Source organism: Paenibacillus sp. BR2-3 (assembly GCF_046529485.1).
GTDB lineage: Bacteria > Bacillota > Bacilli > Paenibacillales > Paenibacillaceae > Paenibacillus_AQ.
Window position 1 is genome coordinate 1,384,115 of the sequence record NZ_CP126311.1, and the last position, 115,343, is coordinate 1,499,457.

Here is a 115,343-nt window from a genome sequence, read left to right on the forward strand (position 1 = left end):
CAATGTTCTCAGCAAAGCTTACCGCAAAATTAAGAAAGAGCTGGGTCATGGTGATGACCGCACTTGGCTTTCTGATAAAGGAAGGGAGATTATCGGGCTTCTACTTCAAACATCAGCAAGCAGCTTATCGAACTTCACTGCGGCAAATAAACTACCTCCGATAAAATATACTCCGATCCTGGAGTCATATCGTTCAGTCGTAGAATTATCGTTGAAGATATTACAGCAGAAATCGATCGGTGCTACTTCGACAGGAACCCAAGAGATAACAGGAACCTTGCTAGATATGGCTGAGATTTGGGAATTATATGTGTGCCATTTGTTAAAAACTACTGTCGCAGGAGTTGAAGTTGTCCATACCGGGCGGGAGAGAGAGGCATCTGGGCACCTGTATCAAAACATGGATGGGCACAAATTAGCAGCCTTGAAGCCGGATATTTTATTGAGGAATCCCTTATCAAAACAAGTACTTGCCGTCGTGGACGCTAAATATAAGCATACGTTTGCAAGTCTATCCAAGCCAAACGGTTTGGAGCGAAATGACCTTTATCAAATTCATGCGTATATGGATGCCTTTTCTAGTCCGGGCCATACTGTTCCAGGAGTTCTAGTGTATCCTGATGAAAGTGAAGCTAAAATTCGTCAATATCAGATGGGGAATCCTTGGAGTTCCTTCCATCAAAGAAGTAGTCTTAGCCTTTTCGGAATTAACGGTGAATTTAATGAGGGGGAACCGATTGCCGGACTGACCCCATCCGAGGAACAATTTTGCGAGGGAATATGTAAATTAATCGGATTACATCAGTCAGTTTTGTCGGAGATGCAGTGAAAGTTTTGGAATCCCAAATGTCTGACTGAAAATTGATTTTACGACTATGCTATTTTATTATCCAAACTCATAATAGGTACACTTTGCTGTACATTCATTGCAATGCACATTGTTTGAGTATTCAATTCGCTCACTATTGATCGGGCTTATGAGAATGTTCATATTATTTTTTAAGTGAATGAGTTGAAAATCGGTGTAAAAGTAGTTGTGACCTTGAACAACAGGCATATGTTCAAGGTCACTTTTATTTATCAAGTGTCCAAGCAGTACCCGCATATCCTTCTACAAGGAGGGGATGCCGGGTGCATGTGAAACTTGTGGTAGGCGATTCCAATGACAGAGCACGCATTGCCTGTTATGATTACCTTCTAGAGAAGTTCAGGAGGGAGAAAAGTGATAGCTGTATATGCCAGAGTGAGTACGGAGGAGCAGGCGAAGCACGGGTTCAGCCTGAACGATCAAATTCGTCAATGTCGTCAGAAAGCGGGAACGAATAAGGTAAAGGAATATGTGGACGATGGGGTATCAGGTGAATTTTTGGATAGACCGGCATTAACCAAATTACGAGATGATATTCGAGAAGGAATTATTAATAAGATTATTTGTCTTGACCCGGATAGATTGTCTCGAAAGTTAATGAACCAACTGATCATAACTGATGAATTTGACCGGCGAGGTATAGAACTTGTTTTTGTTAATGGTGAATATGCTAAAACTCCTGAAGGAAATTTGTTTTATTCTATGCGTGGAGCTATAGCGGAGTTTGAGAAGTCAAAGATAACAGAACGTATGAGCCGAGGGAGAAAAGAAAAAGCAAGGCAAGGAAGAGTACTGCGTGATTTTCAAGTTTACGGTTACAGTTTTGATAAGGAATCAGAACAGTTTCTTGTTGATGAAGATGAGGCTGCTATAGTCAGACTAATATTTGATTTATTTACACAACCCAATACAATTGTTCAAGGACTGAATGGTATAGCGTTATACTTAACCAGTAAAGGAGTACCTACAAAAAGAGGGGCTTCAATGTGGCATCGCCAAGTAGTAAGGCAAATCATTATGAACCGAGCCTATATCGGTGAATTTTATCAAAATCGCTGGAATACAGAAGGTATGTTAGGGAATAAGCACAGGAAAGATGAAGAAAAGATTCCTATGAAAGAGAGACCTAAAGGCGAATGGATTCTTCTTCCTTGTCCTCCTCTCATAGACGAGGCTCAATTCGAACATGCACAAATATTATTATCGGAGTCTAGAAGGAGATGGGCTCAAAAAAGCAAACACCCATATTTATTGAGCGGTTTGTTAAGATGTGGGGACTGCGGTAATACCATGACGGGACGATTATCAAACAATTGGGGAAAGAAAGTACCGGAATATACAGACATTAAGAACACTGCAGGTGCCAAATCAAAAGGATGTGGACGAAGAATTAAGGCTCACCTGATAGAAGAACAGGTTTGGGACCAAGTGACAACCTGGTTAAACAATCCCGATGAAATCGCTGCAGCTTTGCAGGAGGAGAAGACTAAGGAGCCTTTTGAAATTGCTGAGATTGTGAGGATTGAAAAAGAAATTGAGAAAACCAAAAACGCACGAAAGAAACTAATTAAACTCTTTGCTGTTAGTGAAGACGGTATTGCTGAAGAAGATATTCGTCAAGAATTGAAGGAGCTTACGCAGAAAGAAGAAGGCCTAAATGCCCAATTGATTGAACTAAGCCATATGTTGAATTCTGCTCAAAATACAGAGTACAACATTCATGTCTTGATGGAAGCCGTTCAACATTACTTATCTAAAGGTCAGGCAGAACTTACTTTTGAAGAGAAGCGCGATTTGATTCGTCAGGTCGTTAAAGAAATCAGGGTCTACGAAGATTCAGTCGAGATATTTACCTTTTAAAATATGCGCACTAATGACATCAAGATGGAGATTCTAATGCATCTCCGTTCACTAAAAAAGACTCGAAAGGACGTGTCGCTGCACGATCCCATTGGAACGGATAAAGAAGGAAACGAAATTACGCTGATAGATATCTTAGGCTCGGGAGCCGACGATCTGCTGATCACAGTAGACCTTAATATTGAGAAGAGTAAAATCTACCGCAATCTCGATATTCTGGATGACCGGGAGAAGGAAGTTGTGGTTGGACGTTTTGGGTTGGATACCGGGGGCGAGGAGCGGACGCAAAGGGAGATCGCTAAAGAGCTGGGCATCAGCCGCAGTTATGTGTCGCGGATTGAGAAGCGAGCGCTGATGAAGCTGTATCATGAGTTTTATAAAGCGAAGCGGTGATGCGGAAAAAATGATTACATTTGCTTAAAAAGCGATTGTTTACAGATTGTTCCAATGATGATAATGTGGATTCACACTGATCAGAAGCCGAGCGTGTAGTCCGAAAGAATCGGCAAAAACGCCCTGTTAGCTTAGGCTGGCAGGGCGTTTTTTTGTGCGGTAGTAAGTACTGATAATCGAACAAATTAGAAACCTTCCGCATGATCAATGTACTCATCTACCCCGGACAAAGCGAGGATTTGATTGAGGTTCAGCTGATGCAGCAGAACCAGAACAAGCGGAGTACGATCAACAACTCGCTGCACGGATATTTTCAAGGCACAGACGGAATCTACTACCCGCTGGACATGGAGAGCAGTTCCGAGCCATCCATCAAATACGGCGGCATCGCCGTTCAGTCCCTTTTGGGCAGGGTGCCCAAGGCACAAAGCTTAACGATCTGAAGCTGCTGCTGGGCCTAGCCGTGAACGGCAAAGCCATCGCGGATAATGGAGGAAGCGCAGACGCTTACGTAAAGCCGGCTTTATTTACGCTTTTGACCGAAACTCCGATCAAGGACAACGGCTTGTACCATATGAATGCTGCGCCGTTCACCCTGGATATCACAACTCCCTATACCAAGCTGGTCTCGGGCTACAGCGGCTCGTTGGAGTTCAGCGCCGTCACCAAGCAGCTCGGCTTCGACTACTTCGACCAGGACCATAAAATTGTCATCCAGCTCGACAGCGGCGGCGAAATCCTGACCCAGAAAGAATACGGCCTGAACGGCGCCGAGGGCAGCAGCTTCACCACGACGAACACCAAATACCGTATCGACGGTATTTCCACCAGCTTATCGACGAATTATTTAACCATGAAGGTGTACCTGAAATATAAGGGAGAGATGAAATTGATTGGTTCGCAGGGGGTGGGGGTGAGTTTTGAGAAAAGTTAATTACAAGGGGGGGATAAATTTGAATACTAAGAAGATAAGCGCTTATGCTTTACTATTCATTTTACTTATCGTAGTGATTTTTATCGCAGGACCTCCTTTGCTTCTTGGGGGTAGCCAACTATTTGATCAACTTACGTATAGTGAGAGAAAAGTGATTATCTCTGTAGAGGAGGTGCTAAGGGAAAGATATGGTGAGGAATTTACGGTTGATACGGATACTGTAATGTATACTAATTCGCTAAAGATGGTAAATCTTAGAGCCTATCCTGACGATCATCCGGAACACGCATTCCTCGTAGAAGCTTATTTAGAAGACAAGGAGAAAGAATTCCGAGATAACTACGCATTAAACAAGGCAATGAATGAAGTTTTGCGACCTTATTTTAACGAAAATGAGTTATATGCTGAAGTAAACAATGCGCGATTTAAGTTATATTCAGAAAACAAGATCGATCAATTACAAGTGCAAACACTAAAAGGACAAAACGCTATAAATTATCTTAGTGAGAATGAAATTATGCTTGTTATGTTTACTTCTCTGGATGTACAAGGTAAAGACAATATGAATAAACTAAGAAATTTATATTCTTTTATTAAGTTTATTAATCAAAATGAAATTACGGTTTCGAAGATGGTCTTATACTTTCCGACTGCTTTAAAAAACACGGAACAAGATCAAATTTTTAAGGAAATGGTTTTTAGCAGAAAAAAAAGTTCGAGTTGGGAGATGAGTAATAATACAGCTTATAAAGGTTGCTACATTCCGATAAACGAAATCGAAAGTATGGAAGACTTGATTTTATTAATTAAAGAGTATAGTCCTGATCTCAATAAATTAGCATTTTAATATAATCAATCTTAGGAGGGTTAATATGACTCCCACAGTTACCGGAACAAGAAATAAAGGGAGGAACTTTTGCATAAATGTTGCACCGGATTCAATCCAGGCCACGGGAAAATTGCTATCGTATCTCAAAGAGTTCCTTTTCACAATACTGCGTTTAAAAAAACATAAAGAAAGCGTTGACATCCTTTTGGCATCGTGTTAGATTATGGGGGAAGTAAGATAATTAAATATCGGGGATTGTTACTGATAAGCAGGCAAAACCTAAATTGCAAAAAGTAAAGGACATTAAACGTCCTACACTTCTTGCAGTTTGGGTTTTTTTTGTTGTCATATACCAATACCTAACAGTAATAATTACAGGGGGAAAGAGCATGGGGAAATTTACTAAACTCTCAAGTGAAATTGTAGAAAACGTTGGCGGTGCTGGGAATGTTGCTGAATTGTATCATTGTATGACTAGATTGCGGTTTAAGCTAAAGGATTCTGCCAAGGCGGATAAACAAAAACTTCAGGATTTGGATGGAGTTATTACCGTCGTTGAGGGGAATGGGCAATATCAGGTAGTCATCGGTAATGACGTTAACGCCGTGTACAAAGAAATTATTACCCAATTTCCGATTAAAGCTTCCGGTGAGTCCAAAGAGGGGGCACAAAAAAGCGAAAAAACCGGTAATATTATCACAAGATTTTTCAATACAATGTCTGCCATCATGACTCCAATAGTACCGGCACTTGCCGGAGCGGGGATGTTAAAGGCAATCCTGGTTATTCTGACAACGACCTTAGGGATTTTATCGGTAGACAGCAGCACCTACAAAATTTTGGCTGCTGCAGGTAACAGTGTCTTTTATTTCTTGCCATTACTTTTGGCTGTTTCAACGGCTAGAACGTTTGGAGCGAATATGTTCGTCTCTATGACCATTATGGGGGCATTGCTCGAACCCAACTTTACAGATTTGATGAAGAATATCGGTGATATTACTCATTTTGCTGGAATTCCCGTAGTATTGATGGCTTATAAATCAACCTTGATCCCGGCTATGCTATCCATATGGGTATATTCACATTTGGAAAAAGGATTAAATAAAGTAATTCCGAAAAACATTCAAATCTTTGCGGTACCGCTGATTTCTCTGATCATTATGGTGCCTTTAACTGCTGCTGCAATTGGACCAATGGGGGTTTACCTTGGTAATGGTATTGCCTCAGGCGTTAACTACTTGAGCAATACAAGCGGACTGCTTATGGGAGCTATTATTGGAGGAGGCTGGACCTTCCTGGTGATGTTCGGTCTCCATTGGGGGATTGTGCCTGCGATGATTAATAATATTAGCCTCCACGGTTTTGATACAATTAAGCCGTCTTCGGCTGCAGCAACGTTCGCTTCTTCAGGTGCTGCCTTGGGCGTGTTTTTAAAAGCTAAAGATAAAAAGTTGAAAGCTTATGCCTTATCCGCGATGATGCCTTCTCTTCTAGCAGGAGTGACAGAGCCGATTGTATACGGGATTTCTGTAAAACTGAAGAGACCTTTGATTGCCCAGGTAATTGGCGGCGTAATCGGTGGAGCTTTTATTGGTGCTATGCACTCGACGGTACTGGCTTACGTATTCCCGGCAATAACTACGCTTCCTGCTTTTGCAACGGATACTTTTGTTTACTTCATTATTGGTATAACGGCCTCTTTTGTAATAACCGCAATTCTGACCTACATTCTAGGCTTTGAAGAACCTTCAGAAATTCTGAATGAAACTATGACTTTAGCCAAGTCAGCGCAAGCCGTACAAACCGATGCTACAAGGGTGAAGACATTCATTGCTTCTCCAATTCGTGGAAAAGTTGTTCCGCTCGCTGAAGTGTCAGATCCTGTATTTTCCACAGAAGCAATGGGAAGCGGAGTAGCCATTGTCCCGGCGGAAGGCAAAGTATTTTCACCGATTTCAGGGACTGTGACTTCAATTGCCAAAAGTAAGCATGCAATTGGGATCACCTCTGATGAAGGGTTTGAAATTCTGATACACGTTGGGCTGAATACTGTTAAATTAAAAGGCGCACCGTTCACTGAAAAAGTTGAAGAAAACCAGCGGGTTAACGAAGGTGATTTACTGCTGGAGTTTGACATGAAGCAGATTCAGGATGCCGGATTTGAATTGACGACACCAGTGATCATAACGAATATGGGTGAGTTTACCGGTATTCATGCGACAGAACGGCAACAAGTAACAAACAAGGAACTATTAATGACTATATTTAAATAAACAAAATAATTACACTTGGAGGATTAGATATGGAACATCAAAGAAAAATGCCGTTTCCTGAAAATTTTCTCTGGGGCTCGGCATCAGCCGCTTATCAAATTGAGGGAGCCTGGGAAGCAGACGGCAAGGGGCCATCGGTTTGGGACACCTTCACAAAAATAGAGGGGACCACATTTAAAGGTTCCAACGGCGATGTAGCAGTAGATCATTATCACAGGTATAAAGAAGATGTACGCCTTATGGCGGAACAAGGACTGAAGGCTTATCGTTTCTCAATTGCATGGAGTCGGATTTATCCAAATGGCAACGGAGCAATCAATGAGAAAGGGTTACAATTCTACGATGCTTTAATCGATGAATTGATTGCGAACAGCATTGAACCCGTGATTACATTGTATCACTGGGATATTCCTCAGGCGCTGATGGATCAATACGGAGGCTGGGAATCCCGGCAGGTTATTGAAGACTTTGACCGTTATGCGGTTACGCTGTTTGAACGTTACGGAGACCGCGTGAAATATTGGGTCTCACTAAATGAACAGAATTACTTTGTGAGCTACGGATATGAGACTGCCCTGCACCCACCGGGTGTCCGCGACAGAAAAAGGATGTATGAAGTGAATCACATTGCCAATTTGGCGAATGCCAAGGTCATTCAATCGTTCCGAAGGGTTGTGCCTCAAGGCAAGATTGGACCGAGCTTTGCTTATAAGCCTTATTATCCGGTAGATTCTAAACCTGAGAATATCCTTGCCTTTGAGAACAGTGAAGATTTGAACAACTATTTCTGGATGGACATTTATGCATGGGGCCGTTATCCGGTCACAGCTTGGAAGTACCTTGAAGAAAACGATTTGGTACCTACAATTCAAGAGGGAGATTTTGAATTGCTGGCTTCCGCCAAACCTGACTTTATGGGCGTCAACTATTATCGGACAACCACTGTTGAACACAACTCCCTGACTAATGGTATTGAATCGGGGGAGAAAAATACAACAGGGAAGAAAGGTTCCACCAAACACTCCGGTGTTCCTGGTATGTTCAGAACTACAGATAATCCGCACGTGGAGTCGACGAACTGGGACTGGGATATCGATCCGCAGGGGCTTAGAATTGCCCTGAGAAGAATTGCAACCCGTTATCAGCTGCCTGTATTTATTACCGAGAACGGACTAGGAGAGTTTGACAAGCTTGAAGATGGCGATCAGGTAAACGACGGTTATCGTATTGATTATTTGCGGGACCATATCGCAGCCATTCAGGATGCAATTTCAGATGGTGTAGAGGTAATGGGTTATTGCTCATGGTCCTTTACCGACTTGTTAAGCTGGCTGAACGGTTATCAAAAACGTTACGGGTTCGTGTATGTGGACCGGGATGAAACGAATGCCAAAGAGCTTCGTCGAATTAAAAAACAAAGCTACTACTGGTATCAACAGGTCATTGAAACAAATGGGGAAAATCTCTAACAGTTCAGGACAGGAGGACAGGTTCATGATGAACGAAGCGGTATTCCCCGAGCATTTCCTTTGGGGTGGTGCTGTTGCAGCTAACCAGGCAGAAGGGGCATGGGATGTTGACGGAAAGGGTCCGGCGATAAGTGATGCCATCCGAAACGGCATTGTGGGCGGATCACTGGATGCGGAGATTAACGAGAGCAAGTATTATGCAAGCCATGAGGCAATCGATTTTTATCATCGGTATAAAGAAGACATAGCTTTATTTGCGGAGATGGGTTTGAAATGTTTTCGGACTTCAATTGCCTGGTCGCGAATCTTCCCAAATGGTGATGACGCGGAGCCTAACGAGAAAGGGCTGCAATTCTACGACAACCTCTTCGACGAACTGCTGAAGCACGGGATCGAACCTGTCATCACGATTTCTCATTTTGAAACGCCACTGCATCTGGTCAGAGAATATGGGGGTTGGGTCAACCGCAATCTGATAGCCTTCTTCACCAAGTACTGTGAAATCATTTTTAAGCGTTATCGCAATAAGGTGAAATATTGGATGACATTTAACGAAATTAACCATATGCATACCATCCCATTAGCTGCTGGAGCCATTGAATTGAAGAATGAAGACACCAAATTGCAGGATATCTATCAAGCCAGCCACAATGTTTTTGTTGCAAACTCGCTTGCTGTGAAGATGTGTCATGAGATAATTCCAGGTTCGCAGATTGGCTGCATGTTATCACTCAGCATTATTTATCCAAACTCCTGTAATCCGGAAGATGTCTTTGAAGCGTATGAACTGAGAAGACGTTCACTATTTTATTCCGATGTAATGATGCGGGGATATTATCCGAATTATATTAAGCGAATATGGAAAGAAAATAATATTTCTATTCATAATGAACCGGGTGATTTTGAGACAATTAGAAATTACACTTCTGATTATGTCGGCTTCAGCTATTACAGAAGTACGACACATAAGGCTGGAATGCCCATTCAGGGGAATACCGGTGGTATTATGGGTCTTGATAATCCATACCTGGAAAAAACCGCTTGGGGTTGGCCTATTGACCCCAAAGGTCTTCGATATGTATGCAATGAAATCTATGATCGTTATCAAAAGCCGCTTTTTATTGTAGAGAACGGGTACGGCGGTGATGATGAGTTCGCTCAGGACGGCAGCATTATCGATGATGACCGGATTAGTTACCTCAATAAACATTTGCTGGAATTGAATGAGGCCATCGAAGATGGCTGCGAGATTATCGGGTATACGTGGTGGGGGCCCATTGACATTGTAAGTGCAGGAACTGGCGAAATGAAAAAACGCTACGGATTCATTTATGTGGATAAAGACAACGATGGAAAGGGGACACTCAATAGAACTAGAAAGAAAAGTTTTTACTGGTACAAACAGGTCATTGCAACAAACGGAAGAGCTCTTTTTGAGAGCACCATATAAAAATTCGTCCCATTACAGTTATGTGTTTAGGTGTAAATAAGAGAAAAACCCGATGAATTCATCTAAACTGGAAAACTCGGGTTTTGTCTTTTCTATTTATGAAGCAAAGGATGATTCCTGTGCGAATTGAAAAAATACTCAATAACAATGTTATTACAGTAATTGATGAACATAAAAAAGAGTTGGTAATTATGGGAAGAGGTATTGCTTATCAGAAAAAAACAGGACACACCGTGGATGAAGAAAAGATTGAGAAAATCTTCACCCTTGAAAATCAGGGGTTGTCCGATAAACTCAAAACCCTTTTGTCTGAGATACCGATTGAGCATATGCAGGTCTCGGAGAAGATTATTAACTATGCCAAACTAAATCTAGGCAAGATTCTGCATGACAGTATCTATGTCAGTCTGACCGACCATATTAATTTTGCCATTGAGCGTTATTATAAAGGAATAGACATCAAAAATGCTCTTTTATGGGACATTAAACGATTCTACGCAGAAGAGTTTGAAATTGGGTTGGAAGCATTGAAGATACTTCATAAAGAATTCGGGATTCGGTTGCCAGAAGATGAAGCGGGGCAGATCGCATTACACTTAGTAAATGCAGAAATGAACGAGGATATCGGAAATACTGTCGACATAACCAAAATAATGCATGATATTTTAAGTATTGTGAAAAAACATTTCAAGTTTGAATACGATGAAAAATCTTTGCATTATTTTCGATTCATTACACACTTAAAGTTCTTCGGCCAACGACTGGTCAATGAAACGAATATTACGAATACTGATAATACGTTGTTTGCCATGGTGAAAGAGCAGTATACCGAAGCATTTGCTTGTGTTGAAAGAATAAAAGTTTACATTGAGAAAACGTATAATCGTGAACTGACAAATGAAGAAATGCTTTATCTTACGATCCATGTTGAAAGAGTGATTAATCAGAAATAGTAAAGATTGCACATCGGGAGCACGATTTGAAACTTTATTGTAAGCTGCGAATATTTATGTGATCATTTTTATTATCTATCAAGCAGGATTCATCTGACGAACTGTTCATCCTTGGGCAGTTCTATTTTTATGGCTCACTTCCCGAAAATCCAGTGGGGGATTCCTTGGTAACGTTTCTGAATTTCATGCGGGGGTGATGTTTTTGGGATCGAACATAACACTAGATGTAATTTTAATTAACATAAAAACTAGATTATCATATTTTTTATAATTTAAATGTTATATATATTGACACAATTCACGGAGATATAGTAAGATCGAAACAACTTAAAAGAGGAAAAGGTTTTCCGGGTACTTTTGCTATCAGGGAAAAGGTTTACCGGAAGGGGGGGACTGAGTGGATATCACAATTAAAGATGTGGCGATGAAAGCAAAGGTATCCATTGCTACAGTGTCGAGAGTGCTTAATCAAAGCAAACCGGTCAGCCAAGCTATTAAACAAAGAGTATTGGAGGTTGTGGAAGAGCTTGAATATAATCCTAACCCGGTCGCGCGCAGTCTGATTATGAAGGAAAGTAAATTAATTGGCCTACTCATTCCTGCTATAGAAAATACATACATTTCTATATTTGTCGGAGCCATTGAGGAGGAGCTTTTCAAAAATAATTATACAACCCTGCTCTGCAATACGAAGCGTGATTTGGATATTGAACTTCATTATCTGAAGCTGTTGAAAGAAAAATATGTGGATGGAGTCGTTCTGTTGACATCTTCCCCGAAACCGCAGCAAATTGAATTTTTCGAAAATCATGCAGTACCTGTTATCTTTGCAAGCCATACCGATACGGAGGGCAGATTCGCCAGCATCAACATCGATGAATTTCAGGCTGCATACGATGCAACCAAGTTCCTTCTTGAATCGGGACATCGTAAAATTGCTTTTTTCGGCGGGCCGTTGGCTTATTACCAGATCGTACAGCGGCTTGAAGGATATAAGCAGGCATTGAAAGAGTACGGAATTGAATATGATGACAAGTTGTTTTATGAGCAAGATTACGATATTGAATCGGGATATCGGAGTGGGATGAAACTGTTCAATAATGACGAATTGCCTACGGCAATCTTCTGTGTAAGCGACATGGTTGCCATTGGAGCCATTCGGGCGGCGGAAGACAGTGGGCTTCGGGTGCCGGAGGATATTTCAGTCATGGGATTTGACGATATTCCGATTGCTGGAGCTTACCGGCCTGCCTTAACTACGGTCCGTCAACCAGTATATGAACTCGGAGTCCAGGCGGCTCAAATGTTACTCAGGCAAATCCAAGACAAAGAAAACTATGTAAAGGAAGCGAGAATTGTTCCGCACGAAATAATCGAAAGGGGAAGCTGCAGAAAGGTAACCAACAACACCCAGGGAGGCAAACTATGAGAACCAGTACGAATTTGAACATAAATGAATCTGCGGAATCTGCGTCAGAGCGAACTGAAATCGCAATTATAGGTGGAACTTATCTTCAGAACGCCATGTTGGAGTCAGGTCTTCTTAGTGACCAATCCTTTACGGTTGAAACGCCAGTCGGCCGATCGGGCGACATATGGCGCGGCTGCTCGGGTACAACACCCTTTTATTATGTCCATGACCACGGAGGCGGGAAGTTCGTGGAAACTTGGGCGGCGCTGTATCAGTTAGGTGTGCGGGAAGCGATCGGCGGTGCTACAGCGGGCGGTATACATCCAGCCATGAAAGTCCGTGATTTCGTCGTTCCAGACGATTTCATGGATTTCAACTTCGAACGCCCCCGCTCGCTGCCGCAAATCATATTCCGGGAAGAAGGAATGATCCTGCCGCGGTATACGCCTTCCACCGATCCTCTGCTGAGCGAAATACTGGTTAGCGAGACGAAAAGCCGTCTGGAACGGGATATCGCCCTCACGGATATCGGCATACACAACGGCGGGGTTGTGGTTCAGGCAGCAGGAGGACGCTTCGAAACACCTGCTGAAGTCAGGATGTTCCAAAAGATGGGAGGCGATCTCGTAACTATGAGCGTAGGTACAGAAATCGCTTATGCCCGTATGGCAGGCATCCATTATTCGTGTTTAGTTATTATATCCAATCCGGCTGAAGGGCTGGGGGAATGGAGGTTTGACAGCCTCTCGGATATTTATCATATATTGAACAAGGTGTCGCTTGATATTGTCGTTGCGTCGCTGCCCCGGATTGCGAATTTGAAAGGGAAACCCCGCATTGCTGACGAGCTCCGTATTCATCCTTAGGTCTCCGTACGAGACAGGTTATTCGATGTTCGGGAACATTTCTATGCCTCCGCATGAAAATTGTTGCAAATGAATGTAAATGGATGTAAATACCACCTACAAAGGAGCCGATGAACCTTGAAGAAAAAATGGAGTCTGTGTTTGCTTTCTTTCGCAATGACGATGTCGCTTGCCGCATGCGGCAGTAATAAGAACACTGTGAATTCAAGTGCCGGTAGTAATCAGCAGAATGAAGTTGACATGACCGAGGAGTTCAAGGCTGAACCGGGAGCGGAACTGAAATTCTGGACATACACGGATGATCAGCAAGCCTTCGCCGATTATGCCGTGGCGGAGTTCGAGAAAAAGTACAACATTAAGGTGAAGGTAGAGAACGTCGCTTATTGGGACAGCATTGCTCGTATGTCAACGGACGGACCGGCCGGGACGGGTGCAGACGTCTTCGGGGTTCAGAACGAAGGACTTACACAAGCTGTTCAAGGCGGTCTCATATTGCCAAATGACTATTTCGAAGAAGATACACGTATTGCCGCCAGCGAAGAGTCTATAGCCGCAGCAACCTATGAAGATATTTTGTACGGCTATCCTTGGAATGTGTACACGACTTCGCTTTATTACAATAAAGATTTGGTCAAGGATACCAAGCTCGAAACCTGGGACGATATTATAGCGTTCTCGAAGAAATTCAATGACGTCAAAAGCAACAAATACGGTTTCATGTTTGAGGGGAGAACCGGATTCTTTGATCTTGCCTTTATGACCGGGTATGGCGGCTATATATTTGGCAATGGCGAAACCGATACGAGCGATATCGGCATTAATAATGAAGGTTCCGTTAAAGGCATGGAATTCTTCCAATCGCTAAAGGAAATCCTGCCGATGAAATTATCGGACATCACGGGAGACGTGAAAACCGGGCTGTGGCAGCAAGGCAAATTGGCTATCAATATGGATGGAAGCTGGGCGATCGGCCAGTGGAGCAAGCTGCCGTTTGAAGTAGGCGTGATTAATATGCCGCAAATGCCTGGCGGTGACTACGCTAAACCTCTAGCAGGATACACCTCAAATGTTGTCAGTTCGTATTCAAAATATCCGAATGCCGCCAAGCTGTTCGCCAGTTTCATCACGACGAAAGAAATGCAAATTAAAAACAATGAGTTGACCGGAGTGATCCCGGCTGCCGGAGGCGTCGAAGCGGATATACGCAAAGATGAATTGACCCAAGGCTTTTTCAAACAAATCCAAAACAGCCATCGCGTTCCGAACCTGGTCGAAACACAGTATGTATGGCAAAACCTGGACCCCGCAGTAGATGAGATATGGAACGGAGCAAATGTAAAGACGTCATTGGACAAAGCGGCAGCAGATATAAAGACGAGCATAGCAAACAAACAATAAAAGGGCCGCTGTCAGCCCGATCGTCCCATACAAACAAATAACCTGATTGGAGCAATGAAACCATGGCTAAAAAACTTGGACTTCTTGTATTTTGCCTCATTATGATGTTCGCGCTTGCGTCTTGCGGCAGCAAATCCGGTAATGGAAACACAGGCAATCCAAACGCTGAATCCAGTGAGGCGACGGCAGTAGAGGGTACGGAGGAACTGACGCCCGAACCGGGGGCGGAGCTTCGTTTCTGGACGATTAAAGATGGTTACAGCGATTATGCCGTTCAGGAGTTTGAAAAGAAATACAACATTAAAGTAACGGTAGAAGACGTTGCTTACTGGGACAGCGTGGCTCGTATGACGACGGACGGACCTGCGGGCACGGGTGCTGACGTATTCGGGATGACGAACGATTTTCTTGGAGGGGCCGTCAATGCCGGCCTTGTATTGCCGAATGATTATTTTGAAGAGGATACCAAAAGCATGAATCGCAAGTTGGCTGTTGACGCTTCGACTTTTGAAGGGTTGCTGTACGGTTATCCACGCTCTGTGTATACGTACGCCCTTTATGTCAATAAAGATCTGGTGAAGGACGCCAAGCTTGATACATGGGACGATGTCATCGCGTATTCGAAGGAATTTAATGACGTCAAGAACAATAAATACGGCTTTATGTTCGACAGCGGTTCCTTCTATCTTTTCAGCTTTCTTACAGGTTACGGCGGTTATATATTCGGCAGCAATGAAACGGACCCGAATGATATCGGCGTTAACAATGAAGGTTCGATTAAAGGCATGAATTTCTTCCAATCGCTAAAAGAAATTTTACCGCTACAATTATCTGACATGACCAGAGACGCGAAGAATGGACTTTGGGAGCAAGGCAAGTTAGCCATCAATATGGATGGCAGCTGGGAAATCGGCAAATACAGCAAGCTTCCGTTTAATGTGGCTGTTATTCCACTGCCGGCTATGCCAGAGGGAAAAAAACCGGTTACTCTTGCAGGAACCACCTCCTACTATGTAAGCACCTATTCGAAATACCCGAATGCGGCCAAGCTGTTCGCCAATTTTATAACGTCAAAGGAAATGCAGATTAAAGACAATGAATTAATCGGCTCCATTCCAGCCGCCCAAGGAATCGACGACAGCATGAGAAAGGATGCAATTATGCAGGGCTTCTTGAAACAGATGGAAAACAGCCGTATGTGGTCAAGCCTTCCGGAAATGCAATACTTCGGGCAATATCTGGATCCTGCGTTTGCTGCGGTGTGGAACGGCGCCGATGTCAAGACGACCCTCGACAAAGCGGCGGAAGGTATGAAGACCAGCATTGCTGAGAAGAAGTAATGACCCCGACAGAATTTGAAATAACCACCATACGAAGATAGGAGTTGAAAGGAGATGCAGCAGCTGGCCATCGAGCGTGAATATCCTCCATTTTCCAAAAAATACGGAAAAAAAGCCGCCCTGTTGTCCATATTTGCATTAGGCCTCGGTCAACTATATAACCGTCAGTATGTAAAAGGGCTGCTCCTGTTGGCGTCTTATATCTTCGGTATCTATATTGCGGTTGCCCGCTTACCCCATGCGATTTGGGCTTTGATTACGCTGGGAGAAACGGAAAGCCAGCTAAAGAAGGTCGGAAGATTGTACAAGCAGGTAATGGGCGACCATTCCATCTTCTTGCTGGTTGAAGGGCTTATTACTATATTCATAATGATTGTACTGGTTTGGCTGTATGCCGCCGGAATTAAGGATGCATACCAAACCGGCAGACTGCGCGAGGAAGGGATTAAGCCGAGCACGTTTAAGCAAACGCTGAGCTTTGTGGCCGCCTATCGCTTTCCGCAAATCGTGCTGACGATCCCGATGATCGGCGTCGTTTTCTTTACGGTCATGCCGATTGTATTCATGATTCTGATTGCCTTTACGGATTTCACCAGAGAGACGATGCCGCCGAAACATTTAATCGATTGGCAAGGATTTAAGGCGTTTCAGGATATATTCCGCATCAAGTCCTGGAGCAACACCTTTTTCAGCGTAACCTTGTGGACCTTTATCTGGGCTTTCTTTGCGACATTAACGGGGTATTTCGGGGGATTTGCCGTTGCGCTGCTCGTTCAGCAAAAGGGTATCCGGTTTCGCTCATTTTGGCGGACCCTCTTCATTCTGCCATTCGCCATCCCGATGTTTGTATCGACCTTGATTCTCCGCAATATGTTTAACGGTCAATTCGGACCGATTAACCAATATCTGGCCCTGCTTGGGATTGAGAAGATTCCTTGGCTGTCCGAACCGCTGTGGGCAAAATTCACGCTGGTTCTGGCCAACTTCTGGTTAAGCTTCCCGGTTTCCATGCTGATGATTATTGGAATCCTGGCTACCATTCCGAAGGATATGTATGAAGCCGCTGATATTGATGGTGCCAGTGGTTTTCAAAAGGTTCGGCTCATCACGTTCCCGATGGTGATGTATTCAATGGCTCCGCTGATCATCATGCAGTTTGTCGGCAATATCAATAACTTTAACATTGTGTACCTGCTTACAGACGGAAAACCCGTCAACGGGGATTTCCAGTTTGCCGGACATACGGATATTTTAATTACATGGCTCTTTAAGCTATCGATGGAGCAGGGGCAGTATAACTTTGCTTCGGTCATCGGAATATTTATATTTATCGTGCTCTCTGTATTTGCAGTCTGGAACGTGCGCAACACCAAGGCGTTTAAAGAGGAGGGTCCATCATGATCGGCGAAAAAGCGAAAACGACCACCCGGCTGTTGCTCAGCTATGTTGCGCTTGCTGTCATTGCGGTCTTCTGTATCTATCCTTCGATATGGGTACTGATGTCCTCTTTCCGTACAGGGGATGCGCTGTTCAGCGATACGATCATTCCGACTTCCTACACGTTCAGTCATTACACGGAACTGTTCGCAAAGCGCCCGTTCGGCGTCTGGTACTTCAACACGCTTAAAATTGCGGTCTCCAGCATGATTATCGGTACGATTCTGACCTTGCTGACCGGCTATGCTTTATCGGTATTCCGTTTTATGGGACGTAAAAACCTGATGAGCCTTCTGCTTGTACTGGGCTTGTTTCCCGGCTTTATGAGTATGATTGCGATCTTTATTTTGCTGAATCAAATGAATTTGCTGAATACACACGCCGCGGTCATTATCGTATATGCGGCGGGTGCGCCGCTGTTCTTCCTGTTCTCCAAAAGCTATTTCGATACGATTCCGAGAAGTCTGATTGAGGCGGCGCGAATGGACGGAGCCGGGCATATGCCGATTTTCTTCCGCATTGTGATCCCGCTATCGACACCGCTGATTGTGTTTACGGCACTGATGACATTTACCGGTGCATTTACCGATTTTATTTTTGCCAAGCTGGTGCTGCGTACGCCAGAGAAAAAAACACTTGCGGTCGGCCTGTTCGACATGATCGGGGACCGGTTCTCGACCGAGTTTACGATGTTCGCGGCAGGGTGCGTATTGGCAGCCGTTCCAGTAACGATCCTGTTCATTCTGATGCAGCGCTACCTGGTGGAGGGCTTAACCACAGGCGCGGATAAGGGCTGAAGACGCCAACATGGGCTCATGAAGCGCCCCGTACCGTGTGGAGCGTGGAACATATTCCATTATGATCGGCCGCTCCTCTGCGGATATCCGTTTGACTGAGCGGATTAAAAAATTGCCCTGCGTCTCCTGAGATACAAACAGGATAGCGCGGGGCAATTTCTTTTTCGGAAAAAATTAGAGGTTCCGCATTAATCTCCGCCACCGCCACCACCTCCGCTGTCTCCGCCACCAAAGTCTCCCCCTCCGCTATCTCCGCCCCAGCTGTGACCGCCGCCACTGTCGTGGCCGGAATGATGATGAGAGTGATCTCCATGATGACCCTGGTGACCGTGATGATTATGGTGAGGGTTGTTATTGTTGTCAAATAAGTCCGGGGTGGAGCCGGCAAAAAAAGAAGTCCCAGAGCTGGAGAGATCGTTATTCCTGTATTTATGGGGTCTTCCGACTGGCGGGTTTTCACGAAAAATGATCCGTACAACTATAAATGCAAATACAACCACAAAGATAATGCCTACGATCATCGCTATCTCTCCTTTAGAATGAAATGCTGCTTTGCAAAGATTATGCCACGCTTTAGATGAAAAAGCTATATTCTGGGAGTACAGTCTTTGCAGAAGAGGGAAAACGGGGTGTTGTGTTGAAAATAGCAATAGTAGATGGCCTTACCGCTGCTTGGCTTCTTTGCCGGACGGCGGTTTTTTTAATCGGGGAAGGGAGAGGTATAGATGGTTTTGAAAAAAAGCTTGTTTGCCAAATTGCTGGTTGGCATGCTGCTTGCAGCGGTGGTTCCCTTTGCTATATCCAATCTCATATTCTATAAAGTGGCCTCCGATTCGGTTGGAAGTCAGGTCATTGCGCTCAACCAGAAAACGATGGATATAGGAATGGATAATATGATTCGTTACTTGGATAATCTCAATAAGCTGTCTGTGGGATTTTATAATGACAAAACGCTGATGAGTTACTTGAGAACCCGGGAATCGCCCCCCGACCAAATGCTTTACATTACCAATCAAATAACAACCTTATTCAATAATGATTCCGAAATAAAAGCGGTGCGGTACGTAAGCGCCACAAGCGGACAGACCTACATGAAATCCAATTCTTCATTGTTGGAGTTGTCGCTTCAGTTATCGCCTTCCGAAATTCCGAAGAGAGAGGGAGAGAATTGGGACATCACCCGAGGGTACGAAGTCATGATGCTTGCCAACGAACGGGTATTGGCATTGCATAAACCTCTTGTTGATTACCCAAGGACAGATGTTCTTGGACTGGTTTCCCTTTTTGTTGGACCCTCCGAAATCTCCCGATTAATTCGTCCGCTGTCCGATGCCGAGGCGGGTGAAGCGGTGTTTCTTTATATTCATAAGCAGTCTCAGCTGCTGTATGCTTCAAGTTCGGAACTCGCTGTGGAGTTCGACGAACCGCAGTCGGGACCGGAATATTGGGGAAGCCGGGGTTACGCGAATGGGAAGCTGGATGGACGGAAAGGAGTCTTTGTATACGTTCAGGACCGCTATCTGGACCTGCCGCTGGCTCTTGTCAAGTTTGTACCTGCCGCAGTCATTAATGAGTCGGCCAACCGGACCTTGAACTTTACGCTGGTTCTACAATTAATAACCCTCTTTTTTGTAATCGTTTTCGCCTCCTTTTTATCCTACCGGACCATCGCCCCGATCAAGAGACTGCTGCGCAGTATCGTGCACTTGGAATTGGGCGACTTCCGCGTCAGGCAGACATCCGGACGAACGGATGAGATAGGTGTGTTGGAACAGCGTTTCCAGAACATGGTGGGAAGGCTGGATGATTTGATCAACCGTGAATACCGGAGCCGATACGAACTTACGACCGCAAGGCTTAAGATGCTGCAGGCGCAAATCAATCCGCATTTTTTATACAATACGCTTCAATCGATAGGCACATTGGCCCTTCGCCACCGTGCCGCCGAGGTCAGCGATAAAATCGCCGAACTCGGCGCAATCATGAGATACAGCATGGATATAAAAACGGAAACCGTACGTCTCCAAAAGGAAATTGAGCATATCGAGCACTATTTGTCCCTCCAAACAGGCAGGTTCAAAAACAAGCTCTCTTATACCCTTTCCTGTCCGAACGAGGCTCTATCCATCAGTGTGCCGAAGATGATCCTGCAGCCGTTGGTAGAAAACAGTATTATCCACGGTATAGAAAAAGGCAAGGGAGCAGGGACGCTGCACATCGGAATTGAGCTTGATCGAAGCCTTAGTATTCGGGTTATGGATAACGGGAAAGGGTTCGACCCGGAGGTGCTGGCGCGAATAAGGAAGAGTTACGAGAACCGTCAACTTCAAGGACCGGATGAAGGGGGGATCGGCCTCCTCAATGTGCTGTATCGATTAAATCTGCATTACGGATCGGGATTCGAGTGGGACATCACCAGCTGCCCTTACGAAGCAACCGTTATTATGCTCCGTATTCCGGTTGGAACCGGTGACGAAGGAGGAGAACAGACTTGAAAGTGTTGATTGTGGATGATGAAGAGCATGTGCGGGAAGGCATTGATTTGGCTGTGGATTGGGACAAATTTGGCATTACCAAGCGACTGCATGCGGAGGAGGGCCAACAAGCGCTGGACATGATCAGGCTGTATAAGCCTGCCGTCATGTTTTGTGATATGAGTATGCCTGGTATGGACGGTATGGAGCTATTGCGCCTTCTTCGGGAGGAAGGCTGGGATACACAGGTCATTGTCGTCAGCGGATATGACGATTACCAATATACACGTGCGGCTGTTCGTGCGAACGGACTGGACTATTTGCTTAAACCCTTCTCTAAAAGTGAACTCGAGCAGGTACTGGAGCAGGCGGTTATGGCTTACAAACACAAAGAGGTAAGCCTTGTGGAAGAGCGTGAAGCCGGCTTTCGGATCAAATGGGCCGATGCTCTGGTCTACGAGCAGAAGCTGGCTTCGTTTTTCAAGGAGGAATCCGTCTTTCAAGAGGGGCTCCGGGGACACCTATATAAAATAGGCCTTCCGGCGGAACGGCTGCGGGTGGCTATTATCCTGCCGTGCAATCGCATGGAGCTTGTGGAAAGGCGTTATGGGGGAGACAGGGAGCTGTTTATCTTTGCCATCAATAATATTGCCCATGAAACCTTTAGGCCCTATGGGGCTCACTATTTATGCAGACTTGACGATTATCAATGGGTTCTGGTTGCAGCCTTTGCCAAGGATTCCCGTGGAGCGGAGGAACACCGCCGATGTATGGAAAAGGCAGCCGCAGCATGGCGGGAAACGGTGGGCCTTGAAACGCTTATAGGAATATGCCAATCGGAGGCGGATGCAGCTGGAATCACGGGGGCCGTCGGGAAAGCACGCTCTACCTTGTTAAAGTCCGTTATTTGGAAAGATTCGCGGCAGGAAGCCGCCTCGGGTGAGCCCCCAAGGTTAATGGATCAACAGTTTCTGCTGCAAACCGCTCTTGATACGGGGAACAAGGCTTATGCGGCCGAAATTATTCGTTCCTTCGTTGAGAGACTTAGGAAGTGGGCGGAGATTCGGCTGAAAGACCTGCAGGCCTGTACTATAGAGGCCAATCTCCTGTTGGAGTGGGCCAGCCGGCTGCTGCATCACGGCAAAGAGACGGCAGATCTTCTAATGCCGCTGTGGATCAGTGATTTGGACGAATGGGAAAGGACATTTATCCGGCATTGGTGGGCCCTCATGGAAGAGCAAGGACGTGATGGATTGGGAAACCGTGGAATGGAGGCGATCCGGGAATATATCGAACGGCATTTTCAGAAGGATCTGTCACTGTCTGTTCTGTCGGAACGATTCCATTTCAGCCCGCAGTACATCGCCAAAAAGTTTAAGGAATTGCACAATACCACAGTCATGACTTACTTAACCGATATTCGGATGGATAAAGCCAAATCGCTGCTCCGGTTTACAAACAAGCCGGTTTCGGAAATTGCCAATTCGCTCGGTTACGACGATGAAAATTACTTCGGTAAAGTATTTAAGAAGCAAAACGGAATTTCACCTCTCCAGTATCGGAAGCAGCAATGAGTTTCATGGATTCCTTTTTTGGGCGAATATATTCCCTGCCCCTATGAATTCAATAAAGATACAATCGGAATGTAAAGAAGACTCATTTTAATCCGAGGGGGATAACCGCCAATGAAAAAATTACTTTCCACGCTCTGTACTACCGCATTGCTTGTGATGTCTTTAGCTGGTTGTGCAGGTGGAAATGAAGCTCCGAAAACCGCTGCCGGTACTTCGAACAGCACGGCTGAATCAGGCGGAGGAGAAAAAGTAACGATTAAGCTGCTGCAGTTCAAACAGGAGATCACGGATAAAGTAAAGGCGATGGCCGATGACTACATGAAGGAAAATCCGAATGTCATTCTTGAGGCTGAGGTCACTAAGGATTACGAAACCATTCTCAAAACCCGCTTTGCTTCCGGAGATGAACCCGATATCTTCATGACCAAAGCGTTCACCGACATTACGGATTGGTCCGGCAAGTTAGTTGATTTATCGAATGAGCCGTGGATGAGCCAGGTATCCCCTTCCGCTGTGGCTGGAATGACGGTAGACGGCAAGAAGCTCGGCTTCCCGATCGCCTTGGAAGGTTACGGCTTCATCTACAATAAGGAGATCTTCGCCAAAGCGGGGATTGATAAGGTGCCGACAACGCTGACAGAGCTGAAGCAGGTTAATGAAAAATTAAAAGCGGCAGGCATTCAGTCTTTTGCTGAAGGTTATAAAGAATGGTGGATTCTGGGCCAGCATTTGTTCAATCTGCCGTTCGCAACAGAAAAAGATCCGGCAGCTTCTATTGAAAATATCAATAAAGGGCAACTGAAAGTCAAAGATATCGCCAATATGAACGGATTCTTCGATGTTCTCGACATGACCGTAAAGTATGGAGAAGGAGCGGAATCCGTCGGCGTAAGCTACGACAACCAGGTATCCGATTTCTCATCCGGCAAAACGGCGATGATGCAGCAGGGCGTATGGACCATCGATTCCATCAATAAAATCAACCCGAATATGAAGATGGGCATGTTCGCTATCCCGCTGAGCGATATTGCGGCTGAGACGAAAATGCCGGTCGGCGTTCCGGGCTACTACGTCCTCAACAATAAGTCCAGTAACCTGGAAGAATCGAAGAAGTTCCTGACCTGGCTGCACCAAAACGGCCAAAAGTATCTGGTTGATTCCTTTATGCTGATTCCGGCTTTCAACGATCTGAAGACAACGCCGGAGCTCGGTCCTTTAGCGGCAGATTTGAGTGCTTACGTGGAAGGGAACGCAACGATTCCTTGGGCTCATACTTTATGGCCGTCCGGTGCGAATCAAGATTTTGCAAAGCCGCTGCAGTCGTATGTTGGCGGTCAATTGAATAAAGAACAAGCGTTAGACGAGGTACAGAACATTTGGGATGCTCGTATAAAAAAGTAACCTGAACCATCCCGAAATCCGTCGATGCATGGCTCCCAGCACCGGAGTCATGCATCGGATTTTTTTTGGACTAATGGATCCTATCATTCAAAAAAGGAGACTAACAAGATGAAAACGGGAACGCGTAAGCTATGGACGTATGCGGTATTTGTCGCTCCCGCCTTATTTTTTTTCACGCTAATCATCCTGGTGCCGTTTCTGCGGGCCATTCTATTTTCGTTCCAGGATTGGAACGGAATAAGCGACAATATCGCCTGGGCCGGTTTGGACAACTATGCAACGCTTATTAAGGACACCGGCTTCCAAAAGTCGTTTATCTTTACTTTGAAATATGTGATTGTCGTTACGATCTTATTGAACTTATTCGGATTTATCCTTGCTTTTGTGCTGAATATGCCGCTGAAAAGCCGCAATTTTCTCAGGACCGCCTTTTTCCTCCCTTATGTTATTGGACCTGTCATTATCGGCTTCATATGGCAGTTCATCTTCTCGAATCTGTTCACGCAGATCGGCGATGTTACCAAGTGGTCCCTATTTGAGAAAAACTGGCTCAGTTTGCCGAACTATGCCTTCTGGTCCTTGGTCATTGTCACTGTATGGCATTCCGTCGGATATTTTATGGTCATTTACTTGGCGGCGCTTCAAGGTGTGCCGACGGATATGCTGGAGGCAGCCGAAATTGATGGAGCGGGGAAATGGAAGCGGTTGCTTCATGTCGTGCTGCCCCTTATTCGTCCGGCCATGACCATCAACTTGTTTTTGGCGATTTCAAGCGGGTTCAAGGCCTTTGATTTGAACTTCTCCTTAACGAAAGGCGGTCCCTTCGGGTCGACAGAATCCATCGCGTATCACATTTATTTGGATGCATTTACGAAAAATCTGTTTACGCTCGCTTCGGCCAAAGCGGTAGTGTTCTTTCTGGTGCTGGCTGCCATCACGCTTGTGCAAGTGTCGCTTATGAAACGCAAGGAGGTGGAAATGTGAAAAACGGTCGCTACAGCATAGGTATTCTAGGACTCGAATTGCTCATGGTTGCAGTGTCGCTGTTGTTCTTTTTTCCGCTGTACATGACTTTTATCAATGGATTCAAAACCTATAACGAAGTCTTAACCTCCACCGTAGCCTTACCGGAGATATTCCAATTTAATAATTTCGCCACGGTATGGAAACAGCTCCGTTTCTTTGGGGTGTTCATGAACTCTATCATCATCACCGTCTTGTCGGTCGCGGGCACGCTGCTCATTAGTTCGATGGCCGCTTATCAATTGGTACGCCGTCCGGGTTGGGTCAGCAGCGTGATTTTTTTGACGATTTTGTCCTCCTTGATCATCCCCTTTCAGACTTTGATGGTGCCGCTTGTTACCGTAGCCAAGGATCTGGGGTTGATCAATTCGATCCACGGCATCATCATCATGTATTGGGGCTTCGGTGTTCCATTGGCGCTGTTCTTGTATCACGGATTCATCAAGGGAATTCCGCGGGAATTGGAAGAGGCAGCCCAGATTGACGGATGCAGCAGCTTCGGTGTGTTTTTCCGAATTCTCCTGCCGTTGCTGAAGCCCATCACGACGACTATCGCCATTTTGCATTCGCTTTGGATCTGGAACGACTTCCTGCTCCCGCTTATCACACTGAGCGGTAAAAGTAACAGAACCATCCCGCTGGCGGCGAATATTTATTTCAGCCAATATACGAACGAATGGCATCTGGCGATGGCAGCTTTAACAATGGCTGTAGTGCCGATCATCCTCTTTTTCCTGTTTATGCAACGATACATTATCCAAGGCATTACGTCAGGGGCTGTAAAAGGTTAGGAGTTTGTATTATATTCTTATGGGGGGGACACCAAATGAACGATAATAAAATGATTAAGCTAACGATTTGGAACGAATATGAGCATGAGAAGGTGAATCCCAAAGTAGCGGCGATATACCCGCAGGGCATTCATCAGGCGCTGGCCGAAGGTCTGGCGGCCCAGCCTTTCGAGATCCGGACGGCGACCTTGGATCAGTCGGAGCATGGACTTACAGAAGAGGTATTGAACAATACGGACGTACTCATCTGGTGGGGGCACAAAGCTCATGGCAAGGTCGAGGACGACATTGTAAACTGTGTCCATGAACGGGTTATGAAGGGAATGGGGCTTATTGTCCTTCATTCCGGCCATTTCTCGAAAATTTTCAAGATGCTGATGGGGACCTCCTGCGATTTGCGATGGCGCGAAGCAGGCGAGAAGGAGCGCCTATGGGTGGTGAATCCCGCACATCCGATTACAGAAGGATTAGGGTCTTATTTCGAGCTGGAGCAGGAAGAAATGTACGGCGAACATTTTGATATTCCGGCGCCGGATGAACTTGTTCTCTTAAGCTGGTTCGAGGGTGGAGAGGTATTCCGGAGTGGCTGCACCTATCATCGCGGGCAGGGGAAAATCTTTTATTTCCGCCCCGGTCATGAAACGTATCCAACTTACTACAACCAAGACGTTCTTCAGGTGATCGCCAACGGGGTCAAGTGGGCCGCGCCTGTACGGACGGCTAGACCCGTTTATGGAAAATCCGAACCTTTGGAAACGATATCGGCCAAATCACTCACTGTAATAGGCTGAAGAAAAATAGAGGTGTAACGATTGGGGTATTTACTGCTTTTCCTCGCGACTCTATTATGGAGCTTCGTAGGTATACTGGTGAAGAGCGCATCGGCCATGGTGGACAGCACGGTGATTACGTTTGCCCGCTTTGGGTTCGGTATCGTTTTTCTCGGTCTATATATAGGCTTGAAGGACCGCGGTTTTAAACTGCGGTTTAACTTGAAGTGGGTTTGGTTAGGCGCTCTCGGGAAAAGCTGCAATTATTTTTTTGAAAATTTAGCGATTTCCATCGGGTATTCCTACGGGAATATCCTTGTTTCTCCTATGCAGACGATCCTGCTGCTTTTTATCTCGGCCCTATTCCTGAAGGAAAGAATCACTGGAAGGGGATGGATAGCCGCCTTTTCGTGCGTTCTCGGCGTGCTGTTGATCAGTTGGAACGGGATGTCCTTATCCGTGCTGCTTAAGGGAGGGGCGTTGACAACCGGATTGTATGCCCTATCGGCTGTAGGTGTAGCCTTTCATGTTCTCAGCCAAAAGATGCTAATCCGGGAGATGGATGCCGGCAATATGAATTTCAGCATCTTCTTGCTGTGTACGCTGATGATGTCCTTGCCGCTGCCCTACCGGTTTGCGTGGCCGGAGCAGTTCAGCATATGGGCCTTCGGCGCTTTGGTGGCGCTGGGATTGATCACGGGCCTCAGCTTTTATTGGTTTACCCAAGCGCTCCGGACGGTCCCCTTTTCTGTGGCGGTCATTGTCAGCAACTGTTCGATTCTATTTACGGTGTTGTGGTCCCATTTGGTTTACCGTGATCCGATTAGCATTTATCTGATAGCAGGGGTGGCTATATGTATAGCAGGGCTGCTGCTGTTAAGTCTGCCGATGCGTCAGGCCAAAGTGAAAGGGTACGAATCCAAAGCGGTGTAAGCTGGAATCGGATGAAAATGAAGAAAGGGAGGGCCTCGCAGCCCAATGTCATTAAGTTAAGGCGCAAGGCCAAAAATCAAGAAAAAGAGCAGGTTATCGAAAAGATAGCCCGCTCTTTTTTTTGCACTAAAAAAAGAACTTGACAAGCAGATGGAAATGTGTGGCGAAGCCCCTTGAAAAAACGAGGAGGTTACGCCAATGGATGAGTACGCGATCTCGCTAAAAAAAACGCTGACATCCCTCATACGAGAAATGTCAGCCGCACCCGCTCCTTTTGTCAAAAACCCTGAAAAAGATTTTACCCGAAAGAAAAAGCTGCCCTTTGAAACGGTCATGCAACTCCTGATTTCCATGGGAGGAAACAGCCTTTACAAGGAACTCTTGGAATCGCAGGGCTATGACGTAAACACCGCAACCACTTCTGCTTTTGTCCAACAGAGGAATAAAATCCTGCCGTCTGCTGTGGAATTCTTGTTTCACGAATTTACGCAATCGTATACGGACATCAAGGACTACCGGGGGTATCGGTTACTTGCCATTGACGGGTCGGATTTGCATATCGCAACCGACCGGGCGGACACGGATACCTATTTCCAAAGTCAACCGAACACGAAAGGCTACAACCTTCTGCATTTGAATGCAGCCTATGACTTATGCAACAGACTTTACGTGGATGCCATTATTCAGCCACGGAGGTTGTGCAACGAGGGAAGGGCGCTGGCTGCCATGGTTGACCGTTCCCCCATTCAAGGCAAAACCATTGTTACTGCCGATAGGGGTTATGAAAGTTACAACAATTTCGCGCATATGGAACGCAAAGGGTGGAGCTATGTCATACGGGTTAAGGATTTGAATTCGAATGGCATTCTTTCGGGCTTGCATCTGCCCTCTGGCGGAGCGTTTGATATGGACGTTCATCTGACACTCACCAAAAAACAAACCAAAGAGGTCAAGGCTCATCCTGAGATGTACAAGTTCGTCCCTTCCACGTCTACCTTTGATTTTTTAGATTTGCACGAGAACTTGTTTTACCCGATTTCCTTTCGGGTTGTCCGTTTCGTCCTGCCGGGTGGCGCTTATGAAACCGTCATTACGAATCTTTCTGCCGCTGATTTCCCACCCGATGAAATCAAGTCCATTTATAACATGCGATGGGGCATTGAAACCTCTTTCCGGGCATTGAAATACACCGTCGGCCTGACGAATTTTCACGCAAAGAGACAAGAGTCCATCACCCAAGAGATTTTTGCAAGAATGATCCTGTACAATTTCGCTGAAATGATGACCTCGCACGTCGTCATTTCCCAAATGGATAAACGGCACCCCTACCAAGTCAACTTCACGGTTGCCGTTCACGTTTGTAGACATTTCCTGCGCTCACGGGACGATGAACCCCCGCCCGATGTAGAAGCACTGATTCGTAAGAACATTTTGCCGATTCGACCCATTCGCCCAGGGCAGAAGAATACGCGCAAAATCCGCTGGAAATCAGTCGTTAGCTTCGTCTACAGAGTAGCATAATTCGTTTCGTATGAACATTTTTTTAAGCGGATATTCCGTCCGCTTGTTTGCTGTGCGCTTTTTTCTTGCTTGCACCAAAAAAACAAACGGCACAGGGCTTTTTCCCATGCCGTTTCGGATTCCATTTTTATTCCCAGTCTTATCTTTGAGCTTATCTTAATGACATTGACCTTATGGGACAGCCCCTTTTTTCAATCCATCACGATGATACCCTGATTTGCATATAGTCCTTTGATCTCTGGGTGGACATGTTCGGTGATGAGATAAGTCAAATGATTGGAGGGACATACAATGTGGTTGGAAATGGTGTCTAGCTTGTTGGATGTAACCATACCCAATACTTCAGTAGAGATTGAGACCATTTTTCGCTTTACCAATGCTTCGGTGATACTGGGCACACTTATTCCGATATGTGGATCAATCTTATAAATCCCCATGATATAAAGATCGGCTCTCATTGTGTTCAAAGTTTCCACCGTATCAATTCCTAAATTAACCATGGACTCTTTGAACAAAGTTCCCCCGATCATGATGACTTCGATATTTTTGTGGTTGGATAAAGCCATTGCAATGGGAGGACTATTGGTAATAATGGTTGCGTTCAGAGTCAAAGGCATCTGGTTGACGAGATGCAGGTTGGTTGTCCCGCCATCAATCAGGAGGACCATATCATCTTTTATATACTCCAACGCCTTCAGGGCCAAATTGATTTTAACTTCGCTGGAAATATTTTGCCGGGTTGAAAAATCTTCAACCGGAGGACCGAGCCTCAGCGCCCCGCTATGAACCCTTTTCACAAGACCCTGGATATCGAGCTCCTTCAAATCTCTTCGAATGGTATCTTCGGACACACCCAATCGTTTACTTAAATCGCTTGCTATTACTTTATGTTCAGCATTTAAGATTTCCAGAATCTCCTGTTGGCGCTCTTCTTTTAACATAGTACACCTCTTTTTATTTCTTTCAGTTTATCATAATTTTTTATTTTCCGAAAAGCCTTTTGACACGCGTTTGCCAGAAACGGGCAAATAAGCAGCAAAAAGAGAAACCTGCAATTAAACCCGTACAAAAGCGCAAAAAATCGCTTTACTTGCCTGGGTTAATGCATTATACTCGTATCAAGGAGCAAATAAACGCAAATAAAAGGAGCATAAACATGAATAAAGAAGCAATAACAATTGCGCCATCTATTATGTGTGCTGACCTCTGCAACTTAGAAAAAAGTATAAGGGATATTGAACAAGCGGGATTGCACACCCTGCATGTAGACATTATTGATGGAAACTTTAGCCCAAGTATGCCGCTGGGAATTGACACCGTTAAGCAATTGCGAAAAATTACAGACATGGATTTCGATGTGCACATTATGTCGCAAAATAATGAATTTTTTATTGAAGAGATGCTTAAAATCGGTGTCCAGCAAATATCATTTCACCTTGAAACCAGTATCCACCCCGACCGCTATATTAAAATGATCCGGAAAAGTGGAGTTAAGGCAGGAGTCGCCCTTAATCCGGCAACGCCTTTAGCCGTTTTGGATTATATCTTACCGCAATGCGATACGGTGCTGTTGATGCTGATTAATCCGGGCTTTGCAACTGATAAAAACGAAAGTCAGGTCTCCTATGCAGCGAAAAAAGTAAGGGACTTGAAGCAATTCATTAAGGATAAAGGCTTGGACACAAAAATTGAGGTTGATGGAAGAGTGTCTTTGGATACCATTCCCGTATTGGTGAGTGCCGGCGCGGATATTCTGGTTGCAGGTAGTACCAGCTTGTTCATTCCGGGCAATGGCTTGGAGGAGAACAAACGGTTAGTTGAAGAAGCGATCTCCCAAGGATTAAAAAAGGAGGCGTTGAAATAAATGGCGGACTACCGGGAAGTTACCCAGGAAATTACGCAGGAACTAACCAGAACGTTGAGCAATATCAGCACCCATGAGGTTGAACAATTGACCGCCGAAATTCAGAAGGCGGAGAAAGTATTTTTTGTCGGTGTCGGCAGAGTGTTATTATCGCTTAAATCCATAGCCAAACGGCTGGCCCATCTTGGAATCAAAACCTATATCGTTGGACAAATCACGGAGCCTGCCATTACAGAAAAGGATTTATTGATTGTAGGCTCGGGCAGCGGTGAAACCGCTTTCCCGCTTATTATCGCAAAGAAGGCGAAACAATTTAATGCGACTGTGGCGCATATCGGCGGCAATCCTCAAAGCTCAATGCGGGATTATGCGGATCTATTTGTGAAGATTCCTGTCAGTACAAAGCTGCAATTGCCGGGTGAAATTCCATCCGTTCAGCCTATGACAAGTTTATTTGAACAAAGTTTATTAATACTGGGCGATACGATTGCCTTATTGATGGTCAGAGAAAAGGAGATGGATATGCACGCTCTGTGGAAATACCACGCGAACCTGGAATAGCGGAAAATGCGCCCTGTGGCTAAGGGAGATAGTCATTCATTCAGAAAGGAGGCTGTCAATGAAAGCTCTGCATTTTGGTGCCGGAAATATCGGAAAAGGGTTCATCGGAAATTTGCTGAGCAAAACCGGCTACGAGGTTTGCTTTGTGGATGTCAATCCGGATTTGATTCATAGTATTAATAAAAGCAACAGCTATTCCGTCGAAATATTAGACAATCGTCATTCGATGGAAACCATCTCTTCCGTTTCGGCCCTGAACAGCGTGACCCAAGAGGAGAAAGTGATAGAGGCTATTATAAACGCCGACCTCATAACCACATCTGTCGGAGTTGGAAATCTCTCGAAAATAGCCAAAATTCTGTCGGTTGGCCTCTTAAAGCGAGTAAAGAAAAATCCGACGAACTTGGACATAATTGCTAATGAAAACGCCATCAATGCGTCCCTGATATTAAAAGAAGCAATCGGGCAACTTGTCTCAAACGAAGAAATGGAAAAGATCAATTCTTTTGTTGGGTTTCCCAATTCGGCAATTGATCGCCTGGCCTTGTCCAAGAAAAGTGATGAAGGTGAAGTCGCTCTTGTAGAGCCCTTCTTCGAGTGGGTAATTAACAAGGCTGAAATGGTTAACCCGGAGCTGCCCCTTATTCCTTACGCCACTTATGTGGAGGATCTGAAGCCTTATATCGAGCGAAAGCTATACATTGTGAATATGGGTCATGCCTGTACAGCATACCTGGCCTTTATAGCGGGAGAACCGACCATTCAGAGCGCCTTAAGCGTGCCGGAAATAGAACATTATGCTCGAAATGCGATGGCCGAAGCCTCCCGGTATATCCTCCAAACCTATTCTTCCGATTCTCAGGAAATGGAGCAATTCATCGACAAAACTATTGAGCGTTTTAAAAATCCTCATATAAGCGATGATATATTACGCGTTGGGAGATCTCCCATACGGAAATTGGGCTATGACGAGCGGTTGGTTAAACCAACCCGGGAGCTCTTCAGGTTAGGGTTGCCAATTGACCATCTGACTGTCGCCATAGCTGCTGCTTTCATATTCGATCATCCTGAAGATGAGGAATCGGTGCTCCTGCAGAAATATATCCTTGAAAATGGAATCGAGCGCGCCATCTCTCATTTTTCTCATATGGAAAACTCAGAGATCAAAGATCGGATAGCTAAAAATTACGACAGCTTAAAAAACAGTTCTAAGTTGACCAAATGAGTTAAAAGGGGTGGCTGCATGTTAAGTCAGTATTTGAAGGACAATGTTCATTTTATGGATACCATTTCCGCTTGGGAAGAAGCCATAAGGGTGGCGGCCCAGCCATTGCTGGAAAAGGACTGGATTACTGAAAAATACATCCAAGATATGATTGATAACGTGAACACCAATGGGCCATATATTGTTGTGGCCTCCGGCATTGCTATGCCGCATGCAAAAAACAAAGGGGGAGTTTTAAAAACAGGGATTTCTTTCTTAAAACTGAAAGAACCGGTGCCGTTTCCTGAAGGTAAAGAAGTGAGTATTCTTTTTGTTTTAGCTGCTGAGAATAGCACAGGACATTTGGGGTTAATCTCGGACATGTCATCTTTGCTGATCGATGATGATATTATGACAAGCTTTAGAAATGTAAGCAGTGAGACGGAATTAATCGAATTAATTAAGATGGTTGAATAATTAATAGACTCAGTTAAAAAGGGAGATGTATCCATATGGCCAGTGTTACAAACTTAGTTAAGCCCCCCTCAACGCGTGCCCGGATTCAGGCATTCGGCGGCTTTCTGACGAATATGGTTTTGCCCAACATAGGAGCGTTCATCGCCTGGGGTATTCTTACGGCACTTTTTATTCCCACCGGCTGGATTCCAAATGAAAAACTTGCCGAGATTGTGGGTCCGGCAATCACGTATCTGCTGCCCTTGCTTTTAGCCAGTTCGGGGGGCCGGATGGTTGCGGGCCAAAGAGGGGCGGTAATGGGTGCGATCGGTGCGATCGGACTTATCGTTGGATCGGACATTCCCATGTTCCTGGGGGCGATGATCATTGGTCCTTTAGGCGGTTGGGCTATTAAGAAATTTGATAAATCCATAGAAAATAAAGTCCCGGCCGGATTTGAGATGATTGTAAATAACTTTTCGATTGGAATTATTGGTTTCCTGTTAATGGTGTTTTCCTTCTATGTAATCGGTCCGGTGATTGAATCGGCAAACGGCTTTGTCACCTCAGCCATTAAAGCATTAGTCGCTACGGGTTTCTTGCCGCTGCTGTCGCTTATCAATGAACCGGCCAAGGTGCTTTTCTTAAATAATGTCATTGACCAGGGAATCTATTATCCGCTGGGTATGCAGGAAACACTGAAAGCCGGAAAATCCATCTTCTTTACAGTGGCATCCAATCCGGGGCCAGGTCTGGGGTTGCTGTTGGCCTTTAGCTTCTTTGGAAAAAAGACCGCAAAAAGAACAGCGCCGGGTGCGATTATCATCCACTTTTTAGGCGGTATTCATGAGTTATATTTCCCTTACGTGCTAATGAAACCACTTACAATCCTGGCTATGATTGCTGGGGGAATGTCCGGGATTACGGTGTTCCATCTGTTTGATGTCGGCTTGGTGGCTGGTCCAAGTCCTGGTTCCATTTTTGCTTACCTGGCGCTGACCCCAAAAGGAAATTTCTTGGGAATCATCTCAGGCGTTCTGATTGCTACGGTCGTTTCTTTCCTTATTACCTCTGTCATACTTAAACTGGACAAAAAAGCCGATGAGGAACAGGATTTTGACAGCTCATTAGAAAAATCGAAATTGATGAAAACCGAAGGTAAGCAAGTGTTAAGCGCATCTCTTGATAACACGGATTATAACACGTTCAACAAAATTTCCTTTGCTTGCGATGCAGGAGCAGGAAGCAGTGCACTGGGCGCCACTACGTTCAGGAAAAGACTGCAAAAGAAAAATATCAACGGCATTGAAGTCAAGCATTTCAGGATAGAAGATGTTCCAACGGATTCAGATCTTATCATAGTCCATAAAGATTTATATGAAAGAGCGAGGTTAACTCATAAAGACACAAGAATCATTACTATTGAAAATTATATCGATGACCCCAGTCTGTTACAGTTAATCGACGAGTTGGAAGGACGTAAAAGATGATCGATAATTTATCGATTGCCACAATCCGTACGCTCGCAATCGATGCTATTGAAAAGGCAAACTCCGGACATCCGGGTATGCCCATGGGATCTGCCCCCATGGGGTATCAACTGTTTGCCAAAACGATGAAGCATAATCCCGATGATCCGTCCTGGATTGATCGCGACCGTTTTGTGCTCTCTGCCGGACACGGCTCCATGCTTCTTTACAGTATGCTGCATCTTTGCGGATACGATCTTTCACTTGATGAATTAAAGAATTTCCGGCAATGGGGCAGTAAAACTCCGGGACACCCTGAATTTGGGCACACGCCGGGCGTTGATGCTACAACCGGACCGCTTGGTCAAGGAATTGGAATGGCGGTGGGTATGGCGATAGCCGAAGCGCACCTGGCAGCAACCTATAATAAGGAAGATTATAGTATTATCGATCATTACACGTTCGGCATATGCGGGGACGGGGATTTAATGGAAGGGGTATCCTCTGAAGCCGCTTCCCTTGCGGGGCACCTCAAGCTCGGAAAACTGATTATTCTTTATGATTCCAATGACATCTCGCTCGATGGGGAACTGGGCCTTTCTTTTTCTGAAAAAGTAAGAGATCGCTTTGACGCTTATGGTTGGCAGACGCTGCTTGTCGAGGATGGCAATGATTTGAATGGGATTGAGGAAGCAATCGAAAGGGCAAAAGAAGAGGGTAACCGTCCGACCCTGATTGAAGTGAAAACAATTATAGGTTATGGAAGTCCCAACAAACAAGGCAAAGGAGGACACGGCGGTACTCACGGCTCTCCGCTCGGCACCGAAGAAGCTAAGCTGACAAAAGATTTCTATAAATGGGTGTACGAAGAGGACTTTTATATCCCGGACGAAGTTCGGCAGCACTTTGCGAAAGTGAAAGAGCGAGGAATTAAAGCTAATCGTGTCTGGAATGAAAGGTTGATGAACTATCAATCGCAATATCCTGGTTTGTATGCGCAATTTAAAAAAGCAATATCCGGTGAATTACCGGAAGGGTGGGACTCTGAATTGCCGAAGTACAATGATGAGGATACGGCAATATCTACCCGTGTGGCTTCAGGAAATGCGCTGAATGGACTGGCAAAAGGCATTCCTCAGTTATTAGGCGGATCAGCCGATTTGGAAAGCTCGACGATGACTCATTTGAAGGGACAGCCGATTTTTACTCCCGGCAACTATGCAGGCCGCAATCTATATTTCGGCGTACGCGAGTTTGGTATGGCAGCCGCTATGAATGGTATCGCTTTGCATAGTGGATTAAAGGTATTTGGTGGTACATTCTTTGTTTTTGCCGACTATCTGCGCCCCGCCATCCGCTTAGCTGCGCTGATGAAACTGCCGGTAACCTACATTCTTACACATGATAGCATCGCCGTTGGAGAAGATGGGCCTACGCATGAACCGATTGAACAACTGGCTTCATTGCGGATCATTCCAGGATTAACCGTCATTCGGCCCGCGGACGGCAATGAGACTTCGGCTGCTTGGGCCTATGCTGCAGAGAATCAGAGTGGGCCGGTCGCTTTGGTGCTAACCCGGCAGAATTTGCCTATACTCATGCAGACTTCCGAGTGCGCGCGTGAAGGTGTTAAACGTGGGGGATATGTGGTGTCCGACGCGGCGGGCGGCAAGCCTCTTGCGCAGATTATAGCTACCGGTTCAGAGGTTCAGGTTGCTGCGAAGGCTCAGGAGGTGCTGGCTGAAGAAGGGATACAGGTCCGTGTCATAAGTCTGCCAAGCTGGGAATTGTTCGAGCAGCAAGATCAGATGTATAAGGACGCGGTTATCCTTCCTGATGTGAAAAAGCGTGTAGCCGTGGAAATGGCTCATCCCTTCGGATGGGAACGCTATGCTGGCGACGAAGGTTTCATTCTCGGAATTCATTCCTTTGGGGCCTCAGCCCCCGGCGACCGATTGATTAAGGAGTACGGATTTACGGTAAAAAATGTCGTCAAGCATGTAAAAAAACTATTGGAATCAGCGCCGGAACACAGCGTTTATAGATGCTAACTCTTGGCTTCTGCATAAGGACAAGACCTTTCGATAAGGCCAAACGCCGCGCGGTCAGCGCGGCGTTTGGCCTTTTGTGCGCTTGGCAGCGCATCGCGCTAACGGGTGAGAGAGTCGAACGGCATAGCGCCTTGTGCCCCGGCCAGAAAATGATAGGACAAGCGGGCATCTTTAACCGCATCCAGCGGGGTGGAATCCGGCTTTTTATAGTCGGTTGAACCTCTCAGGCATTTGTTGATTGCATGCGATACGAGTTCAACGTGGCCAAGCTCCTCCGCCGTTATGCTCATCACCAGATCATAGAAGGGCTTAAGTTTATCTTTTGAGCGGAAATTAAAGGTTTGATACAGACCTCCTAAGGTATATTAGCTGTTCTTGCCCTAATTAAACTTAATCGGCAACGGTTAAACAGTAGAGAATCCGAATAATGGAACAACAAATAAAAACCAGTCAAACACTTAACGTGTTATAACTGGTTTTATTGTAAGGTATCGAATAGTCCGGACTTGAATTTCTATTGAGCCGTATAACCGCCGTCAATCAGCAGCGTTGAACCGGTAACGCCTTTTAGTCTTTCACTGGCAATCAGCATCGCGTAATCGGCAATTTCGTCAACCGACAGCAACCGTTTTTGCGGAACGAGCGGATAAATGACTTCTTCCAGTACGCTTTCAAGAGGCACATTACGTGTTCTGGCCAGATCTTCCATTTGTCCCCGGACAAGCGGTGTATCCACATATCCCGGGCAAAGAGCATTGACTGTAATCCCGTGGGCTGCGCCTTCGAGTGCTGCTACTTTCGTCAAACCGATCAGACCGTGCTTGGCGCTGTTATATGCCGCTTTACCCGCGAAACCGATTACACCATTAATCGAAGCCATATTGATAATGCGTCCGTAGCCTTGCTCTTTCATGATCGGGAAGGCATGTTTAATCCCAATGAAGGCACCGGTCAGCATGACCTTTAACATGAATTCAAACTTATCCACCGGAAATTCCTCAATCGGCGAAACATGCTGCAGTCCGGCGTTATTTACTAGTATATCGAGTCTTCCATAAGCTTCATAAGTCTTGGCGATGGCACCGGCATACTCTTCTTCACGGGTGACGTCACACTTCAAACCCATAGCTTCAAAGCCTTGTGATTTCAGCTCTTCCGCCGCTTGAACCGCCTGTTCTTCACGTACATCGGAGATAACCACCTTTGCCCCTTCAGACGCATATTTACGGGCAATTTCCAGGCCAATTCCGCTGGCCGCACCTGTAACGATGGCAACTCTATTTTCCAAAAAACGACTCATGTTGCAAAACCTCCATTGTTTTGAATTAGAATATGGACAGAATAATAGCCAAAGCGAACACGGCGATTGTTTTCACACAGGTGATAGCGAAAATGTCTTTGTACGACTGTTTATGGGTTAATCCGGTAATGGCGAGAAGTGTGATAACGGCTCCGTTATGTGGAAGCGTATCCATACCGCCGGATGCCATGGAAGCAATTCTGTGCAGCAGCTCCGGGCTGATTCCAAGAGTCTGTGCCATGGATAAGTACTGTTTGCCCATAACCTCAAGAGCGATGGATAAACCACCTGAAGCGGAGCCTGTAACCCCTGCAAGAATATTAACAGATAAGGCTTCGGAAATCAGCGGCTGATTGCTGATGCCCACGATCCAGTCCTGAATTAATTTGAAACCAGGCAGAGTCTTAACTACATTACCAAAGCCAACCTCGGAAGCGGTGTTAAAAATAGCAAGGAGCGATCCCATAGCGGCTGCGGTTAATCCGGCGGCCAGCTTATTTTTCACTTGACGGATATTAATGCAGGCTGCGGCTACAACACCGATACATAAAGCCACAATTAACGCCCAGCTGGAGGATACGGTTTTGACATTGGCAATTTTAAACGTTTCGAGCAGCTCACTGCTGTACCAGTTGCTTACGGACAGGGAGGTTCTGCTTAATACAAAGTTGAACACAAGCACGAGCACAAGCGGAATAACAGAAATCCAGATATTTGGGTACTTTTGGCCTTCCAGTACTTCCGGTTCATTCTTATGGTTCAAGCCATAGCCTTCACCATTTGCTGCGGCCTGCTTACGGCGGCGTTCCAACCACCAGAGTCCGCCGCAGAATACAATCAATGCCCCGGCAATACCGACGAGTGGAGCTGCATAGGCATCTGTTCCAAAATAGGTAGTCGGAATAATATTCTGTATTTGCGGTGTACCCGGCAAAGCATCCATTGTAAAGGTGAATGCGCCGAGCGCTATTGTACCCGGTATTAATCGTTTAGGGATGTCAGCTTCACGGAAAATCGCAACGGCGAAAGGATAAACCGCAAACGCTACCACGAACAGGGATACGCCTCCATAGGTCAACACTGCGCAGGCGAGAACGACGGCCAGCATAGCACGCTTCGATCCGAGCGCTCTGACAATCGTCTGGGCAATGGATGAGGCCGCCCCGCTAAGCTCCATCAGCTTACCGAAAATGGCACCCAATAAGAATATTGGGAAGAAGTTTTTGACGTAGTTTGCTGCATTTAACATATAGACTTCGGTATAACTCGGCATCAGGGCAACGCCTGAGATCACAACTGCCAACAGCGTAAAAATAGGTGCGAATACGATAACCGGAAATCCCCGATAAGCGAAAAACATGAGCATGCCTAATGCGAAGACAATGGCTAGTACCTGGATGAACATGTGAAACCCCCTCTGATATGATGTAATTCAACCATCGACTGAACTTGAGCAAGATACCTTTGGTTCAGAAACATTGTGAATAACTTTCTTCCCTTCTTAACCTTTTGCGCGCATGTGGTTCGGTATGATGGTAACGCTTACATTTAAAGTGTACAACAGCAATGCATAGACGTAAAATTCAAGCAAAGCATGTAATCCATGAAAAAATTTTATGGATAAATGAGGCATGTGCTACTGTATATGTATACCTGGCTTGTTCTTCCGGGTCAACCTTTATTGTTTTTTTTATCCAGACATCGAAAAGAAAACCTATGCCCGGCAGGCGGATCTAATTAGCAAAGGCCAGGGAATGCTGCCGGATAGGGTGATGTCTTTGCAGGTATTGGCTGACATGAGGAGATTGTAATACGCGAGACCCACCGCTTGGCTGAGCCCTCATCTCCTTCCCGGCAGGAGAGAGCCCATAGATACTCAAGGCTAAGCTGGTAATGGGAATGAGGCGGAAGGCCATTTTGAAGGGAGTGGTGCTGCCCGGCTGCTGAAGACGGAGGCTCTTGCTCATAGATTATGATTAGGAGCACCTGCAAAAGCTCCCTGACCGGTAACGGCAGTGAAGGTGCACCGCAGAGAATAGTGAGCCACTCTGGAGAACGGGCATTCAGTGCGGCAGGCACAAGTATATTCAGGGTATTGGGATCCAAAGCGTCAATGTGGCTGCGGGTCAGGGAAATGAGACGATCGGCTTCTCCTGCCAGCAAACGCAGGGGGACAAGTTCTTTCCATGCAGCTGAATAATTAACATGAAAATATATTGCATCCTCATAATGAGCCGCTGCCTCCCTGAAGAGAAACAGCTTCTCACAGACTTCACCCGCGAGAAGACTTGTACGATAGGTCCCGCTGCCCGAGGAGGAGGTATACTTGCTCGAAGCATCCCCGCATTGCAGCGCACGCAGGAGGTATGCATAAGCTTTCCGGTCATATCCTTGCTCAGACAGCAGGAGGGCATAATTTTCCGATAATTCCGTAAAGTCGGGAAAAAGAGCAATCCCCGCCGTAAAAACTGCCTCCGCTTCTTCCAACCGGCCGGACCCGTGCAACGCAAAAGCAGTCTTCAAGTAAATATCGGAGGTAAAGCCGGAGCCTGCGGGGAAGCTGTTCAATAAGGGGAGTAAAATATCTGAGGCCACATCATATTGACCTTGCTGGTAATACTCGGCACCGAGGGCATAACGCAATGCAGGGCTGTCCGGGTCAAGCTCCAGGCCTTGGTTTATGAGTCCGAGATTGCGGCTGTGTTTATTTTTGAGCTGAAGCTCCTTGTCCACATATCCGTAATGATGGATGCGTAAAGTGCAATGGCCTATGGAAGCTCCCGGGATATCCCAAATATACAGCATCCGTTACATAGTCCCCGCCTTCGGAACTGCTGTCCACATAGTGAATCATAGGCAGAAAATAACCACTCGTCTCCTCTGTCGCAAGTAGCCTATTTATCTCTTCAATATTCCAGTGATCTGCAGCTTCGTCGGCATCGAGGACAAGAATCCAGGAGCATGAGGCTTCCCGGAGTATCCTGTTTCTGGCTTTGGCGAAATCATTCTCCCATGGAATGCTGATTACTCTTGCACCGAAACTGCGGGCAATTTCAATAGATTCATCTTCTGAGCCTGTATCGGCAATGAGAATTTCGGATATCATTCCCTGAACGGAGGACAGACATCTCTCCAGATGCCGGGCCTCATTCCTGACAATCATGCAAAGTGACAGATCCGGCTTGGACATGAGAATATACCTGCTTCCTGTTCAATAATCATGGGATAGCGGAAGAGACAGACGCGCTCTTCTTGCTGCGGGATAGCTTGGAGCCCCTGGAGAAAGAAAACTAAGCGTATGATCGGCAAGAGAAATCCAGTTCCGGCTGATGGAAGAGTAACTACTACCAATATATGGAGTGTACAGGGTGTGACTGGACTTGAGCAGAAAATACGCAGATTCACATGTTCGATGATTTGTAATGAGAAAAGTGGGAATATAGAATATAAACAGAAGCAGCGATTATTAGAACATTGAAAGAAGGAGCAATTATGGACAGCTGTTTATTTATTCACGGCTTTACCGGAGGGATATTCGAAATTTCTCCTTTGTCCCAATATATGGAGGATCATAATTACCGTACCACAACCTTCACACTCAGGGGGCACGGGGGGACCAGACAGGAGCTGCTGCATTCCAGCAGGTTTGATTGGCAGGAAAGTGCTGAAGAGGAGTTAACGGAGCTTTTAAAAAAGAATGAAGGGGTTCATCTCATCGGCTTTTCTACGGGTGCTCTTATTGCTTCCCGTCTGTCCGTCCAATATAAGGCTCAAATCAAGTCGCTTACTTTGCTGTCCGCACCTGTATTCCCTCTAAATCCAGTCGAAATTATCAGGACGTTTGGCAGTTTATCCATGCTGAAAAATTATGTGCGCAAATTCGGATCTACGCCTCCTAAAGCCACCAAAGAGTTTCAGCGCATGGTCCGCGAGAGCTTTGACATCTATCCGCAAATTGAGACCCCAACCCTGATCGTTCAGGGCAAACGGGACCATCTGGTCAGAACCAAAAGTGCTGCATACTTGCAGAATACGATTAAAGCTCCCCGAAAAGAGATACTGCTCGTAGACAACAGCGGACATATGGTTTGTCATGGCGAGGATAAAGACCGGATCATGGATCGGGTGCTGCAGTTTATTCGAAGTACGGGAAATTGGGAGGCGAGTTATGATTAGATATCCGTTAACCAATAGCTGCATAACAAAATAACCGTCAAAAACAGCGGGTAAGCTGGCTTTTTGACGGTTATTAAATGTTTCCATTAACGGTTTTTCTTTTTACTCTTTGCCCGGCGTTCACCATTCTCCCACTGCTTCAGCAGAGGGTAGGGATCAAAGGCCCATTCAATGGTTCCCCTGTCCCGGTAAATGCCATAATGCAGGTGGGGAGGGAACTTTCCCTGTGTACCCGGTTTACCATATCCGGAGCTTCCGACCCAGCCAACCGTTTGGCCTGGTGTTACAATATCACCTTGAGAAAGTGACTTCTCATACCCGGCTAAATGAGCATAATAATGGTACCGGTTATCAATATCCCGTATACCAATCCGCCAGCCGCCGTAGCGGTTCCAACCCTTTGTTTCAACGATGCCGTAACAGGTGCTGCGAACCGTCATCCCGTGCGGAGTAAATAAATCCGTGCCCTCGTGGATGCGTGCTCCCCCCCAGCTGCGGCCGGTCCCCCAAGTGCTGCGGTAAGAGTAAAGATTGCCAAGCGGCAGCGGAAAGGCATTGCCGGATAAATCGAGGCGCCCGAAATGCTCATACAGCTTGGCGAACTGTGCAATTCGCTGTGCAGCTCTTCCGTTATGATAATATTCCCAGACGGCAATACTGAAATCACTTGCAGAACTGCCGTATTGCAGCAGATGGCTGGCCATACTGTATAATAAGTCAATATCATTGCCTGGGTCAGCGATACCGTCTCCCGATCCGTCACGTCCAATGCCATCAAAGAAGCTTATGGATGCAGGAGAAGTGTCGTTGTGATCAGGGTTAAGCGGACCGCACCACCGAGGTGGGGGTATAGAAATTCCGGTAAGACGGGTCTGTGAGGAAGGTATCGCGTTTCCCTTTTTAGCAATGGTTCTTTCATATTGGTCGATTGCGGCAAGCCGAAACCAGGGGATGCCTGTAACAGCTGCCATTTGTTCATACAGCTCTTTTCGCGAAGACAAGCTGTCTTGTTGGCTTTTCGACCCTATACGGGTATTGTCAGCAGGTGGACTTGAGACACCTGATGCTTTTGCGGCCGGGATGGAGAGACTACCCCACAATAAGGCTGCAGCCGACAGACAGGCCAGCTTCCTTTGCACTTTATGGTTCTGGAACATAGACACTACAAGAAAACCTCCTTTGCCTGGCAGAAAAGCTACGGATTGCGACGGCAACCTTTTCTATATATTGAGGCAAAAAGGTGTTTTTTATCCGCTTTTGCATACACAAAAACAGGCAATTCCTTACGGCACATGCTATAATATGAGGCAGCAACTTCAACTATCAGGTGAAAGCGGGGTTTACTGCGTTGACTAATAAAGCTGCTAAACAACCAAAGCCGGACTGGATTAGAATCAAGCTTGCAACCGGTGATAATTACCAGGATATTAAAGGTATGATGCGATCCAAAACTTTACATACCGTCTGCGAAGAAGCCCGCTGTCCAAATATTTATGAATGCTGGGCAAACCGGACGGCCACTTTTATGATTCTGGGCGACATTTGCACACGTGCTTGCCGTTTCTGTGCCGTAAACACCGGCTTGCCTACGGAGCTTGATCTGCAGGAGCCTGAACGCGTAGCTGAAGCGGCAGAAGGCATGAATCTGCGCCACTGCGTTGTAACCAGTGTTGCCCGTGATGATCTGAAGGACGGCGGCTCGACTATATTTGCCGAAACGGTGGCTGCTATTCGTAAGCGTCTTCCTTTATGCAGCGTCGAAGTGCTGATTCCTGACTTTCTGGGAGACCGTGATAGTTTGGAAATCGTAATGAACAGTAATCCGGATATTCTGAATCATAATATTGAGACGGTAGAACGGATGTCGGACCGTGTACGGGCCAAAGCCAAATACCGTCGTTCATTGGAGCTCCTGGGCAGAGCCAAGGAGATCAAACCGGACATTCCAACGAAATCAAGCATCATGCTTGGCGTCGGTGAAGAATGGGAGGAAATTTTGCAGGCGATGGACGATTTGCGGGCAGTGGATTGCGATATTCTGACGCTTGGCCAATATTTGCAGCCTTCCCCGAAGCATTTGGAGGTGGAGAAATACTACCACCCGGATGAATTTGTCCGATTGAAGGAAGAAGGACTGAAACGGGGCTTCAGCCACGTGGAATCGGGCCCGCTAGTACGCAGCTCCTATCAAGCGCATGAGCAGGTCAAATCCGCTGCCCAAAGCCGTGAAGCGCGCGTCATCTCAGGCTAACCCATACCTATAAATTCTGTTGATTAAGGCTATAAATTCAAGAAATCAGACGACAACAGCGACCGGAGGTCCAAAACACTGCTCGTAATAACAGCTTAATCAACGGAATTTAAGTACATCATTTCGAAAGGCAGGCGACATTTGCTTGATTGTTATAGGCGGAAAAGGCTATGAGCTCATGCTGGATCATAAGGACGGCTGGAATCCGGAGGCGTTTCGCGGGAGATACAGCGAGGTGCTGGAGCGTTATGACTATATTATTGGTGATTGGGGCTACAGCCAATTACGTTTGAAGGGCTTCTACCGGGATAACCATCCGAAGGTCAACCGGGATACAGCGATTTCCGGTATGGTGGATTACATTAATGAATACTGCAATTTTGGGTGTGCCCATTTTGTGCTGAGAAAACTGAAAGAGCAGCCACTTGAGGGTTACAAGGATATTTTGACCAAAGAACCGCAAGAGTTTGTTCCGGCTGAGGACCCTGATACAGAAGTCTCCCAGATAGATGCTCCAGTAAAAGATGAATCGTCCAGGCCTGTCAATACAAAGCAGCATCAGTCAAATACCTCATCAGGCAAAGACGGGGGAGCGAAGGACAGGCCGTTCAGGGATAATCAAGGGAAGAAGCATAGAGCCAAAGAAGCGCACGGCAAGAAAAATCCTGCACGTGAGCATCAAAACAGAGCACCACAGGCCCAGCCTTTGGATCAGCAGCAATAAACCTTGCACAAACAAAAAAAGGCCTCCCGCATGCCATTACGGCTTAGGGAGGCCTTTTGATATTATTTTTTTACGGATAATTTCAACTGATTCTGGGAAGCGTTATAGCTCCAGGCCACCGCCGGGAATTTCTTCTTAAAGGAATCGACCCGGATAAAGGTTTCGTCGCTTAGGGATAAAGCCTCTTTGGAGGACAAGGCGAAACCCGTGGATTTACCTGCACCATTTGTGATTAGAACCTTTTTGTTCTTGGAATCCCAGTTAACCTCACTGTCGATCAATGAAGCGAGTACCCGTGAAGAAGCATATATAGCAGTGCCCCGCTTGACGAGACCCACATTGCCGGCAAAAGGTGTTCCGTTTATATTCAGGATATGATTGTCACCGGAAGCTTCAATGGACGTCATTCCCGCGATCTTAAGGGCAGTAATAAGCTGTGCCGTTTTGCCCTGTACCTCAATATCCGGACTTAGCCCGATATGATTGAAGTCTTCCTTGTTCGGCGTCAAATACTTCTGCGTAGTCAGCTTTAGCGTCCCCCCGTTGGACATGGGCAGAAGGCTCTGAATTCGAGCTTTGCCGAAGCTTCTGGTTCCTACAATGGTCGCGAGCTTATGATCACGAAGCGCACCCGTCAATGCTTCTGAAGCACTGGCCGTATATTCGTTTGTCAGGACGACGACAGGCACGTTTATTTTGCTGCCGTTCGTAATGACTACCGGTGTAAGTACTTCGCTCTGATCCGCGGTGTACATCATAATGCCATTGTCGATAAACTGTGAAGCGATATCGTAAGCGGCATCCATATATCCGCCCACATTGTCTCTCAAATCAAGCACCATTGATTTCATTCCGGCGGCACGCATCTTTTCAAGAACTTCGGTGAACTCTTCAGCGGATGAAGCCGAGAAACCGCTTATGGTTACAAATGCGACCTTCGGTCCGATGATTGTACCCGTAACTGAAGCGCTGGTAATATCTTTGCGGGTTACGCTGAAGGATTTGGTTACCCCGTTTCTGAGCACAAGCAGTTTTACCTGGGTGCCTGCTTTTCCTGAAAGCTCGTCACCCTCCGTGTCCTCAATAGCTATGCCGTTGATTCTCACAAGGGTATCTCCACGCTTCAGACCCGCCTCTTCTGCCGGTGAGCCGGACATTACTTCTTCGATATACAGCTCTGTTCCGGTATATTGCAGTTTAATTCCAATACCCACATATTCCAAATCAACCTGATGGAGGAACTCTGCGGATTCATCCGTATCGAAATACTGGCTGTAGGGATCATCCAGCGAATTTACCATGCCGTCGATAGCTGCGCGAACCAGGGTAGACTTATCGGCTCCTGAGAGGTTATAGGTCTCCAAATAATCCATTACTTCTTGAATCATGTCACTTTCCGAGCTGGTTTGAGCATTATCCGCTGCGGAAGCAACCGGAGTAATTACAATAGATAAGGCAATACAGCTGCTAAGAAGGGCTGTCGTTATTTTGGAGAATTTCATATCAGCATTCATCCTTTTTATAAGTTATTTTATGATTTCGATAAGGCCTCAATCCGCTTCCCCAGCTTCTTTCGTCTTATGCAAATCCTCCTCATTAAGTGGCTTGTAATAATTGCCCAGAGTGCTGTTAATGGACGTAATTTCACTTTGGGTGCATCTGCAGGCTTCAAGGCTTGGTCATAGGATAGTAAGATGGTGGATTTCTGCAGCTATTGATCCTGCTGAGTATTCGCTCCTTTTTTAAAATATAAGAAAGTGTAAGTTTTCACTATACTTTGCTTATATTTCTACGAGAAACGGATACCGTCCCTTAAAGGACGGCGAAGCCGTTTCTTCTTGTATACAACTCTATGTAAAATAGCCTCATTATACCATTTCCCGTCTCTCTCTGTCTATCAATAGGTGTTAGCTTTACAGCTAAACAAGCCGGAAATGTCTCCATTTCCGGCCTTCATAATCAAAGGGGTTAGACCAGAAAAGCCTCTCGTACACGATTCCAAAATGGAAACGGACGATACCGGGCGAAGCTGATTTTCTGCTCCGAAACTTGGCAGCGCACGGAAATAAGGTCGTCTACAGGTATGTTGTTATGATCAATGGTGAGCAGCAGACGCTGGTCCTTCCGGGAGAAAATATCACAGTGATGGTGCTTTGGCAACAGGAGCGGTGAGCCCATCGTGCGGAAAACACGGTTATTGATCGATGCAATCTCGGAAATCTGCAGCGCTTCGATCGATGGGTGCACCATGGCGCCTCCCAGACTTTTGTTGTAGGCCGTGCTGCCTGAAGGTGTAGATACACAAAGCCCGTCGCCGCGGAACATTTCGAAAGTCTCATCATTAATATCTACCTGAATGACAACGGTTCCGTCTACACCCTTTAGTGTAAATTCGTTAAGAGCGATATGAGAGGTAGTGCCGGATTTCTTGTGAATCTCAAGCTCCAGCAGGGGATACTTGACTATACGCGGCTTATGGGGCTTGGGATTACCCGTTCCGCACATATAATCAATCAAGGTTGGAAGTTCATCCGCTTTCCAATCGGCGTAAAAACCAAGGTGGCCCGTATGCACGCCTACAAATGCCAGACTGGAGATCCGGTCGATAAACGTATGGAAAGCATGCAGCATGGTGCCGTCACCGCCAATGGATATGACGATCTCCGGAGATTCGGCATCCAATTGCAGATTCCGCTCCGCCGCAAGTTTGTGAAATTGCTCGGCAAGATCCATAGATAGTTGATCACCGCGGTCCAGAACATAATATCTCAAGATGAACAGGCTCCTTTGTTAAATTCAGTCATATACCGATCATAATCAATCTTGATGCGGAACACAACGTTTCAGGGTCTAAAAGACTCCGGATCTGCGGTTAACCGTCATCAGTCTCGACGCAGTATATTTATCACCCGGATGGAAACCATGATCGCAAGCGATAAGAGAAGGGCAGCAGCGAGAAACAGGCTCATCAGTCCCAAACTGGCAATAATACCGGATGGTGCCGGGATAAAAGCAGTAGCCACAGGCAAAGTGGTCCATGTAGAGGAAAGTCCTCTGCCTGTAACGGGCTTCCATAGCAGAAGAACAAGTGCAGCTGCAAGAACCGCATGGAGTGCGCGTGCCGCCATAAATGGCAGATACCGCAGACCTGTTCCATTCAAGATGCTTGCAATCTGTGCATGTACGGATAAGCCGCCCCAGGAGAGAATAAAGGCCGCAGCCGCGACTTTAAAATGCAGCGGGAGAGAAGCACCTGCCCCTCCGGCCGAACGGGCGCCCAGCGTAACCTCGAAGAGCCCGTTGACCAAGGCCTGAGCCAGCTCCGGCGGGCAGCCTATAAAGGACAGCAGAGTGCCGGTAAGGCTGAATAAGGAAGACATGATTCCGGCGCGCGCCAGCAGTTCCATAAGCACATTGAAGAATACAACCAGCCCTCCTACGACAATAATAAGCTGTAAAGAGGTCTGGACTGCTCCTCTGAGCAGTTCTCCAAGGCTCCGCCCGTCTTTTCGCCTGGCTTCCGCCATAGAAGAGAAAGAAGTCTGAATCCGGAGGCCAATACTTTGTCCTATAGACTCAGGGGGGGGGCTGCTGTGAGAATACGCTTCTGCATCCTCTTTTCGCCCATGAAATGACATCAGAAGTCCTACAATTAGGCCGCCTCCATAGTGGGAGAGCGCCAGTATTAGACCTAAAGAGGCATCATGGAAAAAGCCGACGGATACGGCACCCAGCAGAAAAATAGGATCAGAGGAGGTGGTAAATGCCACCAGGCGCTCACCTTCTATCCGGCTGACGAGGTTTTGTTCCCGCAGCTTTGCCGTTAGTCTTGCGCCTACAGGATAGCCTGACACATATCCCATGGCTGCGACGAAGCCCCCGCTGCCCGGAATACGGAACAAGGGACGCATGAACGGATCGAGCAGCCCGCCGAATAGATGCACAACCCCGAAGCCCAGCAGCAGCTCGGAAATAACGAAAAAGGGAAACAGCGAGGGGAACAGAACATCCCACCATACAGCTAAACCGCGTACAGCTGCGGCAAGCGAAGCTTCAGGATGAATCAGCATTAGCAGCAGGCAGCCTGCCAGTCCCAAAGGCAGCAGAAGGGAGCTGCGCACGCCTTTGCCGGAATGTATAAACTTCATAGCTCCCCCCTATAAGAACGTTTTTCACATGATCGTTGTTCAGGCCTCCCGGTCTATATTTAGACTTATGCAAATCGGTGGACAAACAGCACAAAAAAACAGGAAAGCGGTTACAAAATGAGGTGCTTTTTCGCTGAAATTGTGGTATCATAAAAATTAAATTAATGCACACCTTTTTTACATCGATAATTAAGGATGGAGTGATGGTGATGAGTGTAGTAGCCGGAGTTCTTGTCTGTGCTTTTGTTTATGTAATTCGGGCCTCCCTTGTCCCACCCGGTGATGAGGATTTTCGGACCTATTGAATATCTGCCAAGACGCTAAACAGTTGTTTAGCGTCTTTTTTGCATGGAGCGATATACTGTTTTGAGCTTTTTTTGTTATAATTAACTGATCACAATAACGAAACTGGAAGAAAGCTGGTAACTTGAATGAATCCAAATGAGAGTATATATGAAAACCTGGGGGGAGCCGAGGGGCTGCATCGCCTGGTAGAGGTGTTTTACGGGAAGGTACAGCTGCACCCGAAGCTCGGCCCATTGTTTCCGGCGGATATAACTCCTGTATTGGAGAAGCAGTATCAATTTCTAAGTCAGTTCTTTGGCGGTCCCACCCTATATTCCGATCTTCACGGACATCCTATGATGAGGGCGCGGCATATGCATATACCGATTGCGCCGGAGCGTGCGGAGGAATGGCTGGAGTGTATGAAGGAAGCTCTGGAGGAAACTGCTGTAGAGGAGCCGCTGCGTTCGTTCGTTTTGAGCCGGCTGGCGGGGCCTGCACATCATTTTGTCAATATGCCCGGGGAACAAGAGTAAAGGTATACCGCGAAAGGAATGAGGGCATTTGTCAGATTTAGTACCTTTGTACTCCATTAAAGTAAAGTGCTGCAACTGTGAGCATGAGTTCGAAACGTCCAGAGTGCGGCCCAGCCTCAAAAAAGCGATACGCCGCGATACGGATTTCTGTTCCTATTACAAGGATGAAAATCCTGATTTCTACGTTGTGCGGGTCTGTCCGAAGTGCGGCTTTGCATCTACTGAGAACTCGGCGGACAAGCTGACCGAAGTGCAGCGGGCATCTTTTAAAGAGCGGATTGGGAATCGCTGGAACCCGCGGCATTTTGACGGTCACCGTACCTGGGAAACTGCTATGGAGACCTACAAGCTTGCCTTGTTATGCGCACAGAGTATCAATGATAAGGACCGGATTCTTGCAAGTCTGCTGCATCATATCGCCTGGTTGTACCGTTATAAGGGGGAAACAGAGCAGGAGAAGCGGTTTCTGCAGTTTTCCCTCGAGTCTTATATTAATGTTTACGAGCGGGATGGGATCGGGGGCAATGATGCCCGCCTGCTGTATCTGATCGGTGAGCTGAACCGTAGGACCGGCAATTTCCCCGATGCGGTGAAGTGGTTCTCGCGCCTTATAAATGACCAGAAAATTGTGGACGCAGCAATGATCAGGGCAGCGCGTGAGCAGTGGAGCTTGTTGCGTGAGCAAATGCGGGATGCCCGGTTAGATCCGGATGGACTGCTCTCCGAAATGGAGGGAACCTGAACAGTTTCAGGTGCTCAGGTTCTGGAACATGCAAAAAAGCACAGAGAGCCCGACTCTCTGTGCTTAAATTATCTTACCGCCCTGTCAAACAGCAGGTAATCGCCATCACTGTCTATAACCGTAGGACTTGTATGGCAGCAGGGGAAGACGAGCAGCTTCTTTTTGCCTTCACGCACGCTTTTCAATTCTTTCGGTTTCATGGGCAGGAGTACGTTATCACTGTTGCAAAACGGGCAGTACTGTACATATAAATCGCCCAGAATGATATCATAAGGCCATGTGTGGCTGAAAGGAATCATGTCTCGTCCTTCTCTGCTTGTGGCTCCTTGGGCTGAATTTCAGAGGTACTATTGTCCTCTTTCCTCGACAGCTCGGCGATTTTTTGCAGTAATATGTGTTGTGGCATATGCATTAAATGTTCCAGTGGGACACCCAGCTGTTTGGATAACGCTAAAGCCGTTTCCGGCGAAATTTGTAATGGCCGCATGTATAGGTCCTCCTGTCATATGGATGTTTACGGTTTGTTATACACTTTACCACGGGTCTATGCCAATTACAAAGCAAAACCAATAAGAGCAAAGGAATGGTGATTACATATGAAACACCCCTTATCGTTAACGTGGGAGCTTGATTCTATTTTTGCGGGTGGCTCCTCTTCATCTGAATTCAATCATTTTCTGAACGGATTGGAGAAAGATCTTGGGAATCTGCGGCAGGAAGTCAAGAATGCAGCTGTTCCTTCTGATGCGGAATCGACCAGGTCTCTCGATGGTATCATTGAATTGCTCCAAAGCTGTTCAGGACGTCTAATCCTGGCTGCGGAATTTGCCGTTTGTCTGGGAGCGCAGAATCAGCAGGACAAAGGGGCAGTGAGACTGTCAGGCAAGATAGCGGGGCTCAGCGCCCAGCTTCAGGGGATCCGTTCCGAGTTCGACAATGTGCTGCGCCAAGCCGGCAATGAGGTGTGGGAGCAATGGATGGCCCGGCCCGAAATAGCTCCTCTATCGTTCGTACTGAGTGAAAGCCGTGATCTGGCCCGTGAGAAAATGAGCCCCGAGCTGGAAGGTCTGGCATTGGAACTGGCAGTAGACGGTTACCATGGCTGGAGCGAGCATTATGAGACTATCGTCAGCTCCATTGAAATTCCTTTTGAGGACAAGATGTTGTCTGTGGGTCAGGCCTTTAACAAACTGGATGATCCCGATCCGAAGGTGCGCGAGGTTATGTTCCGTAAGTGGGAAGAAGCCTGGGGCGGCGCAGCAGATTTCTGTGCAGACACCCTGAATCATCTGGCTGGCTTTCGCCTGAAGCTGTACAAAGGGCGGGGTTGGGAAGAGGTGCTTAAAGATCCGCTTAGCATCAATCGCATGTCCAAAGAAACGTTGAATGTGATGTGGAATGTAATCAATAAAAGTAAGCCGGCACTTGTGTCTTATCTGGAACGCAAGGCCAAGCTGCTCGGCATGGAGTCCCTCCATTGGGTCGATGTTGACGCGCCGGTCGGCAAGTCCACAGGCAAGATTCCATATGATCAGGCGGCTGCGGATATTGTAACGCAGTTCCGTAAATTCAGTCCGAAGATGGCGGAATTTGCGGAACATGCTTTTGACAGCCATTGGATTGAAGCAGAGGATCGTCCCGGCAAACGCCCAGGAGGATTCTGTGTCTCTTTCCCGGAACGAAAGGAATCGCGGATATTTATGACCTACAGCGGTACGCCGTCCAGTGTTTCTACATTGGCGCATGAACTGGGTCATGCTTATCACTCGTATCTGCTCGATGACCAGCCCGTGTTTAATCAGAATTACGCAATGAATGTAGCGGAGACAGCCTCTACCTTCGCTGAAGTGATCGTTGCCGATGCACAGGTTAAGGCGGCGGAGAATGCCGAAGAGAAGCTGGCTCTGCTGGAGGCGAAGATTCAGAACAGCGTGGCTTTTTTCATGAATATCCATGCCCGGTTCCTGTTTGAAACCCGATTTTACGAGAAGCGCAAGGAAGGTCTGGTAAATGCGGAAGAGCTCTCAGCGCTCATGGAAGAAGCTCAGAAAGAAGCCTTCTGCGGCGTCCTGTCCGGTTACCATCCTCACTTCTGGGCATCCAAGCTGCACTTCTATGCAACGGAAGTTCCCTTCTATAATTTCCCGTACACAGTCGGGTATATGTTCAGCACCGGGCTGTACCGGCTTGCTTTGCAAGAAGGATCTACCTTTGCAGACAAGTATGATGACCTGCTGCGGGATACAGGTGTCATGACGCTGGAGGATTTGGTTGCCAAGCATTTGGGTGCAGATCTTACCCAAGCCGATTTCTGGCAGGGCGCGGCAGATCTGATATTGGCTGATATTGCCGAATTTCTGAAGATGACGGAGAATTTTGCTTCATAATTTGATGTGAAAATTGGTATTAACACGAAAGGATCTCTGATAATGGGGGTCTTTTTTACATGTATATTGTCGAAATTAATCAGTTTACAGAAGGTTATAGACAAAAAAACAGTGAATAATGCGCATACATAGGAATATCCACCCAATTATGTTGAATAATGTTGAATGGTCCTCGTTAGTATCCTATAATGAGTCCGAAGCCTTATATAAAGCAGGCTAGCATGCTGAGGGGGATATATATGCTGAAGACGGAACAACTATCGCTGGCAAGACAGGTGGATTTAGTGTTTAAGGAATTGCAGGAGGAACTGTCAGGATTGTCTTCCGGCACGGTTTTTGTGCAAATACGAAATAATGTCATCGGTAAATTCGGAATCCGCCATAACCCTCTTACAGGCCGGAGCGGAGCCTACTCTGTAGAGAAAGAGGGATTGACAGCAGGACAGCAGTCATCCTTCCGTCTTATGGCGCTTGAAAGCCTGAAATACAAACGACGCTGGACACACGGTGAAATCAGCTATGAATTTGCTGTTATTCAAGGGATGATCGTTGTGGATGCTACGCTCGAGTCAAATTATAATATGGCTAACCTGATGTTCCGCTCCCCTCGGGGGACACAATCTGAAAACTCTGATCAGTTATCAAGTTAGACAGACAAAAGCCCTCCACGCATCAAGGATGAGGCGTAGAGGGCCAACAAGCTGTTTGGCTTAAGACTCTTTAGAGGCTTTAGCCTTATAAAGCGACTGAAGAAATATTGTTACAAATTCGAACGACCGGACAATTGTTGCTCTGCCAGTTGTACGAGACGTTTGGTAATATATCCTCCCAGAGAACCGGTTTCGCGGGAAGTATAGTTTCCGTAATACCCGTCTTGAGGAATTGTTACTCCAAGCTCTTGTGCGGCTTCAAATTTCAGTTGTTGCAAAGCAGCGGTTGCTTGAGGAACGATCAGGTTGTTTCGGCTACTGCGACCACCTTGGTTTTGACCTGCTTGACCCATGTTTGTCACCTCCTTCGCCCTTTGTGAAGATAGTATGAGCGCTAAGACTACAATTCATGCACTCATAAGGAAGGTTTGGAGGCTGGTAAATATTAGTGGGGTCAAAGCTTTGAAGTTAACGTTCGGGATAGATCATTTCCAAGGAAGTGGACAAATCCAGACTTTGGCCGGGTTCTAATACAAGCAGACCTGTAAAAGAAGAATCGTCTGAAATGTTCGGTGCATCCGGCAGCCAAGTATAGGGCTCTACACAGAGGAATTGATCTGCAGGCCCTTTTGTATACAAGACCCAGTGGCGAAACAGATTCTCGTCAGCCGAGTAGCGGAGGCCATAACCGTCGTCACGCAGCAATAGAGCTTCTACAGGCTGCTTGGCTCCAATCCGCAGTGCCGTGTCAAAATCCGTACCCTGCAAATTCATCCCCTCGTTCAGGGCATCCAAAGGCCCGAGATCTATAACATTGCCGCTAGGCAGCAGTTCATCATTCAATTCGTAGATGCTCTCTACCGGCAGCTTCAGATTCCAACGCTCCGGTTGTCCGTCAATCATGAACCAGGTATGATAGCCAATTCCAAATGGGATACGGTGTCCGCCGCCGAGATGAGTTACCTTCAAGACTTGTTTCAGCCTGGCATCCTGAAGCCGGAATGTCATTTCAAATTTGAGCGAAACCGGAAATTGTTCCATCCAGCGGGGATCGTCTGCTGTGCGAAATTCTGTCGTCACTGCGCAGCCTTCCTCGTCTTCCTCAATGTCGCTGACACACCACGATTGCGTCCGGTGAAGACCGTGTATATGGTTATTGCCGGCAGTATTCTGATCGAATTGATAACTTACACCCTCGAATTGAAATTGCCCCTTGCGTATACGCCCGGGCGGTATTAAGAGCGGAATGCCGAAGTGATAAGGCTTTTGCATAAAAAAGGCTTGGTCACTTTCATCAGGTCGTCGCAGAATTTGCCGGTTCTCCTTGCGGTCCCACAGGGAGATCACACTATTTCCAAGTCGCGGCAAAAGCGTGACTTCCAGTTCGCGGCTGTGCAAAATGTAAGTATCAAAACCGCCCCATTGCCCTTTGGTCACCTGTTTCATGAGATATGCTCCTTTATTGTAACTGTAATCGGAATTGAACATGGTAACCTTATCATAACAGATTTACGTTCCACAGGTTAGGGATTTGACAAACTTCCGTTCTTGGCCCTATGATGGATGCACAATGAATGATCACAATGTGATGACGGGGATAAGTAGGCAGGAGAGGCACCTTCAGAAAGCCGGTGGTTGATGCGAACCGGTGGAAACCTCCTGATGAATGGACCCCTGAGTGCCGAGCTTGAACGGGAACTCATCCCTAGTAGACCGGCCGGCTCTTCCCCGTTAACGGAAGCTGTAAGGCTGTCCCCGGAAGCTGTAGGGGGTTCAGCGAATAAGGGTGGCACCACGGCTCACGTCCCTTGCGGATGTGGCCTTTTTTGCGTTCACGGAAGTCTGAAGTTTAATATGGAGGGATATATCATGGTCAAAAAAGTGTTATCCGGTATCCAGCCCAGCGGTTCATTGACGCTCGGGAACTATATTGGAGCCATTAAGAATTATGTAAAGCTGCAGCATGAGAATGAATGTTATTTCATGGTTGTTGATCTGCATGCGATTACTGTTTCCCAGGAGCCTGCTGCGCTGCGTGAGCAGTCCGAGTCTGTAGCTGCGTTATATATAGCAGCGGGAATCGATCCTGCCCGCGCGAATGTGTTCATGCAGTCCCATGTGCCGCAGCACGCCGAGCTGGGATGGTTGATGACGACGCTGACAAGTATGGGTGAACTGGAGAGGATGACGCAGTTCAAGGATAAATCCTCAGGCAAAGACTCCGTTGGTGCTGGCTTATTCGTCTATCCATCGCTTATGGCTGCAGATATCCTTGTATATAACGCAGATCTTGTTCCTGTCGGGGAAGATCAGAAGCAGCATTTGGAGTTAACCCGGGATTTGGCTGGACGCTTCAATCACCGCTACGGGGAGTTCTTTACGATTCCCGAGCCGTTCATTCCGGAAGTGGGCGCACGTATTATGTCGCTGGATGACGGCTCCAAGAAGATGAGCAAGAGCAATCCGAATGCCGGAAGCTATATTGCCCTGCTCGATCCCCCGGATGTCATCAGCAAAAAAATAAGCCGCGCTACGACTGATTCAGGCAGTGAGGTGCAATATGATGTCGTGAATAAACCGGAGATCAGCAACCTTATGGTGATCTATGCCGAATGCGCGGGTATGACCCTGCAGCAGGTAGCGGATCGCTTTGAAGGACAAAAGTATGGCGGATTCAAAAAGGATCTGGCCGGAGCCTTAGTGGCGACGCTTGAGCCTCTGCAGCAGAGATATCATGAGATCCGCAGCTCTGGCACAATCACGGACATTCTGGCCGAAGGTGCGGCCAAAGCCCGTATCGTGGCTTCTGAGACACTGACAGGCGTTAAAGAACGAATGGGCTTTCTTCCTGCCCGATAAATAAGGGTGTCTCCCTATTCCCTTCCCCACCGGGCCTTGACAATAAAGCCCCACCCGATGTTCAGTATGCAAACCGCTCCCAGCATAAGAGCTACCCACACGTTATAGCTGATAGCAATGGATGCGGCGGTGAGAATGAGGATGGAAGAACACGCGAACCACAGTGAAAGTCCTTTGCCCATGAATTTACGATTTCCTTTCTGCAACAGGTGGAGCTTGACCTCGATACGGCTCCCCTGAATTATTCATAAAGAAACCCGAAGAGCCACACGCTCCCGGGTTTCTTTGGCGCTGTAAACGCTTTATGGTGATTGTGCCCTATCCAGGAGCGGGAGTCAAGAGGCCGGGTAAACTGACTTTAGCTTGCGGACTCAGGTGCCCGGATCAATGGCAAATCTTTCATCAAGCTTGTCGCTGCTGAGCCAGCCCACATAAGTATTAAGGGGATGAAATTGGCTGTCCATGACAAGAACGGCAACGAACGGAAACTGCTTGCGGTGCAAATAACGGACGTCTCCCCAGCGTACAATATAACCGGAAGGCAGTTCCTCGACCTCAGCTACCGCATAGGATGTGAAATACAGGAAAGCCTGAATATCGGGATGGGATTTGGAATGCTCTACAGCCGGGTGATTTGAGCAGACCGCATGCTTGATCCATTTTAGCCGGCTGTTATTCAGTTGACCGACATCGTAGCTGCCATCTTTTTTTGCTTTGACTACGTTCCATCGCCTTGGAGAAATCGTCGGAATTACGAAATAACGGTCACCGGAATCATGCCTCACATCCTTAGCCTTAATACTGCGTGTAACGCGGTAATGAACAACCGTTCTCCAGATATAGTAAAGCGTGATACAGATATACAGAGTAATAAATAGTGGGGCGGGTGGAACCATATCGCTGATCCAGAGCACAATCGCAGCGCAATGGGTTCCAAAAATAAAAGGATCAAAGATATGGATAATATTCCAGGCGATCCATTTCTCCGTGAACGGCCTTGCCGCCTGAGTGCCGTACGTGTTAAAAAGATCCGAAAATACATGGATGAACACCGCGATAAAGCTCCAGAGCGCAATATGGCCCAAGGCAGGCAGGTCCGTCAATCCAAATATAGGCCCTAAGATCAGCGTAATCAAAGCGGGCCACAGAAACAGGAAAGGCAAGGAATGAGTGATTCCCCGATGGTTGCGGATATACAGCGCGTTGTCTTTCAAGCGCAGCGCCGTATCGGCGTCGGGAGCCTGTGAACCGAGTATGGTAGCGAGCATAACTGCCCCGGCGAGTACAGGATCAGAGCTTACAGCAGGATCAACGAAGGAAAGTCCTGCTAATCCAAGGCCCATAACAAAGTGTGTAGCGGTATCCATAGGACAGTTCTCCTTTGTACAGATGTTCTCTATTAATTAACTACCCAATTTTGTGTCATGTTATTAGGGGCGAGAAATAATTATTGTCACGGAATTGTCGATTTAATGAACGTCATGGTCAATGATTGTCAAAGTCTTTAGGGGTTTGTTATGATAAAGTTAACAGCAGAAGACTTTTTCATTCGCGGAGACGTTAGAAGTATGTTTTAGAGGAGGAACACAAAGCGTGGACAATCAATGGAGATATCAAGCTTCTTCCGATTCCGCAGCAATGTCCGCCAAGTCACCCCATGGGGGTTCAACCTGGCGCGATTTTATCACTGTAACTAAGCCTGGTATTATCCGGTCGAATCTAATCGCCGCTTTTGCGGGATACTGGCTGGCCTCGGGCTGGGACGTCCAGTACGGAAGACTCATACTAACCCTGCTTGGCACCATGCTCGTTATGGCTTCAGCCTGTGTTTTTAATAATTATTTTGACCGGGATCTGGATATGAAGATGGAGCGGACCCGGGAACGGGGACTTCCTACAGGGCGGCTGAAACCGCTGACTGTGCTGCTCTATGCGATTGGGCTCGGGATATCGGGACTCATCGTGTTGTTTGTTTATTCCGGCCTCCTTGCCGGGCTGTTCGGAATTCTGGGCATGTTCGTTTATGTAGTGGTTTATACCCTTTGGCTGAAAAGGACTTCTACATGGAGCACCTCGGTAGGCGCGATATCCGGTGCCATGCCTCCTGTAATCGGTTACGTAGCCGTAACCGGCAGAGTGGATATGGGCGCCTGGTTATTGTTCGCCATGCTGTTTCTATGGCAGCCGCCTCATTTCTGGGCGCTTGGCATTCGCCGTAAGGAAGAATACCGGGCTGCGGGCTTCCCGCTTTTGCCGGTTGTGAAGGGGACACGCCGCACTAAATTCCAGATGATTCCTTATGTGGCGCTGCTGCTGCCGATTCCTGTATTGATGTATGCGTATGATTATGCAGGTATTTTTTATCTGGTCATATCTGCGGGCTTGTCCGTAATCTGGCTGTATTTAACTTTGATGGGCTTCAAGGCGAAGGATGATGAGGCCTGGGCGAAGCAAAGCTTTTTGTTCTCCATTAATTATTTGACGGTCAGTTTGATCGCGCTTGTTCTGAATACGATTCATAGGTAGGGGAGGATTTGTCCTTGCAAATCATCAGACGGTACAAATGGACGTGGCTTCTGCTTCTCCTGGCGCTGGCAATGGCCGGATATCTGGCTGCAACTACGTTGGACTTTGGCAAAGAGAAGCTGCCGGTAATCGGGCCAGTGCAGAACTTCTCCCTGCAAAATGTAGACGGGAAGCCGGTTACTCTCTCCGATACGGAAGGTAAAGCGCGGTTGGTTTATTTCTTTTTCACACAATGTCCGGATGTATGTCCCATTACAACCTTTACTTTATCCCAGACTCAGGACCTGCTGATGAAGTCTGGAAGATTCGGCAAAGATGTGGCCTTTATCTCCATTTCCTTTGATCCTGAGAACGACACGCCGGAGGCCATTCGAACGTTCGCGGACCGTTTTCATGCCAATTATGAGGGCTGGTATTTCCTGCGGGGGGATCAGGAGGCAGTCCGTAATCTGGCGGCTGACTCCTTCAAGTTCCTGATTGCCGGCAACAATAAGGATAATTTTACCCATGCCAATCTTATTGGTTTAGTTGACCGGAAGAATAACCTGCGTGCGCTGTACGATGCCGGGGATACCGACCATATCACTCCCGAATTTCTCGCCAAGGCTGTAACCCGTCTGGCTGATGACAAGTAGAACATGCAAATGCCTTTTCGATTTCTCCCGGATGCGGGAAGATCGTAAAAGGCATTTTTTGAACTGCGGAATATTCAGAATGGCAATGGCTCAGGATATACGATGAATTCTTCAAGACCTGCTTTTTCGAGCTGGTTAATGTTGTATTCATCCGGAGTGCCTTCCACTCCTGCATATCCCCGCCTTGTATATATATGTCCGGCATCCGGAAAGGCGTCACGCAGAATGCCGCGTATTTTTTTGCCTGAGCTGTCGTTATCCATGTAGAGGAAGACCTCGCTGTTCCCTACTTTTTTTCTCAGTGTCTCCAGCTTAAGCGAATTCAGTGTGCCAAAGGTACACAGGATATTGACTTCCTCCACCAAAAGACGTCTTAACCGGCTCCGGTCGTTCTTGCCCTCCACGATAATATAAATAGACATGTTCAATGACCTCCCGGGATCATGGCTTAACACTGGCTTGTCTTTATTTTACCTAAGGTTCGTCATTTTTAACAGGAAAGGTCGGTTTAAACGGGTCATTCCCCGGGAAATGTCGTAAACAGAAAGAATCACCCGGATCATAAATGATCCAGGTGATTTGTGTTTGAAGTAAGGAAAGAATAGGAATTCTAGAACATGCCGGCGCGGAGAATGATCACCAGCAGAATGTACAGTACCAGGATGATACCCGTGGATGTCCAGAACACTCCATGAACGGGGACCGGAGCAGGGCCATGACAACAATGGTCACTCATTGAGACTCACCACGCTTTCGGGTTTGGGTTGTTTAACTACAATGTATATTATGTGAAAAGTCCCTGAACGTTTGTGTGTCTGCCTAGGGGTGGTAATTTCCGTCTCCAGTGTTGTAAAAGGCTAAGCCGCCCGGCCATTCCATTTGTGATGGGGAGTTAGTTTCTGCGCACCCCAGGGTGGCAGGAGCATTAATGCAGTCATCAGGAGTAGAAAAGCTATGAAATAGGGTGAGACCACATCCCGCAGTCCTCCGGCGGTTACCGGTCCGGCAAAGGCGCCAAGAGACATGGCAATCGACTGCAGCGAGAAAGTTCTGCCCAGTCGTCCGGGTCCGCCAAGGCTGATGAAGAGCGAGGCCATCGCTGGAAACAGAACGCCTTTGGCTGCGCCCAGAAGGAACAGGATCATCCCTGCAGGTATGCTGTGGAAGGCGGCAAGAGAAAAGAAGCAGACTGCCATGCCCAGAAGGGCAGCGGCAATTCTTTTTGCGGGAGCCAGACGGTTGAGGGAAAACATGCTAAGTGTTACTAACGCGCCCAGACTGAGGAGTGACAGCAGCAGGCCGGTTGAGAGAATGCCTTCGCTTCCACCTCCGCTCTGGGAAAGCGGAAGCTCAAAGAACAATACCCCTTGTGAGCAGGAGACGAAAAAGGGGAGCAAGAAATAGCGCCTGGAAACACCCGTATCGCTGGCAGTCGTCGCTGACGGGGCGTGCTTCGGGGACGCTTCCGGCTTCAATGGAAGTAATGCCGGCGGCATTGCTCCCTTAACGGAAGGGGAATGCTTAGGAACGCTGAAAAAAGCCATTACCCCAGTGGCGATAAGCAGCCAGCCGAGGCTGCTGAAGGTTCCTGAATACCCGGCCTTGGCTACTATAACAGCGCCTGCCGCAGGGGAGACGACAGAGGCTAAAGTATGAACAATGCCATGGCCGGACATGTATTTCCCTTGTACTGCCGAATCTGCTGATAAAGAGGCCAACAGGGTCATACAGGCCGGGGACAGAAAAGCCAGGGCGAAGCCGCTTGCCGCCCGCAGCAGCAGCAGATGCCATGGAAGCTGTGCGTGAGCCTGCAGCAGAAGGATTACGCCGGCTGCCGTTAAACTGAAGACAATGTACCGACGGCTCCCTTTCCTGTCAATCAGTACGCCGGCAAGGAGATTTCCAGGGAGATGAGTCAGTGAATACATGCCCATCATCCAGCCGATAAAGGCGGGGCCGGCGCCAAGCGATAAGGCGAAGGGCGTCAGAATAGGATATTGTGCATGTAAATCGAAGAACGCCAGAAAAAGAAATAAATAGAGCCACAGCGCGGTTTTCACAGGGAGTACCTCCTTTAGCTCGCCTCTCAGGCATATGGAATGCGGGGCGGGTTTCTATAAATGTGCCTAAGGGGAAAGAAGTGATTCTGCTACTTGTACTTTACGTGGGACGAAGGGGGCTTATACCTTTTTTTAATTATGTTGAGCATTCATGTATAATAATAATATCCGTGATCTATGCGGAAAGAAGGGTTAACCCTTGAGGGGAAATCAGGTGACAGGAGTTGTTGTAAAGTTGATGGATACACAGGTGTGGTCACAGTTTATTAGAGAGAACTGGCTGGTTATCGTTGTTGCGCTTGTATTGTTGTTTGCCGTAGTGAATTTGGTTAAAACCGTACTGAAATGGGCCATTGTAGTTGTGATTGTTGTGGGTCTTTTCATCTATAGCGGCGTTACGCTGGACCAGTTGGGAAACGCTGTGAACAAGGTGACGGATCAGACCGTTGGCACCCTGAAGAGCGAAGCCCAGGAAGTGATGCTGAAGGAAGCAAAGGAAGCTGTCTATACATCGGATGGCGATGGGAATTTTACGATCACAACACCTAACATAGAAGTAAAAGGTGCTGTGGGGGAAGATAAAGTAGAAGTTACCTTCCGGGGTGTCAGTCTCGGCAAATGGAGTATTAATGATACGATGAAATCATTTATCGAGGAAGCCCGTAAACAGCAGGACGCTGCAAGCCAATAACAATTGAAATACAAAGCCTGGCAGCGGACGATAGGAGGAGTTGTTATGCTGAACGAATGGATGGATCGACTAAGTGAGACAAATGTGATTTCAATCGTCCTTTTGCTCATCGTTGCTTTTTCTGTAGTCCAGGGCTTGAGCAGAGGTTTTTTTGTATCAGCGGCCAGGCTATTCGGGCTACTGGGTTCGGGTCTGGTTACAATTGTGTCCTTGGCTCTGGCTATCCCGGCGACGATTTATCTGTCGCCGCTTGTCCAGCGATGGGCGTCGGAAATTCAGGTGCCTGATCTGCAGTTGAAGGTATGGCAGCAAATGTACTATACGGCCGTATCGGTGCTCTCAGGCTCCCCGCTTATACGGTTTTTGCTTATCTTATTTTTTACCTACAGTATCATCCGGTTATTCCTGGGTTTGCTGTCGCCTTTGCTTCCCATGCAGAGTCGCCGTGCGGTAAGGCCTGAGGAACGGAAGGTTACACCCATTAGCCGTTTGGGCGGCGGTTTGATTGGAGCTTTGATCGGTATGGCACGCAGCCTGATCGTTATCATCGTGCTGTTCGTTGGAGTGGGACTGAAACCGGATAGCGGATTTAGCCGTTACGTGGAATCTTCACCCATTTACCGACAGAGTACGGCTGCTGTTATTGAACCGTTTGCGGGTAAGACAGTACAGAATAAGCTGCCCATCCTGACCCAAGCTGTTGCTGATGAAATGGATGGCATTCTCCGGCGGAAATATGAAGTCATTGATCACGAAATCCCCGCTGATATTGAAGGTGCGGCTGTAAATATTGTCGGAAAAAGCAAAAGTGATGAGAAAAAAGCAAGGTTATTATATGACTGGGTAGGATCGAGAATTTCTTATGATTACGCAAAAGCGGAAAATTACGAGCAAAACCGTATCTGGCATGAACAAAGTCCGCAAGATACCTTCGATACCCGGCTCGGTGTGTGCATTGATTATGCCCGTCTTTATGCCGTTATGGCCAGATCGCAAAACCTGCAGGTGCGGGTGGTGACAGGTCAAGGCTATGACGGACGCGGAGGATATGGCCCGCATGCGTGGAACGAAGTATATATAAAGGAACGGCAGGCTTGGATTCCCCTTGATCCAACGTGGGCGCAAAGCGGGGATTGGTTCAATTCGGCTGATTTCAGTGACACCCATATCAGGGAGAGTGTACTGTGAGCGTGAACGCGCTGAATGGCCCTGCATGTGTTACAATAGGTCATGCTTGGAATCATATATTATCAACAAAGGAGAGAAGGATGTGAGCCTCCTCGGTAAACAAAGCTCGCCCTCGGACGAGTCCAAAAGTAAAAGTTCCATGGGACTGCGGATTAACGTCTTTTTTTTCAGCACGTTTCTTATATTTTGCGTCATTATTATTCGTTTAGCCGTTCTGCAGTTTGTAGAAGGACCTACCTTGAGTGAGGTAGAGACTAGCCGGGAAGTCAAGAATGTACCGCTCGCAGCTATGCGGGGTGTTATCTATGCAGACGGCGGGGAGAAGATTGCCTATTCTACGCCTGTTCAGTCCTTATATATTACCTTGACTAAAGAGTATTCCGCGAAAGAAACGGATAAGGATACTGGAGATCTGGTGCTTACAGCCGATGCACAGGCGAAATCCAATGCGCTCGCAGCCAAATTAGCTGATGATTTTAAGAAATACGGAACAGCTGATGGAACCCGGATGACGCAGGCGGACATTCTTGAAGCCATGGATCTTTTCTTTAAGAAATACCAGGGTTTTACACCCCGCCGGATCAAGGTCGGTTTGTCCAAAGAGGAAATCGCTTATTTCATGGAGCATAAAGGCGCTTACCCGGGACTTGAAATTGTAGAGGAAGGCTTGCGTCATTATGATAAAGACACGGTAGCCGTGCAGACGGTTGGATATGTCAAGCTGTACAAGTATTCTAACAGTCTGGCGATATACCAGAATATCATTAACGCAACCCGAAATAATCCGGAGGCCGGATTAACCTATAAAGACGATGAATATGTCGGTTATGACGGTTTGGAACTGCAATACCAGCGCGAGCTGCGCGGTCAGAACGGTTATCAAGAGGTGTCCATTAACGCACAGAACATGGCTGAAAAGATTGAAAGAGTTATTCCACCAGTTAAAGGAAATGACATCTGGACAACGATCAACAAGAATGTACAGCTGAAGACAGAGCAAGCTATCCTTGATCAGATAAAATGGCTGCACACCAATCCGGTCCTCGGCAAGCTGCATCCTGATGCGCTGACAGGATATGCGGTTGCTATGGAAGTAGACACAGGCAATATTATAGCTATGGCGAGCATGCCCGACTATGACACGAATGCGTGGACTAGCAGCGGAAGCACCAGTATTGATCCTGATGTATGGAATAAAATTGTAGCGAATTATCAAAATGGTACGATTACCCCCTATTCTTCGGGCAGATCAGGTAATGGTTTGGAGTCCACGGTATATCTGGGTTCGACGGTCAAACCTTTAAGTGTGTTAATTGGTTTGAATGAGGGATTCTTCACAACATCGACTGTTTATCAGGATCGCGGGATCACAGATTTCGGTAAAGCCGGACATGAGACGAGCGTCCGCAATGCTTCAAACCACGTTTACGGCACCATGGACCCCGCCCGGGCCATTGAGAAATCGTCCAACGTGTTCATGGTAGATATGGTGGGCAAAAGTCTGTATAAGAAATATCAGGGTAAAGGTATAGACGTCTGGGATACCTACATGAAGGAGTTTGGTTTAGGTGTCTCCACCGAAGTAGGCCTGCCTAAAGAATTCAACGGGTATATCAACTATAACAAAATAGAGTCCACAGGCAGTGCCCAGGCCAGCCTTGTCTACGCCTCATTTGGTCAGCAGGCGGGTTATACAACTCTGCAGCTAGCGCAATATGCTTCGACTCTGGCTAATCAGGGTATTCGTATTAAACCGCAGCTGGTCAGCAAAATTACCGACGCCCAGGGGAATGTGGTTAAAAAGTTCTCCCGCCAGGTGCTGAACAAAGTGGAGTTTGACGAAGCATTCTGGAAGGAAGTTAAGCAGGGTATGAATAGTGATGTCAGCGCATTTAACGATTTCCCTTATGACTTTGCCCGTAAGACGGGGACTTCCCAACAGGACGCGAAAGGCCAGCGGCGTGACAACGGTGTATTTATCGCCTATGCTCCCCGGGTGAACCCGAAGCTGGCGGTTGCAGTAGTTATTCCTGAAGGTGGTTTCGGTTCAAGCAGTGCCGCGCCTGTAGCGCGTAAAATATTCGATGCTTATGATTGGGAGTACGGTCTGGACGGAGTGCCGAAAAAGAGTCTACAAGCTGCAAAAACTGCAGCCGGGATAGCTAATCAAACAAAGGAGGACAGTACAGCGACAAGCACCACAAATACGAACTAAAAATAAAACAGCTTCTCAATAGGAGAGCATACAAGAATGGAGGGGTGGCAATGATTGCCAAATACCGCCTGCTTGCTTTGGATATGGATGGAACCCTGCTAAACGATGAACAGTTAATTACACCGGAAACGGTAAAGTGGATTCACAAAGCGGTGGACGCAGGCGTTCATGTCTGTCTGTCGACCGGACGTGCTTTTAAAAGTGCGCTGCCCTATGCGGAACAACTGGGTTTGCGAACACCTATGGTAACCGTGAACGGCAGTGAAGTATGGAGGGCACCTCATGAATTATATCGGCGCTCCCTGATGGACCCGAAGCTCATTCAGCAAATGTATGCGATGGCGCTGGAGTACGATATCTGGTTCTGGGCGTACTCCTTGAATGAGGTGCACAAGAAGGATAATTGGGATGGGGACGTAGAGAACCGCGAATGGCTTAAATTCGGCTATCAGACGGAAGATGACGAGATTCGCCATAAGGTGTTAATGCGTCTTCAAGATATGGGCGGACTCGAAATTACCAATTCGTCTCCTCACAATTTGGAGATTAATCCATTAGGCGTTAACAAGGCTACAGGCATAAAAGCCGTTTGCAGGCTGCTTGGAATTGATATGTCCCAGGTTGTAGCGGTGGGGGATAGTCTCAATGACCTTGCAGTTATTCAGAAGGCGGGTCTTGGCGTGGCTATGGGGAATGCCCAGAAGACAGTCAAGCAAGAGGCTGATGTTGTGGTGTCTTCGAACAATAATGACGGGATAGCTGAAGTGATCCGAAAATATATTTTATCCGATGCCAAAATTTCCGGGGATAGTGTTACCGTAAGGTGAAAACTACATTTAGGAGTGAGCATCATTGACTATCCTGGGTTGGATTCTCATTATTACTTTATTCGTTGTCGGACTGGCCGGGGCTGTTTACCCCATACTGCCGGGAGCGCTCGCGATTTATTTCGCCTTTTTCGTTTACGGCTGGTTCTTTTCCTTTGAGCCCTTGGGTGCAGGGTTCTGGATCACTCAAACCTTGATCGTAGCGGCGCTCTTTGCGGCTGATTATGTTGTGGGGGCGTGGGGTGTCAAAAAATTTGGCGGTTCAAGGTACTCCGTCATCGGCAGTACGCTTGGCATCATCGCGGGAGCCTTTATTTTCCCTCCCTTCGGGCTGATCATCGGACCGTTTGCGGGAGCGTTTATCGGTGAACTGATAGCCGGCGCGGCACCGGGAAAAGCTGTCAAAGTAAGTGTGGGCTCATTGCTTGGCTTGCTCAGCAGTACGGTGGTAAAGATTTTGCTTCAGATTGCGATGATTATCCTCTTCTTTATCTGGATTAGTCGGTAATAATTACCTAGAAAATGAGGCGAAACGGTTTGTCCAAGAAAGAATCTTTTGTTAAAGGCACGCTTATTCTGGCCGCCGCTGCGTTGGTGGCCCGTGTGCTTGGCCTGGCCCAGCGTGTGCCGCTTGAACATTTATTCAACAGTGTAGGGAATGCATCCTTTACGCAAGCCAATACAGTGTATCTCATGTTATTGCCGCTGGCTACAGCAGGAATACCCAGTACCTTAAGTAAAATGGTATCCGAACGCTATGCTCTTAACAGGCCTAACGAAGCGCAGCAAGTCTACCGGGCAGCGTTAATCTTTGCTGCGGTTATTGGTGTAATTATGAGTACGTTACTGTACATAGCCGCTCCTTATTATGCCGAATATGCCAAGGTTCCCGAGAGTACCCTGGCTATCCGGGCTATTGCTCCGGCGCTGCTTCTCTTCCCTTCAATTGCTATGATGCGGGGTTATTTCCAGGGCCGGAATAATATGATGGCCGGTGGAATATCACAGATTTTAGAACAGATAGCCCGTGTGAGTACTGCCATAATTCTCGCTTATATATTATTGCGACAGGGTTACAGTAATACTTGGATGGCTGCCGGTGCATCGTTTGGTAGTGTGTTTGGAAGCTTCGGCGCTTTTGGAGTCATGTTATATTATGCTGTGAAAATGCGGCGCAGTGAAGGACAACAGGCCTTGTACGCGACAAATGAGGCAAAGCTTCCCTTATTAGGGATATATAAGGATATATTTACGTTATCTATCCCGATTGTCCTCTCTTCCGTTACTGTTCCTGTGGTGAACTTTATTGATACTACTCTAATTGTACCGTTGCTTAGCGGACAAGTAGGCTTGGAAAACGCAACAGACGTACTCGGTATATTCGGAAGCAGAGCGCAGAGTGTTGCCGGGATTCCGCCGGTTCTTTCCATTGCATTAAGCACATCGCTGATTCCCATCATCTCTGCAGCTTATGCGCGGCGTGACGAACAACATCTTAAGCGCCAGGTGACACTGGCGCTGCGAATTTCTATTTTGACCGGAACACCTATCGTCCTCTCGCTGGTTGTTGCAGCCTATTCGGTGAACGGCCTTTTGTTCAAAAGCCTGGACGGAAGTGGAATCGTGGGCATGCTTACCCTCGGAACTATCTTTCAGATTACGATGATGACCACCAACTCGATTCTGCTGGGGATGGGGAAATCACGGATTTCCATGTATTACGTACTTGCCGGTATTATCGTGAAGCTTGTGGCAAGTTTGCTACTCAGCAAAGTGTTTGGTATTTATGGGATTATCGGGGCTACTGCACTTTGCTTTATCGTAATTACAATGCTTAACATACGGATGCTCAAAAAGATTATTCCCTTTGAAATCATGGGCAAACGTTGGGGCGGCTTTACTGTTGCGGTATTCGCGTCCGGCGGCATTGGCTATGGCTTAAACGAAGCGGGGATTATGCTGACTCATGTGATGCCTGATCGGTTGGCCTTTCTGATTACATCTCTTACTGTGGGCGCGGCCGTTGTTATCATTTATCTTATACTTTTAATTGTATTGAGTGTACTTAGCCGTGAAGAACTGGCGAGCTATCCGCGCCCGTTGCAAAAGCTGCTGAACCCGCTCATGAAATTGCAACCGGCGCGTGTTCGCGTGAATGGCTAAAGGATTTGACTTCCGGATCACATTTTGCTTCACTTAAAGGTAGCTGGACAATGTCTAAGAAGAAGGGACTGGTTGGGCCATGGACAAAATAAATTCGCCGGGTGAATTTCAGGTATCGATTCAATCGCCCAGATTAACGGTTGCGGTTTTCAAAGCCGATTGGTGCTCCGATTGTAAATTTATAGATCCATTTATGCCGGAGCTCGAGCAGAATTACAACGGCCGGCTTACGCTGGTTGAAGTGGATGTGGATGCGGTGGGCGAAGTGAGCCAGGAACAGAATATTCTGGGGATTCCCAGCTTTGTCGCTTATTCCGATGGAAGAGAACTGGTCCGGTTTGTAAGCAAGCTGCGTAAATCCCGTGAGGAGATCGAAAATTTCCTTAACACGGCACTCGAGGTTTACTCAAGTATCCACAAGTAATTCTCAATGCACCGCTTTTGCCTGTTTGAGCTGAAGCGGTGTTTTTTTCAGCATGTATTCATATTTTACCTTGTCCTTCATTTCTCTTATATTGCGGGTGATAACAGTGACGGCAAATCAGTTAAAAGGGCTCAGTTACATAACCTGTCTTATCATGTTTCTGGCTTTGCTTGGGGGAGCTGTAGTAACGAAGACGGGATCGGGATTGGAATGTGGAAATGAATGGCCGCTCTGTAATGGTAAATTGATTCCGGCATACACATTGGGTTCTTTGATCGAATACACACACCGTTTGTTTAGCGGGCTGGCAGGGCTGTTGTCCCTTGCCTCTATGTTTGCCTTTTGGCGTTACGCCCGGGAGCGGCGTGATTTATTGACATATGCCTTCATGACCTTGCTGTTTGTAGTGGTGCAGGGCGGTATGGGAGCGCTTGCTGTTATAAAATCGCAATCAGCATCCGTTATGGCGCTGCATATGGGGTTTTCTTTGATTGCATTTGCTTCATCGCTTATGCTGGCGCTTGGGTCCAAGAGAAGGTATAAGGACGGCAAAAGTGATATTGCAGTGGACGAGGGTCCGCCAGTGAGCAAAGGATTCCGCAACTTAACCTGGATTACCGCATTCTATTCTTACATCGTTGTCTACATTGGGGCATATGTAAGCCATACGGATTCCAGGGGAGGCTGCACCGGTTGGCCGCTTTGCAATGGTGAATGGATTCCTGAGTTAACAGGCGGCGTAGGCATAGTATTTACGCATAGGATCGCTGCGGCACTGTTGTTCATTCTTACAGCTGTGCTCGGGCATCTCGCTTTTTGGAAACACAAAGAGCATCCTGAACTGAGAGGTCTTGGTGTAGCAGCTGTTGTATTGTGCCTGATGCAGGTGCTCAGCGGGGCGGCTGTAGTTCAAACTTTAAATAACGATCGGCTGTATATATTTGCGGCACTGGCTCATATCTTACTTATCGCCGGATTATTTGGCGTCTTATGCTACATGAGTGTTCGTGTATGGCAGCTGAGCAGGCGGAGAAATTAGTATGAAGTTTGTTCAGGGAGGAACAATAAGCGGAGTACGGTAAGCTGGTTGACCGAAACGGGAAGAACCACTTTCCAGCTGTTGAAGAGGAATGTGTGAAGGAGGGAGCCGTATGCTGCGCGTTTTATTGGGGGAGCCCCCCCGTGAGAATAGCGGATTACTGGGAGAGGCCATGGACAACATGGCCAGGCTGGCGGCGCTGCTGCGCAAGGAAATGAAGAATCATGAGGATCAAGATCACGAGTACCGCAAGCTGGAGATCTGGACGCGCGGGCTGATTTCGTCCCTGGATGAGCTGGAACAGAGCTTGTTCGCAGCTGCTTTTTTCCGGAGATCAGTGGTTACAACCAATATGGACGATATGCCGGTGATGGAGCAGGGGGAATATGCACGGTATGTCTATTTCTACAAAAACGGCTTTATCCGTGTATTCTCTCTGCTGGACAAGCTCGGTACTGTGCTGAATACTCTTTATGATCTTAACACTTCCAAGGTAAAGGCTCATTTCTCTTATTTTACGGTACTGCGCCAGTTTCATTCGATCAAGGTACATACGGGTCTTGCCGAGCAACTGGATAAAATTAAGGACTCTTACCGTAATCCCTTGCAGAACCTGCGCAAACGGCGGAATTCCGAGATCCATTATATGAACGCCGAAATGCAGGATGATCTGTGGCAGCTGCATAAAGGCCTGAATGACAAGGTGCAGCTTGAGGATCTGGATGGGCATTTGGACGATTTGAAGCAAGGGCTGGACATGGTATGCAAGTCGCTTTCCTTGGCTTTCAGCTATAGCATTGAGCAGTGGAATAAAGATATTAACCGTATCTAATCCGGATATAAACGTTTTCCAGAGATTTGCTTTGACAAAAAACCTGAAAATATCTATACTTACTCTCGTTACGTCATCACCATTAACATCAAATAACTAAATACTAATATCTTATCGAGAGCGGCGGAGGGATAGGCCCGATGAAGCCCGGCAACCGATTTGTGAACAGTGTCCTTCAAGCGCTGTGCATGAGTGTCATGGTGCTAATTCCTACAATGCCGCAAGTATTTGACGGCCTTTGGCAGATGAGACGGCATTGTATATACGCGAACAGGGCCTCTTCCGATCTGCAAATGATCAGTGAGAGGTTTTTTTGTATGTAAAGATTCAGTTTTGTAGGAGGGATGGCAAAATGATAGAGTTAAAAGGTTTGACCAAGGTTTACGGAAAAGGCAGGAACACGGCTACGGCACTCTCCCAATTGGATTTATCGATTAGAAAAGGCGAAATATTTGGAGTGATCGGTCATTCCGGGGCGGGCAAAAGCACGCTGATCCGCTGCATTAATTTGCTGGAACGTCCGACTCAAGGGGAAGTCTGGGTGGACGGTGTAGAACTTACGAAGCTAAGCCGGGGCCAGCTGCAGGCACAGCGGCGGAAAATCGGAATGATTTTTCAACATTTCAATCTGCTGTCATCCGCGACGGTTTACGACAACATTGCCTTCCCGCTTCGTCTGATAAGCACCTCAAGGGCGGCTATTGATAGTAAGGTTAATGAACTGCTTACGCTTGTAGGGCTGGAAGAGCATAAGGATAAATATCCTGCCCAATTATCCGGTGGACAAAAGCAGCGTGTCGGTGTGGCCCGGGCCTTAGCCAGCGACCCTGACGTCCTGCTGTGTGACGAAGCGACCTCTGCGCTGGATCCGCAGACTACGGATTCCATACTGCGACTGCTGCTGGATATCAACAAGCGGTTCCATCTGACTATTGTGCTCATTACACATGAAATGCATGTGATCCAGAGCATCTGTGACCGGGTTGCCGTCATTCATGGCGGAGGGATTGTGGAGCAGGGTGACGTTGCCAAAGTCTTTCTTAAACCGCAGCATGAAATTACGCGGGAATTTATCCGCAGTGAAACCCAGAACGACGGACCCCTGCGGGCTGCCATTGATGCACCCCATCCGGAGTCATCCCAAGCGGTCAAAATTACTTTCCTGGGACAAAAAACATACGAATCCACCTTATCACATGTTGTGAAGGAGACCGGTGTGATCTTTGCAATATTACAGGGAACCATCTCTACGATTAAAGATGTACCTTACGGTCAGTTGATTGTTCGATTCGAAGGGTCTGCAGAAGCCATCCGTGAGACGATTGGTAAATTGACGGCGCAAGGTCTTGATGTGGAGGTGCTTGATTAATGGGAGGCTTAAATTTTGCGGATGTAAACTGGGATGAAATGATTCAAGCAACCCTGGATACATTGAAAATGTTAGGAAGTTCAGCAATATTCACAATTATTCTTGGTTTACCACTCGGAATTGTGCTATATTTATGGGGAAGATCATCACGGCCCGTAATTGGGGTCATTTATTCGGTCTTATCGTTCATTGTGAACATCCTGCGATCCGTACCGTTCATCATTTTGATGGTAGCTTTAATTCCTTTTACCAAATCTGTCGTTGGAACCTCTATCGGGGTTTTGGGTACGATTCCGCCGCTTGTGGTGGGTGCCGCTCCATTTTTTGCCCGTCTTGTGGAGACAGCGCTGCGGGAAGTGGACAAGGGAGTTATCGAAGCCGCTCAGGGAATGGGGGCATCCACGACGCAAATTGTAACACGGGTGCTTTTGCCGGAGGCTCGTCCCGGTCTGTTATCCGGGGTGACTATAACTGTTGTAACCCTTGTTGCCTACACGGCAATGTCGGGGATGGTCGGCGGCGGGGGTCTTGGTGACTTGGCGATCCGCTATGGTTACTACCGTTATGAGAAGGAAGTCATGATTATCTCTGTAGCATTGATGGTTCTGCTGGTGCAGCTGCTGCAAATGGCCGGTGACCGTCTGGTAAGGTATTTCTCTAGGAAATAAGGTACATCCACATAGATATCCTTATTCAAAAAATCATACTGTTCAGAGGGGGATTTACAAATGAAAAAAGTATTACTGACGTTTTTCAGCTTGACATTGATATTGGTGCTGGCTGCTTGCGGCAATAACAACGCCAATAATTCTTCCAATGCTGCTGCAACGAATGCACCTGCTGCTGAAGCTACTGAAGCACCTGCTGCAGAGCCTGTTACCTTGGTTGTCGGAGCATCTCCAGTACCGCATGCCGAGATTTTGAAGGCTATCGCACCTTTGCTTGAAGCCCAAGGCATCAAGCTTGAAATTAAAGAATTCACTGATTATGTGCAGCCTAACGTACAGCTTGCTGAAAAACAGCTGGATGCCAACTTCTTCCAACACAAGCCTTATCTTGACGATCAAAACAAAAACAACGGTACGGACCTGGTATCCGTCGTTGGCGTACACGTGGAGCCATTTGGCGCTTATTCCAAAAAAATCAAATCCATTGATGAGCTGGCGGACGGCGCAAAGGTTGCGATTCCGAACGATGCTACCAACGGTGGACGCGCACTGATCCTGCTTGCCAAGAATGGCCTGATCACTTTGAAGGACGATACCAACATCACTTCCACCAAAGCTGATATTACCGAAAACAAGAAAAACCTTGAAATTATTGAATTGGATGCAGCCATGCTGCCGCGTCAATTGGATGAAGTGGACCTCGCCTTGATCAATACGAACTATGCGCTGGAAGCAAAACTTGTTCCGACTAAAGATGCTTTGTTCATCGAAGGCGGAGACTCACCTTATGCCAACCTTTTGGTGGCACGTCCTGATAACAAGGATTCCGACGCCATTCAAAAGCTGGCAGCTGCGCTGACTTCTCCTGAAGCCAAAGCATTTATCGAAGAGAAATACCAAGGCTCCATCATTCCTGCGTTTTAAGTAAGGGGTATAACAAAAAAAGGGGGTGTCCCAATAGCCATGTAAATGGCTAGGGACACCCCCTTTTTGTTTTTAATCTATAATTCAACTTTGGATCAACTGACTTATGCTATAGGGTGTACCAGAATAAGTGCTTGATTCCAACTTTTTGGCGGACTGCATAGCCATTACTATCGTGCTGATATACTAAAAGAGAACGAAACCGGACTGAGGTGACGCTAATAGTGGATTTGAGTTTCCGTCGCTGTAAGCAAGTTTAGAAAACCATTTCTTAAAATTTCGAGTAATTTTACTCGTAACTAAAGTGAATGTTGGACTTCCGGCCGCTGCCCATCTCCAGATTTCTTGATGTTCTTTACTTCATTTTATATAACTGTAAAAAGTGCAATTATAATCCTCCGTTTGCCCCTTATGGACCGTTTAATTGCATTTCATACAATTATTTTTCGGGATTTTTGTAAAAATGGACTTTATAGGCAGATTTAATTGTACAGAGTGCAATTAGCGAACGATTTATTGGATTTAGGCGCCAAATAAATGTACAGAGTGCAACTATATAAAACTATATAAGTTGAATTTAAGGGAACTTCCGAGATTTGTCCTGATTCCATCCTTACACAAAGACGGTCTATGAGTTTCATGGGATCGCTCCAGATTTTGTTTTATAAACGCATGTTCATTTTTTCAAATATCGGCGACAGTATGATGATCCGCTGCCTGCCCTTCTCGAACTATGTATCCTACAACATGTGATCAATTTGGCCGTAAACCCAACTGGAGATAAATTCATTTGCACACCGTCTAAACCGACCCCCATTTTTTGATATTACAGGAGATATCCTCTATAATAAAAAAATTCCCGGTCTCCTGATGATCAGAAGAACCGGGATGACTATATGGGCGGGATTAGAATACTTGAACAACTTCTTCTACGCCTTCTACTTCTTCAATAAGGGCGCGTTCGATCCCGGCTTTTAACGTAATGGTGGAGCTTGGGCAGCTGCCGCAGGCGCCCATCAATTTCAGCTTAACGATGCCGTCTTCTACATCGATCAATTCGACGTCACCGCCATCGCGCTGCAGGAACGGACGAAGCTTATCCAGTACTTCCAGAACTTCATCATACATGGTGGTGCTTTGTGCATTCTCACTCATTTCTCAATCACTCCTTTCGTATGTTTATTATAGTACAAAAAGTTAAAAAATAAAATGGTTCGGACAGAATAGGGAGATCAACATGAGACCAATTATTGAATTTTGTGCCAGCAACATAGGGCACGGTACAGATAAACTGATGCAAAAGCTGGAGCAAAATCCTGATTACGATGTTATTGAATACGGCTGTCTTAACAATTGTGGCCAATGCTATTTATCACCGTTCGCCATGCTCAATGGAGAGATTATTGAAGCGGAGTCCCCTGATGAGCTTGCGGAAGCGATTTATGCCAAGATTAAAGAGCTGGAAGCCTGGGACAACCTGGAGCTTGATTAATGGCCTTATCCTAACCGAAATGCCGTTTGGACATCCAGAGCACGCCGCTTTTCAGAATACGCGGTACCCGTCCCATTACGGAGCGGTTGCCCATAAGTCCAAAGCCGGAGTTTTTACCCAGGGAACCCAGTGTACCCTTTAGGCGGATGGGATGCAGCTTAGGTGTCTCATTACGCCATAGGGCTTGAATGATACGCGCTACCTGCTCGCCCTGTGCTCCTGCCGCTTGTGCGCTGGGTGCAAACGGAAGACTGGCACAATCCCCGATCACATATACCTCCGGATAATCAGGCACATGGTAATATTCACCCAGAATAATCCGTCCCCCCCGGTCTTTCGGAAGCTCAAGCTTCTGCACCACCTGCACCGGTTGAATCCCGGCAGTCCACACGGTAATGTCCGAAGCGATCGCCTGCGTGCCATTATAGATGGCGTCCTTCTCTACATGGGACACGGAAATGTTGCCAAGCGTCTCCACATGATGTTCGCTGAACCATTCCTCCACATATTCTGACAGCTTAGCCGGAAAAGAAGATAAGACGCGCTCACCCCGGTCCAAAATGGAGATATTCAGGTCCGGCCTGCTTTCGCGGAGCTCGGCAGCCAGCTCCACCCCGCTTAATCCTCCCCCTACAATGTTGATGGTTCCGTAAGGTTTGACGTCGTTCAGGTGGCGGTAAGTTTCCCGTGTGCCCGATAACGTCTGAATACTGCAGGTATGCTGTTCTGCTCCCGGTATATTGTGATAATTATCCGTGCAGCCCAAAGCGATCGCCATCATATCATAAGAAATCGGCTCACCGGTTTCCAGAAATACAATCCGGCTCCCCAAATCAATGGAGCCCACCTCGCCGTAACGGACGGTAAGGCGGGGATGAACCGGGAACTGGATACGCAGATCGTAATCGGAGACGGTACCTGCTGCAAGCGCATAATATTCCGTCTTGATTCCCTGATAAGGCATCCGGTCAACCAAGACAATTTCCACATCATGAGGGAGATGGCTGTTGAGCAATTCCTGAATGAGGGCCAGGCCGCCGAAGCCGCCGCCGAGTACGAGCAGTATTCTCATGGTTACCGATCTTCCTTTCAAAATATGGGATTTCCGGTTATCCCGGCTGTCGCTATTCGTATACCTTAATTTCGTTGTAGAAGGTGTCACGCTCCACAGGAATCCGTCCGGCACCCTTCACCAGCCAGATCAGCTCGTCGCGGGTCAGACCTTCCGGTGTCAGTGCGCCGGCTGCATGACTAATGCGTTCTTTTAGAATCGTCCCGTGCACGTCCGACGCCCCGAAACTTAGCGCAACCTGAGTAAGCTGTGCCCCGATATTGATGAAATAAGCTTTAATATGATCGAAATTGTCCAGCATCAGACGGCTGACTGCAATGGTCTTAAGATCCTCATAAGCAGAGTTGCGGCGCATAATGCCCGCGTTCTTGTTTTTGGGCTGCATGGACAGGGGAATGAACACCATAAAACCATTCGTCTCATCCTGCAAATCCCGAATCTGCAGCATATGCCGGATGCGGTCCTCACGGGATTCAATGGAACCGTAGAGCATTGTGGTATGGGTCTTCATGCCAAGCTTATGTGCTGTGCGGTGAACCTCCAGGTACTCCTCAACATTCGCTTTATCGACACGCATTTTTTGCCGGTATTGGTCGGATAATATTTCTGCTCCGCCGCCAGTAATTGTCTTGAGACCTGCTGCACGCAGCTGTTCAAGCACTTCGCGGATACTGAGACCGCTGATCCGGGTGAAAAAGTCGATTTCCGCCGCGGTGTACGCCTTAAGGGTAACCTCGGGAAAACGTTCATTCAAAGCCCGGAGAGAATCAACATAGTATTGAAAGGGAACCTTATCATTATGGCCGCCCACGATGTGAAATTCCCTAACCCCTGGATGAATATGCTGTTCGACATATTGCACCATTTCCTGACCGGAAAGTGTATATGCGCCTTCTTCCCCGTCATCCTTGCGAAAATTGCAAAACGCGCAGTGGGATTCGCAAACATTGGTGAAATAAAGACTCATATTTTCGATAAAATAGACCTTGTTGCCATTCTTGCGCAGATTGACTTCATTGGCCAGCTGGCCGATCGTGAGCAGGTCGTTGCTCTCATATAAGTAAACGCCATCTTGCAAATTCAATCTTTCACCGCTGCGTACTTTCTCGATGATGGCTGCCAATCTGGCATCTGTATGGGGTGTGATAAGAGTAGACATATAATTCCTCCTGAAAGTATTGCGTGACAAAATATCGAATTTTTACGCCCTGTTGCTTTTCTTATTATAAACCTCTCTCAGAAGGGGAGCAACATCCCGGCAAGCAGGATAAATGGAAGAAATGGCCTGTCTTCCGGCAGTTGTGTCTTGAGGACTGAGGAAGAGTGGGGTATACTGAATTTAATATATTAAATAACCTTTGACCCGAGGGTCATTTGATAAGCTTGTGCTACACAACACTTTCCAGGAGGTTGAAACCATGATTAATATCAGTGCAACGGCAGCGGATCAATTAAAAACTATGCTGGCCGGACAAGAAACGCCGAACATGTTCCTTCGTCTGGGAGTCACTCCCGGCGGCTGCAGCGGCTTCTCGTACGCCATGGGCTTTGATGATAACGAAAGCGATCAGGATGTATACATGGATATTGAAGGACTGAAGGTAGTGGTGGAGAAAGAGAATTTGCGCTATCTGGATGGACTTGAAATCGACTTCGAGGAATCCGGCATGACCGGCGGCTTCACCATCAATAATCCGAACGCCACCGCAACCTGCGGCTGCGGATCGAGCTTCCGTACACGCGACGATGCCGGGAAGCCGAATGAGGAGCCTTGCTGACACGCATAGTAGCGCGGTTTTCTCTCCTTTGATTTGAACAGCAGCCGATTTGTTAGCCACACGCCATCAAGTCCTCGCGTGAGCCCGGCTGCGGCGTCCGTTACGCAGATTACGAATAACATCAACATTAGTATGAATGACATGGATATCGCGGACCGACGACAGCTAAAATCGTATATAGCGAACGCAAGGGAGTGGCCTCGTGTATGCGGTCGATGGGGGGGGAGAGTGACGTACGACGTAGCAGTAAATGGCGTGTGGGTGTCAACGGTGGGCGCTTCGTAAGGATACAACACATAGAAGCGCCGCTCTTGATATCCGGGAGTGGCGCTATTAATTTGTGAGGAAACACGCGGTGAAACTAAGGTTATAGCTTAGTTTGTTCGAGCTCGTCGCTGTACGGTTCGTATAGGTAATACATATACGTTGCATACGATCGGTTTATTCAGCGGCAAGATAAACGTAGGAGGGACGCGGGTTTGCGGATTGATGATCCATAGCCCGCGTAAATGTATAACGGTGCATAAACGGATTGGTCTGTACAGGCCTGACGCGTGATCCCCATGCCACCCCCTAGCAGGCCCTTGTTCTGCTGGACGCTAGTTCCGCGCAATATTTTTATCTCCGGGTGTTAAAATATATAAACTAACAATTGTTTCTTTATACAAGAGTCCGACACAATTTATCTTTTATACTAAATGGATTCAATGATAGAGTAATATATTTTGCTGATAATAGTAATTTCTGTGTGGTACAATTCACTGTATCAGTTATCTCAGAAAGGGGTTTGTACAATTGTCAGAGGAAATTGAAACGGTTGTTACTTCATTAAAAGGACCAAAGGAGAACTGTGAAATTATAGAAAAAAAAGTAACCACAAAGGATAGAATAGAATTTCTTGTGTCTACAGATGACGTTATCGAATTAACGGAAGAGCAATTTAATACTTTAGCAGTTAATGTACTTAGAAAAAAAGCTGAGTATATAAGAAAAGATGGAGTAGATATTGCATCTCTTACACAGGATCAAATTAATGACATTTTAGATGAAATTAAATTCAGGGTAGGAGACTCGGAAGACCCTCTGGGTGAAAACCTGATTCGGATATCAGAGCATATATTGGATGACCACGCCACTAAGCCTGAAGTGTTACAAAAACGTGGTTGGTACAGGGACGATATTCAGGAAGTATATGATGATATCGTCAGCGTAATCAAGGAATCGCAAACAGTACGTAAAGCTAAAATTAAGTTTCTTCTAAATAAAGAACAAACATCTCCGAAATTCACCTTTACAGTTATCGGAATTAAGGTTAACGGGGATGAGGGTCAAGTTTCGATCGCGTTTATTGAAGATCCTAATAGTCTTATTCTTGCAGTAACGATAATTTAATGATATAATTAAGAATAATTTGTGATTAAGCTGTATATACTGTAGAAGGAGGGAAACATTATGAGTGCATATGCAACAACTGTCGCGCCGGGGGTATCTATGCAGAAAACAAATTTAAAATGCTCCTGTGGGGAATGTGCTAGTCTTACCCACAAAGCGAAATTAGGTCGCATAGGCAATAACCTAGTTACGGTTTATAATGTTCCTGTATATGTATGTATGGATTGTGGAGACTCGTTTATGACTGGTTCTGATAGTAAGGATTTTGCTGCTAAAGTAAAAGAAGCTGTTATTTTAAATATGGATTCAATAAGTTTTTAAATTGAATAATATAAGGCGTAGTTCTAGTGGATATGTTTCCATGAGGGCTACGCTTTTTCTATTTCACCTTTGAATAAATATGATGAGGTGATGAGATGGGATATCTTCCTCTAAATCCATTGGCTTGCAAAGTTGGTCCATGGTATATTGAATGTACAAAGAAACCTCTCCTTTTGAAATGGTTGGTCGCACTTCCATTTTATCAAGGAGAGGTTTCTTTTTGCTGGTTTTAAAGAGATTTTAGGAATGGTTCCCGCTGAAAGTAGCGGAGAGGACGGAACGATTGCGGAAAAGCGTCAGCGGTCGCCCAAAAGCTTTCCGAAGGAAAGCTCTCTTCGAAAGCATATGCTGTCTACGGATTTTTACCGTTAAGGAAAATAAATAAAATCTGGAGAGCACAGCGACTTACGCAACGGTCCGTTCGCGGAGCGTCCATCTAGACACCCCCTTTTTCGGGAGGCTTTTTTATTAACAAAGCAAAAAATGCCCTCAACGGAATAAACGAGAGGGCATTTTGCGTTATGCCGGAATAATAAACTTGTAATTGATCATGAATACAATTAGGGCAGCAGCACCGAATGAGAAGGCGATGCAGGATGCGCCAAGTACCCTGCGGCGGTCTTTAATAAATTTGAAGCCGAGCGCACAGACAAGGATCGTAGTTCCCGCCAAGACGACGGACATGCCCACCATTGCTACCCAATATAGAATTTCGAAAAATTGTGCCACTGCAAGTGCCCTCCTCTAGGGTATACTTTTTTGCCATCTTCGTTTCCGCTTTTATAAGGCTAACTATACGATACATAAGATGGTTTGAAAAGCAGCCCCTTATCGCCCATTTTACCCTGAAAGCCTTCTTACATGGACAATCATACAGGAGGGCGGGGCTCTTTATGAGTAAAGTATAGGGTAGGCTTCATAAGGAAAGGAGAGGGAGGACGATGGCGGGAAGACAACTGGCCAGCAAGTGGCTGAAAACCGGGGCGCTGCTCAGCGATGCACGGGTTGCCGGTTACATTCCGAGAACGAGGGAATATAGCGATGCAGTGCTGCTGAAAATGCTGGGTCAATATGGAAATGTGGTTATCAAGCCCGTTGTGGGTGGTGGAGGTTATGGGGTCATAAAGGTATTCCGGGACCGGCGCGGATATGGTTTCACTTATATGGATACAACCCGTATCTACAGGGATTTTGGCTCCATGAGACATGCTCTGCGTATCGTGAGGGTGAAACGCAGATATTTGATCCAACAGGGAATCTCGCTTGCAAGGATTGCAGGACGTCCTATAGATTATCGCGTCAAAGTAGTCAAGAACGGGGGAGGATGGGAGTTCCGCTCCATGGTTGGACGGCTGGCCCGGCCGGGTCTGTTCGTCACCAATCTATGCAAGGGTGGCACCATGCTTGGCTGCCGTGAAGGTCTGAGACAATCACTGCCCCGGATTAAAGCTTCTGCCAAAAAAGCGGAAATGCGCCGTCTTACTCTTGTGTGTATTGAACTAATGGAGCGGCATTTCCCCGGAATAGGAGAGCTTGGGTTCGATTATGCAGTAGATCATTCCGGAAAAGTTTGGATTCTGGAAGTAAATACAAGACCCCAATAATTAAACAAATTTTAAGAATTGACGATAATAGTAGTAATGTAATAAAATAACTTTTGGTGTGTATTTTGTGGGTGAATAATATGTAACATCAGGTTTGGAAAAATCAATAGAAAAATATATGGCGAAGCTAAGAAATTTTTGTTTGGGCACATCACTGGATCAATCCTGTGTATAACTATTATCCCCATATTCCACTGTGTTGCTAAAGGCTTTGAAGCTCTTACTAACATATTATACACAGGATTTCCACAAAGGCTTGTGGATAGTGAGAACGCTTGTTCGAAAATTGATAGTTTGATATGATAGTTTCAGAACCAAATAAAGGAAAGGTAGGTGAACGTTATGGTTGAATTATCGGATGAGATGCTTCTAGACTCTTACCATAGAGCAATAGAGCTGCAACTTGAGCATGATTTCATCGCTCTGTTACTCGTTGAAATTCGCAAACGGAACTTACACTCTCCATCTCACGCGGTACTCCATTAACTACATAACTAAACCGCTGTATGTGCAAACAGGGTATCCTGACAAGGTTGTTTTTACAATCAACCTGTCAAGGATACCCTTTTATTTTGAACAAAAGGTCATGTGGTTTGCAGTTTCAAATTGCTGCTATGTCCTGGAGACAGCTTCGCTTCCGGATCGATGTAGACCTTGGCATTATTAACTGCAGTGGGGGCTTCGCCGAATCCGACAGCAATCAGCTTCAGCTTACCTGGATATGTAGTAATATCACCTGCTGCAAAAATACCCGGAATGCTCGTTTCCATGCGCGAATCAACTACAATGGAGTTGTTCTCAATTTTAATACCCCATTCGGCAATCGGACCGAGCGAAGAAACAAAGCCGAAGTTGACGATAACGCTATCGACTTCAATCTCCTGGGTTTCTTTGGTTTTGATATGAGAAAGAGTTACCTTGGTGATAAATTCTTCACCGTGCAGCTCGGTAATCTCCGATGGTGTGATCACGTTAACTTTGGAAGCCATGAGGTTTTCTACGCTGTGCTCGTGGGCGCGGAATTTATCACGGCGGTGAACCAGGGTGACCTGTTCGGCTATCGGTTCCAGCATAAGAGCCCAATCTACTGCGGAATCGCCCCCGCCGCTAATCAGAACCTTTTTACCCTTAAATGCATTTAAATCGCTTACAAAATAATGCAGGTTAGCCTTCTCGAAGCGCCCAGCTTCAGGCAACTCCAGACGGCGGGGTTCAAATGCGCCTACACCCGCAGTAATAATTAGCGCCTTGCAGTGGTACTCGGCCTTATCGGTAGTAACGACAAAATGGCGTTCGTCCCTCTTCTCGACGGAAACGACTTTCTCTTCAAGCCTGATGTCCGATTGGAACAGATCCATTTGCCGGGAAAGATTATCAACCAGCTCTTGACCCGTTATCTTGGGGAATCCTGCTACATCATAAATGTATTTCTCAGGATAAAGAGCAGCAAGTTGTCCTCCGAGCCCAGGCATACTTTCAATGAGTGTTACGGACGTCTGACGCATTCCGCCGTAAAAGGTTGCGAACATGCCAGTCGGGCCACCTCCTATAATCAGCAGGTCGTTCATAGGAATGCCGGGTTGCTCTAGTGTCACAGAATTACACCTCCGAGTTGATATATTCAAAATGCCATACTTGATACCTACTTATTATAAACGTACTGACACCGACCTGCAAAGAGTTTGCTTTAACATAATTAACTAGGTTTTTTTATATGATTATATTTGATTAAAACCGGACTAGGGTTTACAATGGATATGATTATTTTTGAATTCCTTTAAGTTTGACTGGAGTTTCTTCTAAGTTTAAGTGTATAAATTCACAAAAAGATTTACAAAAAAATACCACATAGACAGATTTACTTGTTGGAAGGAGCCGGAACATGAGTAGTATTCCCAAAATTGTAATCCTGGGCGCGGGATATGGAGGAATTTTAACCGCCCAACGTTTACAGAAAGCACTAAATTATAATGAAGCGGATGTTACATTGGTAAATCGTCATGAGTACCATTACTTTACAACCCATTTGCATATGCCTGCTGCGGGAACGGACAGCATCGAGCATACGCGGGTATCTATTTCCAAATTAATTGATGAATTTAAAATCGATCTCGTTAAATCATCCGTACAGGAAATCCGCACCCAGCAGAAAAAGGTTATTCTGGAGGATGGCACTCTCTCTTACGATTATCTGGTCATTGCCCTTGGCGGCGTTCCGGAAACCTTTGGTATCCCGGGAATGGATAAATATGCGCTGACCATTCGCAGCATCAATTCGGTTCGGCTGATCCGCGAACATATCGAGTATCAATTCGCCAAGTACAAGAATGAGAACAATGCCCAGGAGCATATCAATTTCGTGGTCGGCGGCGCCGGCTTCAGCGGAATCGAGTTTGTAGCCGAATTGGCTGACCGCATCCCGGCTTTGTGCAAGGAATATGATGTGGACCCTAGTCTGGTCAACATTTACAACATAGAAGCTGCTCCAACAGCGTTGCCGGGTTTTGCTCCTGAGCTGGTAGAGCATGCGATGACTGTGCTTGCCAAGAAAGGCGTTACCTTTAAGATTGGCGTAGCGATCAAGGAATGTTTACCGGGCGGAGTCATTCTGGCAACCGGTGAAGAAATCAAGGCGTCCACCATCGTCTGGACGGGCGGCATTCGCGGCAACCGTCTGATTGAAGCGGCTGGATTTGAAGCGATGCGTGGACGTGTGAAGGTGGATGAATATCTGCACGCACCTGGACACGATAACATCTTCATTATCGGTGATAGCTCCCTGATGCTAAACCCGGAAGGACGCCCTTACCCGCCGACCGCCCAGATGGCCATGCAGCAAGGTGAGTGCTGTGCGCATAATCTTGTTGCCTCCATCCGCAACCAGCAGCCGAAGAAATTCTCCTTTAGCAATAAAGGAACGGTGGCTTCACTCGGCAAGGGTCAAGGCATCGCCGTAGTTGGCGATAAGCTTTATAAGGGCTGGAAAGCGGCTCAACTGAAGAAGGTTGTCGATATGCGCTACCTGTTCATCATCGGCGGTATTCCGCTTGTGCTGAAAAAAGGCAGATTCCTCTAGGATGCGTCACTGCAGCGTGCAGGTTCGCGGACTGCTGACGAGAGAGGAGCTGGATCGGTACAACGGCCTGATTGAAGCCGGGTCCTACCTGGAGGATCAGAGCCGCCACGATTTGGCGTATGCCATTCAAAAGGAAATTGATCTCCTCATTCTTCCGGCTATTGAAAGGCTGAAGGATAAGGGCCGGGCCCGTGACCGGGCGACGGTAGAGTATCTGGAAAGCCTGCAACAAGAGGATTAACTATAAAAGGGTGTGTCTCCCTGGTTACGGAGACGCACCCTTTTTTTGAAAATATAAGAAAGCAAGTTTCACTCTATACTTTATCCTTATATTTCTCCGAGAAACGGGTGCCGTCCCTATAAGGACGGCACCCGTTTCTTCTTGTGATTCATTTCAAAAAAAACACCGGCCCCCCATTCATTGAGTAGCCGGCGTTATCGATTACAATTTCAGCATTTCTTCAAAGGACTCCGGAGTCAGCAGATTGCCGACATAGAAGGCGCCGAATTCGCCATAACGGGCACTAACCTCGTCAAAACGCATTTCGTATACAAGCTTCTTGAACTGAAGGGCATCCTCGGCGAAAAGGGTAACTCCCCATTCCCAGTCATCAAGGCCGACGGAGCCGCTAATGATCTGTTTTACTTTACCGGCGTAACCCCGTCCGATTAGACCATGTGAATTCATAAGCTCGCGGCGTTTGGCCATATCGAGCATGTACCAGTTATCGGCGAGTTCCCGTTTTTTATTCATCGGATAGAAGCAGATATGTTTGGATTTCGGCAAGACAGGCTTCAAACGGGCAATGACATGCGGATTCTGCATGGGGTCCCCACCGTCTCCTCCGCCTGCTGCATAGTTGCTTAGTTCTACAATGCTAACGTAAGAATAAGCTTTAAAGGTAAAGCGGGCAAAGGCTGTTTTGTTGAATGCGGTCTCAAGCTTATTGAGGTCTTCCAGGCTTTCGCGTAGATGCATCATCACAAAGTCAGCCTTTTGGCCCACAATGGAGTACATGGCAGAGCTGCCTTCCTTGGCTTCCTCAATGCTGCTCCAATCCTGTATAAAAGCATTCAATTCATCCAGAGCTACGGCACGTTCTTCATCATCAGCCGCCGTCCAGGCGGTCCAGTTCAGCGAGCGGAAGTCATGCAGGGCGTACCAGCCTTCCAGCGTTAAAGCGGCTTCGTTCATGTTCTCACTCCTTAAAAGTTAGGGATTACTTATGTATGATCCCGTTTTATCCTATATGCATTGTATCGCATGCGGCTTGTTAAGAGCAAACGAAGCGGGCCTTATTTTTTGTAATGTTCATTGCTTCGATATAATTTTTCTAGTAAACTTACAACTATCAATTAAAATGTGTGCGTTTTCTTATAGAGAGGGGTGAAGTCGGTAGATGGGATTTATTCCTGTGTTTGTTCTGGCCGTTTTATTCTTTGTCATGATGTTCGGCATTGGCTTTATCCTTAATATGTTAATGAAGACAACCTGGTTACCCGCTTATTTGTTCGTGCTGGTCATTTTACCCGTCGTGGTGTACTCGATATGGGACCGCAGTGCAATGACTCTTTGGGAGCATCTATCTTCTTTCCGCCTGGTCGATTATATCACAGGATTATTCGGGCTGGCAGGGGCGGTGCTTAGCGGCTGGACCATTCACAAGCTGCGTGTCGGCGGTTATAAAATGTTTTAATAGAATGGATATGAGGCAAGGCGGCTCTCGTACGCGGGGGTCGTTTTTTATTTTCAGCTATATTAGATGAACTAAAGAACATAATAAAAAGCCAGAAGTAACGAAGGGGAATTTTGGAACTGGAGGAGCGATAGCGACCGCCTTTGTCTCCGGATTTCAACCGCGGACAGCGGTATAAATCAAGAAATTCTTACGACAACAGCGGCCGGAAGTCCAACATTCACCGTAGTTGCGAGCAAAGCCATTTTAGAAAATTCTTAAGTTCAACTTATATAATTTCCCGATAAGAGGAGGAAGCTGGAAGCAAGTAATGCTTAATTAGCAGAAAGCGTCGAAATTGGGCTTTTTTCCACATTTCCGCCCTGTCATTTTATGATAGAATAGAAATCTACATGAATTCGTGAAGAAAAGGGGAGGTATCCGCAGATGCACATGAGCAATTTACATCATTTTACCGAACATCACCGGTACTGCGTTTCCCGCGAATTCGGTCTTAGTGCTGTAGATGGACGTATGCTGGGTTCAGTGTATCAGCCCATGGTCGGTGCCTTCGCCGTCAGTCTGTACCGGCTGTTGTTTGAGCATGTACCGGCAGAAGCAATCGGCTACTCCGGAGTAGAGCAGCAGCGCCGCCTGTTTATGACTTTGGGTGTTGAACCGAACGAGAAAGGCCGCAAGTATTTAATTGACCAGGCTTCCCGGCTGGAAGCGGTGGGGCTGCTGCAGACCTGCCGTATTTATGTGCCGGAGACCGACGATTATATGTACGAGTATGAGCTGCTGCAGCCTTTGTCCCCTGCTGATTTTTTTGCAACCCAGCATTTGACTCTGCTCTTGCGTGACAAAATCGGTAAATTTGCCGTTTTATCGCTGCGTGAGCAGTTCTGGAACCGGGAGCCGGAGGAATGGAGCAGCAGATCCATCGGCAAAGAAAATATCTCTTTGCCATTTTACGATATTTTTGAGCTGAATACGCATGTGATTGACTATGAGCTGGAGCAAGCCTTGGCAGAAGTGACCGCGATCCGCCAGCCGGGATTTCGTGATTCCGGGGAATCGGCTATTGGATACAGTGATATTATTCTGCGATTCCCCCGGGAATCGGCGAACAGGGTTCATGTGGAGAAGCTGCGCTTCGATCATAACCAAATGGGTGTTATTAATTATGTGGCCCATAAATATAATTTAAGCCCGCAGGATTTAAGCCGCCTGCTGGATGAAGATGGAGTCTTCTCGCCGGCCGGGGAGGTTATTCTGGAAGAGCTGCAGCACAAAGCCAGCCAGCATTTCCGTCAGGATATGAAGCGCCAGGAGAAGCGTGAGATTGCAGCCGCCAAAGTGGTCTCGATTCGTTCAAGTCTCGTGGAAGAGACGGATGAGCCTATGGTTTCGCCGGAGCAATCGGTTGAGATGGAATATTACGTGGAGGTCCCCCCGCAATTTTTGTCCAAATGTGACATTCACCAATATAATATGATGCTGAGAAACGAACCCTATACACGCTTGCTGCAGACTTTTTTTCCGGGGTCGGTGCCCGGGCAGCTGATGGATATGTTTGAGAAAATTGATCTGAACTATAAGCTGAGCGGGGAAGTCATCAATGTGCTTATTCATTATTTGATGACGATGGTTGCCTCCGGCGGAGATCAGCGCATGAACCGAAATTTCGTAGAGGCGATCGCTTCCAATATGCTTGTGAAGCAGGTCAATACATATGAGAAAGCGGTTCGTTATATCCGGGATCAATCAAAGGTGAAGGGTAAAGGCAAGGGGACGGCCGGTACTTCCGGTACGGCAGGAACCCGCCAGCGTTCTTACAGCAAGAGCGGGGGGCGGTCCGGGAAACCGGAAATTCAAATTGCTGTGGACGATGGACAAGCCGGGGCCGTCTCCGCTGAGGAATTCGCAGCCATGATGAAGAAGGCTGCGGAGATTAAAGCAGGGAAAAAGAAGGGTGTAACGGATGCCACGTAAGGAAAAGGAGGTGGAACAATGGAGTCAATGAGTGAAGTGCTGCGTTCGATGAACAATCCCGTTCTGCGCCAACGCTCCCGTGATTTGCAGCAGGAGCTGTTTAACCATCCTTTGGTGAAACAGCTGCAGGCAGAGCATCCGGAGCTGGACGGTTCGCGGCTGCGGCTTCATATGAGCCGCCTGTATCAATATGTTGAGGAGAGCCGCAATTGCGCCAATTGTCCGGGTCTGGAGAAGTGTCCGAATGATTTTCAAGGCCACTATAGCAAGCTTACCGTAGAGACTGTAAGTGGCACGGCAGATCTATATGAACGCAAGACAGCCTGCAGGCTAAAGGTTGCACAGGATAATCAGGACAGCATCCGCAAGCGTATCCGCAGCTTTTATGTGGATGAGAGGGTATTGAATGAAGGTTATGATGAGATAGATATTATGGGCAAGGATACGCGACGGGCTCCGGCTGTGAATCAATTGTTCCGTTATATCGAGAATACGAAGGAGAATGGCTTGCCTCGGCACGGACTCTATTTGTACGGGTCCTTCGGTACCGGCAAAACCTTTTTGATGTGTTACCTGCTGCATGAGCTGGCTGTTGCCGGTTACAGTGGTGTAATTGTATATATGCCCGATTTTGTCGAGGACTTGAAATCGATCATGATGGATGGCCAGAAGCTTAAGGAAACCGTGGATACGATGAAGAACTGCGATTTGCTTATTTTTGACGATATCGGTGCCGAGAACCTTAATCCTTGGGCCCGCGATCATGTGCTGGGCGCCATCCTGAATTATCGCATGAACCGCAAGCCAACCTTTTATACCTCGAATTATCCGCTTGAAGGCTTGGAGAAGCATCTTAGCTTCACCAGCAAGGACGGGGAAGAATTATACAAAGGCCAACGGCTGATGGACCGGATTGCTCCTTTCGTGGATGTTATGCCGTTGCATGGGGAGAATCAGCGGGGGAACAGATAGGCCGTTACTCACGGAGCGCAATTTGATCTTATTAAAGGTTGAGAGGGTCACTTTTGGCATGCCCCGAAGCTTCGCGATTTGGAGAGGCATACGTGCGCTGAGTGTAGGCGCAGATGATGACTTTAGCGAGTTCCCGCTGAAAGCAGCGGAGAGGACGGAACGATTGCGGAAAAGCGGCAGCGTTCGCCTTGGTCTCCGGATTTTTACCGCTAAGGAAAATAAATAAAATTCTTACGACCACAGCGATGGAGCAACGGTCCGTTCGCGGAGCGTCTATCCAAAACACACACTTCAATCTTTCTCCATAAGCAAAAGGATGTCCCACAGCCATTTCTATAGCTGTGGGGCCCCCCCTTCGGAACGGTGGGAGTCCATCTCCCAACCTATATTTACTCCGAAAGTATAAATTTAATAATGACCATTCCGAAAAACACAACCGCCATAAAGGTAGTCATCCCGAAGAATCCGTTCATCAAATCGCCTAAATCATTGCGGGGCTCTTCGTTGATATGCTCCCGCGGATCGCTTGACCGCACATTGACATCCATAGCTTCTGCCTCCTTGCAGGGGCAAGCCCCGCAGTGTTAAGGTGCATTTCAATATTATGAAATAAGTCATTGACAATTAATGCGCTTTCCTTAATTATACCGAAATGATACCGATATTGTAAAGGAAATCCGGATTCCGGACTAAATTAGATGGAGTACAATATAATTGTATGTGATATTTCACATATGCGACTAAAATATGTTATACTGAAGGCGTGTCGGTAAATGGTAATTTGGTTATCATATTACATGAAACATTTTATACACTACAAATACGGAGCAAGCTTCGCTAATAAGCTAAGGCTTAGGAAGCCGATGCTGCTTCGCAAAACTTAAGGAGGAACAAACTCATGGCTATTGTGAACGTGTCTGACCAATCCTTCACTAACGATGTGGAAGGTCAAGGTACTGTAGTAGTTGACTTCTGGGCCCCTTGGTGCGGCCCTTGTAAAATGCTCGCTCCGATCCTGGAAGAGTTGTCCACGGAGCTTGGAGACAGTGTTAAGATTGCGAAACTGAACGTGGATGAGAATCCTGAAACGGCATCCCGTTTCGGCGTTATGAGTATTCCTACGCTTATTTTCTTCAAAGACGGCCAGCCCGTTGATAAAGTAGTTGGACTGAACTCCAAGGAATCACTGAAAAATATCGTCGCTAAACATCAATAATATCTCTTAGCCACTGTCCGGGTCTTCGGCCCTGCCGCCCAGCGCCTTCGGTTCATACCGGAGGCGCTTTGTGGTGCTATCATTAAGTGGATGGCGATGGTGTAGAGATTTGCTGGTTAGGAGGGGAATCAATTGGATTATATGGACAATATCCGTCACAAGCTGGCACTTTTGCCTGATCTGGCCGGATGTTATCTGATGAAGAATGAAGACGGGACTATTATTTACGTAGGCAAAGCGAAGGTACTCAAAAATCGTGTCCGCTCTTATTTTACCGGCAGTCATAATGGGAAAACCCAGAGGCTTGTCGCTGATATCCGCGATTTCGAATACATTGTCACGGCAAGCAACATGGAAGCACTCATTCTGGAATGTAACCTGATCAAGCTGCATATGCCGCGCTATAACGTGCAGCTGAAGGATGACAAGACCTTTCCTTATTTAAAAATAACGAATGAAGCACATCCGCGCCTGGAAGTTACGCGCCGTGTGATTAAGGATAAAGCGAAATATTTTGGCCCTTATCCGAATGCCTATGCGGCTCACCAGACCAAAAAACTGCTTGACCGTATGTATCCGCTCCGTAAATGCGGCGTTATGCCGAAGGAGGTATGCCTCTATTATCATATGGGCCAGTGTCTTGCGCCCTGTGAGAAAGAGGTGACTAAATCCGCTTATGAAGAGATCACACAGAATATAGCGGCTTTTCTGGGCGGAGGCCATGAAGCGATCAAGAAGGATCTGCAGCAAAAGATGCAGGAGGCTGCGGAGGAGCTCTATTTCGAGCGGGCCAAAGAGCTGCGGGATCAAATTATTCATATCGATGCCTTGATGGAAAAACAGAATATCAATACACCGGATACCAAGGACCGCGATGTATTCGGCTATGCGGTGGACAAGGGCTGGATGTGTGTGCAGATTCTATATATGAGACAAGGGAAAATGATCCAGCGCCACTCCTCCGCTTTTCCTTTCTATGGAGAGGCGTACAGTGATTTCATGTCTTATGTAACCCAGTATTACAGTGATAATCCGGCGCTTCCGCAGGAAATCCTTCTGCCGGATACCGTGATTGTAGGCGGCGCTGCAAGTGTATTGAAGACTGAGGGAAAAGCGGTATACAGCATCTCTGAGAAGGATATTGCGGGCGCAGAAGAGCAGCCGGAATCACAGGAGGAGGCGGCTCTTCGCGCGGCAGCCGCAGAAGTAGCTGCAACCGCCGGAATCGTGGATGCGGCTGGCGGAGCAGCGGCCCTGCAGGAATGGCTCGGCGTGAAAGTGCTGGTGCCGCAGCGCGGACTCAAGAAGCAAATGGTGGGTATGGCCTGCCAGAACGGCCGGGTTGCGCTGGATGAGAAATTTCGTCTCATTGAGCGGGATGAGGAGCGGACCTCCGGAGCCGCACTCGGACTCGGACAGAGTCTTGGCCTTGAGTCGCTTAGCCGGATTGAAGCATTTGACAACTCAAACATCCAGGGAACCAATCCCGTCTCGGCCATGGTGGTCTTTATTGATGGCAAGCCGGCCAGAAAGGAATACCGTAAATATAAGGTGCGCACTGTGCAGGGGCCCGATGACTACGAAACGATGCGTGAAGTCATTCGCCGCCGCTATGAGCGGGTGCTGAAAGAGGATTTGCCGATGCCGGATCTTATCGTTGTGGACGGCGGCAAAGGACAGATTTCCGCAGCTATTGATATCCTGGAAAATGAGCTGGGGTTATTCATTCCGGTTTGCGGCCTCGTCAAGGATGTGAAGCATAAGACTGCCCAATTGCTGGTAGGCGATCCTCCGGAGCCGGTAGCTTTGGCCCGGGACAGTCAGGAGTTTTACCTGCTGCAGCGTATACAGGATGAGGTGCACCGCTTTGCGATTACCTTCCATCGGGAACAGCGCGGCAAGTCCATGGTTACCTCGAAGCTTGACTCCATACCTGGCATAGGAGAGAAGCGGCGGAAGCTGCTGCTGAAGCATTTTGGCTCTCTTAAAAAAATAAAAGAAGCCGGAATCGAAGATTTCCGGCCGCTTTCTATCGGCGACAAGCTCGCCCGGCAAATTCTTGATGCGCTGAAGGATGAGGAGCCGACGTTATAGGATGGCTGGAATAAGTGCAGCAAAAAACGGTTAACCCCAGCAAGGGTTAACCGTTTTTTATTTTAGACCCTTAAATTAAGGAATTGGATGGCTCCACCTGCCTGGGCTTCTGCGGGGGATTAAAACGGTACACTACATAGCCGACCAGGAACGGCATTACAATGGCGAAGATACCGGCCCCGATATTAACACTCTCCTTCATGAAGATCAGCGTAGCGCCCATCAGAATGCTGTCGAATACGACATGGCTGAACATAACGGCAATAAAGCCGTAACGGAGGAAAATATAGCTGAACAGCAGCCCGATTACTGTCAGTTCAATCGGACGGGAGCTGATGGGATAAATCGGGTACAGCGTATGGCCAAACGCCCAGATGAGGGTGGTAATCAGGCTGGCTGCCAGCGTGCTGCGGACGATTTTTTTCAGCATACGGATACCGAATAAACGATAGATGGCTTCCTCGGAAAGACCGGCAAGCCAAGCTACGATCGGCAGCAGCCACGCATACCTCATATTATAGGGTGATTGAGTGGCGTCTGTAGTGGACCAGTTGTTCAAAGTATACGATAGAATGATGAACATTATGGTCTGCACACCAAGCAAAACAAAGGCCCAGATGTAACCGGCACGGATGCTGTCAAGCACATATTTGCCGTATCCGGGTTCTTTGGCGCGGGGCCATGGATTCAGCCCTTCCTCTTTACGCCACAATCCGTTGCCGCCGACCAGCGAGAAGTAGAGCAGTGAAGACATCAGCAGACTATAAAGAGCATAGATGACGAACATAATAACTGCGGTGATGCGGGCTTCGGCGCTGCCATCAGAGGTCTGGGGCTCCATATTATAGGTACTGATCATCATAATAACGAAATGGACCGAGCTTAGAAGTACACCGCGTGCAAATGAGGTATGCCCTCTTTTCAGGATACTATAGATAAGTGCGAGAATGCCTAATGCCAGCGTTGGCAGGCCGTACCCGAACAGGGTTAGCAATTTGGCAAGAGAGGTCTGCTCCTCCACATACGAGGTATGCCAGCCGGGGGCGGAAAATCCGGCCATAAAGGAAGTTACTTCACTCTCGGAGAAATTAAAGCTATACTTCAGCCGTGATTCACCAACCTTGATTGAACTGTCTGTATAGACGAGTTCGTAGTTTTCTGAATCCGGCTCAATCTGCAGTTTTGCAGGATTTACTCCCCACTCTTTAAGCCATGGACGGGCGAGCGTTTCCTTTTGTTCCAGGCTTAGTGCAGTGCCGCTCTCCTCACTGGAAGCAACTGGCTTGCTTACATTGCCAGGAACATCCCCTGAGGCTGCTTCCGCTCCCCGCGCGAAACCTACTACGTCGCCGGTATACATATTAAGGTCAACGGACAGGATCGTGTCCTGTTCTTCTGAAGAATAGAGTGCTGCACGAAACACATCATAAGGGTAACGCTGATCCAATTTGTTCCTGGTGTACTCCTCCAGAAGCTTTTCCCGGGACATATAGCCATAAAAGGAGGAGTCCGACTTATAAATTACGCTCCACTCGTTATTGTCTCCCTCCATATAGCCGAGATGCTGTGCTGCGAACGCCGTGGCGTGCTCGCGGGCTTCAGCCTTGCTGATTGCCGTAGTATCGCCCTCTGCAGAGCTTGCAAAAAAGGAAGGTAGTACCTGGAAACTAATGAACAGAATAATACCGATGATTCCTGAAAGAATAATCCTCATGGAGAGGGCTCTCTGCTGTAAGGGCTGGCCAACGGGATTCATGAAACGCCTCCTTATTATAACGGACAATGTTTTGTTCCATTATAGTATTAATGCCTGGATCATTACAAAAATTACTGTATTATCCTCTTTCTCATTCATCCATCACTTAAATATTCTCTTTGTGAAGTCCGGCAATAACGTTTATAATTTGTTTGAAATATCCAGTGCTTCTTTTGATGGATTGCTTTGAATATTCATGGATCACAAATAATTATAGCGAGAGGTGAGGAGTTTGGCTTCGCAATTACACAAGATTTCTGAATTCAGGTTCCTAAAGCTCTCCCCGCCTCAGATTCTGGTAATGGGCTTTGCCGCTATCATTCTGCTTGGCACCTTCCTGTTAATGCTTCCCGTCTCTAATACTACAGGACATTCTCTGAAATTCATTGATGCCCTGTTTACGGCAACCTCGGCAACCTGCGTGACAGGACTCGTGGTACAGGATACCGGGAGGTTCTTCTCGACCTTTGGACAAACCGTCATCATGGTTCTTATCCAGCTTGGCGGTCTCGGCTTTATGTCGATGGCCACTCTGTTTGCCATGGTTTTTAAACGTAAAATTTCCTTGCGGGACCGGCTGATCCTGCAGGAAGCGATGAATCAGAACACGATGGAAGGGATTGTGCGGCTGATCCGGAGGGTGCTCATTTATTCACTGGTCATCGAAGGCACCGCAGCGGTTCTTCTCACCTTCCGGTTTGCGTTTGACATGCCGTTTGGAAGAGCTGTTTATTTTGGAATATTTCATGCGGTGTCGATGTTTAACAATGCCGGGTTCGATCTGTTCGGCGATTATCGCAGCTTGACCGGGTATGTATCTGACCCGCTGGTTAATATAGTCGTTATGGCTTTGATCGTCCTGGGGGGTATTGGATTTATTGTTATGTCGGATGTCGTGGAATATCGTCAAAAGCGGAGGCTGTCTCTCCACAGTAAGGTTGTGCTGTTTATGACGGCGGCGCTGATCCTTGTTGGTGCGCTGGTCATTCTCGTGTTCGAGTTTACGAACCCGCGTACGCTGGGTTCCCTGAATTTTGGCGGTAAAATATTAGCGGCTTTCTTCCAATCGGTCACCCCCCGTACTGCAGGGGCCAACACGGTAGATATTGCCGGACTGCGCCAGGCGTCACAGTTCTTTATTGTTATTCTTATGTTTATCGGCGCTTCTCCGGGCTCTACCGGCGGGGGGATCAAGACTACCACCTTTACTATTATGATCGGTGCGGTTATCGCCATGCTGCGTGGACGTGATGATATTGTCATGTTCCGTTACCGCTTGGCACAGGAGCGCATCTTTAAGGCGCTGACCATTACTCTGCTTGCCCTGCTGCTGATTATCTCCGTATCCATGGTGCTCTCCACAACGGAGGACCGCAATTTTTTAATGATTTTATTCGAGACGACCTCTGCCTTTGCCACAGTGGGTCTCTCTATGGGTCTGACGCCTGAATTGTCTCTAATCGGTAAAATTCTGATCTGTTTTACGATGTTCTGCGGCCGGCTCGGTATATTGACATTGGCGTACGCGCTTGGTCCGAAACAGGGTAAACCGCTGTATAAGTATCCGGAAGGTAAAATGATTATTGGATAAGGAGTTAACCGGACATGAAAGCACAGCAATTTGTTGTAATCGGCCTGGGCCGCTTCGGATCAAGTCTTGCGCTTGAGCTGATGGAAATGGGCTATGAGGTGCTCGGCATTGACAACCATGAGGAACGGGTGGAGGAAATGAGCGAGCACCTGACGCATGCGGTGATGGCAGATGCCACGGATGAGGGTATTATGCGTTCGCTCGGGGTGCGGAACTTTGACTGCGGAATTGTAGCTATCGGCGACAACATGGAGCGCAGCATTCTGGCTGCTATTCTGCTTAAAGAGCTCGGAGTGAAACAGGTGGTTGCCAAGGCCATATCAACCCTCCATGGGCGTGCGCTGTCCAAGCTGGGGGTTGACCGGGTTATTTTTCCGGAGCGGGATATGGGGATTCGTGTGGCGCATCAGCTCGTAACGCCCCATTTGCTGGATTATATTGAAATTTCCAAGGAGTATAAAATCGTCGAGCTGACCGTACCCTCCTGTATGGATAGTAAAAGTCTGGCGGAGCTGAATACACGGGCCAAATACGGCTGCAGCATCATTGCCCTGAACAGGGAAAGTGGAATTATTGTCGCTCCAACCGCGCATGATCATTTGCATGAGGGCGATATTGTAGTTGTTATTGGCTCCAATGAAAGCATTGACCGATTTGAGAATGAGGCTATGAACCTGTAATCGTAAGTGAAATGCTGATGCTCAAAATAAAATTACCCGTATGTCAGTACGGACACCACAGCTTAGGTGTACCGGAAGATTGCGGGTGTTTTTTGCGGGACGGAAAAAGGCTATCGGCATTTCACTGCACTTTTGTCCAGCAGCACCTAACAAGTGCCATTGCTCCTCCAGATTGCTGAGCAGGAACGAAGAGGCATCAGTTGTTGGCGGACTCCAGAGACGTTATTTGGGGATATTCACCTCATTCCAGGGTGTAACGGACCTCATCGCCCTTATTTGTCAAATTCGGGGTCAATCCGCTACCTGCTACATGAAATAACGTCTCTGCTGTCCGTTAGGGAAAAGAATGGACCTCTAACCTGTACAATAGCGTCTGTCCGATACACAATGTGTGAACGTTCAATTACGATAACGATACCTGAAAGGGCACAAGGTCACTTCAACCCTTCAGATTTAAGACTTTTCCCTCCGGGGCAGGAATACCTCCTCGGTAGTCTGGACCAGAGAGCGTGCCGCCGTGCTCAGTCCGCCGCTGTCCCGGTAGATGAGGCAGGTCATACGCTGCGTTTGCTCCAGCTCCTTGATGTGCAGGGAGACGAGCCCGCCGCCGTTCAGCAGTTCAGGGCGCAGGTAGGACTTGGGCAGCAGCGCAGCGGCCTTAATCGTCGGCAGCAGCCGGACGATGGCTTCGAAGGAGTCGATTTCCATTCGCACGTCCGGATCGACGCCGCAGCGTTGGAACAGATCGTCAGTCAGGCGACGGTACCAGGTGCCCTTGGAGAACAGGATCATCGGGAGCCGGGAGAGGTGCTCCATCGTCAGCTTCGGGGAGAGCGCAAGCGGATGATGCTCGGAGACAACGAGCCGCAGCTGGTCCTCGAACAGGGGGATGCATCGCAGCCCCGGCTCTTGAATGGAGGAGGCGATGATGCCGACATCCGATTTGCCTTCACTGACGGAGGACACAATCTCATGGGTTCTTCCGGTAATAAGCTTCAACTCAGCTGCCGGATACTTCTCCATGTAGGCGTTCACCAGCGGCGGCAGCGTGGTTTGCAGCGTCGTAAGACTGGCCCCGAGTGTCACAAGCATCGGCTCCCCCTCCTTGAATTTGGAAAGCGCCTCCAGAAACTTGGAACGCTGCTGCCGCTGCTCTAGCGCATAGGTGTAGGTGAGGCGCCCCACCTCCGTCAATTCCAGCCGCTTTCCGTACCGGTTGAACAGAGGGACGCCCAGACGTTCTTCCAGCTTGGAGATTTTGCGGGACAGGGCGGGCTGGGACAGATTTAACTGGCGGGAGGCGCGATTCAGACTGGAATGCTCCACCACCGCCGCAAAGATATCCAAATCATCAAACATATCGCTGCCTCCCGTATTTCAATGTAAGGTTAATTTAGTGACAAAACGCATTGCCGATCCTGGGTATTCTTCTTGTTTTAGAAAGGGAAAGAGAATTTTACTCGTATTCAGACGTCAGAAATGAGAATAATTATCAGATACAAAATATTCTTATGCGTTTATTGTATAACGATTAATAATTAGATTGCAATTCCCTTATAAGAAAAAAAGGAGTAACATGAAAAGTGACACAAGATATTCACATATTGTGAATAATGAAGCATAGCCCGGGAAAACGATGGATAGCGGTGAAAATAGACATTCAGTCATCCTTACGAGGTCGACGTTAACTGTTTCAACTGTGGTCCCGGCGGTGTATGCTCATTAATGAAAACGCTGTTTTAAATGGAGAGGGGACACTTTGCATGAGAGAATTTTATTCCAGAAAGATTCATTCCTTGCTCGGCGTTATCCCGCTTGGGGGCTTTTTCCTTGAGCACATGCTGACGAATTTCTCGGCGGTGGAGGGTGGCGCTTCCGGTTTCAATGACAGTGTGCTGTGGCTGAACAGCCTGCCGCTTGTCTTCTTCCTGGAATTGTTCGGTATATGGCTGCCCCTGCTGTACCATGGAGTGTACGGCCTTTACATTGCCTATCAGTCGAAGCCGAACCTGAACCGTTATAACCTGGAGAGAAACTGGCGTTATACGCTGCAGCGTGTTACAGGAATTATTACCTTCATTTTTGTGGTTTGGCACGTTTTTCAAACCCGGTTTCAGGTGGCTCTCGGCAATGTAGAGTATGAGCAGCTGGGCGGTGTGATGCACAATATTGTGACCCAGCCGCTGCTGCTTTCGTTTTATGTGATCGGGATTATCTCGTCATCCTTTCACTTTGCCAATGGCCTTTGGTCCTTCCTCATCAGCTGGGGAGTAACCGTGGGGCCGCGGTCGCAACGGGTATCATCTTATCTATGCTTTGGTCTTTTTGTTCTTGTTACGTTCATGTTCCTGATTTCGCTGGTCACCTTCCGTGACAGTGAATTCCAAGCCGCAGCATCTATCGCACAGTCCTTGACCACCGTTATTAGATAAAGGGAGTGAACAATCATGGCAACAGCCGATATCATTATCGTGGGCGGCGGTCTGGCCGGCCTGATGGCTACCATCAAGGCGGCAGAATCGGGCGCGCATGTTCATTTATTCTCACTTGTCCCGGTTAAAAGATCACACTCTGTCTGTGCACAGGGCGGCATCAACGGTGCCGTTAATACGAAGGGCGAAGGAGATTCGCCTTGGGAGCATTTTGACGACACCGTATACGGCGGTGACTTTCTGGCGAATCAGCCGCCGGTTAAAGCCATGTGTGAAGCCGCACCGGGTATTATCCACCTTATGGACCGGATGGGCGTCATGTTCAACCGTACGCCTGAAGGGCTGCTCGACTTCCGCCGGTTCGGTGGAACCAAGCGCCACCGCACGGCTTTTGCCGGTGCGACGACAGGCCAGCAGCTATTGTATGCGCTTGACGAGCAGGTACGCCGCTGGGAGGCGGAGGGCCTTGTGACCAAAAGCGAGAACTGGGAGTTTCTCTCGGCGATCATTGATGACGACGGCGTTTGCCGCGGCATCAGCGCCCAGAATTTAAAGACAATGGAGATCCAGACATTCCCTGCGGATGCGGTTATTCTGGCGAGCGGCGGACCTGGCATCATTTTTGGCAAAACGACGAACTCCGTGATCAACACGGGTACAGCCGCAAGCGCTGTATACCAACAGGGTGTGCATTACGCCAACGGAGAATTCATACAAATTCACCCGACGGCTATTCCGGGAGACGATAAGCTGCGGCTGATGTCCGAATCGGCACGCGGCGAGGGCGGCCGCATTTGGACCTACAAGGATGGCAAACCGTGGTATTTTCTTGAAGAAAAATATCCGGCGTACGGAAATCTGGTGCCGCGCGATATTGCCACCCGTGAGATTTTTAACGTCTGTGTGGATCAGGGTCTGGGCATTAACGGGGAGAACATGGTATATCTGGATCTTTCCCACAAGGACCCGAAAGAGCTTGATGTGAAGCTGGGCGGCATTATTGAAATTTACGAAAAATTCATGGGGGATGATCCCCGTAAAATACCGATGAAAATCTTCCCTGCTGTACATTATTCCATGGGCGGCATGTGGGTGGATTACAATCAGATGACGAACATCCCTGGCCTGTTCGCGGCAGGGGAGTGCGAATACCAGTATCACGGAGCGAACCGCCTCGGCGCCAACTCTCTGGTATCTGCCATTTACGGCGGCATGGTGGCCGGACCGAAGGCTGTTGAGTATATTAAAGGCCTGAAGAAATCGGTGCAGGACATTTCCTCTTCCGTGTTCGACGGCTTCCACAACAAGCAGACCGCCAAATACGAATCCCTGCTGGCCATGTCAGGCACAGAGAACGCTTATGTGATCCACAAGGAGCTGGGCGAATGGATGACCGCCAACATGACCGTGGTCCGTCACAACGCCAAGCTGGAAGCGACGATCGGCAAAATCAAAGAGCTCAAGGAGCGTTACCGCAACATTAATATGAATGATACTTCGCGCTGGAATAACCAAGGCGTAGCCTTTACCCGCCAGCTATGGAATATGCTGGAGCTGTCCGAGGCCATGACACTGGGAGCGCTGCTGCGGAACGAAAGCCGCGGCGCGCACTACAAGCCGGAATTCCCGACCCGCAATGACGAGGATTTCCTGAAGACGACCAAGGCGGCCTGGAGCGCAGAGGGTCCGCAAATCTCTTACGAGGCTGTAGATGTATCGCTGATTTCTCCACGGGTACGTGATTACTCGAAGGATTAACAAGAAGGTTGTTTTCACAACACTTTAGGAGGTAACTTATATGGCGGAAACAGCTGCAGCTCTCAAAAACGTAAAGTTTATCATCACCCGCCAGGATGATCCGCAAGGCTCATCGTATGTGGAGGAATTTGATCTCCCTTACCGTCCCGGCATGAATGTAATCAGCGCTTTGATGGAAATCCAGCGTAATCCCGTTAATGCCAAGGGCGACAGTACGGTTCCGGTCTGCTGGGACTCCAACTGTCTGGAGGAAGTATGCGGTGCCTGCTCGATGGTTATTAACGGCAAGCCCCGCCAGGCCTGCGCCGCCCTCATAGATAATCTAGAACAGCCTGTCCGCATTGAGCCGATGTCGACCTTTCCTGTGGTGCGTGATCTTGTCATTGACCGCAGCCGGATGTTCAATGCGCTCAAAAAGGTGAAGGCCTGGATTCCGATTGATGGCACCTATGATCTGGGCCCGGGGCCGCGGATGCCGGAGAAGAAACGTCAGTGGGCCTATGAATTATCCAAATGCATGACCTGCGGCGTCTGCCTGGAGGCCTGCCCGAATGTCAATGAGAAGACCAATTTCATCGGTCCGGCAGCCATTTCCCAGGTCCGTCTGTTCAATGCCCATCCAACGGGTGAAATGAACGCTGATGACCGGCTGGAGGCACTGATGGAGGATGGCGGTATCGACGGCTGCGGCAACTCGCAGAACTGTGTGCGGGCGTGCCCGAAGGGCATTCCATTGACCACCTCTATTGCAGAAATCAACAAGCAGACCACGAAGCATATGTTCAAACGCTGGCTCGGCGTGTAATAGCACAGGACGACGTTATCACTAGAATGACCCGCAAGCGGGCAGCTTTGAAAAAAGCATGCCCGCTTGCGGGTCATTTATTTTGAAAATGGGTAACTAATTAAACTGTACCCAAAAATTCAGGTCAGGCAAACGGCTGCTTCAATGGGCTGAAGGCAGGTTCTTCCAAGAAGAATTGCAGTACCAGTATATGTTATAATCTCCATAGTTATAAGGAATCGGCGAGTACGCAGGGGATCATTGAGGAGGAATAGATGGTGATTTGTCGGGAGCATAATGGGGCCTTTGTAATGGTCAAACAGCATGATCACGGACGGCTGGCGGGTGAACTCGCGGAGCGGTTTCGTTCGCAGCAGGTGCCGGAGCCGGCACAACGCGGGGAGGTGCTGCGGGCGGTGGCTAATCATGACCGCGGCTGGATTGACCTTGACGAGACGCCCTTCTGGAATGATGCGGAGGGGGCACCCTATACCTTTATCGATTTCCCTGTGGTACCGAAGCTGACCTTCTACCATAAGGGACTGGATGAGATTGAGGCGGATACACCTTATGGGGCGCTGCTGTGCAGTCTGCATTTCGACCGTCTCATCGAAGTGTCCGGTGAAGATAGCCCGGAACTTACCCGCTACCGGGAACGTGAAGAGCAGCGCCGGGCCCGCATCCGGCGTGATCTGGAGCAGACGGACCCTATTGGTGAAAGCGAGCTCTACTATGACTGCCGGCTGCTGCAGTTCTGCGATGATCTGTCACTGTATATGGCTTTGAACGAGCCGGGGTCACCCAAGTCAGAAGAGCATCCCTGGTGGAAGGATGGCTTCTCCGGAAGTGAGGATTTTGGCTTTACGGACGGACGCCGGATTACGGCGGAGTGGCAGGGAGTCAATAAGCTGCTGCTTGACCCCTTCCCGTTCACGGAGGCTGTCTCTGTTACACTTGTGCTGCGCAGGGTTCCCAAGGCAGAGGTTGAAGCCAAAGGCATTGCGCGTGCATACAGCGATACTCCGGAAATGAAGTACCGGATTGTTGTGTCGGGCGGACGGAATACAAATAATCAGCCATAGAACAGGAGTGACGCCGTGTCTTGGTGGATTTGGACGATCAATGGAACGGTATTGCTGCTGCTGCTATTCTGGTTTTACCGGATGGAACTGAAATGGATTAGCAATGGAGTGCTCCTGATCCCGATTTTGATCTATGTTCTGATTTCGGTAGAGGATTTGCTGAACTGGATTGATTGGGGAACAATTGTCCCGGGAAATGGCGGAATGCGAAGCCTGATTTTACTATTTTGCCTGGCGTCGGTGCTGTTCTATATATTTTATATTTTTCACGAAATCAAAGAGTCGAACAGTAAAGAAGTGAAGCTGAAGCACACATTGGTGCGCATTAGCATAGCCACCTTGTCCTGCATTATTTTTTTTACAGTCGTGTATACATCGATATACAAGCTATTCGGACAGACTTCCTTTATAGGTCAAGGCTTGGGGAATGATCTGATCAGTCAGTTCATCATCTTAAGCGATAGGAGACCCGTGACTTTAGTCATGGGAGGAGATCGCTATTTTTTTCTTAGGCTCTTATTTTTTAACTGAAAAATAAGAGTATACTATTCTTAGTAAAGAAAGGAGGAAAATCATGCAGCTCACAGTAACTGCAAAACTTAAAATCAATCCCACCGAAGAGCAACAACAGAAGTTGTTGCGAACCTTTTCGGCATACCGGGCAGGATGTAATGCGGTGTCAGAAACGGTCTTTTTGACGCATCAGCTTCAGCAGCCTGTGCTGCACCGCCTGACCTACGAAGTGCTCCGTGAAGATTGGGGACTCAAATCGCAAATGGCCCAATCGGTGATGAAGACCGTCATCGCCCGCTACAAAACCAATCAAAGCAATGGGCATGCTTGGACACGTATCAGGTTTAAACGTCCTGAGTATGACCTGGTCTGGAACCGCGATTATTCGCTGGTGAAAGGGTTGTTTTCCGTCAATACGTTGGATGGACGGATCAAAGTGTCGTTTGAAACGAAGGGTATGGAACACTACTTTCGCGGGGAATGGTTGTTTGGCACCGCGAAGCTCGTTTACAAACATGGTAAATTCTTTTTGCATATTCCAATGACTAAAGAGGTTGAGGAAGCGGAACTTTCCGCCATTCGCGAAGTCGTCGGTGTCGATTTAGGAGTGAACTTTTTAGCGACTACGTTTGATTCGAAAAGAAAAACAATATTTTTTAAGGGCCGCAAAGCCAAGCATAAACGTGCTCATTTCAAAGCGCTGCGTAAACAGCTTCAGCAAAAACAAACGCCTTCTGCGCGCCGACGCCTCAAACAAATCGGTCAACGAGAAAACCGTTGGATGTCGGATGTAAATCATTCGGTATCAAAGGCACTCGTCGATTCTTACGGCAAAGACACGCTGTTTGTGCTAGAAGAGTTAACAGGCGTCCGCCAGGCGACTGAGCGTGTGCATATCCACCAGCGCTATCAAACGGTATCGTGGGCCTTTTATCAGCTTCGCCAGATGATCACGTACAAAGCCCAGTTGAGGGGGGCCAAAGTGATCGCCGTCAATCCCCAATACACCTCGCAAATGTGTCCGATGTGCGGGCACACGGCCAAAGAAAACCGCAATAAAAAGAAACATGTGTTTTGCTGCCAAAATTGCCGTTATCAATCGAACGATGACCGCATTGGCGGCATGAATCTTCAGCGCCTTGGAATCCAGTACATCGCTGAAGAAACGGCGTAAGCAGCGCTTTCGCCGCTGGGGAGCTGTCAATCTTCCCGCGTAAGCCTTAGCTTACAGATGTAACACCACGCGTGTACCAAGCGAAAAAAGATAGGAGGCGTCTACCGCCGCTTGGACTATTGGGTCGTTACAAGCTCGCGACTTTAGTCGGGAGTCATTGACTTCGTTTCTGTATTTCAGTGTGGCTACATTTACAACGGTTGGTTACGGAGATATTGCCCCGGTTGACAATACCTCGCGGCTAGTAGTCATTATGCAAATTTCTTTCAGTTTTATACGGTGGCTTACGCCCTATCCATGTTGAGCGTTTTCCGTAAAATTCTGGGCCCCGCTTCCGAAGAAGAGGTTGAGGCGGAATTGGAGATAGAGGCAGCAGGGAAGGGGGAATCGCCCTATGAACGAAACAACGCCGGGGGTTTCTCCGATGAATGCGACTGAACCAGCGTCCGGTCGCAGCCGGCCAGGTACGAAGAAGCAAGGGATCATGGAACAGAAGATATCCCGGCGGCAGTTTCTTGGAAGGGGAATTGCAGCCGTAATCGGGGCCGGGATGTTAACAGGCGGCTATGCCTGGCAGGGTGAGCCGAATTGGCTGGATATACAAAGGCTGGAGCTGACTTTCAAAGACCTGCCATCAGGCTTCGATGGAATAAAGGTGGTACATTTCAGTGATACCCATTTGGGCTTTAACAAGGATGCCGATGATTTAACTGCCCTGGTGGCCCATATCCAGGATGCCGCCCCGGAGCTTATCTGCTTTACCGGTGATATCGTCGATAGTGAGGCTGAGGATCTGATTGCCGCTGTGCCTGTATTGTCAACGCTTCACGCCCCTTTGGGCAAGTTCGCAATACTGGGCAACCATGATTACAAAAATACCCAGAAACTGACCGGTTTGTGGCGAGCGGCGGGGTTTCAGGTTCTGAGGAATGAGTCTCACCTAATCAGGCGCGGCAATGAAGCTATAGCTGTTGCCGGATTGGAAGATCTGCTTCATGGCGAACCCGATCCGCAGGCTGCGGTCAAGGGCATTCCGCAGGGAACCTTCACCATATTGCTCATGCATGAGCCGGATTATGCCGATACGGCAGAGGCGTATCCCTTTCATCTTCAGCTATCGGGACATAGTCATGGCGGACAAATTCGTCTGCCGCTGCTGGGTGCGGTGTTTACTCCTTATGGATCGCACAAATACATAGCCGGACTTTATTATACGGAAACTAAGAGAATGCCGGTATATGTCAGCCGGGGATTTGGGGAGACCTATATGCCTTTCCGGCTGTTGTGCCGGCCGGAGTTAACCGTGTTTACCCTGCGCCGGACCTAAGGGAAAGGAGAGAGAGAATGAGTACCTATGATACGATACAGTTCCCGGGGCAAAATGGAGTAGCAGTTGAGCTGAGATCCATGCTGCCGGAGGATGCCGCCGCTTTGCGGGCTCTTCTCTCTCATCCGGAACTAAGGCGGCATATTGTCATGCGACGTGAAGGATCACAAAGTGATTCTATGGACAAGCTGATGAGCCGGATGCTGCATGCCTACGATCCTTGCGCCTTGCATGCCGGTATTTATCGCGGAGGAACGGATGAGCTGATTGGAACGGTTTCCTTTCAGTGCTGGAATCGGCGTAACGGTACGGCAATTTTGGGCTACATGCTGGATCCCGCATGGTGGGGCCGCGGTTTGGCTACGGAAGCGGTTGGTTTAATGCTTTATTATGGTATAAAGGAACTGGGAATTACACAGGTGGAAGGCCGTTGCAAGGGAGATAATATCGGTTCGGAGAGGGTTATGATCAAAAACGGGATGAGGCTGGTGCGGATTATTCCTGTGGCGGGTTCATTAAGTGATGTAATTAAAGTTTTCAGATTGTTACACAAATGAAATAAAGCCGTTATCAAACTCTAACAGTGACCGGTTAAACTAAGTACATGACCCCCTTTTGAAAATATAAATGCTTTGGGACCCGAATTGTCGGGTCCATTTTTTTTGTCATTTTAAGACTTACAAGGCAACTTGTATCTTCTGGCGCTGTTTGTAGTATACCCAATGTGTAAATCCGATTTCCCGCAAACGGGCCACAACCGCCTCGTGTTCATCGGCTACCCGGGAGGGCTTGTGTGCATCGGAGCCAAAGGTAACGTCTACTCCAAAGTGCAGCGCGCGCTCCAGAATGGCGTCGGAGGGATACCAGCCGCCGCTCAGCTTGGTCTTGCCCGAGGTATTGATCTCGATGGCAACGCCGCATTCCGCAATTGTCCGCAGGCAATCATCCACCGGAGCGGGAACATGGATGTCGGCAAAAGCCGGATAGTTCCCCTTCATGGCATCAATATGCCCCAGAATTTGAAACATGCCGCTGCGTGCAGACTGGGCAATAAGGTGATAATACTCTGTTTTGACATCCATCTGCTGGTTATTGTTCAGCTTTTTCCATCGTCCCTTGTTAAAAATGCTGACTCCGCCCAGATTATGTACGGAGCCAATCACATAATCAAATGGATACGCGGATAAGGTCTTCTGATACAGCATGGCATGCTCCGGGAAAAAGTCGGATTCGATGCCGAGAAGAACGTCGATGACACCCTCATACTCTTTTTTCAGGGAGAGAACCTCGTTTACATAAGCTGCGAGCTCTGATTTGGCCATAGCGATATGCGGAAAAGCTTGCTCTGATGGACTGCCAAAGTAAGGGGTGTGATCGGAAATCCCTATAACTCCCAGACCGGCTTTAATTCCGGCTTCAATATAATCACGGATGTTCCCGTCCGCATGGCCGCAGCGGAAATGGTGCGTATGCAGGTCGAATTTCATGTCGATGACCTCTCCTTTGGGAAATGGACTCACTCCGAGCCGATGAATTGGGTTTCGGGCATACCCTTGAGATCGCTCAGGAACTGTCTCATGGCGGAGTTGACGTACTTGCCGGACTTCGTAATGACACCTACCGGATGGGTAACCTCCAGCTCGATAATGGGTACGATTTTTAGGGTGCCCAATCTTACCTCTGCAGTAACCGACCGCTTCGAAATGATTGCGGCGCCAAGATCAAGCTCGACCATCCGCTTCACTTCTTCGCTGCTTGTCAGTTCCATAATGACATGCGGCTGTATGCCGTGCTTGGCAAATACATCTTCGGCAAATCTCCGTCCCACAGTATCCGGTGAGAGCAGAATCAGCGGAGTTTTCCCCAGCGCTTCCACACCTGCGCCTTTCGATTGTGCGAGGGGATGACGTGGTGAGACCACCAGCTCGAAGGTGTCATAGTACAGGATAGAAGTGGTCATACCCGGGTTGCGACCAATCAAATAACCGATACCGACATCTACCAGCCCGTTTTCCACATATTGATATATTTGTGAAGAGGACATCGATTGTATGGATGTTTTGATGTGGGGGAACTGGTCCTGAAAGTAGGAAAGGATACGCGGCAGAATTTGAATGGCGATGGATGTGGTCGTTCCGAGAATAATATGTCCCTGAGGAGTGTCCTCAAGATCGGCCAGCCGCTGCTTAAGCTCCTCGACAATGCTCACGATTTGCTCTGCATGCTCCAGAAATACCTGGCCTCTGTCTGTTAGTGTAACAGGCTGGTTCCGGTCAACCAGCTGTGTTTTGAATTCTTCCTCAAGGCTTTTGATCTGCGCGGAAACCGCCGGTTGGGTCAGGTTCAACAGCTCTCCGGCTTTGCGGAAGCTCATGGTTTTGGAGATTGTGATCAGTGTCTCAAGCTGGCTTATGTTCATGGAATACCTCCCTTGGGGCCAAACAAATGTTAAGCCGGGTACCGTCCATGAAAGGACGGCGAAGCCGTTACTTCTTCATATATATTACGCTCAATACGGGCATTATATTAAATTATAGGAGATTACTACCTGCAGGGCAATCATACTCAGGAAAATATCTCCACAATTCCTTCCTCATAACCATTCATTTTTGGTGAATTGTGCCGATATATGGAGTATAATAAATCAATATTGCTTGGGACTTTTGGTGTATGACTAAAGCCCGGTAAAGGAGGGACAGCACTTTATGAAGGCAGAAGTAATAAATCCGTTTTTAGAATCTGCGCGTACCGTAATTGAACAGGTGATTCAGATCTCGCCGTCCACCGGTGATCTGGGTATTAAAGAGATCGAACTGATTGATAATCATATATGGATTCAAGTGGGAATGACGGGCCAGATGAGCGGAAATATCATATTCGGTATCGCGGAGGCTGTAGCACTGAAGATGGTATCGGCCATGATGGGCGGGTACGTCATCACAGAAATGGATGAAATGGGCCAGAGTGCGATTTCGGAGCTGGGCAATATGATCAGCGGGAATGCCAGTACGATTTTATCGAATCAGGGGGTAATGGTAGATATTACGCCTCCGAAACTGATGAAGTCGGAAAGCATGTCTTTTCTGCCCCGCAAGGCGCTTAGTATTCCACTAAGAATGGATGGGATCGGGGAACTGGATATTCAGGTGATGATCTCTTAATACGCATTAGGAGTTGAGCATTGGAATGCATTCCACGAAATTGATGGATAAGGTTGTTGTAATTACAGGGGCTTCAAGCGGAATTGGTGCCCTAACAGCACAGATGCTTAGCAAGCGTGGTGCGGTTCCGGTTCTGGTGGCCCGTTCAGAAGATAAGCTTAGAGAAACGGCGGCGGGGATTCAAGGGAAATATGGAATGTATACTTGTGACTTCAGGGACTCTGCCAGGGTAGAGGAGACGTTTGCGGATATTTTGCATACATACGGCCGTATCGATATTTTACTTAACAATGCCGGATATGGAAAATTTGCGGAATTTACGGAAATGCCAACCGCTGAATTCGACGATATGATGGATGTGAATTATATGGGAATTGTCCGTTGTACAAAGGCTGTAGTTCCTCATATGCTGGAGCGGGGAAGCGGACAGATCGTGAATGTGGCTTCGATGGCCGGCAAGATCGGCACCAGCAGGGCGGTAGCCTATACCGCTTCGAAGCATGCTGTGCTTGGTTTCACGAATGCGCTCCGGCAGGAGCTGCGCAAGAGCGGTATCATTATCTCCGCGGTGAACCCGGGGCCGATTGCTACCGATTTTTTCAAGATAGCGGACCCTACCGGCAATTATGAAAAGAATGTAGCGAAGATGATGATGACCCCGGAGCATGTGTCTGCCAAGATCGTGAAGACTATGGAAAAGGGCAAGGAAGAGATGGATCTTCCCGGGCTGGCGGCGATTGGTATCCGCTTGTATGGGTTATTTCCCCGCCTGGCAGATAGACTCACCTATAACGCGATGAACAGGAAATAGAATGCAGTAGATAATCAGTGGGCCTTCCATTTGGTGGAGAGGCCTTTTTGGCATATAATGAAGATATTACTCAAGGGAAAAGGATGAATTTACAATATGAACACTGGTTCTTTTACGGCGATCGGCATCGAGGAAGATCTCGCTGCCAAATTGTCCGATTTCGGTATTAATACTCCATCCCCTGTGCAGGAGCAGACCATACCTCTTCTGCTTGAAGGAAGAGACGTACTTGCCGCTTCACAAACAGGGACGGGCAAGACTCTTGCCTATCTACTCCCGCTTCTGCAGGGAATACAACCGGAGAAACGGGTCGTACAGAAGCTGGTGCTGGCGCCTACCCAGGAGCTTGCGATGCAAATTCTGCGTGAAGCGGAGCGTTACGGGGCACACCGGGGGATTGGTATGCTGGGATTAATCGGCGGAGCGGCCATCAAGCGCCAGATTGATAAGCTTCGCGAGCATCCCCAGCTTGTTGTAGGAACGCCCGGACGTGTACGCGAGCTGATTGGACTGCGTAAGCTGAAAATGCATGAGGTCACGACTATTGTTATTGATGAGGCGGATCAAATGTTCCAGCTCAGCGGGGCCGGTGAAGTGACGAAGATTGTCAGCAGTGCGCTGCGGACACGTCAGCTGGTCATGCTGTCGGCGACGATTGGCCCGGAGACGAAAGCGCTGGCTGCGCGGGAGATGAAAAATCCGGCCGAAGTCGGGATCGACCCGGGTGTGATGACGGCGCAGGGTCTGGAGCATCATTATGTCGTGACGGAGGAACGGAATAAGATAGACATGCTGCGGCGGGTGATTCGCCACTATAATCCGGATAAGGCGATTGTGTTCGTAAACGCTACAGAGGATATTGCCGAGGTTCAAGCTAAACTGGAGCATCTCGGACTGTCGGCAGCAGCCTTGTACGGCGATGCCGATAAGGTGACGCGCAGCCATGTCCTGGCCCGGTTCCGCGACGGAAAATTCCGCGTACTGGTGGCAAGCGATGTCGCTGCCAGAGGACTGGATATCGAGAATCTGTCGCTCGTGGTCAGTTTTGATCCGGCATTTGATTCGGAGCACTACGTGCACCGCGCGGGGCGCACGGGACGTATGGGACGCCGGGGCCTGTCGGTGACCATCGTTACAGAGCAGCAGACATTTATTATGCGCAAGTTCGCACGCGAGTTGAATATAGAACTTACGGAGCGTGAGATGTACGCCGGTAAAGTGCTGTCATCGGATGAAGCCCGCAGCGCTAATCGAAGCACTGGCGGGCCTTCCCGTGGCGCAAGCAGCACTCCATCCCGCCGTGAGGATTCCTCTGCGCGAAGCGTCAAGCCGCAGGCCCGGATAGCAGGAGTCGCACCGGCTACGGGTGCAGGCGCTAAGTCTGCCGCGACCTCGGCTCCAGGAAACGGGAATGCACAAGCGGGCGGGGCCTTGCCGCGGGAGCAGTCGCGGATGATGCCGAGCAAAGCGGAACGTGAGCGCAACCGCAAGAATAAAGGAGCGCCAAAGTGGTTGAAGAACAAAACGCCCAGAGGTGATGGTCAATGAGTTCAGCTCCCGTATTGCAAATTACGTGCTTAAACGGCGGGTACAGTCTGAACAGGCCTGTGCTGCATGATGTTTCACTTCAGGTCCAGCCCGGAGAAATGGTCGGACTGATCGGCTTGAACGGAGCAGGCAAAAGTACGACAATGAAGCATATTCTTGGACTCATGTCGCCGCATAAGGGTGAGATTACCGTGCAAGGCAAGACGCGGGAGGCGGATCCGGGCCGGTATCACAACGCGTTATCCTTTGTACCGGAATCCCCCTTGCTGTACGAAGAACTGACTGTTCGTGAGCATGTTGAATTTACAGCCCGTGCATACGGTATCGATCGCGGCGATTACGAGTCACGCAGCAGTCATCTGGCCGCACTGTTTCATATGGAGGATAAAATGGATAGCCTGTCTGCTCATTTATCCAAAGGAATGAAACAGAAGGTAATGATTATGTGTGCCTTCGTCGCACGTCCGGCATTGTATGTGATCGATGAGCCATTCCTCGGCCTTGATCCGCTGGGCATTCGTTCCCTGCTTGATTTCATGCTGGAGCTGAAGAAGGGCGGGGCGTCGATCCTGCTCAGCTCCCATATTCTCTCTACCATCGAGAATTACTGCGACCGCTTTATTGTGCTGCATCAAGGCCAGGTGATCGCCCAGGGCACCCTCAAGGAAATGGCTACGGCAGCCGGACAGCAGGGGCTGTCCTTGGAGCAGCTGTTCTATGAGCTGGTTCAGGGAGGTAACTGATATGGATTTGAAGCAGCTGCACCGGGAGCGGCGCGGCCGGTTCATGGGAAGCTTACTGCCTTATGTAGGTTATATTATCCAAAGCGGAGTAGCGATGGTGTTCCTGTTCGTGCTGATCGCCTTCTCCGCCTGGTATACTTCACTGCTGGGAAATCCGCCGGCAGGCATACCCATCCGTTGGATTATGCTGGCGCTGCTGCTGCCTGCGGCAGTTCACAGCAGCTTCCGGACGTATTTGCAGAGTCCGGATACCATATTCCTCTTGCCCCAGGGTCACCGGATGAGAGAGTATTTCCTGCCGGTATGGGTAAGCGGTATTCTATGGAAGGTTCTGCGGCTTGCGTTTATTCTTATCACATTATGGCCTCTCTACATACGTACTGAAGGCGTGCCGAAGCAGCTGTTGGCAACGGCCTTGCTGCTGCTTGGTGTTAAACTGCTCTCAAGCTATAGCTTCTGGCGGGAGCAAGCGATGATATCGGGAGCGGCCTCCAAGGCCTTCACCCTTCTACGTTGGGCAGCAGGCGGTTTGATAATAGCGGCCTGGCTGTGGCAGCCGGCCGGACGGGGCTTGATCTTCATCGCACTGCTGACTGCCGCTTATATAGCGGCCCTGTCCGTTCCCGGACGCCACGCTGTACCATGGGAGAAGCTCATTGCGACGGAGAAGAATCAAGGTGCACGGGCACTTATGATTCTGGGCTGGTTCGTGGACGTGCCGGGACGTGAACAACGCGTATATTCCCGGCGTTTACTCTCCGGGTGGGGAGGCAGCATCCCTTGGCGGAGGGAGACCGCCTATCGCTATCTGCTCACAAAAAGCTTTGCGCGCGGAGACGTCTTCGGCATTGTGCTGCGTATGGGTCTGCTGTCCCTGTTGCTCAACTGGTGGAACCGGAGCAGCCTTATCGGCAGTGCCATTTATTTATTCTTTCTGTTCGTGATCGGGATTCAGCTGTCAGCACTGCGTAAATTGCACAGTGAATCGTTCTGGCTGACCGTCTACCCGCTGCCGGAAGGCACCCGGGGTCGGAATACCGTACAATTTATATTTTATATCCTCCTCTTAGGAGCATTGCTGATGTGGCTTCCTTTCCTGGCTGCTGCCGGAGAGCGTCCGCTGCCGGTAGCGGGAACGCTAATCGCAGGTTTAGTGATGGCCTATCTGTTCAAAAGCTTCTTGTCCCGCAAGGCGGCACGCTTCGAGGATGAAGATGTATAGCAAAAACAAAGGGTGCCCCAGCAGCCATTCATCACATGGCTTATGGGGCACCCTCGTTTTATTTATTACAAATGGTGTGAACACGATTAGTGGGGAGAGAGCGGCGCTCCCTCCCCGGGATTGCTCCTCTTAATTAGACAAAAAGAGAACGGCTGATGATAACTAAAAGGATAAAAAGAACCAGGATTGCACCAGTGCTGGTAAATCCGCCGTATCCGTATCCGCCTCTTGCTTCTTCGCTCATGTTCATTCCCCTTTCACGATGAGTAGTTGTTGTACTTGATCTGTACACGGTATTGTATGTGCGGAGGGAGAAACGTGTATAGGCCAATGACGGTGCAGTGAGACAAAAAAAGGTTCCATCTACAAAGTAATGCTCCAGAGAGACGTACTTTTCGTCGGCCAAGAATTGAAGCAAGGCGGTAAATACGGATTCGAGGACATCTTTCATCCGCTGGGAACGGAAACGGTTGATTTGATGGTGCGGAAATCTGGACGCTGCCGACCGGCCAACCACATGAAAGGGATGGTTTCCCGAACGGCTTTAGCCATCTGGCGGGACGGATAAATCCGCTGGGTATAAATAATGACTTTGGTTAACATTTTGGGGTGATAGCTGTCGCGGCCGCCACCGGGATAGGCTGCGGTAAAGAGAGAATCTTCCAGTCGATTCACGGCTGCATTGACGACTCGAACGAGGTGATTTGACGGAATATCTTCTTCTAAATCCATTGGCAGGTTTACCAAAGCGCGATTTCTTTTTTGTGATTTTAAAGAAGATTTGGGAGTAAGGGTTTCCGCTAAAAGCAGCGGAGAGGATGGAACGATTGCGGAAAAGCGGCAGCGGTCGCCTTGCTCTCCGGATTTTTACCGTTAAGGGAAATAAATAAAATCTGGAGAGCACAGCGATTGGAGCAACGGTCCGTTCGCGGAGCGTCCATCTAACACCCACTTAAATCCTACTCACAAAGTAAAGGGTGTCCCGGCAGCCATTTCCATGGCTACCGGGACACTCCCTTGAAATTCCATATATCGGCGAATCAGGCTTTCTCCAGGTCGCGAATTCCCGAATAGACAAGATCGAATAAATCCTCCAGGTTCTCCTCTTCGATACAGGAGAAGGCAATCCGGAGATCGGTCTCGCCAAGTGCGATGGTACCCAGCCCGTAATTGTGGATCAGGTGGAGACGCAGAGCTTCTGCGGAAACGGTGTGCAGCTTAAGACACATGAAATAACCGGAATTGAACGGGTAATAGGTCCATACATCATCCCCGTACTTCCCGCTGTCAAGCAAAGCCTTTACTTTATTGGCGCGGCCTTTCATGATCTGGAACTTCTCTTCCTTCTGTTCGGAAAATTCCGGCGACTTGAGCGCTTCAAGCACGAAGGTCTGGGAAGGATGAGCGCCGCTGGAAATCGTGGCCCGAATGATACCAAGCGTTTTTTGTTCCAGGGCAGCGAGCAGTTCCTTGTTATCCGATGCGTACGTAATAAATCCGACACGGAATCCCCATACGAATTCCTCTTTGGTCGCACCGTCAATCTTGACGGCGAGAATACGCGGATGCAGGTTGGCCAGCTGGCCGAATAGTGATTCCTTAAGCGAGTCCTCGAAAAAGAGACCGAAGTAAGCATCATCGCTGACAACAACGACATTGATACCGGCTTCCGCCGCAACCAGGACCGCTGCGACGATTTCTTCCCCTTCTTCTCTGCTCGGAGTATAGCCTGTCGGGTTGTTCGGGAAGTTAAGCAGCACAATGGCTTTGCCTTTATCTTTCTGGGCCAGGAGGGCATCGGTCAGTCCTGCACTGTTAAACTTGAAATCCTCTGTGAAAAGCGGATAGTTAACGATTTCGCCATGACGGCGGATGCCGAAGGTCAGCTCGTAGTTCTCCCAATTTTTGTCGGGATAGATAATGGCGTCACCTTGCTCTGCAAACAAATCTGCGACAATACTAAGGCCATGTGTCAAAGCGTTGGTAACGACAGGATTGCTGAATGACTTACCTTCAAGGGAAGGATTCTCACGCAGCATCTTCTCACGCCATACCGTGCGCAGCTCGGGTTTGCCTGCCGGAGG

Annotated in this window: 114 protein-coding genes, 2 pseudogenes and 1 riboswitch (2 of these 117 running past the window's edge); of the genes and pseudogenes, 81 read left to right on the plus strand and 35 right to left on the minus strand. The window is 47.7% G+C overall.

Annotation, left to right across the window (positions count from 1 at the left end):
* The 16 genes and pseudogenes from PaeBR_RS06560 to PaeBR_RS06635 form a co-directional block, all read left to right on the plus strand.
* Positions 1 to 829 carry the 3' portion of a 5-methylcytosine restriction system specificity protein McrC gene (locus PaeBR_RS06560; RefSeq protein WP_410514060.1) on the plus strand. The gene continues 548 nt to the left of window position 1, outside the view, so 829 of the gene's 1,377 nt are visible here — the last part of the coding sequence; its start codon lies off the left edge, out of view; the stop codon is at positions 827 to 829.
* 393 nt (positions 830 to 1,222) lie between these two features.
* Complete coding sequence (locus PaeBR_RS06565; protein ID WP_410514061.1) at positions 1,223 to 2,728, plus strand: recombinase family protein; 1,506 nt, start codon at positions 1,223 to 1,225, stop codon at positions 2,726 to 2,728.
* 18 nt (positions 2,729 to 2,746) lie between these two features.
* Positions 2,747 to 3,121 (plus strand): annotated as a pseudogene (locus PaeBR_RS06570) (sigma-70 family RNA polymerase sigma factor); the annotation flags it as partial.
* Positions 3,122 to 3,321: 200 nt separating this feature from the next.
* Complete coding sequence (locus tag PaeBR_RS06575) at positions 3,322 to 3,564, plus strand: hypothetical protein (protein ID WP_410514062.1); 243 nt, start codon at positions 3,322 to 3,324, stop codon at positions 3,562 to 3,564.
* A 20-nt stretch (positions 3,565 to 3,584) separates the two neighbouring features.
* Positions 3,585 to 4,055: a hypothetical protein gene (locus PaeBR_RS06580; protein WP_410514063.1), complete on the plus strand. Its 471-nt coding sequence runs from the start codon at positions 3,585 to 3,587 to the stop codon at positions 4,053 to 4,055.
* A gap of 19 nt (positions 4,056 to 4,074) precedes the next feature.
* Entirely contained in the window at positions 4,075 to 4,902 is an 828-nt protein-coding gene (locus PaeBR_RS06585) for a hypothetical protein (RefSeq protein ID WP_410514064.1), read from the plus strand.
* 371 nt (positions 4,903 to 5,273) lie between these two features.
* A complete protein-coding gene (locus tag PaeBR_RS06590; RefSeq protein ID WP_410514065.1) occupies positions 5,274 to 7,157 on the plus strand; it encodes a beta-glucoside-specific PTS transporter subunit IIABC in 1,884 nt (627 codons plus the stop codon).
* A 29-nt stretch (positions 7,158 to 7,186) separates the two neighbouring features.
* Complete coding sequence (locus tag PaeBR_RS06595) at positions 7,187 to 8,626, plus strand: glycoside hydrolase family 1 protein (RefSeq protein WP_410514066.1); 1,440 nt, start codon at positions 7,187 to 7,189, stop codon at positions 8,624 to 8,626.
* Between the two features lie 28 nt (positions 8,627 to 8,654).
* Complete coding sequence (locus PaeBR_RS06600; protein ID WP_410515097.1) at positions 8,655 to 10,076, plus strand: glycoside hydrolase family 1 protein; 1,422 nt, start codon at positions 8,655 to 8,657, stop codon at positions 10,074 to 10,076.
* A gap of 119 nt (positions 10,077 to 10,195) precedes the next feature.
* Positions 10,196 to 11,029 (plus strand): BglG family transcription antiterminator LicT, encoded by an 834-nt coding sequence (gene licT, locus PaeBR_RS06605; protein WP_410515098.1) that lies wholly within the window; start codon positions 10,196 to 10,198, stop codon positions 11,027 to 11,029.
* A 397-nt stretch (positions 11,030 to 11,426) separates the two neighbouring features.
* Complete coding sequence (locus PaeBR_RS06610) at positions 11,427 to 12,458, plus strand: LacI family DNA-binding transcriptional regulator (RefSeq protein ID WP_410514067.1); 1,032 nt, start codon at positions 11,427 to 11,429, stop codon at positions 12,456 to 12,458.
* Entirely contained in the window at positions 12,455 to 13,306 is an 852-nt protein-coding gene (locus PaeBR_RS06615; RefSeq protein WP_410514068.1) for a hypothetical protein, read from the plus strand. Before PaeBR_RS06610 ends, PaeBR_RS06615 begins: the two co-directional genes overlap by 4 nt.
* Positions 13,307 to 13,423: 117 nt before the next feature.
* Positions 13,424 to 14,704 carry an extracellular solute-binding protein gene (locus PaeBR_RS06620; protein ID WP_410514069.1) on the plus strand — a complete coding sequence of 427 codons (1,281 nt, stop codon included), beginning with the start codon at positions 13,424 to 13,426 and terminating at the stop codon, positions 14,702 to 14,704.
* Between the two features lie 62 nt (positions 14,705 to 14,766).
* Complete coding sequence (locus tag PaeBR_RS06625) at positions 14,767 to 16,044, plus strand: extracellular solute-binding protein (RefSeq protein ID WP_410514070.1); 1,278 nt, start codon at positions 14,767 to 14,769, stop codon at positions 16,042 to 16,044.
* Positions 16,045 to 16,098: 54 nt separating this feature from the next.
* Positions 16,099 to 17,445 (plus strand): carbohydrate ABC transporter permease, encoded by a 1,347-nt coding sequence (locus tag PaeBR_RS06630; RefSeq protein WP_410514071.1) that lies wholly within the window; start codon positions 16,099 to 16,101, stop codon positions 17,443 to 17,445.
* Positions 17,442 to 18,278, plus strand: coding sequence for a sugar ABC transporter permease (locus tag PaeBR_RS06635; protein ID WP_410514072.1), 837 nt, complete (start codon positions 17,442 to 17,444; stop codon positions 18,276 to 18,278). Before PaeBR_RS06630 ends, PaeBR_RS06635 begins: the two co-directional genes overlap by 4 nt.
* A 188-nt stretch (positions 18,279 to 18,466) precedes the next feature.
* Here the strand turns inward: PaeBR_RS06635 and PaeBR_RS06640 are convergent, their stop codons facing one another.
* Positions 18,467 to 18,799 (minus strand): hypothetical protein, encoded by a 333-nt coding sequence (locus tag PaeBR_RS06640; RefSeq protein ID WP_410514073.1) that lies wholly within the window; start codon positions 18,797 to 18,799, stop codon positions 18,467 to 18,469.
* Between the two features lie 204 nt (positions 18,800 to 19,003).
* Between PaeBR_RS06640 and PaeBR_RS06645 the strand changes: the two genes are divergently transcribed.
* From PaeBR_RS06645 to PaeBR_RS06680, 8 genes are all read left to right on the plus strand, one after another.
* A complete protein-coding gene (locus tag PaeBR_RS06645; RefSeq protein WP_410514074.1) occupies positions 19,004 to 20,773 on the plus strand; it encodes a sensor histidine kinase in 1,770 nt (589 codons plus the stop codon).
* A 2-nt stretch (positions 20,774 to 20,775) separates the two neighbouring features.
* Positions 20,776 to 22,326 (plus strand): response regulator, encoded by a 1,551-nt coding sequence (locus PaeBR_RS06650; protein ID WP_410515099.1) that lies wholly within the window; start codon positions 20,776 to 20,778, stop codon positions 22,324 to 22,326.
* A gap of 111 nt (positions 22,327 to 22,437) precedes the next feature.
* Positions 22,438 to 23,727 (plus strand): ABC transporter substrate-binding protein, encoded by a 1,290-nt coding sequence (locus PaeBR_RS06655; protein WP_410514075.1) that lies wholly within the window; start codon positions 22,438 to 22,440, stop codon positions 23,725 to 23,727.
* 108 nt (positions 23,728 to 23,835) lie between these two features.
* Positions 23,836 to 24,711 carry a carbohydrate ABC transporter permease gene (locus PaeBR_RS06660; RefSeq protein ID WP_410514076.1) on the plus strand — a complete coding sequence of 292 codons (876 nt, stop codon included), beginning with the start codon at positions 23,836 to 23,838 and terminating at the stop codon, positions 24,709 to 24,711.
* Positions 24,708 to 25,541, plus strand: a complete 834-nt coding sequence (locus tag PaeBR_RS06665; protein ID WP_410514077.1) for a carbohydrate ABC transporter permease — start codon at positions 24,708 to 24,710, stop codon at positions 25,539 to 25,541. The genes PaeBR_RS06660 and PaeBR_RS06665 overlap by 4 nt, the downstream gene beginning before the upstream one ends.
* 50 nt (positions 25,542 to 25,591) lie before the next feature.
* Positions 25,592 to 26,332: a ThuA domain-containing protein gene (locus PaeBR_RS06670; protein WP_410515100.1), complete on the plus strand. Its 741-nt coding sequence runs from the start codon at positions 25,592 to 25,594 to the stop codon at positions 26,330 to 26,332.
* A 21-nt stretch (positions 26,333 to 26,353) separates the two neighbouring features.
* Positions 26,354 to 27,244 (plus strand): DMT family transporter, encoded by an 891-nt coding sequence (locus PaeBR_RS06675; protein WP_410514078.1) that lies wholly within the window; start codon positions 26,354 to 26,356, stop codon positions 27,242 to 27,244.
* A gap of 198 nt (positions 27,245 to 27,442) precedes the next feature.
* Positions 27,443 to 28,765 (plus strand): IS4 family transposase, encoded by a 1,323-nt coding sequence (locus PaeBR_RS06680; RefSeq protein ID WP_410512259.1) that lies wholly within the window; start codon positions 27,443 to 27,445, stop codon positions 28,763 to 28,765.
* Between the two features lie 191 nt (positions 28,766 to 28,956).
* Here PaeBR_RS06680 and PaeBR_RS06685 read toward each other — a convergent pair whose 3' ends face one another.
* Positions 28,957 to 29,706, minus strand: a complete 750-nt coding sequence (locus tag PaeBR_RS06685; RefSeq protein ID WP_410514079.1) for a DeoR/GlpR family DNA-binding transcription regulator — start codon at positions 29,704 to 29,706, stop codon at positions 28,957 to 28,959.
* Between the two features lie 215 nt (positions 29,707 to 29,921).
* Here PaeBR_RS06685 and PaeBR_RS06690 point away from each other — a divergent pair, with 215 nt between their 5' ends.
* Genes PaeBR_RS06690 through tkt form a run of 6 tightly spaced genes read left to right on the plus strand, consistent with a single transcriptional unit; the run spans position 29,922 to position 36,370 of the window.
* Complete coding sequence (locus PaeBR_RS06690; protein WP_410514080.1) at positions 29,922 to 30,629, plus strand: ribulose-phosphate 3-epimerase; 708 nt, start codon at positions 29,922 to 29,924, stop codon at positions 30,627 to 30,629.
* Positions 30,630 to 31,190, plus strand: a complete 561-nt coding sequence (gene hxlB / locus PaeBR_RS06695) for a 6-phospho-3-hexuloisomerase (protein WP_410514081.1) — start codon at positions 30,630 to 30,632, stop codon at positions 31,188 to 31,190.
* A 58-nt stretch (positions 31,191 to 31,248) separates the two neighbouring features.
* Positions 31,249 to 32,415 carry a mannitol-1-phosphate 5-dehydrogenase gene (locus PaeBR_RS06700; protein ID WP_410514082.1) on the plus strand — a complete coding sequence of 389 codons (1,167 nt, stop codon included), beginning with the start codon at positions 31,249 to 31,251 and terminating at the stop codon, positions 32,413 to 32,415.
* An 18-nt stretch (positions 32,416 to 32,433) separates the two neighbouring features.
* Positions 32,434 to 32,871, plus strand: a complete 438-nt coding sequence (locus PaeBR_RS06705) for a PTS sugar transporter subunit IIA (protein ID WP_410514083.1) — start codon at positions 32,434 to 32,436, stop codon at positions 32,869 to 32,871.
* Positions 32,872 to 32,906: 35 nt separating this feature from the next.
* Entirely contained in the window at positions 32,907 to 34,340 is a 1,434-nt protein-coding gene (locus PaeBR_RS06710) for a PTS mannitol transporter subunit IICB (RefSeq protein WP_410514084.1), read from the plus strand.
* Positions 34,337 to 36,370 carry a transketolase gene (gene tkt, locus PaeBR_RS06715; protein ID WP_410514085.1) on the plus strand — a complete coding sequence of 678 codons (2,034 nt, stop codon included), beginning with the start codon at positions 34,337 to 34,339 and terminating at the stop codon, positions 36,368 to 36,370. Before PaeBR_RS06710 ends, tkt begins: the two co-directional genes overlap by 4 nt.
* Before the next feature lie 107 nt (positions 36,371 to 36,477).
* Here the strand turns inward: tkt and PaeBR_RS06720 are convergent.
* From PaeBR_RS06720 to PaeBR_RS06740, 5 genes and pseudogenes are all read right to left on the minus strand, one after another.
* Positions 36,478 to 36,720 (minus strand): annotated as a pseudogene (locus PaeBR_RS06720) (manganese catalase family protein); the annotation flags it as partial.
* Between the two features lie 164 nt (positions 36,721 to 36,884).
* On the minus strand, positions 36,885 to 37,670 hold the full coding sequence (locus tag PaeBR_RS06725) for a 3-hydroxybutyrate dehydrogenase (protein ID WP_410514086.1): 786 nt from the start codon (positions 37,668 to 37,670) through the stop codon (positions 36,885 to 36,887).
* A 25-nt stretch (positions 37,671 to 37,695) separates the two neighbouring features.
* On the minus strand, positions 37,696 to 39,075 hold the full coding sequence (locus PaeBR_RS06730) for a GntP family permease (RefSeq protein ID WP_410514087.1): 1,380 nt from the start codon (positions 39,073 to 39,075) through the stop codon (positions 37,696 to 37,698).
* Between the two features lie 332 nt (positions 39,076 to 39,407).
* A complete protein-coding gene (locus PaeBR_RS06735; RefSeq protein ID WP_410514088.1) occupies positions 39,408 to 40,403 on the minus strand; it encodes a tetratricopeptide repeat protein in 996 nt (331 codons plus the stop codon).
* Positions 40,375 to 40,860 (minus strand): glycosyltransferase family 2 protein, encoded by a 486-nt coding sequence (locus tag PaeBR_RS06740; RefSeq protein WP_410514089.1) that lies wholly within the window; start codon positions 40,858 to 40,860, stop codon positions 40,375 to 40,377. Before PaeBR_RS06740 ends, PaeBR_RS06735 begins: the two co-directional genes overlap by 29 nt.
* 302 nt (positions 40,861 to 41,162) lie before the next feature.
* On the opposite strand from PaeBR_RS06740, the gene PaeBR_RS06745 reads away from it, so the two are divergent.
* Positions 41,163 to 41,846: an alpha/beta hydrolase gene (locus PaeBR_RS06745; RefSeq protein ID WP_410514090.1), complete on the plus strand. Its 684-nt coding sequence runs from the start codon at positions 41,163 to 41,165 to the stop codon at positions 41,844 to 41,846.
* A gap of 86 nt (positions 41,847 to 41,932) precedes the next feature.
* Here the strand turns inward: PaeBR_RS06745 and PaeBR_RS06750 are convergent, their stop codons facing one another.
* Positions 41,933 to 43,003, minus strand: a complete 1,071-nt coding sequence (locus PaeBR_RS06750) for a M23 family metallopeptidase (protein ID WP_410515101.1) — start codon at positions 43,001 to 43,003, stop codon at positions 41,933 to 41,935.
* Positions 43,004 to 43,194: 191 nt separating this feature from the next.
* Between PaeBR_RS06750 and lipA the strand changes: the two genes are divergently transcribed.
* Entirely contained in the window at positions 43,195 to 44,097 is a 903-nt protein-coding gene (gene lipA, locus PaeBR_RS06755; protein ID WP_410514091.1) for a lipoyl synthase, read from the plus strand.
* A 145-nt stretch (positions 44,098 to 44,242) separates the two neighbouring features.
* Positions 44,243 to 44,821, plus strand: a complete 579-nt coding sequence (locus PaeBR_RS06760; protein ID WP_410514092.1) for a YutD family protein — start codon at positions 44,243 to 44,245, stop codon at positions 44,819 to 44,821.
* A 62-nt stretch (positions 44,822 to 44,883) separates the two neighbouring features.
* On the opposite strand, the gene PaeBR_RS06765 is transcribed toward PaeBR_RS06760, so the two are convergent.
* The 3 genes from PaeBR_RS06765 to ylbJ form a co-directional block, all read right to left on the minus strand.
* The gene (locus PaeBR_RS06765) at positions 44,884 to 46,335 is read right to left on the minus strand and encodes a S41 family peptidase (RefSeq protein ID WP_410514093.1); all 1,452 of its coding nucleotides are present in this window, start codon (positions 46,333 to 46,335) and stop codon (positions 44,884 to 44,886) included.
* A gap of 454 nt (positions 46,336 to 46,789) precedes the next feature.
* On the minus strand, positions 46,790 to 47,593 hold the full coding sequence (locus PaeBR_RS06770) for an NAD kinase (protein WP_410514094.1): 804 nt from the start codon (positions 47,591 to 47,593) through the stop codon (positions 46,790 to 46,792).
* 110 nt (positions 47,594 to 47,703) lie between these two features.
* On the minus strand, positions 47,704 to 48,969 hold the full coding sequence (ylbJ, locus tag PaeBR_RS06775) for a sporulation integral membrane protein YlbJ (RefSeq protein WP_410514095.1): 1,266 nt from the start codon (positions 48,967 to 48,969) through the stop codon (positions 47,704 to 47,706).
* 431 nt (positions 48,970 to 49,400) lie between these two features.
* Between ylbJ and PaeBR_RS06780 the strand changes: the two genes are divergently transcribed.
* Both PaeBR_RS06780 and PaeBR_RS06785 read left to right on the plus strand, forming a co-directional pair.
* Positions 49,401 to 49,790, plus strand: a complete 390-nt coding sequence (locus tag PaeBR_RS06780; RefSeq protein ID WP_410514096.1) for a globin — start codon at positions 49,401 to 49,403, stop codon at positions 49,788 to 49,790.
* 28 nt (positions 49,791 to 49,818) lie between these two features.
* Complete coding sequence (locus PaeBR_RS06785; RefSeq protein ID WP_410514097.1) at positions 49,819 to 50,532, plus strand: DUF2225 domain-containing protein; 714 nt, start codon at positions 49,819 to 49,821, stop codon at positions 50,530 to 50,532.
* A 68-nt stretch (positions 50,533 to 50,600) separates the two neighbouring features.
* Here PaeBR_RS06785 and PaeBR_RS06790 read toward each other — a convergent pair whose 3' ends face one another.
* On the minus strand, positions 50,601 to 50,831 hold the full coding sequence (locus PaeBR_RS06790; RefSeq protein ID WP_410514098.1) for a hypothetical protein: 231 nt from the start codon (positions 50,829 to 50,831) through the stop codon (positions 50,601 to 50,603).
* Positions 50,828 to 51,019, minus strand: a complete 192-nt coding sequence (locus PaeBR_RS06795; RefSeq protein WP_410514099.1) for a YycC family protein — start codon at positions 51,017 to 51,019, stop codon at positions 50,828 to 50,830. Before PaeBR_RS06795 ends, PaeBR_RS06790 begins: the two co-directional genes overlap by 4 nt.
* A 109-nt stretch (positions 51,020 to 51,128) precedes the next feature.
* Between PaeBR_RS06795 and PaeBR_RS06800 the strand changes: the two genes are divergently transcribed.
* Positions 51,129 to 52,919 carry a M3 family oligoendopeptidase gene (locus tag PaeBR_RS06800; RefSeq protein ID WP_410514100.1) on the plus strand — a complete coding sequence of 597 codons (1,791 nt, stop codon included), beginning with the start codon at positions 51,129 to 51,131 and terminating at the stop codon, positions 52,917 to 52,919.
* Positions 52,920 to 53,158: 239 nt separating this feature from the next.
* Positions 53,159 to 53,569 carry an O-methyltransferase gene (locus tag PaeBR_RS06805; RefSeq protein ID WP_410514101.1) on the plus strand — a complete coding sequence of 137 codons (411 nt, stop codon included), beginning with the start codon at positions 53,159 to 53,161 and terminating at the stop codon, positions 53,567 to 53,569.
* A 110-nt stretch (positions 53,570 to 53,679) separates the two neighbouring features.
* Here PaeBR_RS06805 and PaeBR_RS06810 read toward each other — a convergent pair whose 3' ends face one another.
* On the minus strand, positions 53,680 to 53,922 hold the full coding sequence (locus PaeBR_RS06810; protein WP_410514102.1) for a small, acid-soluble spore protein, alpha/beta type: 243 nt from the start codon (positions 53,920 to 53,922) through the stop codon (positions 53,680 to 53,682).
* Between the two features lie 115 nt (positions 53,923 to 54,037).
* The gene (locus PaeBR_RS06815; protein WP_410514103.1) at positions 54,038 to 55,015 is read right to left on the minus strand and encodes an aldose 1-epimerase; all 978 of its coding nucleotides are present in this window, start codon (positions 55,013 to 55,015) and stop codon (positions 54,038 to 54,040) included.
* Positions 55,016 to 55,438: 423 nt separating this feature from the next.
* Here PaeBR_RS06815 and trpS point away from each other — a divergent pair, with 423 nt between their 5' ends.
* Entirely contained in the window at positions 55,439 to 56,428 is a 990-nt protein-coding gene (gene trpS, locus PaeBR_RS06820) for a tryptophan--tRNA ligase (RefSeq protein ID WP_410515102.1), read from the plus strand.
* A 14-nt stretch (positions 56,429 to 56,442) separates the two neighbouring features.
* Here the strand turns inward: trpS and PaeBR_RS06825 are convergent, their stop codons facing one another.
* Positions 56,443 to 56,634: a hypothetical protein gene (locus PaeBR_RS06825; RefSeq protein WP_410515305.1), complete on the minus strand. Its 192-nt coding sequence runs from the start codon at positions 56,632 to 56,634 to the stop codon at positions 56,443 to 56,445.
* 165 nt (positions 56,635 to 56,799) lie between these two features.
* Complete coding sequence (locus PaeBR_RS06830; RefSeq protein WP_410514104.1) at positions 56,800 to 57,795, minus strand: metal-dependent hydrolase; 996 nt, start codon at positions 57,793 to 57,795, stop codon at positions 56,800 to 56,802.
* Positions 57,796 to 58,021: 226 nt separating this feature from the next.
* Between PaeBR_RS06830 and cyoE the strand changes: the two genes are divergently transcribed.
* Positions 58,022 to 58,954 carry a heme o synthase gene (gene cyoE, locus PaeBR_RS06835; protein WP_410514105.1) on the plus strand — a complete coding sequence of 311 codons (933 nt, stop codon included), beginning with the start codon at positions 58,022 to 58,024 and terminating at the stop codon, positions 58,952 to 58,954.
* Positions 58,955 to 58,968: 14 nt separating this feature from the next.
* The gene (locus PaeBR_RS06840; RefSeq protein ID WP_410514106.1) at positions 58,969 to 59,589 is read left to right on the plus strand and encodes an SCO family protein; all 621 of its coding nucleotides are present in this window, start codon (positions 58,969 to 58,971) and stop codon (positions 59,587 to 59,589) included.
* Positions 59,590 to 59,663: 74 nt separating this feature from the next.
* Here PaeBR_RS06840 and PaeBR_RS06845 read toward each other — a convergent pair whose 3' ends face one another.
* The 3 genes from PaeBR_RS06845 to PaeBR_RS06855 all read right to left on the minus strand — a co-directional run bounded on the left by PaeBR_RS06845 (position 59,664) and on the right by PaeBR_RS06855 (position 61,649).
* Positions 59,664 to 60,011: a toprim domain-containing protein gene (locus tag PaeBR_RS06845; protein ID WP_410514107.1), complete on the minus strand. Its 348-nt coding sequence runs from the start codon at positions 60,009 to 60,011 to the stop codon at positions 59,664 to 59,666.
* A 188-nt stretch (positions 60,012 to 60,199) separates the two neighbouring features.
* Complete coding sequence (locus PaeBR_RS06850; RefSeq protein ID WP_410515103.1) at positions 60,200 to 60,277, minus strand: YjcZ family sporulation protein; 78 nt, start codon at positions 60,275 to 60,277, stop codon at positions 60,200 to 60,202.
* 169 nt (positions 60,278 to 60,446) lie between these two features.
* Positions 60,447 to 61,649: an MFS transporter gene (locus PaeBR_RS06855; RefSeq protein ID WP_410514108.1), complete on the minus strand. Its 1,203-nt coding sequence runs from the start codon at positions 61,647 to 61,649 to the stop codon at positions 60,447 to 60,449.
* Positions 61,650 to 61,887: 238 nt separating this feature from the next.
* On the opposite strand from PaeBR_RS06855, the gene PaeBR_RS06860 reads away from it, so the two are divergent.
* The 12 genes from PaeBR_RS06860 to PaeBR_RS06915 all read left to right on the plus strand — a co-directional run bounded on the left by PaeBR_RS06860 (position 61,888) and on the right by PaeBR_RS06915 (position 73,989).
* Entirely contained in the window at positions 61,888 to 62,340 is a 453-nt protein-coding gene (locus PaeBR_RS06860) for a hypothetical protein (protein WP_410515104.1), read from the plus strand.
* Positions 62,341 to 62,385: 45 nt separating this feature from the next.
* A complete protein-coding gene (locus PaeBR_RS06865; protein WP_410514109.1) occupies positions 62,386 to 63,528 on the plus strand; it encodes a transglutaminase domain-containing protein in 1,143 nt (380 codons plus the stop codon).
* A gap of 139 nt (positions 63,529 to 63,667) precedes the next feature.
* Entirely contained in the window at positions 63,668 to 65,743 is a 2,076-nt protein-coding gene (locus tag PaeBR_RS06870; protein WP_410515105.1) for a peptidoglycan D,D-transpeptidase FtsI family protein, read from the plus strand.
* A 50-nt stretch (positions 65,744 to 65,793) separates the two neighbouring features.
* Complete coding sequence (locus PaeBR_RS06875) at positions 65,794 to 66,570, plus strand: Cof-type HAD-IIB family hydrolase (protein ID WP_410514110.1); 777 nt, start codon at positions 65,794 to 65,796, stop codon at positions 66,568 to 66,570.
* Between the two features lie 25 nt (positions 66,571 to 66,595).
* The gene (locus PaeBR_RS06880) at positions 66,596 to 67,078 is read left to right on the plus strand and encodes a DUF456 domain-containing protein (protein ID WP_410514111.1); all 483 of its coding nucleotides are present in this window, start codon (positions 66,596 to 66,598) and stop codon (positions 67,076 to 67,078) included.
* A gap of 29 nt (positions 67,079 to 67,107) precedes the next feature.
* Complete coding sequence (locus PaeBR_RS06885; protein WP_410514112.1) at positions 67,108 to 68,733, plus strand: oligosaccharide flippase family protein; 1,626 nt, start codon at positions 67,108 to 67,110, stop codon at positions 68,731 to 68,733.
* A gap of 79 nt (positions 68,734 to 68,812) precedes the next feature.
* Complete coding sequence (locus PaeBR_RS06890; protein ID WP_410514113.1) at positions 68,813 to 69,157, plus strand: thioredoxin family protein; 345 nt, start codon at positions 68,813 to 68,815, stop codon at positions 69,155 to 69,157.
* Positions 69,158 to 69,311: 154 nt separating this feature from the next.
* The gene (locus PaeBR_RS06895) at positions 69,312 to 70,196 is read left to right on the plus strand and encodes a COX15/CtaA family protein (protein ID WP_410514114.1); all 885 of its coding nucleotides are present in this window, start codon (positions 69,312 to 69,314) and stop codon (positions 70,194 to 70,196) included.
* Between the two features lie 112 nt (positions 70,197 to 70,308).
* Positions 70,309 to 71,028 (plus strand): Cthe_2314 family HEPN domain-containing protein, encoded by a 720-nt coding sequence (locus PaeBR_RS06900; protein WP_410514115.1) that lies wholly within the window; start codon positions 70,309 to 70,311, stop codon positions 71,026 to 71,028.
* A 108-nt stretch (positions 71,029 to 71,136) separates the two neighbouring features.
* Positions 71,137 to 71,280: riboswitch (SAM riboswitch) on the plus strand.
* 100 nt (positions 71,281 to 71,380) lie between these two features.
* Positions 71,381 to 72,397, plus strand: a complete 1,017-nt coding sequence (locus PaeBR_RS06905) for a methionine ABC transporter ATP-binding protein (RefSeq protein ID WP_410514116.1) — start codon at positions 71,381 to 71,383, stop codon at positions 72,395 to 72,397.
* Positions 72,397 to 73,065, plus strand: a complete 669-nt coding sequence (locus PaeBR_RS06910; protein ID WP_410514117.1) for a methionine ABC transporter permease — start codon at positions 72,397 to 72,399, stop codon at positions 73,063 to 73,065. Before PaeBR_RS06905 ends, PaeBR_RS06910 begins: the two co-directional genes overlap by 1 nt.
* A 60-nt stretch (positions 73,066 to 73,125) precedes the next feature.
* On the plus strand, positions 73,126 to 73,989 hold the full coding sequence (locus PaeBR_RS06915) for a MetQ/NlpA family ABC transporter substrate-binding protein (protein ID WP_410514118.1): 864 nt from the start codon (positions 73,126 to 73,128) through the stop codon (positions 73,987 to 73,989).
* A gap of 906 nt (positions 73,990 to 74,895) precedes the next feature.
* On the opposite strand, the gene PaeBR_RS06920 is transcribed toward PaeBR_RS06915, so the two are convergent.
* Positions 74,896 to 75,144, minus strand: a complete 249-nt coding sequence (locus PaeBR_RS06920; RefSeq protein ID WP_410514119.1) for a NifU family protein — start codon at positions 75,142 to 75,144, stop codon at positions 74,896 to 74,898.
* Positions 75,145 to 75,226: 82 nt separating this feature from the next.
* On the opposite strand from PaeBR_RS06920, the gene PaeBR_RS06925 reads away from it, so the two are divergent.
* Entirely contained in the window at positions 75,227 to 75,481 is a 255-nt protein-coding gene (locus PaeBR_RS06925; protein ID WP_410514120.1) for a YuzB family protein, read from the plus strand.
* Positions 75,482 to 75,491: 10 nt separating this feature from the next.
* Here PaeBR_RS06925 and PaeBR_RS06930 read toward each other — a convergent pair whose 3' ends face one another.
* Positions 75,492 to 76,553 (minus strand): NAD(P)/FAD-dependent oxidoreductase, encoded by a 1,062-nt coding sequence (locus tag PaeBR_RS06930; protein ID WP_410515106.1) that lies wholly within the window; start codon positions 76,551 to 76,553, stop codon positions 75,492 to 75,494.
* A gap of 52 nt (positions 76,554 to 76,605) precedes the next feature.
* Entirely contained in the window at positions 76,606 to 77,712 is a 1,107-nt protein-coding gene (mqnE, locus tag PaeBR_RS06935) for an aminofutalosine synthase MqnE (protein ID WP_410514121.1), read from the minus strand.
* Between the two features lie 259 nt (positions 77,713 to 77,971).
* On the opposite strand from mqnE, the gene PaeBR_RS06940 reads away from it, so the two are divergent.
* The 3 genes from PaeBR_RS06940 (at position 77,972) to PaeBR_RS06950 (ending at position 80,044) form a co-directional block, all read left to right on the plus strand.
* A complete protein-coding gene (locus PaeBR_RS06940; protein WP_410514122.1) occupies positions 77,972 to 78,331 on the plus strand; it encodes a HesB/IscA family protein in 360 nt (119 codons plus the stop codon).
* Positions 78,332 to 79,126: 795 nt separating this feature from the next.
* Entirely contained in the window at positions 79,127 to 79,723 is a 597-nt protein-coding gene (locus tag PaeBR_RS06945; RefSeq protein WP_410514123.1) for a hypothetical protein, read from the plus strand.
* 60 nt (positions 79,724 to 79,783) lie between these two features.
* Positions 79,784 to 80,044: a hypothetical protein gene (locus PaeBR_RS06950; protein WP_410514124.1), complete on the plus strand. Its 261-nt coding sequence runs from the start codon at positions 79,784 to 79,786 to the stop codon at positions 80,042 to 80,044.
* Between the two features lie 519 nt (positions 80,045 to 80,563).
* Here PaeBR_RS06950 and PaeBR_RS06955 read toward each other — a convergent pair.
* On the minus strand, positions 80,564 to 80,773 hold the full coding sequence (locus tag PaeBR_RS06955) for a hypothetical protein (RefSeq protein ID WP_410514125.1): 210 nt from the start codon (positions 80,771 to 80,773) through the stop codon (positions 80,564 to 80,566).
* 212 nt (positions 80,774 to 80,985) lie between these two features.
* Here PaeBR_RS06955 and PaeBR_RS06960 point away from each other — a divergent pair, with 212 nt between their 5' ends.
* Complete coding sequence (locus PaeBR_RS06960) at positions 80,986 to 81,648, plus strand: YheC/YheD family protein (protein ID WP_410514126.1); 663 nt, start codon at positions 80,986 to 80,988, stop codon at positions 81,646 to 81,648.
* Between the two features lie 342 nt (positions 81,649 to 81,990).
* Positions 81,991 to 82,134: a sporulation histidine kinase inhibitor Sda gene (sda, locus tag PaeBR_RS06965; RefSeq protein ID WP_410514127.1), complete on the plus strand. Its 144-nt coding sequence runs from the start codon at positions 81,991 to 81,993 to the stop codon at positions 82,132 to 82,134.
* 98 nt (positions 82,135 to 82,232) lie between these two features.
* Here the strand turns inward: sda and PaeBR_RS06970 are convergent, their stop codons facing one another.
* Positions 82,233 to 83,216: an NAD(P)/FAD-dependent oxidoreductase gene (locus PaeBR_RS06970; RefSeq protein ID WP_410515107.1), complete on the minus strand. Its 984-nt coding sequence runs from the start codon at positions 83,214 to 83,216 to the stop codon at positions 82,233 to 82,235.
* Positions 83,217 to 83,530: 314 nt separating this feature from the next.
* Between PaeBR_RS06970 and PaeBR_RS06975 the strand changes: the two genes are divergently transcribed.
* The gene (locus PaeBR_RS06975; protein ID WP_410514128.1) at positions 83,531 to 84,724 is read left to right on the plus strand and encodes an NAD(P)/FAD-dependent oxidoreductase; all 1,194 of its coding nucleotides are present in this window, start codon (positions 83,531 to 83,533) and stop codon (positions 84,722 to 84,724) included.
* Between the two features lies 1 nt (position 84,725).
* Positions 84,726 to 84,965 carry a hypothetical protein gene (locus PaeBR_RS06980; RefSeq protein WP_410514129.1) on the plus strand — a complete coding sequence of 80 codons (240 nt, stop codon included), beginning with the start codon at positions 84,726 to 84,728 and terminating at the stop codon, positions 84,963 to 84,965.
* Between the two features lie 201 nt (positions 84,966 to 85,166).
* On the opposite strand, the gene hemQ is transcribed toward PaeBR_RS06980, so the two are convergent.
* Positions 85,167 to 85,919 (minus strand): hydrogen peroxide-dependent heme synthase, encoded by a 753-nt coding sequence (gene hemQ, locus PaeBR_RS06985; RefSeq protein ID WP_410514130.1) that lies wholly within the window; start codon positions 85,917 to 85,919, stop codon positions 85,167 to 85,169.
* 205 nt (positions 85,920 to 86,124) lie between these two features.
* Between hemQ and PaeBR_RS06990 the strand changes: the two genes are divergently transcribed.
* The 3 genes from PaeBR_RS06990 to dnaI all read left to right on the plus strand — a co-directional run bounded on the left by PaeBR_RS06990 (position 86,125) and on the right by dnaI (position 89,367).
* Positions 86,125 to 86,421, plus strand: a complete 297-nt coding sequence (locus PaeBR_RS06990) for a YuiB family protein (protein ID WP_410514131.1) — start codon at positions 86,125 to 86,127, stop codon at positions 86,419 to 86,421.
* A 426-nt stretch (positions 86,422 to 86,847) separates the two neighbouring features.
* Complete coding sequence (locus PaeBR_RS06995) at positions 86,848 to 88,395, plus strand: helicase DnaB (protein WP_410514132.1); 1,548 nt, start codon at positions 86,848 to 86,850, stop codon at positions 88,393 to 88,395.
* Positions 88,396 to 88,413: 18 nt separating this feature from the next.
* Entirely contained in the window at positions 88,414 to 89,367 is a 954-nt protein-coding gene (dnaI, locus tag PaeBR_RS07000) for a primosomal protein DnaI (RefSeq protein ID WP_410514133.1), read from the plus strand.
* 31 nt (positions 89,368 to 89,398) lie between these two features.
* Here dnaI and PaeBR_RS07005 read toward each other — a convergent pair whose 3' ends face one another.
* Together PaeBR_RS07005 and PaeBR_RS07010 are read right to left on the minus strand one after the other, a co-directional pair.
* Complete coding sequence (locus tag PaeBR_RS07005; RefSeq protein ID WP_410514134.1) at positions 89,399 to 89,698, minus strand: hypothetical protein; 300 nt, start codon at positions 89,696 to 89,698, stop codon at positions 89,399 to 89,401.
* Between the two features lie 58 nt (positions 89,699 to 89,756).
* Positions 89,757 to 89,915: a YqzM family protein gene (locus PaeBR_RS07010; protein WP_410514135.1), complete on the minus strand. Its 159-nt coding sequence runs from the start codon at positions 89,913 to 89,915 to the stop codon at positions 89,757 to 89,759.
* Between the two features lie 350 nt (positions 89,916 to 90,265).
* Between PaeBR_RS07010 and trxA the strand changes: the two genes are divergently transcribed.
* Together trxA and uvrC are read left to right on the plus strand one after the other, a co-directional pair.
* Positions 90,266 to 90,583 (plus strand): thioredoxin, encoded by a 318-nt coding sequence (gene trxA, locus PaeBR_RS07015; protein ID WP_410514136.1) that lies wholly within the window; start codon positions 90,266 to 90,268, stop codon positions 90,581 to 90,583.
* 141 nt (positions 90,584 to 90,724) lie between these two features.
* Positions 90,725 to 92,677: an excinuclease ABC subunit UvrC gene (gene uvrC, locus PaeBR_RS07020; RefSeq protein WP_410515109.1), complete on the plus strand. Its 1,953-nt coding sequence runs from the start codon at positions 90,725 to 90,727 to the stop codon at positions 92,675 to 92,677.
* A 70-nt stretch (positions 92,678 to 92,747) separates the two neighbouring features.
* Here uvrC and PaeBR_RS07025 read toward each other — a convergent pair whose 3' ends face one another.
* Positions 92,748 to 94,433 carry a CPBP family intramembrane glutamic endopeptidase gene (locus PaeBR_RS07025; RefSeq protein WP_410514137.1) on the minus strand — a complete coding sequence of 562 codons (1,686 nt, stop codon included), beginning with the start codon at positions 94,431 to 94,433 and terminating at the stop codon, positions 92,748 to 92,750.
* 301 nt (positions 94,434 to 94,734) lie between these two features.
* On the opposite strand from PaeBR_RS07025, the gene PaeBR_RS07030 reads away from it, so the two are divergent.
* Positions 94,735 to 96,024 carry a TrkH family potassium uptake protein gene (locus PaeBR_RS07030; protein WP_410515110.1) on the plus strand — a complete coding sequence of 430 codons (1,290 nt, stop codon included), beginning with the start codon at positions 94,735 to 94,737 and terminating at the stop codon, positions 96,022 to 96,024.
* 14 nt (positions 96,025 to 96,038) lie between these two features.
* On the plus strand, positions 96,039 to 96,704 hold the full coding sequence (locus tag PaeBR_RS07035; protein ID WP_410514138.1) for a potassium channel family protein: 666 nt from the start codon (positions 96,039 to 96,041) through the stop codon (positions 96,702 to 96,704).
* Positions 96,705 to 97,157: 453 nt separating this feature from the next.
* On the opposite strand, the gene PaeBR_RS07040 is transcribed toward PaeBR_RS07035, so the two are convergent.
* Positions 97,158 to 98,063, minus strand: a complete 906-nt coding sequence (locus tag PaeBR_RS07040) for a LysR family transcriptional regulator (protein WP_410514139.1) — start codon at positions 98,061 to 98,063, stop codon at positions 97,158 to 97,160.
* Between the two features lie 404 nt (positions 98,064 to 98,467).
* Here PaeBR_RS07040 and PaeBR_RS07045 point away from each other — a divergent pair, with 404 nt between their 5' ends.
* The 9 genes from PaeBR_RS07045 (at position 98,468) to PaeBR_RS07085 (ending at position 106,331) form a co-directional block, all read left to right on the plus strand.
* Positions 98,468 to 99,136, plus strand: coding sequence for a succinate dehydrogenase cytochrome b558 subunit (locus PaeBR_RS07045; protein WP_410514140.1), 669 nt, complete (start codon positions 98,468 to 98,470; stop codon positions 99,134 to 99,136).
* A gap of 15 nt (positions 99,137 to 99,151) precedes the next feature.
* Positions 99,152 to 100,894, plus strand: coding sequence for a succinate dehydrogenase flavoprotein subunit (gene sdhA, locus PaeBR_RS07050; RefSeq protein ID WP_410514141.1), 1,743 nt, complete (start codon positions 99,152 to 99,154; stop codon positions 100,892 to 100,894).
* A gap of 40 nt (positions 100,895 to 100,934) precedes the next feature.
* Entirely contained in the window at positions 100,935 to 101,699 is a 765-nt protein-coding gene (gene sdhB / locus PaeBR_RS07055; RefSeq protein WP_410514142.1) for a succinate dehydrogenase iron-sulfur subunit, read from the plus strand.
* Positions 101,700 to 101,953: 254 nt separating this feature from the next.
* Positions 101,954 to 102,760 (plus strand): DUF3891 family protein, encoded by an 807-nt coding sequence (locus PaeBR_RS07060; RefSeq protein ID WP_410514143.1) that lies wholly within the window; start codon positions 101,954 to 101,956, stop codon positions 102,758 to 102,760.
* Positions 102,761 to 102,775: 15 nt separating this feature from the next.
* On the plus strand, positions 102,776 to 103,291 hold the full coding sequence (locus PaeBR_RS07065; protein ID WP_410514144.1) for a hypothetical protein: 516 nt from the start codon (positions 102,776 to 102,778) through the stop codon (positions 103,289 to 103,291).
* 43 nt (positions 103,292 to 103,334) lie between these two features.
* Positions 103,335 to 104,447, plus strand: a complete 1,113-nt coding sequence (locus PaeBR_RS07070) for an RNA-guided endonuclease TnpB family protein (protein WP_410514145.1) — start codon at positions 103,335 to 103,337, stop codon at positions 104,445 to 104,447.
* A gap of 157 nt (positions 104,448 to 104,604) precedes the next feature.
* Positions 104,605 to 104,751, plus strand: coding sequence for an ion channel (locus PaeBR_RS07075; RefSeq protein ID WP_410514146.1), 147 nt, complete (start codon positions 104,605 to 104,607; stop codon positions 104,749 to 104,751).
* A gap of 90 nt (positions 104,752 to 104,841) precedes the next feature.
* On the plus strand, positions 104,842 to 105,774 hold the full coding sequence (locus PaeBR_RS07080) for a metallophosphoesterase (RefSeq protein WP_410514147.1): 933 nt from the start codon (positions 104,842 to 104,844) through the stop codon (positions 105,772 to 105,774).
* Positions 105,775 to 105,791: 17 nt separating this feature from the next.
* Positions 105,792 to 106,331 (plus strand): GNAT family N-acetyltransferase, encoded by a 540-nt coding sequence (locus PaeBR_RS07085; RefSeq protein ID WP_410514148.1) that lies wholly within the window; start codon positions 105,792 to 105,794, stop codon positions 106,329 to 106,331.
* Positions 106,332 to 106,451: 120 nt separating this feature from the next.
* Here the strand turns inward: PaeBR_RS07085 and PaeBR_RS07090 are convergent, their stop codons facing one another.
* On the minus strand, positions 106,452 to 107,261 hold the full coding sequence (locus PaeBR_RS07090) for a histidinol-phosphatase (protein WP_410514149.1): 810 nt from the start codon (positions 107,259 to 107,261) through the stop codon (positions 106,452 to 106,454).
* Positions 107,262 to 107,290: 29 nt separating this feature from the next.
* Positions 107,291 to 108,193, minus strand: a complete 903-nt coding sequence (locus PaeBR_RS07095; RefSeq protein WP_410514150.1) for a LysR family transcriptional regulator — start codon at positions 108,191 to 108,193, stop codon at positions 107,291 to 107,293.
* Positions 108,194 to 108,479: 286 nt separating this feature from the next.
* Between PaeBR_RS07095 and PaeBR_RS07100 the strand changes: the two genes are divergently transcribed.
* The 5 genes from PaeBR_RS07100 (at position 108,480) to PaeBR_RS07120 (ending at position 113,259) form a co-directional block, all read left to right on the plus strand.
* A complete protein-coding gene (locus PaeBR_RS07100) occupies positions 108,480 to 108,935 on the plus strand; it encodes a chemotaxis protein CheX (protein ID WP_410514151.1) in 456 nt (151 codons plus the stop codon).
* 25 nt (positions 108,936 to 108,960) lie between these two features.
* The gene (locus PaeBR_RS07105; protein WP_410514152.1) at positions 108,961 to 109,746 is read left to right on the plus strand and encodes an SDR family NAD(P)-dependent oxidoreductase; all 786 of its coding nucleotides are present in this window, start codon (positions 108,961 to 108,963) and stop codon (positions 109,744 to 109,746) included.
* A 96-nt stretch (positions 109,747 to 109,842) separates the two neighbouring features.
* A complete protein-coding gene (locus tag PaeBR_RS07110) occupies positions 109,843 to 111,294 on the plus strand; it encodes a DEAD/DEAH box helicase (RefSeq protein ID WP_410514153.1) in 1,452 nt (483 codons plus the stop codon).
* Positions 111,291 to 112,037 (plus strand): ABC transporter ATP-binding protein, encoded by a 747-nt coding sequence (locus PaeBR_RS07115; protein WP_410514154.1) that lies wholly within the window; start codon positions 111,291 to 111,293, stop codon positions 112,035 to 112,037. Before PaeBR_RS07110 ends, PaeBR_RS07115 begins: the two co-directional genes overlap by 4 nt.
* A 1-nt stretch (position 112,038) precedes the next feature.
* Positions 112,039 to 113,259 (plus strand): ABC transporter permease, encoded by a 1,221-nt coding sequence (locus tag PaeBR_RS07120; protein WP_410514155.1) that lies wholly within the window; start codon positions 112,039 to 112,041, stop codon positions 113,257 to 113,259.
* 133 nt (positions 113,260 to 113,392) lie between these two features.
* Here PaeBR_RS07120 and PaeBR_RS07125 read toward each other — a convergent pair whose 3' ends face one another.
* The 3 genes from PaeBR_RS07125 to PaeBR_RS07135 form a co-directional block, all read right to left on the minus strand.
* On the minus strand, positions 113,393 to 113,503 hold the full coding sequence (locus PaeBR_RS07125; RefSeq protein WP_410514156.1) for a YjcZ family sporulation protein: 111 nt from the start codon (positions 113,501 to 113,503) through the stop codon (positions 113,393 to 113,395).
* 203 nt (positions 113,504 to 113,706) lie between these two features.
* Entirely contained in the window at positions 113,707 to 114,006 is a 300-nt protein-coding gene (locus PaeBR_RS07130) for a transposase (protein ID WP_410514157.1), read from the minus strand.
* Positions 114,007 to 114,299: 293 nt separating this feature from the next.
* A protein-coding gene (locus tag PaeBR_RS07135) for an aminotransferase class I/II-fold pyridoxal phosphate-dependent enzyme (RefSeq protein WP_410515111.1) crosses the window boundary here: on the minus strand, positions 114,300 to 115,343 show its 3' portion. Its footprint extends 258 nt past the window's final position; only the last 1,044 of its 1,302 coding nucleotides appear in the window; the start codon falls outside the window, past its right edge; its stop codon occupies positions 114,300 to 114,302.

Excerpts from the sequence above, each read along its gene's own strand:
- PaeBR_RS06575 (WP_410514062.1), top strand. The coding sequence starts at position 3,322 with ATGATCAATGTACTCATCTACCCCGGACAAAGCGAGGATTTGATTGAG.
- PaeBR_RS06590 (WP_410514065.1), top strand. The coding sequence starts at position 5,274 with ATGGGGAAATTTACTAAACTCTCAAGTGAAATTGTAGAAAACGTTGGC.
- PaeBR_RS06595 (WP_410514066.1), top strand. The coding sequence starts at position 7,187 with ATGGAACATCAAAGAAAAATGCCGTTTCCTGAAAATTTTCTCTGGGGC.
- PaeBR_RS06600 (WP_410515097.1), top strand. The coding sequence starts at position 8,655 with ATGAACGAAGCGGTATTCCCCGAGCATTTCCTTTGGGGTGGTGCTGTT.
- PaeBR_RS06615 (WP_410514068.1), top strand. The coding sequence starts at position 12,455 with ATGAGAACCAGTACGAATTTGAACATAAATGAATCTGCGGAATCTGCG.
- PaeBR_RS06625 (WP_410514070.1), top strand. The coding sequence starts at position 14,767 with ATGGCTAAAAAACTTGGACTTCTTGTATTTTGCCTCATTATGATGTTC.
- PaeBR_RS06630 (WP_410514071.1), top strand. The coding sequence starts at position 16,099 with ATGCAGCAGCTGGCCATCGAGCGTGAATATCCTCCATTTTCCAAAAAA.
- PaeBR_RS06635 (WP_410514072.1), top strand. The coding sequence starts at position 17,442 with ATGATCGGCGAAAAAGCGAAAACGACCACCCGGCTGTTGCTCAGCTAT.
- PaeBR_RS06640 (WP_410514073.1), bottom strand. The coding sequence starts at position 18,799 with ATGATCGTAGGCATTATCTTTGTGGTTGTATTTGCATTTATAGTTGTA.
- PaeBR_RS06645 (WP_410514074.1), top strand. The coding sequence starts at position 19,004 with ATGGTTTTGAAAAAAAGCTTGTTTGCCAAATTGCTGGTTGGCATGCTG.
- PaeBR_RS06655 (WP_410514075.1), top strand. The coding sequence starts at position 22,438 with ATGAAAAAATTACTTTCCACGCTCTGTACTACCGCATTGCTTGTGATG.
- PaeBR_RS06660 (WP_410514076.1), top strand. The coding sequence starts at position 23,836 with ATGAAAACGGGAACGCGTAAGCTATGGACGTATGCGGTATTTGTCGCT.
- PaeBR_RS06670 (WP_410515100.1), top strand. The coding sequence starts at position 25,592 with ATGATTAAGCTAACGATTTGGAACGAATATGAGCATGAGAAGGTGAAT.
- PaeBR_RS06680 (WP_410512259.1), top strand. The coding sequence starts at position 27,443 with ATGGATGAGTACGCGATCTCGCTAAAAAAAACGCTGACATCCCTCATA.
- PaeBR_RS06685 (WP_410514079.1), bottom strand. The coding sequence starts at position 29,706 with ATGTTAAAAGAAGAGCGCCAACAGGAGATTCTGGAAATCTTAAATGCT.
- PaeBR_RS06690 (WP_410514080.1), top strand. The coding sequence starts at position 29,922 with ATGAATAAAGAAGCAATAACAATTGCGCCATCTATTATGTGTGCTGAC.
- hxlB (WP_410514081.1), top strand. The coding sequence starts at position 30,630 with ATGGCGGACTACCGGGAAGTTACCCAGGAAATTACGCAGGAACTAACC.
- PaeBR_RS06700 (WP_410514082.1), top strand. The coding sequence starts at position 31,249 with ATGAAAGCTCTGCATTTTGGTGCCGGAAATATCGGAAAAGGGTTCATC.
- PaeBR_RS06705 (WP_410514083.1), top strand. The coding sequence starts at position 32,434 with ATGTTAAGTCAGTATTTGAAGGACAATGTTCATTTTATGGATACCATT.
- PaeBR_RS06710 (WP_410514084.1), top strand. The coding sequence starts at position 32,907 with ATGGCCAGTGTTACAAACTTAGTTAAGCCCCCCTCAACGCGTGCCCGG.
- tkt (WP_410514085.1), top strand. The coding sequence starts at position 34,337 with ATGATCGATAATTTATCGATTGCCACAATCCGTACGCTCGCAATCGAT.
- PaeBR_RS06725 (WP_410514086.1), bottom strand. The coding sequence starts at position 37,670 with ATGAGTCGTTTTTTGGAAAATAGAGTTGCCATCGTTACAGGTGCGGCC.
- PaeBR_RS06730 (WP_410514087.1), bottom strand. The coding sequence starts at position 39,075 with ATGTTCATCCAGGTACTAGCCATTGTCTTCGCATTAGGCATGCTCATG.
- PaeBR_RS06740 (WP_410514089.1), bottom strand. The coding sequence starts at position 40,860 with ATGTCCAAGCCGGATCTGTCACTTTGCATGATTGTCAGGAATGAGGCC.
- PaeBR_RS06745 (WP_410514090.1), top strand. The coding sequence starts at position 41,163 with ATGGACAGCTGTTTATTTATTCACGGCTTTACCGGAGGGATATTCGAA.
- PaeBR_RS06750 (WP_410515101.1), bottom strand. The coding sequence starts at position 43,003 with ATGTTCCAGAACCATAAAGTGCAAAGGAAGCTGGCCTGTCTGTCGGCT.
- PaeBR_RS06765 (WP_410514093.1), bottom strand. The coding sequence starts at position 46,335 with ATGAATGCTGATATGAAATTCTCCAAAATAACGACAGCCCTTCTTAGC.
- ylbJ (WP_410514095.1), bottom strand. The coding sequence starts at position 48,969 with ATGAAGTTTATACATTCCGGCAAAGGCGTGCGCAGCTCCCTTCTGCTG.
- PaeBR_RS06780 (WP_410514096.1), top strand. The coding sequence starts at position 49,401 with ATGAATCCAAATGAGAGTATATATGAAAACCTGGGGGGAGCCGAGGGG.
- PaeBR_RS06790 (WP_410514098.1), bottom strand. The coding sequence starts at position 50,831 with ATGATTCCTTTCAGCCACACATGGCCTTATGATATCATTCTGGGCGAT.
- PaeBR_RS06795 (WP_410514099.1), bottom strand. The coding sequence starts at position 51,019 with ATGCGGCCATTACAAATTTCGCCGGAAACGGCTTTAGCGTTATCCAAA.
- PaeBR_RS06800 (WP_410514100.1), top strand. The coding sequence starts at position 51,129 with ATGAAACACCCCTTATCGTTAACGTGGGAGCTTGATTCTATTTTTGCG.
- PaeBR_RS06805 (WP_410514101.1), top strand. The coding sequence starts at position 53,159 with ATGCTGAAGACGGAACAACTATCGCTGGCAAGACAGGTGGATTTAGTG.
- PaeBR_RS06810 (WP_410514102.1), bottom strand. The coding sequence starts at position 53,922 with ATGGGTCAAGCAGGTCAAAACCAAGGTGGTCGCAGTAGCCGAAACAAC.
- PaeBR_RS06815 (WP_410514103.1), bottom strand. The coding sequence starts at position 55,015 with ATGAAACAGGTGACCAAAGGGCAATGGGGCGGTTTTGATACTTACATT.
- trpS (WP_410515102.1), top strand. The coding sequence starts at position 55,439 with ATGGTCAAAAAAGTGTTATCCGGTATCCAGCCCAGCGGTTCATTGACG.
- PaeBR_RS06830 (WP_410514104.1), bottom strand. The coding sequence starts at position 57,795 with ATGGATACCGCTACACACTTTGTTATGGGCCTTGGATTAGCAGGACTT.
- PaeBR_RS06845 (WP_410514107.1), bottom strand. The coding sequence starts at position 60,011 with ATGTCTATTTATATTATCGTGGAGGGCAAGAACGACCGGAGCCGGTTA.
- PaeBR_RS06860 (WP_410515104.1), top strand. The coding sequence starts at position 61,888 with ATGGATACACAGGTGTGGTCACAGTTTATTAGAGAGAACTGGCTGGTT.
- PaeBR_RS06865 (WP_410514109.1), top strand. The coding sequence starts at position 62,386 with ATGCTGAACGAATGGATGGATCGACTAAGTGAGACAAATGTGATTTCA.
- PaeBR_RS06870 (WP_410515105.1), top strand. The coding sequence starts at position 63,668 with ATGGGACTGCGGATTAACGTCTTTTTTTTCAGCACGTTTCTTATATTT.
- PaeBR_RS06875 (WP_410514110.1), top strand. The coding sequence starts at position 65,794 with ATGATTGCCAAATACCGCCTGCTTGCTTTGGATATGGATGGAACCCTG.
- PaeBR_RS06890 (WP_410514113.1), top strand. The coding sequence starts at position 68,813 with ATGGACAAAATAAATTCGCCGGGTGAATTTCAGGTATCGATTCAATCG.
- PaeBR_RS06895 (WP_410514114.1), top strand. The coding sequence starts at position 69,312 with ATGTTTCTGGCTTTGCTTGGGGGAGCTGTAGTAACGAAGACGGGATCG.
- PaeBR_RS06900 (WP_410514115.1), top strand. The coding sequence starts at position 70,309 with ATGCTGCGCGTTTTATTGGGGGAGCCCCCCCGTGAGAATAGCGGATTA.
- PaeBR_RS06905 (WP_410514116.1), top strand. The coding sequence starts at position 71,381 with ATGATAGAGTTAAAAGGTTTGACCAAGGTTTACGGAAAAGGCAGGAAC.
- PaeBR_RS06910 (WP_410514117.1), top strand. The coding sequence starts at position 72,397 with ATGGGAGGCTTAAATTTTGCGGATGTAAACTGGGATGAAATGATTCAA.
- PaeBR_RS06915 (WP_410514118.1), top strand. The coding sequence starts at position 73,126 with ATGAAAAAAGTATTACTGACGTTTTTCAGCTTGACATTGATATTGGTG.
- PaeBR_RS06920 (WP_410514119.1), bottom strand. The coding sequence starts at position 75,144 with ATGAGTGAGAATGCACAAAGCACCACCATGTATGATGAAGTTCTGGAA.
- PaeBR_RS06925 (WP_410514120.1), top strand. The coding sequence starts at position 75,227 with ATGAGACCAATTATTGAATTTTGTGCCAGCAACATAGGGCACGGTACA.
- PaeBR_RS06930 (WP_410515106.1), bottom strand. The coding sequence starts at position 76,553 with ATGAGAATACTGCTCGTACTCGGCGGCGGCTTCGGCGGCCTGGCCCTC.
- mqnE (WP_410514121.1), bottom strand. The coding sequence starts at position 77,712 with ATGTCTACTCTTATCACACCCCATACAGATGCCAGATTGGCAGCCATC.
- PaeBR_RS06940 (WP_410514122.1), top strand. The coding sequence starts at position 77,972 with ATGATTAATATCAGTGCAACGGCAGCGGATCAATTAAAAACTATGCTG.
- PaeBR_RS06950 (WP_410514124.1), top strand. The coding sequence starts at position 79,784 with ATGAGTGCATATGCAACAACTGTCGCGCCGGGGGTATCTATGCAGAAA.
- PaeBR_RS06960 (WP_410514126.1), top strand. The coding sequence starts at position 80,986 with ATGGCGGGAAGACAACTGGCCAGCAAGTGGCTGAAAACCGGGGCGCTG.
- sda (WP_410514127.1), top strand. The coding sequence starts at position 81,991 with ATGGTTGAATTATCGGATGAGATGCTTCTAGACTCTTACCATAGAGCA.
- PaeBR_RS06970 (WP_410515107.1), bottom strand. The coding sequence starts at position 83,216 with ATGAACGACCTGCTGATTATAGGAGGTGGCCCGACTGGCATGTTCGCA.
- PaeBR_RS06975 (WP_410514128.1), top strand. The coding sequence starts at position 83,531 with ATGAGTAGTATTCCCAAAATTGTAATCCTGGGCGCGGGATATGGAGGA.
- PaeBR_RS06980 (WP_410514129.1), top strand. The coding sequence starts at position 84,726 with ATGCGTCACTGCAGCGTGCAGGTTCGCGGACTGCTGACGAGAGAGGAG.
- hemQ (WP_410514130.1), bottom strand. The coding sequence starts at position 85,919 with ATGAACGAAGCCGCTTTAACGCTGGAAGGCTGGTACGCCCTGCATGAC.
- PaeBR_RS06990 (WP_410514131.1), top strand. The coding sequence starts at position 86,125 with ATGGGATTTATTCCTGTGTTTGTTCTGGCCGTTTTATTCTTTGTCATG.
- PaeBR_RS06995 (WP_410514132.1), top strand. The coding sequence starts at position 86,848 with ATGCACATGAGCAATTTACATCATTTTACCGAACATCACCGGTACTGC.
- dnaI (WP_410514133.1), top strand. The coding sequence starts at position 88,414 with ATGGAGTCAATGAGTGAAGTGCTGCGTTCGATGAACAATCCCGTTCTG.
- PaeBR_RS07005 (WP_410514134.1), bottom strand. The coding sequence starts at position 89,698 with ATGGCTGTGGGACATCCTTTTGCTTATGGAGAAAGATTGAAGTGTGTG.
- PaeBR_RS07010 (WP_410514135.1), bottom strand. The coding sequence starts at position 89,915 with ATGGATGTCAATGTGCGGTCAAGCGATCCGCGGGAGCATATCAACGAA.
- trxA (WP_410514136.1), top strand. The coding sequence starts at position 90,266 with ATGGCTATTGTGAACGTGTCTGACCAATCCTTCACTAACGATGTGGAA.
- uvrC (WP_410515109.1), top strand. The coding sequence starts at position 90,725 with ATGGACAATATCCGTCACAAGCTGGCACTTTTGCCTGATCTGGCCGGA.
- PaeBR_RS07025 (WP_410514137.1), bottom strand. The coding sequence starts at position 94,433 with ATGAATCCCGTTGGCCAGCCCTTACAGCAGAGAGCCCTCTCCATGAGG.
- PaeBR_RS07030 (WP_410515110.1), top strand. The coding sequence starts at position 94,735 with ATGGGCTTTGCCGCTATCATTCTGCTTGGCACCTTCCTGTTAATGCTT.
- PaeBR_RS07035 (WP_410514138.1), top strand. The coding sequence starts at position 96,039 with ATGAAAGCACAGCAATTTGTTGTAATCGGCCTGGGCCGCTTCGGATCA.
- PaeBR_RS07040 (WP_410514139.1), bottom strand. The coding sequence starts at position 98,063 with ATGTTTGATGATTTGGATATCTTTGCGGCGGTGGTGGAGCATTCCAGT.
- PaeBR_RS07045 (WP_410514140.1), top strand. The coding sequence starts at position 98,468 with ATGAGAGAATTTTATTCCAGAAAGATTCATTCCTTGCTCGGCGTTATC.
- sdhA (WP_410514141.1), top strand. The coding sequence starts at position 99,152 with ATGGCAACAGCCGATATCATTATCGTGGGCGGCGGTCTGGCCGGCCTG.
- sdhB (WP_410514142.1), top strand. The coding sequence starts at position 100,935 with ATGGCGGAAACAGCTGCAGCTCTCAAAAACGTAAAGTTTATCATCACC.
- PaeBR_RS07060 (WP_410514143.1), top strand. The coding sequence starts at position 101,954 with ATGGTGATTTGTCGGGAGCATAATGGGGCCTTTGTAATGGTCAAACAG.
- PaeBR_RS07070 (WP_410514145.1), top strand. The coding sequence starts at position 103,335 with ATGCAGCTCACAGTAACTGCAAAACTTAAAATCAATCCCACCGAAGAG.
- PaeBR_RS07080 (WP_410514147.1), top strand. The coding sequence starts at position 104,842 with ATGAACGAAACAACGCCGGGGGTTTCTCCGATGAATGCGACTGAACCA.
- PaeBR_RS07085 (WP_410514148.1), top strand. The coding sequence starts at position 105,792 with ATGAGTACCTATGATACGATACAGTTCCCGGGGCAAAATGGAGTAGCA.
- PaeBR_RS07090 (WP_410514149.1), bottom strand. The coding sequence starts at position 107,261 with ATGAAATTCGACCTGCATACGCACCATTTCCGCTGCGGCCATGCGGAC.
- PaeBR_RS07095 (WP_410514150.1), bottom strand. The coding sequence starts at position 108,193 with ATGAACATAAGCCAGCTTGAGACACTGATCACAATCTCCAAAACCATG.
- PaeBR_RS07100 (WP_410514151.1), top strand. The coding sequence starts at position 108,480 with ATGAAGGCAGAAGTAATAAATCCGTTTTTAGAATCTGCGCGTACCGTA.
- PaeBR_RS07105 (WP_410514152.1), top strand. The coding sequence starts at position 108,961 with ATGCATTCCACGAAATTGATGGATAAGGTTGTTGTAATTACAGGGGCT.
- PaeBR_RS07110 (WP_410514153.1), top strand. The coding sequence starts at position 109,843 with ATGAACACTGGTTCTTTTACGGCGATCGGCATCGAGGAAGATCTCGCT.
- PaeBR_RS07115 (WP_410514154.1), top strand. The coding sequence starts at position 111,291 with ATGAGTTCAGCTCCCGTATTGCAAATTACGTGCTTAAACGGCGGGTAC.
- PaeBR_RS07120 (WP_410514155.1), top strand. The coding sequence starts at position 112,039 with ATGGATTTGAAGCAGCTGCACCGGGAGCGGCGCGGCCGGTTCATGGGA.
- PaeBR_RS07125 (WP_410514156.1), bottom strand. The coding sequence starts at position 113,503 with ATGAGCGAAGAAGCAAGAGGCGGATACGGATACGGCGGATTTACCAGC.